Raw genomic sequence first — 115,343 nt, 5'->3', positions numbered from 1 at the left:
CTTGTTCCATCGGCATCGGCTTTTGCCCAAAACCTAACTGGCAACAACATTGATAAATTGGTTGACAAGGATGGTAATTTCATTCTCCAACCTTTGGCTTATGCTAATAATCATTTAGAACCATATATGGACGAAGAAACTTTATATCTTCATTACACGTTCCATCACGGTGGGGCAGTAAAAGGGGCAAACAAAGACCAGCAGATGATCAAAAAGGCTTTGGACGACAACAACCTTGAAACGGTTGACTTTTGGACAAAGAAATTGGCTTTTCACCTTTCATCACACATTCTTCATTCCATATTTTGGACAAACCTTAGCAATAAAAAAACGGATCCCAAAGGTGACTTACTAAATCGTATTGAAAAGGATTTTGGCAGTTACGACAAATTAAAAATGTATCTCGCGAAAACATCCAAGGACGTTGACGGAAATGGTTGGGGTATTTTGGGCTATCAGCCATATACAGACAAGCTAACCATTTTACAATGTGAAAACCACGAAAAACTTGCACAATGGGGTGTTATTCCTTTACTTGTCATTGATGTTTGGGAACATTCATATTACCTAAAATACAAAAACAAACGGGCGGACTTCGTGGATAATCTGTTCAACATCATCAATTGGGACAATGCCGCACAACGGTTAGACGACGCATTAAAATTGACCAAGTGAAAGAGAAGCCGACATTCAAGGAAGCATTAAAATTCTGGACTAAACTCGGCTTTATTAGCTTTGGAGGACCTGCGGGGCAAATTGCCATTATGCATGAATATCTCGTTGACAAAAAGAAATGGATAAGCGATAGCAAATTTCTGCACGCTTTGAATTACTGTATGGTTTTACCCGGTCCTGAAGCACAGCAGTTGGCCGCTTATATCGGATGGTTACTTCACGGTATTAGAGGCGGATTGGCGGCAGGTATATTGTTTGTACTACCTTCCATGTTTATTCTTCTCGGACTGAGTATGATCTACGTTTCCTTTGGGAACATCCCGTGGATTTACGCCATGTTTAACGGACTTAAACCCGCAGTAATCGCCATAGTAATTCTCGCACTTATTAAAATTGGCAAAAAATCGTTATTAAGTCCGTTTCATTATTTCGTGGCTTTTGCTGCTTTTGTTTGTATTTTCTTTTTCAACGTGCCATTCCCATTAATTATTCTTGGCGCTGTTATATTGGCGGCATTGAGCCGACAAATATTCCCGAGATTCTTTAAAACAAACAATAATCTAACGGGTAAAAAGGAAATCGATGAAGATGCATATTACATTAACAAAAATGTGGTTATTCAAAATATAGGATTTAATCCGTTGCGGTTATTAAAGCAGGTTGGAACAAGTATTTTGTTATGGATAATTCCACTTGTAGCCTTCTACTTCCTGACATCCGATTTTCAATTTTGGAAAAGCCTATCGGTCTTTTTTACAAAAGCTGCATTTGTAACCTTTGGCGGAGCTTATGCCGTGTTACCGTATGTAGCACAGGTAAGCGTTGAACAATTCAATTGGCTGACAAATCTTCAAATGATCGACGGCCTGGCACTTGGCGAAACAACACCAGGACCTTTAATTATGGTACTTGTATTTGTTGGATTTATGGCAGGGCATAATCACTTTGGTAATTCACTTGCCATGGGAACCATCGGACTGGTAACGACAACATTTTACACTTTTCTTCCTTGCTTTCTGTTCATATTTGCAGGTGCACCCATTATTGAACGGACACAGGAAAACAAAAAAGTAAAAGAAATACTTTCGCTTGTAACGGCAGCAGTTGTTGGTGTTATTCTCAACCTGACTATCTATCTGGGCAAGGCTGTCATATTTCCTAAAGAACTTTTGTTTTCTGGACTGGACTATGTGGCATTAGGCTGGATTGTAATTTCATTTATCGCCATGTATCGTCTTAAAATCGGGATGATAACTTGGATAGGCATTAGTGCGATTTTTGGACTTGTTTATTACCTGACGACACTACTATAAAGGACAGAAAAAGGGTATGCATATATACGCCAGCCATTAAAAGAAACGAGGCTGTCTAAAAGGTCTAGTTCTATGTTCATATTGAGCACTTCGACAAGCTCAGCACAGGCTTTGTCGAAATAGTTTAATTACTGGTAATCAATATCGGTTTCGACAAGCTACCATTGACGTATTTGCTAAACCGCTGTTTTATAGCTAATTGACAAACCAAGTTCTCTTGCCATTTTCATAATGTTCTTTTGTTTATTAAACAAGATCTTCTCCTCATAATCTTTGATTCCCTTCTCTACATATGACAGTCCTTTAACAAATAGCTTCCAATAGAGCTCTGCCAGTTTTCTTGCCATTGCCTTTATTGCCGGTGATGCCCCTTTCTTTGCCCTTATCTTTCTGCCAAAAGCACCCAATGCAATTTTCTTGCTGTTGAGCAGGCTCGTGGCCGCTTGCTTAAATATCAGGCCGGCCTTTGGTTGTCCTTTAGCCTTATAGTTTTTTTTCATCTTGCCCGAATGGTGCTGTTTTGGCGCCAGTCCCAACCAGGAAGTAAAATGCTTTTCTGTTTTCCATTTATGTAAATCAGTCCCTATTTCCGATAGGAGCTGCATCCAATTATAATCTGTTATACCGGGTAGGACCGTAGCATCTTTGCCTTCAAATATTTGCAATAGATAACGGTCCATTCCTTCTATATTTGGTTTGTGGTGCCTCACGTTTTTTCGTGGAGTTGCCTTATTTGATACTTTAGGCCGGTTTGCCCCCATCTTTTTAAGGACTTCTTCCATTTTCAGATCACAACCGGCAATTTGTTGTTGATAAAAATCATAGCACACCACTGCTTGGCCCAAAGCAAATAGCCCTGCTTCATTGTAGTGCCCTTTCAAGGATTTAAGGATCAGTTCCTTTTTTGTTTTCAACACACTCCCATGGCATAGCTTTACCAAAACCCCGGGATCCCTTTCGCCCTTTAAGATCGCCCTGATTATTTTCAATCCACTTACCCCGTGAACTTGGTCCAGAACTTCTTTTAGCCGAACGTTCATCAGGGTCAGTGCTTTTTGCATATGGTTAATATGCATAGCAGCACTACGGATGTGATCTTCGCGCAGGCGTTGATAGCTCCTTAGTTCATGTACCAGTTCATCTGCAACAAAACAACGGTTCAACAAACCATAGCTGTGCAATTGCTGTATCCATTGACAGTCCTTTACATCGGTCTTTCTGCCTGGAACTTGTTTTGTGCTCCTGCCATCCACCAACCATACATCGATGCCTCTTGCCTTCAATATATCATAGAGGATGACCCAATACACTCCCGTGGCTTCCATGGCCACTGAGGTTACATTGTTTTCCTCTAAGTAAGATACCGCCTGTTCCAGATCTGATGTGAAGGTATCAAAACTGCGAACCTCCTTATCTTCAAGACCTATGAAGATTTTTTTGGCTCCGATATCGATCCCTCCTGCGTTTTTCCTGATTTTTTTCATCCTACATTATTTTTTAAAATCACACCCAGAAAATTTTTATGCTTGCTAGACTACCATTCGGGCATTATTATAAATAAGCACCATAATCGCTACCCCTATTTTCTGAAAACCATACTCAACCACAGGTATATAAACACTACGCTGTGCCTCGGAAATATTGTGACTTTTTGTTAAACTTGCACAAAATACGTCATCGCATTCGCTAGTTAAAAACTTTAACAAAAGTCTCAACCTGACAAATTAAATTTAAAGGACTTTTTAGACAGCCTCATTATAATCAAAGTTTACATCTAATCCATATCAAACCTTAAACCAATGGATATATTGTTTTGTTTGATGGCTTGGTCTTTAAAAATGGGTGATAAATCATATTTAACATACAACGCCACTTCATCAAAAGCAATGTAACCACTTAAACCATACACCAAATTACTGGTATTAAAACTTTGTTTTTGCTTTTCTTTTTTTCTATCGCCATCTAACTCGTATTTTAATTTTTGGCGTGTGCCAATGTTAAATCCGCCATAACCTCCAAGTCCTATTTTAAATTGGTTGTCGGTTGAATATCTAAAATAAGTGTCTTTCTCTATTTTTTTTGAAGGTCCGAATTCAAAATGCACTGGAAACACTAAATTGGTAATGGATAGTTTCGATTTTTTTAAATCCTCAGGAAAAACCTCTAAAGTTGTTTGGTTTCCTTGCTGAACAAAATACTGGTTATCGGTTGGCTTTAAACCATTTATCTGAAGCGAATACCCATATTTAAAGCGCATAAAATTAGATTCTTTAAACACACGTGTTTTCCACGCCCATCCTATTTCGAAAAAACGTGACCCGCCAAATTTATAGGGTGAATTGTCCAGCTTTTCACCTTCAATAATGGCATTGTTTAATCCGAATGCCAAAACAAAATCACTTGTAGTACGTAAATCGTATTTTTTAGGTTTGTTATCTTTTTTAATTCTAAAACCTGCAAAACTACCCTCATCACCACCTATACTAATACCAATTTCAGAGGTGTTTTCATCGTTATTGGTTTGGTAACCATCTTCATTTCGTTCTAAAAGTGCTATTTTATTATCAATAATAGCCATGCGATTTTCAATATTTAAGGCACGTTTTTTTGCCGCTTCTTTTTTTAGTATTTCAGCTTCAGTACTAGAAATAGTACCATTTTCCAACCGTTTATTAATAGCCTCAACTTCTACTTTCAAAAAATCGCGTTCTTCATTTTGAATTTGCTCTTTTACTTTTAGCAAGGCTTCAATTTTGTCCTTGTTATTTGTCTTTTGGATTGTGTCTTGTGCATTGATTAATTGCACACTTAAACATAGCGCAGCTAACGCTAAATACTTGGTAATTGTTTGCATAACTGTTCGTTTTTTTTATGCTGAAATACCCTTTCGACCGTGCTCAAGATACTATTTTCAGCGTTTGTTAATGATTGATGATTGATGATAATCTATTTTATGGATTATGTTTTTTCTATTTATTGATGGGATTCCTGTTTTCACAGGAATTTATTAATCGTTTCGTTGAGCCACAGCTGTTTTTACCGAATTATAGCTTGCTTTTATAGCTTCAAAAACTTTACTTCTAAAGGATTGGTCTAAATCGTTTTCAACATCTTGAAGCAACATATTGGCATCGACCACGCCACTCGTTTTGTTATATAATTGTTTCAATCGTATTTCTTGTTGTGCTTCAAGCAACAGCGCATCAATAACAGCATCCGAAACCTCTTGGTTATTATCTTTTAGCAGCTGTACCTTAGCTACAACATCCTGTACTTTTTGGGCTTCAAACGTTAAACTTTCTTGCGCCACTTTTACTGGTTGAAGCACTTCTTCTTCTTTTTTAATTAGGGTTTTGTACTTAGTAATAGCAACAGTACCTTCATTAATTTGAATGGTTGAATCATGTTCTAACGGAAGCTTTTCGACCTTCTCATTAATCTGTATTTCTTTTTCGACACCTTTTGATACGTTTACCTCATCAACAGCAACTTGTATGTTTTCATTTTTCTGAATAACTCTTGGTGAATCGACTATTACGGGCTTCACGTCTTCGGTATTAAAAAATTGAAATGCAACAAACAAAACACCTACAATACTGGCTGCAATACCTAACCACCAAATAGCTTTATTATTTTGTTTTTTGTCTTCCTTTTCCAAACGTTCCGAAAGTTTCGCCCATGCATTGTTTGATGGCTGTAAGCTTCTGCTTTCTAGTTTATCTTTTATACTGTTGTCAAATTTATTTGATTCCATAACTTGTTGTTTTTTCCAATTCCTGTAACCGTTCCTGAAGCATTTTTCGTGCTTTAAATAATTGCGATTTTGATGTGCCTTCGGTAATACCTAGCATATCTGAAATTTCATGATGTTTATACCCCTCAATGGCATACATAACGAACACCATTTTATAGCCTTCTGGAAGCCCATCTATAAGTTGTTGTATTTGGGCAACCTCAATATCTGTATTTATATGATTACTGTAATCATTTTTGAAATCGACTTCTTCAACAGGAAATTCAACTTGCTTTTGCTGTCTTAAAAACGAAATGGACTCTCTTACCATAATACGCCGAATCCATCCTTCAAAACTACCTTCTGCCCTAAAACTGCTTAAATTGGAAAACACTTTAAAAAATCCGTTAAGCATGGCTTCTTCGGCATGTTGCAAATCTTTAATATAATACCTGCAAACACTCAGCATTTTTGGCGCAAACAACTCATACAGCACATGCTGTGCCTCACGATTGTTTTTAATGGCACTTTTAATGAGTGCCGATTCGTTCTTATGGAGTTGTATGACTTTCAAAAATGATTTCATTTAGCCTTCTGTTTATAAAGACGCCAATTTTATGTTAATGGTTGCCTGATCCAATTTTTTTTTTAGAACTCGTCTTAAATATAATTTTAAGTTGGATTAATTAGTAAATTAAACACCTGTTTTTTCTTAAAACAATTTGATATTTTTGCATGGAAAACTAGAAAACACCATTAAATATAACACAATTGAAAGTATTGATCCTCAAGGTTTACGTAATTATATTGAAGGAATGAAAGAGGACATAAGAAATAGTTCTGCAAATATTAATTCGGTTTACTTTTCTAACACAAGCAATAGCTACCAACCTCATTTAGCTCACATCCAGTAGTAGTAATAAATTTTCAAAAGAATTTCTGTAAAATATTTTTGATAGCTCACATATTAATCGTAATATTGCAATGAAACAATTAAATAAAAAATGGGATTAGCCAAAACCGACATGTTTACCGATGAGCAAAACGAAATTTCTTTGTTTGCCAAAGTCTTTGGACACCCTGCAAGGGTAGCCATTCTACAACACTTATTCAAAATCAACTCGTGTGTTTGTGGTGATTTGGTCAGTGAAATTGGATTGGCACAACCTACAATTTCACAGCATTTAAAAGAATTAAAGCATTTAGGATTAATCAAAGGAAATGTGGAAGGAACAAGCGTTTGCTATTGTATCAACACCGAAAATTGGTCTAAAATGAAAGATGTTATGCACCAATTTTTAGACCAAGACATCCCTAAAACAGATTGTTGCTAAAAAAAATTGAACTCATTAATCGTATCATCGCAATAAATAAATATAGTTATGAAACGAGCATGCTAAAAGGTTTATTAATCAAAACAAGGATGAATAGCGAACTGCATGTGACCAATAAAAAATTTCTTGAAACAGACTTATCCTCGAGGCAGAGCCACAGAGGTATTTCGCCTGTTTCATTTTGACCTCAGGGTCAAAAACCGAAATTTTGTATTTTACCTCACCCAGAACTGCCTTTTCGTGCAGTTCTGACCTCTCCTCCAAAGGAGAGGTGAATTGGACACCCCGAGGCAGAGCCGTCGGGGAATTATTTAGATTAAAAAAATAAAAAGATGAAACTATCAGAAGTAAAATCAGCATTAAAAGAATTAGAAACCATAGGTTTTCAATTGCCAAACGGAACTTTAGTACCTAGCCACTTTCACGTCACAGAAGTTGGTAAAGTCACAAAACATTTTATTGATTGTGGTGGCACTGTAAGAAATGAAGAAGTGGTAAACTTTCAACTTTGGAATGCCAACGACTATAGCCACAGATTGCATCCAGAAAAGCTCATCCACATCATAGAATTGTCTGAAAAGGTTTTAGGTTTGGAAGATGTAGAAATAGAAGTGGAGTTTCAAGGCGAAACCATACAAAAATTTGGATTGGATTTCGACGGTAAAAATTTCTTGTTGACATCTAAACAAACCGATTGCTTGGCAAAAGACAAATGCGGAGTTCCTACAGAAAAAACAAAAGTAAAATTAGCTGATTTGAACAATGAACCTTGTTGTTCGCCAGATGGAAATTGTTGCTAACAATAAAACAAACGTTAAGAAATGACAACAACACAATCAACCTTATTTTCAGGAATAGAAAAATTAATCAAGGAATTAAATCCCCAAACTATTACAGAGGAACGTAAAGCTGTTTTACAACCGCTAGCTGATTTTATTCAGTCAAAAGTTTCAAATGGACAGGACATTCGAATCAACTTTATCTGTACCCACAATTCACGAAGGAGTCATTTGTCACAAGTTTGGGCACAAACAATGGCTAACTACTTTAATATTAAAAATGTGTTTTGTTATTCAGGTGGCACAGAAGCTACGGCACTTTTCCCAATGGCGGCAAAAACGTTGCAAAATTCAGGTTTTGAAGTCAAAACGATTTCAGAAGGCAACAACCCTGTTTACAGTATTAAATACGCTAAAAACGAGCATCCTATTATTGGATTTTCAAAAAAACTGGATGATGATTTTAATCCGAAATCTGGATTTGCAGCTATTATGACCTGTGATTCAGCAAATGAAGCATGTCCGTTTGTTCCAGGAGCAGAGAAACGTATTCCTATAACTTTTGAAGACCCAAAAGCATTTGACAACACGCCACGACAGGCTGAAAAATACAATGAAAGAAGTCTGCAAATTGCAACTGAATTATTTTACGTTTTCTCTCAAATCAATTCATAAAAAATGGCAACAAAAAAATTAAGTTTCCTTGACAGAAATCTGACTTTATGGATATTTGTCGCCATGGCTATTGGGGTTGGACTGGGATATTTTATCCCTACATTTCCCAACATCATAAATTCGTTTAGTAGCGGAACAACGAATATTCCCATTGCAATCGGCTTAATATTAATGATGTATCCTCCCTTGGCAAAGGTTAACTATTCTCTGTTGCCGAAAGTTTTCAGAAACACAAAAATCCTTTCGATTTCACTTATTCTAAATTGGATAATTGGCCCTGTTTTAATGTTTGTATTAGCTATTACATTTTTACGTGACTATCCCGAATATATGGTTGGACTCATTTTAATTGGTTTGGCTCGTTGCATTGCAATGGTTTTGGTATGGAACGACCTTGCTGAAGGCAGTAGCGAATATGGTGCAGGATTGGTTGCTTTGAACAGTATTTTTCAAGTGTTTGCATATAGTTTTTATGCATGGATTTTTATTACCGTTCTTCCTCCCTATTTCGGATTTGAAGGTGCTATTGTGGATATTTCAATCAGTACAATTGCAGAAAGTGTCGCTATTTATTTAGGGATTCCTTTCGTAATGGGAATATTGAGCAGGCTCATTTTAGTGAGGCTAAAAGGTGAGGCATGGTACACTAAGAAATTCATTCCAACCATATCCCCAATGACCTTGATTGCCCTTTTATTTACCATTGTGGTTATGTTTTCACTGAAGGGAGAATTAATCGTTGAAATCCCAATGGATGTATTGATTATTGCTATTCCTTTGCTTATCTATTTTAGCCTCATGTTCATTATTGGGTTTTTCTTTACCAAAGCAATGGGAGCGGAATACGACAAGACAGCTTCAGTTGCTTTTACAGCAGCAGGAAATAATTTTGAATTGGCCATTGCAGTTGCCATTGCAGTTTTCGGACTGAATTCCGGACAAGCATTTGCTGGAGTCATTGGTCCATTAGTTGAAGTTCCCGCATTGATTTTATTGGTTCGAGTGTCGTTTTGGTTGAAGAAAAAGTATTATGCAAAACCAATATTATAAAATAATATGGAGTGAACACCAATAACATTTTTTAAATTTTGGGACTTCGACAAGCTCCTTTAGATTTAAAAAAGAGAAAGGAAATGGCATTAAAACAGCCTGTCAAGCTGAGCCCGTCGAAGCTATCTGAAAGAAGTGGCAGTAATGGACTTCGACAAGCTCAGTCTGACAAACTAAACGTCATTTTATAATGCTTTTTTTAGAATAAAAAGATATCTCATTTTACTTCTTTCTGTCAATAACATAATTCACCATCAATACTAGTGAACTTTTATAATCAGATTCTGGATAGGTTTGAAGAATTTGTAGTGCCTCTTCTTGAAATTGCTTCATTTTAGTGATGGCATAATCTAAACCACCATTGTTTTTAACAAAAGCTATCACTTCCTTAACACGTTTTGTGTCTTTATTATGGTTTTTTATGGAATTGATCAACCACTTTTTATCTTTTTTATCGGCTTGATTTAGCACATAAATTAAAGGCAAAGTCATTTTTTGCTCTTTAATATCAATACCCGTTGGTTTCCCTATTTGGTCGTCACTATAATCGAATAAATCATCTTTTATTTGAAATGCCATACCTATAAGCTCTCCAAACTTACGCATAGATTCTACATGAAGCGACTCTGGTTTTACAGAAGCAGCGCCCAAACTACAACACGCAGCGATTAAAGTGGCTGTTTTTTGACGTATAATTTCATAATAAACAGCTTCTGTAATATCAAGTTTACGGGCTTTTTCAATTTGAAGCAATTCGCCTTCGCTCATTTCACGTACCGCAATAGAGATGATTTTAAGTAAATCAAAATCGCTATTATCAATACTTAAAAGCAACCCTTTTGACAATAGATAATCGCCAATTAAAACGGCTATTTTGTTCTTCCAAAGGGCATTTACAGAGAAAAATCCGCGGCGGCGATTGCTGTCATCTACCACGTCATCATGTACCAAAGTAGCCGTGTGGATGAGCTCAATAACCGAAGCACCTCTGTAGGTACGCTCGCTTACTTCTCCGTTCGATACCATTTTTGCCACCAAAAACACAAACATGGGACGCATTTGCTTGCCTTTTCGGTTTACTATATAAGTTGTAATTCTGTTAAGTAAAGCCACTTTACTAGACATTGAAAGCAAGAACTTTTGCTCGAAAAGGTCCATTTCAAAGGCTATGGGTTGTTTTATTTGCTCTACTATTTTCATTCAGAGTTTAAATATACTATTTCAAATGAATTAATTAAAAAGTTTACTATTGAATTCATTATTTAGCGAGTAGGTCTAACCTTAACACATATAACAAAATACCTTTTAACTTTTATTTGCTAATTGTCCGCATGCCGCATCAATGTCCTTACCTCTACTTCGGCGCACATTCACTACAATTCTGTTTTTTTCTAAGTTAGCAATATAATTTTCCAGTGCTTCGTTTGATGCTTGTTGGAACTCACCATCATCAATAGGATTGTATTCAATAATATTGACTTTACAGGGCACATATTTACAGAATTTCACAAAAGCATCAATATCTTTTTGTGTATCGTTAATGCCTTTCCAAACCACGTATTCATAACTTATTTTACGCTTGGTTTTAGCATACCAATATTCTAAAGCTTCTCGTAAATCGTCTAACGGAAAATTTTCATTAAAAGGCATAATGGTGGTTCTAACCGCATCGATAGCTGAATGCAACGAGACCGCTAAATTAAATTTCACGGCATCATCTGCCATCTTTTTTATCATTTTAGGCACGCCCGATGTTGAAACGGTTATACGTTTTGGCGACATTCCCAAACCTTCGGGAGATGTAATCTTATCGATGGCTTTAATAACGTTATTATAATTCATAAGTGGTTCACCCATACCCATAAATACGATATTACTTAATGGTCGATTGAAATACAATTTACTTTCGTTATCGATGGCAACTACTTGATCGTAAATTTCATCGGGGTTTAAATTACGCATACGTTTTAACCGCGCTGTGGCACAAAACCTACAATCTAAGCTACAGCCTACTTGACTTGACACACATGCCGTTGTTCTGGTTGCTGTTGGAATTAAGACAGACTCTACAATTAAGCCATCATGCAAACGCACTGCATTTTTAACCGTGCCATCGCTACTACGCTGCATAGTATCGACTTTTATATGGTTGATAACAAAATTATCTTCCAGCATTTGACGGGTTTCTTTGGAAACATTCGTCATATCATCAAATGTATGCGCTCCTTTTTGCCACAACCATTCATAAACCTGATTCCCTCGAAAGGCTTTATCACCTTGTTTTTCGAAGAACTCACGAAGTTGTTCTTTGCTCAATGCGCGAATATCTTTTTTAGTTGTTGCCATAAGTGATGCAAAAATAGGGAAAATATCCTCCCTTAATCCCTCCAAAGGAGGGAAACTCTTTGTTTAACGATTTAAGATTTTTTATTTTCACGTTTCACGATTCATGTCTCACGATTAACGAGTAACGAGTAACGATTGACGATTTATGAATTGTAGTTGTGATTTGCATTAGCGATTGAGGCATTGTTGGAGCTCTCCCGATTTTTCCATCGGGAAACGACTGCCGAAAACGCGACCGCTTCTCCTGAACCCAGACGAAGTGTGCCCTAATACCTAAAAATTACTTAGAATGCTTTTTTAATGGATTCCTGCTTTCGCAGGAATAAAAAAGCCTTGAATTAACAAGGCTTTTTAGAATTTATATGATTAACATGGCATCGCCATAACTGTAGAATTTATACTTTTCTTTTACGGCTTCTTCGTAAGCTTTTTTAATAAAATCATGGCCTGCAAATGCCGAAACCATCATCAACAAGGTTGATTTTGGCGTATGAAAGTTAGTAATCATGCAGTTAGCGATACTAAAATCGTAAGGAGGAAAAATGAATTTGTTTGTCCATCCATCAACTTCATTTAATCGTCCGCCTGATGAGACCGAACTTTCTATAGCACGCATTGCTGTAGTACCTACCGCACAAACACGTTTTTTATTTTGGATACCTTTATTTACTATTTCTACTGCTTTTTCATCTATTTTAAGCTCTTCACTATCCATTTTGTGCTTAGAAAGATCTTCAACTTCAACTGGATTAAAAGTTCCTAAACCAACATGCAACGTCACCTCAGCAAATTTAACACCTTTAATTTCTAAACGTTTTAATAGATGTTTTGAAAAATGAAGTCCGGCAGTTGGAGCTGCTACAGCACCTTCATTTTTAGCATAAATGGTTTGGTAACGTTCTTCATCTTCGGGTTGCACTTCTCTTTTTATGTATTTCGGAAGTGGTGTTTCACCTAATTCGTTTAATTTTCTACGGAATTCCTTATAAGATCCATCATATAAAAAACGTAATGTACGACCACGAGATGTCGTGTTATCAATAACTTCTGCTACTAATGTATCGTCGTCACCAAAGTATAGTTTATTACCAATTCTTATTTTACGTGCAGGATCAACCAACACATCCCAAAGGCGTTGTTCTTCGTTTAACTCTCTTAATAAAAACACCTCGATTCTGGCCCCTGTTTTTTCTTTATTACCGTATAATCTAGCAGGAAATACTTTAGTGTTATTTAGAATTAAAACATCATCTTCATCAAAATAGTTGATAATATCTTTAAACATTTTATGTTCGATGGTTTGCTTTTTTCTATCTAAAACCATTAAACGAGATTCATCTCTATTTTCTGCTGGATATTCTGCTAATAATTCTTCTGGTAAATTAAAACCAAAGTGTGATAATTTCATTTAAAATAAAGTTTAAAAGTTTAAAAGTTTAAAAGTTTAAAGTTTTTGCTTTAGCTTTTAAAAATCAGGCTGCAAATATACGATTGTGAGATAGGCCTTGTCAAGTAAATACGTGATTATTATTTAGTTATTTTAAAACCTATAGATTCAAGATCATCCCAGAAGGTTGGATATGATTTTGAAACCACCTCAGCATCTTCAATAACTATTGGTGTCTTAAGCGCTAATGGTGCAAATGCCATAGCCATTCTATGGTCGTTATAAGTCGCAATAGGCACGTATTCTTTTATGGCGTTTGAGGCTGAAAGATGTAAAGATTTATCTGTTATGTCAACGTTTCCTCCTAATTTTTCTATTTCGGTTTTTAAAGCCACTAACCTATCGGTTTCTTTTATCTTTAAGGTGTGAAGTCCCGTTAAATCACAAGGCATTCCCAAAGCAAAACAAGTTACGGCTATGGTTTGGGCTATATCGGGCGCATTCTGTAAGTTTAAAGTTAAAGGTTGAACGTTGAAAGTTTCTTTTTTGAGCGTGATACTATTACCATTAAAAGTTGATGTAACCCCAAAATGTTTATAAATTTCTACCAAAACAGAATCACCCTGCAGGGAGTTTTCTTTGTATGACGATAGTGTAATCTCTGTTCCAACGTCACAAAGTGCCACAATACTAAAATAATAAGATGCTGAAGACCAATCCGACTCCACTGTTAAAGTTGTAGATGTTAGGTGTTGGGTGTTAGGTTTTACGGTAATTGTATTTCCAACAAATGAAGATTCAACACCAATTTCGTCCAATAAACTAAGCGTCATTTTTATATAAGGCACTGAGGTTATTTCACCTTTAAGTGTTAACTCCAATCCGTTTTCAAGTCTTGAAGCTATCAATAATAAAGCTGAAATATATTGACTACTAACATTGGCTTGTAATGATACTTTATTTTTAAGCAGTTTTTTTCCTTTGATTTTTATAGGGGGATAACCTGCATTTTCAACATATTCAATTTCAGCCCCAAGTTCTTGAAGCGCCTCTACCAAAATTTGAATGGGACGCTCTTTCATACGTTTAGAACCTGTAAGCGTTACTTCACGGCCTTCTTGAATAGAAAAATAGGCTGTTAAAAATCGCATGGCGGTACCTGCATGATGAATATCGACAACTTCGGAAACTGATTTTAAAGCCTCGGTCATTAAACAACTATCATCTGAATTTGAAACATTTTCTAGATTAATGGTTGGGCACAGAGCTTTTAAAAGCAACAATCTGTTCGATTCGCTTTTAGAACCTGTAATGGTAACTTTAGATTGACGATTTGCGATTTGCGATTTTTGAAGTGTGATATTCATTTTGTAAATTAAAAACTAACATATAGTTCTCGACTTTAGTTTATCTTGAGCGATGACGAAAGATTCGAACTGACATAAAAAACGCTTCTTAAAAGAAGCGCTCAAATATACTTAGAACTCGTTTAAACTTTTCATAATTGGCTAAAAAATTATCCTTTTTTTGTCCATGCGCCTTCTGTCCCATTCACTAAAACAGTCCACTGGACTGTTTCTTGACGCTCTGTCCTGTCTTTTCTTCCTTCCGTAGCCCTGCTATGCAACTCAAAAAAGTCTTCAACCGAGCACAAAATGACTAATTTTCGCTTCAATCAAAAAGCTTAAACGAGTTCTTATAATTTATTTTAATTTTTCATTATTATGATGCCTATCGTGGTCGCGTTTTGCTTTCTTATCCATTCGTTTATCAAAAGCTTGTTGCAAATCGACACCTGTTTGGTTTGCTAAACATAACACTACAAACAAGACATCGGCAAGTTCTTCGCCAAGATCTTTATCCTTATCACTTTCTTTTTCGCTTTGTTCTCCGTAACGACGGGCAATGATGCGGGCAACCTCACCTACTTCTTCCGTAAGTTGTGCCATATTGGTAAGTTCGTTAAAATAACGAACTCCGTGGTCTTTTATCCAGTTATCTACTACTTGCTGTGCGTTTTTTATGTCCATATCTTTAGTTCTTTAACCCAATCAGGGTTTAAAACCCTGATTGGGATCTATACTTTAGTTAATACTATTTGCTCTGCTTCTTTTTCTACCATTTTGCTAAAATACTCTTTTAAAACTTCGTAATATATAGGAGATATAATCGATTCGTTTATTTCTGTATCTATAACCAACTGAATTTTTTTATCGCTTGCAGATATATTGTATTTAAATGTGCCCAAGTTATCTGGCATCGTCATAACTAATGGTTCTGGAATAACTTCAACTTTATAACCCTCTGGAAGGTCAATATTTATCATGTATTTGCTACTTGAAGGATAGCCAAAATCTACAGGAAACTCTCTCTTTTCCAATTTAAATGGATTTTCTTTTGTTCTTAAAAAGAATAGAGGTGAAAAATACAACTTATCTGCTATAATATCTGCTTGGTTTTCTAAAGTGAATTTAAATGATTCCATAATAGGCTTAGATAAATCCATTTCGTTTTTAACCTCAAACCCATCTATCTCCATATCAGTATACTTGTTTTCTAGCTTTTCTAAATATTGGTTTTTATCGGCTTCTAAATATTGCTCTCTATAAATCATGGCATCATGATTGGTTTTCACAGTTCTAATTCCCCCTTCTAAACTACCAGTGTCTTTTAAGTTTGCAATTATTGATACCGTTTTTTTAGACTTCTCTTTTGGATACAAATTTATTGTAGAAGAACTTTTATCTTTTCTAACAATTCTACCTTCCCAATTTAATGTTCTAAAAGGTAAAATGTTTGGTGTACTGTATTTACTCGTAGCGTCTAACAATATAACACCATCCAATGTTTCTATGGCTGAAACAACATAATTATAACCGTCTAGCGTTGGAAATAAGGGAATACCATTGTTCCTAGAACTAACCAAAACAGGATTTGCGTTTAACCCAGCATATCTTAACATAGCTGTTAACATTAAATTTATTTCGGCATCATTACCTACTTGGTCTTTATATGCCTTACGCACACCACCATCGGTATATTTTCCGTAATAGCCATTCCATTTGACTCTGCTCTTTACATGACTATAAATTAATGATGCCCTTGCCATTGGATCTGAAATACTACTTATTAGTGCATCAATATCTTCTTCAAAATAACCTGTTCTATCTAACTCAACATCAAAACTTGGGCTTTCGTAAATAGTTTTAACAACATCTTCCCAAGTTGTAGAAAAATATTTTAAAGGTGATTGTGGAAACTTTGTATAAGACAATTCATATTTAACTGCCGAACGGTAATTATTAATATTATTTACAAAAGGTTCATCTTTTAAAGCCGGGACATTAGAAAGTTTATATGTTGATGTATTTTTTATAAATTCTAATTCCGAAGAACTAAATGTTGTTCCGTTCGAACCATTAAAACCACCGGCTCCTCTTTGCGAACTTGAAAATCTTATCACATCTCTTTTAGCTTCGGTTGTTGGTTTAAAACCAAAATATCCTTTGGGAATTGGTTTAAAATTGAAATACTCCGGAGCTTCAAATACAGCTTCAACATATTTTATGGGAATGTCATGCTGAAATTCAAAATCATCAATATTCCAATAAAATGGCGACGTAATTGTATATTTATATTCTACAACAGAACCATCCTTTATATTTGGCATTGTAAATTTTGCTTGATTATGATACTTTGATTCTTCGGTTTTAAAAATACCATCCTTTTCAAGTTTTGTTTCCACTAACTTGTCTTCTACTAAATTATATGTATAACCCTTTAAACTTAAAATTTGTTCGTCGTCACTTCCTCTTTTATAAAGATTCACTTCTTTCGTAGCATAATCAAAACCTTCTTGGTTGTATATCTTAATTCGTTCTTGTATTTCAGTAACCAACGAAAACCCTTCCTCTTGTCTATATTGCATATATGTTCTTCTATATTTATACAAATAGGTGGCATTTGCCGAAGAATCCAATGGATTAAATTTTTCTTCTAATTCCTCTTTTGATACTTTACCAAAACTAAAATTTTGAGCAAATGTGTTAAAACAAAAGCAAAGGCCTAATAATAGTGTTGTAATTCTCATTTATTACTGGTTTTTAATTAATGCTATTTTTGAATTGTCTAGTTTATTTATTTCTTTATAGAACTCTCTATAAGCATCGTAATCTTCTTTTGGGTATTCGCCATCATTAATTAGAAATTCACGTTTATAAAGTATCGTAGATGCGTCTTTAACTATAATTTCGGCTTTATAGCTGCCGAATTTATTTTCTATTGCAACATTATCAGGAGATGATTCTATAGTAAAATCTGTTGGTAACTTAATTTCAATTTCATCGACATCTTTAAAACCTCTTTTAATTTTAAGCGGTAATTTTCTATCCCTGTATCGGTCTGGTATATTGGTGTTTCTATTTAACGCATTTATTGGAAGCAACATTCTATTGCCTACTAGTTTAGAGTAATTGGGCGCAACGAAACTAATGTCTTCAACAAACTCATTATTTGTTTTGTTGTTATTAATCTGCATGTTATTTATACTCATACCATTAACATATCTCCAGCGCTTTTTGTAATGGGTATCTAAATCCCGCTCTGTTTCGGTCTGTAACCAATATTTATCATCATATTGAGTTCCTTTAGAATTTACAGTTACTTTTACATCAATCAAACCATCGTTAGACACGGTATAGCTTCCATTTATAAATTGTGTATTTTCTTCGGTGACATATTTTTTTGTGTGTTTTATTATACCTGCTTCTGGTGTTATGACCAGCACATCTCTATCATCGGTAAAATCTCCGATAAAACCAAACGGAAGTTTTTGACTTGTACATTCTAACCAAATATCTTCTTCATTTTCAATGGGAATATTAAGAATAACATGATTGCCTTGCATTGCGGCAAAATCTTTCTCTAAACTTCTCTGGGAAGTTCCTGCATATACAACAGTGTAATTTGACTGAATGCCTGCTGCATTTAAAAGCGACATGGTATAGTTGGTCAATGCCTTACAATCACCATAGCCTAATTTATCAACTTCTGAAGCCTTAAAAGGTTTCCAACCGCCAATACCCACTTGCACACTGATATAGCGTGTTTTATTTTGAACGTATTCATAAATCTTTTTTGCTTTATCAATATCGCTAGCTTCATTTTTAACAAGGTTTTGAATCATGGCAATAGTGCTTGCTGGCAAATCGTGCGTGTCTTTTATTAAATCTTGATACATCCATTTTCCAAAACCAGCCCAATCTTCCACTTCGGTTTGCACACCTTCTAAAGAAAACTTATTGGATGTCACTAAAACTTTTGGTGTTATATCAACTAAAGAAGGACTATAAGCTTCCGGTTTTATAGCTTCTATATTTTTTACCGTATAACTTATTTTATTTTGAAGTGACTCCTTAGATACATCAAGTCCTTCTAAATTCTTTTCCTTGGTTCTAATCGTTATATCGCTTGGAAAATTTATAGTGTACGAGCTATTTTCAACACTTAAAAAATGGTCATTAACTGGCGTAAACGACTCTATAAATGCCGTATTTTTGGTATTGATTTCACAAACAAACTCTACGGTATATGGATATGAAATAGGTGTATATTCTAAATACTTAACTCTAGAATCTGAATATAAAGTACCGCCATCTACAGCACTAACATCTTTAAAATCGTTCTTTTTAACTTTTTTAATAACTGCCCCAGATTGGTTAAACACTAAAACTTCAAATGTTTTTATTTTTACATTATTATCATAATGCACAAAGGCATCTATATTACTATTCCCTTCTTTATTTAATATGGTTATGATGCGCTTTTCATAAACGGTCATATCATCAACAGAATTTATCGTGATATCCAATTGACTAGAGCGTACAACGGCATTCGCATTTTCCTTTAAATTGGCTGGAATTGAAAAACTGGCGTGTAAGTTTCCTTGGGAAGAAATTTGTAATGTTGTGAATAAAACAAAATATAAAATAATATGCTTAACCTTCATAGATTGTGTTTAAGTTTAGAACCTTAAATATAAAATATTACGAGAATTAATCAGATGAGAAAAATCATATTTCGTTATAATACCTGTCTTTTAGTTTAAAAACTAAAAATCTTACACACAATAGAATAAAACAAGGCAGAACTATATATTTTATTTCACTAAAAATCACTTTTGCTCCCCATTCTGAAAAAAACTTATCTATACCAATTGGGGAAACCTTTATTCCTCTAAAAGGAAAAAAGAACCGTTCGTTATCAAAAGGAATAAAAAAACCAACACCTTTGCCTCCAGAAGTCATCGCATCTAAAATACCATGCGAGAGTGTCGTTAAAAAAATAACAAAAAACCAGATAAGTTTACGATGTCTTCCTAAAGTGAATGTTAAAACAAATGCCCATAAAAAAGCAAATAGTATAGAATGTGTAAACCCACGATGCCCTAAAGGGTGCAAATATGGAATTCCTAAACGGAAACTTATAACATCAAAATCGGGTAAAATGGTAGAAAAAATAGCAGCAAAGAGCAGCCATTTGGTATTGTTTGCATCTATAACTTTTGTTAAGGTGTAACCAACAACGCTATGTCCAAAAATGGACGCCATTATTCTTTATTTTTAGAATCCATAATTATGGTTACAGGGCCATCGTTAAGCAATTCCACTTTCATGTCAGCACCAAATTGTCCGGTCTGTATAGACTTGCCTAAATCTGTTTCTACTTGTTTTACAAATGCTTCGTAAAGCGGAATAGCAACATCGGGTTTAGCTGCCTTTATATAGCTAGGACGATTCCCTTTTTTTGTTGCAGCGTGTAACGTAAATTGGCTTACAACAATAACATCGCCATCTACTTCTAAAAGCGATTTATTCATAATCCCTTTTTCATCATTAAAAACGCGAAGGTTTACTATTTTGCTGGACAGCCATTTAATATCTTCTTGCGTATCATCAGCAACTATACCTAAAAACACTAAAAGTCCGTTTGAAATATCGGCCACTTTTACATTCTCAATAGTTACACTCGCTTTTGAAACTCTTTGAACGACTAATTTCATTATCTCTTATCTCTAATCCTTCCAAAAGAAAGGGAACTGTTATGTTGAAATTAAACTTTACTGCAAACTACTACTGAACACTGTTTACTGAACACTGTTTACTGGCTTTCCCAAGTATCCGTTCTATAATGTTCATCTTCCCCTTCTACAATTTGCAAATAACTACGGTAGCGTGAAAAGGCAATCTCGTCATTATCTAATGCTTTTTTTACTGCACAATTTGGTTCTTTTATATGTAAGCAATTATTAAACTTACAATCTTGTTTCAATTTGAATATTTCAGGAAAATAATCACCTATTTCTTCTTTATCCATATCCACCACTCCAAATCCTTTTATTCCAGGTGTATCGATAATTTTTCCTCCAAAAGCCAAATCAAACATTTCAGCAAAAGTTGTCGTGTGTTGCCCTTGCATGTGAAGTGTGGAAATTTCTTTGGTTTTTATATCCAACGTTGGTTCAATAGCATTTACAAGCGTGGATTTACCAACGCCTGAATGTCCCGAAAACATGCTCACTTTATTAAGCATTAAAGTTTTTACCTTATCTACGTTTTTACCTGTTACGGCTGAAACACCAATACATTCATAGCCTATTTTTCGGTAAACATGTGCTAAATATCTAACTTCATCTAAGGTCTCTTCGTCATAAGTATCTATCTTATTAAACAGCAATACTGTTTTAATGGAATAGGCATTGGCAGTTACTAAAAACCGATCGATAAAGCTGGTTGAAGTGGGTGGATTGTTAATGGTAATCATTAAAAAAACCTGATCAATATTGGACGCAATGATATGGGTTTGCTTGGAAAGATTAACCGATTTCCGAACAATGTAATTGGTTCTATCGTGTATATTATGAATGACACCCGACACTTGGTTGTTATCGGTTTCCAATTCAAAATCCACAAAATCGCCTACCGCAATGGGGTTCGTACTTTTAATGCCTTTTATTCGGAATTTACCTTTTATTCGGCATTCGTAGGTATCTCCCAACGGGGTTTTCACCGTGTACCAACTTCCTGTAGATTTATAAACGAGTCCTGTCATAATTTTTTCAAAAGTAGTTTAAAATAATTATTTTTTGCGTAAGAATAATTAACATATATTAGCATCCTAATTAAAAACTCACCAACAACATGAAAAAAATTTTAGTATCCTTTTTACTTTTTGCATTCATTCAGAATGTTTTGGCACAGACTAGTCTATATGAAAACCCAAATTTTGATGCTATTGCAAACACACACAAGATCATAGCAATTGTTCCTTTTAAAACTCAGGTTAAATTAAGACCTAAACAAATGAAAGATATGAGTGCAGAACAACTTAATCGCGTTGAAAAATCTGAAGGCGAAAGCATACAAAGCGCTATGTATTCTTGGTTTTTGAAGCGTAAAAAAAGAGGTGATCTGCAGTCTTTAGAAGTCCAAGACCCTAGAACAACCACGGCTATGTTAAAAAAGCAAAACATTGATTATAATAATATTATGGATTTTACGCCACAAGACTTAGCAAAAATACTAGGAGTTGATGCTGTTATTTCTGGTGATTTTAAAACTAACAAACCTATGTCTGAAGGTGCTTCGATTGCATTAGGCGTTTTATTTGGCTTTTTTGGCAGTACAAATAGTGCCACAATAAACATGAGTGTTCATAATGCTGCTGATGGCGTTTTACTCTGGAATTACAATAAAAAAGTTAGTGGAAGTATTGGTAGTAATACTGAAGACTTAATTAATGTTTTAATGAGAAAAGCTTCGCGAAGATTAGCTTACACTAAAAACAGCAAAGAATAAGATTAATATTTTCAACAAAACCGCTAATAAAAACGCCTCACAGTTGTGAGGCGTTTTTATATTAACCATTAATTATCTTTTCTTGATGATTGATAGATTCTTGGTGAATGGCTTTAAACATTTTTAAAATAAACTCTTCACTAAGTCCTTGAGATTCACCCTCAATAACCATTTTACCTAAAATTTCGTTCCAACGTTTGCTTTGTAAAACGGCAACGTTTTTCTGCTTTTTAAGTGCTCCAATACTATCGGCTGCTTTCATACGTTTGCCTAATAATTCGATAATTTGGTTATCAACCACATCAATCTGTGCTCTTAAATTATCAAGTTGTTTATTGTAATCTACTTCCGGATCCGTTTCTTTTCTTATTTTCAAATCTTTCATAATTTGAACTAAGGTTTTTGGTGTTACTTGTTGAGACGCATCACTCCAAGCGTTGTCTGGGTCGTAATGGGTTTCAATCATTAATCCGTCAAAATTCAAATCTAAAGCCGTTTGGGATACATCAAAAATCATATCGCGTTTTCCTGTTATATGCGACGGGTCGTTAATTAAAGGAATGTCTGGATATTTGTTTTGAAACTCGATAGCCATTTGCCATTCTGGATTGTTTCTGTATTTTGTTTTTTCATAGGTTGAAAACCCTCTGTGAATCGCACCAATATTTTTAACACCTGCTTTGTAAATTCTTTCAATACCACCTAACCATAAAGCTAAATCTGGGTTTACAGGATTTTTAATTAGCACTGGTTTATCGGTTCCTTCTAAAGCATCTGCAATTTCTTGCATGATAAATGGACTTACCGTAGAACGTGCACCTATCCAAAGCAAATCGACGTCATGCTCTAAAGCTAATTTTACATGGGCAGCATTTGCAACTTCGGTACAAATTTTCATACCTGTTTCTTGCCTTACTTTTTGCAACCATTTTAAACCTAATGCTCCAACGCCTTCAAACATGCCTGGACGTGTTCTTGGTTTCCAGATACCTGCTCTAAAATAACTTACATCTGTATCTTTTAGCTCATGTGCTATTTTTAATACTTGCTCTTCTGTTTCAGCACTACAAGGTCCTGCAATTACCAGTGGATGACTTAAATTTAAATCATCTAACCACGTTCTCATTTCTTTTTTGTTTTCCATTTTATTTAATTTACTTTAAATCTACTCTATGCGAGGCTTCACATGTTTTCGAAATAATTTTTTATATTGATTTTACTTTATATTATTCCGTTCAAAATATCTTTTATATGATTGGTTTCTTTCATTTCATTAAAAATAGCCTCAAAATCGTCACTTTTCATTAAGTCTTTAAAATGCGTCAGATTGTTGATGTATTCTTCTAATGTTTCTATAACGTTTTGTTTGTTTTGTTTAAAAATGGGGGTCCACATTTCAGGTGAACTTTTTGCTAATCGTACAGTTGAAGCAAATCCACTTCCTGCCATATCAAAAATATCACGTTCATTTTTTTCTTTCTCAATAACCGTTTTACCCAGCATAAAAGAACTAATGTGCGATAAATGCGATACGTAAGCAATGTGTTTATCGTGTGCCTCCGGATTCATATAACGAATACGCATGCCAATAGATTTAAACAACTCCAAGGCTTTTTCCTGAAGTTTGAAGGTCGTTTTTTCAACTTCACAAATAATATTTGTTTTTCCAACAAACAGATCAGGAATTGCTGCACTAGGTCCCGAATGTTCAGTACCCGCAATAGGGTGCATTGCTAAAAAATTCCTGCGTTTGGGGTGATTTTCAACCACTTTGCAAATATCTGCTTTTGTCGAGCCAGCATCTACCACCAAACCAGTATCTGGTATTTTATCTAAAATTGACGGTAATAATTTTACCGTCGCATCAACAGGTATTGAAATAATGACTAAATCGGCATGAACAATATCATCTAAAGTTGCTTTTTTGTCAATTAATTTAAGAGCTAATGCTTCGTCAAGCGTTGCTTCTTTTCTACTGATACCATGAATAACCACACCTGGATATTTATTTTTAATATCAATAGCAAGACTTCCGCCTATTAACCCAACTCCTATGATGTATATGTTTTTCATTCCTCTCCCAACCCTCTCCAAAGGAGAGGGCTTTTAAAATTATTACTAATTTATATTTTAATTATAAACTCATTGTTACGCGTGTAATGGCTTCTCCTAAAACTTCGGTTGAAGCACATAACGAAAACCGTATGTATCCTTCACCTTTACTACCAAAAATAGTTCCCGGTGTGATAAATATATGATTGTTCTTAAGTACCAAATCTATAAACGCTTCCGATTTTATACCTGATGGTAATTTTGCCCAAACAAATAATCCTGTCGCATTTTTATCGTAAGTACAATTTAACGCATCGGCTAATTGCCATACTAAATCCCTACGCTGTTTGTAAACATTATTCAAGGTAACAAACCACATTTGCGAACATTTTAAAGCTTCAATAGCTCCTTTTTGAATGCCATAAAACATTCCGGAATCCATATTACTTTTCACCTTTAAAACATTATTAATGTGTATACTGTCACCAACCACCATACCTACACGCCATCCTGCCATATTAAAGGTTTTGCTTAACGAATTCAACTCCAAACAAACGTCTTTAGCTCCTTTAACTTCTAATATACTTTTATATGTATCGTTTAAAACAAAACTGTATGGATTGTCGTTAACAATTAAAATATTATGTTTTTTACCAAAGGCCACCAACTCTTCAAATAAAAATTTGCTTGGTTGCGCACCTGTTGGCATGTGCGGGTAGTTTACCCACATTATTTTCACTTTACTTAAATCCAATTTCTCTAAAGCCTTAAAATCCGGCAACCATTTGTTAGCTTCATCCAATTCATAAAAAACCGGAACTGCACCAACTAAATTTGTTACCGATTGGTAGGTTGGATACCCAGGATTTGGTATTAAAACTTCATCACCTTCATTCAAATATGCCATAGAAATATGCATAATTCCTTCCTTACTTCCCATTAACGGCAACACTTCTGTTGAAGGACTTAAATTCACATGAAAATGTTCTTTATAAAATCCTGCAATGGCTTCTCTCAGCTCAGGCAACCCTTGGTAACTTTGATATTTATGCGCACTTGGGTTAGAAAACCCTTCATTTAAAGCATCAATGACCTTTTGTGGCGGTTGCATATCGGGACTACCTATACCTAAATTGATAATAGGCTTACCACTTGCAATAAGCAAATTCACTTCTCTTAATTTTTTTGAGAAGTAGTATTCTTCAACGGTGTTTAATCTGTTAGCTGCTTCAATCATATCTTGGCATTTTTATACTCACCCAAAACTTTAAATCCTTGTGCCATAATTTCTATAATAGATTTTGCCTTTTTAAATTCGCTATACGTTTCAAAAGTAACATCAACAAAAAAGGCATATTTCCATGGTGTTTCAACAATTGGCAACGATTGTATTTTCGTTAAATTCAATTTACAATCGCTCATCACATTTAAAATAGCGGCTAAACTTCCTCTTTTATGGTCTGCTTCAAATTTAACCGAGGCTTTATTAATTTGGTTTTCCGGCACTTCAGAATTGGTACGCTTTACAATTACAAAACGTGTTTCGTTATGTCTTATCGTTTGAATGCTATGTGCTAAAATATCCAATTCAAAAATTTCGGCAGCCACAGCACTTGCAATAGCCCCAACACCTTTTAATTGCTTTTCTTGAATACGTTGGGCAACCTCGGCAGTGTCTTTATCTTCAACCAATTTAATATGTGGGTGTAGTTTAAAAAACTCCATACATTGTAACAATGCCATTGGGTGCGAATACACTTCCTTAATTTCTTTAATATTCTGATTGGGCAACGCCATTAAATTGTGTTGAATATCTAAATAGTGCTCACCTACAATATGCAACCCAAATTTGTTAATTAAAGCATAATTGGGAATGATAGACCCCGCGATAGAATTCTCTAAAGCCATAATGGCAGCGTCGCTTTCTTTAGTAATTAAAGAATCGACAACTTGATCGAATGTCAAACATTCTATAGCATCAACAGGCTTATCAAAAAATTGCTGTGACACAATATGATGAAAAGATCCTTTTACGCCCTGTATGGCCACTGTTTTTATCATATACAAAAAAAAGTCCCGATTTTCATCGAGACTTAGTATTAAAATTTATGTTTATAAATTACACATACAACGTCTCGTTTTTTCCGCTAAAGAAAAAATAAAATCCGCTAAAATATGTATAACCTACTGTTGTCTTCATAATTATGCGGCTAAAGTAATTAATATTTTAAGAAATCAAAACAGCTTAAAACCTTTTTTTCATATTTATTAAAAGTTTTAAATATTTTACAGCAAAACTCACATTACATTATATAATCATTATTTTTGAATAAATAATTTTAAATATGTCAATACAGGTAGAAGGCATTTCAAAACTTTACGGAAACCAAAAAGCACTAAACAACATCTCTTTTAAAGTTGAAAAACCTGAAATTGTTGGTTTTCTGGGACCAAATGGCGCCGGAAAATCTACAATGATGAAAATTTTAACCACTTACTTAGATGCCAACGAAGGTTTCTCTACCGTAAATGGCTTTGATGTAAAAACTAATAAACAGCTAGTTCAGCAAAGTGTTGGTTATTTGCCCGAGCATAATCCGTTGTACTTGGACATGTATATTAAAGAATACTTGGCTTTTAATGCTAGCATTTATAAAATTAGCAAAGCGCGCATAGATGAAGTTATAGAACTTACCGGGCTAACCTCCGAAGCCCATAAAAAAATCGGGCAACTATCAAAAGGGTACCGTCAGCGTGTGGGTTTAGCCAATGCCCTATTGCATAATCCCGATGTTTTAATTTTAGATGAACCAACCACGGGCTTGGACCCTAACCAATTGGTAGAAATTAGAAACCTTATAAGATCCATTGGCAAAGCCAAAACCGTATTTCTTTCTACGCATATTATGCAAGAAGTAGAAGCGATGTGCGACCGTGTTATAATTATTAATAAAGGTGAAATTGTAGCCGACAAAAAACTAAAAGAGTTACACGAAAACCAACAGCAAATTGTTGTGGTCGAGTTTGATTACCGTGTTGAAGATGCTTTTTTATTAAAACTACCAAAAGTTAAAACGGTGGTCAATACGCACGATTTTGTTTATGAAATCACCTTTTCTACATCTCAAGACATGCGCTCGCATGTATTTGACTTTGCACACGACAATAAATTAAAGATATTGCAACTCAACCAAAAAAATGCGAGCTTAGAAAGTTTGTTTAGAGAATTGACTTCTAAATAATGTTGTTTTTTTATTAGAGGTTATTATATTTGATGGTTAGCGATAATTTAAAAAATGACTTCGAGAAAAATAGGGAATATAGAATTCACTAACATTAATCTACTTCTGTCAATAGGTGGTATTCTAGCCAGCATGTTTTTCGGATATGTATTTTACCGCACTTACCAAAGTGAAAGAAGTCTTATTTCAATTATGATTATACCTCTCGTTTTAGGGATTATTTTTGAAAACAAAAGACTTTCAACGGCCTGGAAAACAATAGCCTTAAAAATTCTTGGTGCAATCCTATTGAGTGTTTTTGCTTTTATACCAGGGAAACGAGAACAAAATTACAATTTTGAGAATCATATCGAAATGTGGCCGTATTGGTTCATTTTTTTCTTTGTACTAATTTCAGCGTCTTATAACGAGAAAAAAATTGTTCCAAAACTGACAGAAGGAATTACTCTTATACAATCAATTTCTGTAATCTACTGGATACTAGATATTGGATTCTTAAACTTTAAAAACATCTTTGCATATATCTTAATGGGAATCGGACTAATATTCTGTGCTGTTTCATTTATTCACGCATTCTCATACATGAGGTTGACAAGGAATTTCAGGCTGTTTTTGAGCATTTGGAGTTCAATAATTATGATTATTTTTGCTATTGACCATATCTACAGAGTTTTCAATTTTAACTACTTTGTTGATTACAAAACACTAAATGATGGACTTAATGTACTTCAATATTTCTTACTTGGCGTTTCGCTGATTTATATTTTTCAAAATGCCTATATGCTTTTAGTATATTTTCCTGACAAACACAGTTGGTACGGGAAAGAGCAAATGAGAGATATCAAAAAGATGAACAAAACTCATTTAGACCGATATTCACAAAACCAAATAAAAATATCGGACTCGTTAATTGCTCTAACATTTATATCAGGATTTTACTATTGGAATTATAAATATCAAATTATGCCAAGACATACATTAATTTGGTTAGTCTTTTGGCTTTTTCCTTTTATAATTTCAGGAAAAGAAATAATAAACGAAAAAACAAAAACTACTTCCATACAAAATAATTGCTAGTATAAGCCTACTTACAAAAATCCTCACTCTCAATCACACAACTTATCACGTACAAATCATAAACGGAGATTCAGCAATTAACATCAAGAATTATGACCAATATCATCTTTACTAAAAAATGTAGGTGTTAATTTTGTAGCATCATTATTTTAACAATAAAATAAGTTTGGTTGTTGGCTTAAAACAAAGCAAACAATTATCTTTATAAAACTACAAAACACCAAATGAGTAAAGGAATTTATGTAGCTACCATTGAACCAAACAGCGGAAAATCGGTTGTTGTTTTAGGCTTAATGCGTATGCTTTTAGGAAAAACAGCCAAAGTCGGGTATTTCAGACCTATTATTGAAGATTTAGACGATGGCGAAATGGACAACCATATTAGTACCGTACTATCACATTTTGAGATTGATATAAATTACAAAAAAACCTTTGCCTTTACCAGAAATGAAGTGCTTGATCTATATAACCAAGGGAAATCTGGAGAAGTCATTGATGAAATCATTAAAAAATACAAACACATCGAACAACATTTCGATTTTGTTTTAGTTGAAGGCACTGATTTTTCACACGAAAACTCCAGTATAGAATTAGACTTAAATATTCTAATTTCAAAAAACTTGGGACTTCCGGTTATTATTGTTCTACAAGGTGACAAAAAAGACTTTAAAGAAATTGTTGATAACGCCCAATTGGCACACGACACCTTTAGAAATGAGGTCAACGTACTTTCTATAATGACCAACAAGGTAAATCCAGAAGACATTTCAACCTTAAAAAATCTATTGCTTGAGCGTATAAACACTACCGATATTACGGTCATTCCGAAAATCCATAGTTTATCGAGCCCCACAGTAAAAGAAGTTATAAAATTGCTTGATGGCAAAGTGCTTTTTGGTAAGGACATGCTAAATAATCTTATAGACAGTTTTAGTGTGGGTGCGATGCAATTACGCAACTACCTTATCCATTTAAAAGAAAATGCTTTGGTTATTACCCCCGGCGATAGAGCCGATATCATTTTAGGAGCATTACAAGCTAACATATCCAAAAATTATCCAAAAATTTCTGGTATTATTTTAACAGGTGGTCTTATTCCTGAAGCACCTATCTTAAAACTTATCGAAGGTCTCTCTAGTGTTGTACCGATAATTAGCGTGAAAGACGGTACGTATATGGCTACTAACATCATTGGGAATATTAAATCTAAAATATATGCCGAAAACACCGAAAAAATAACCACATCTATTTCAACTTTTGAAAAACATGTGGATACTGATAAACTAGCTGAAAGATTAATAACCTTCGAATCGGGTGCATTCACACCAAGAATGTTCCAATACAATTTATTACAACGTGCTTTAAAAAACAAAAAACATATTGTGTTGCCTGAAGGTTACGATGAACGCGTTTTAGAAGCCGCTGCCCGATTAATAAATGCACAAGTCGTAGAATTAACGCTTATTGGTGATAAAGAATTAATTAAAGAGCGTATCGAAAAACTCGATATTTCTTTAGATTTAAATACCGTAAACATAGTATCGCCCACAAAATCGCCATACTTTGAAGATTACGTAAACACCTTTTACGAACTTAGAAAACATAAAAACGTCAACTTAGAAATGGCAAGAGATGCCATGTCTGATGTATCGTATTTTGGAACCATGATGATTTACAAAGGGCATGCCGACGGTATGGTTTCTGGTGCTGTACACACGACACAACACACCTTACGTCCTGCTTTACAGTTTATTAAAACAAAACCGGGCGTGAATATTGTATCGTCTATTTTCTTTATGTGTTTAGAAGATAGAATTTCGGTTTTTGGTGATTGTGCCATTAACCCAAACCCAAATGCACAAGAATTGGCAGAAATTGCCATTTCATCGGCACAAACTGCTAAAGACTTTGGAATTGAACCTAAAGTAGCTATGTTATCGTACTCATCGGGTGCGTCGGGAAAAGGTGTCGATGTTGAAAAAGTTAGGGAAGCAACCGAAATAGTTAAATTGGAAGCACCAACTTTAAAAATAGAAGGGCCCATTCAATATGATGCTGCGGTTGATATGCGTATAGGAAAAAGCAAATTACCAGATTCTGAAGTTGCAGGTAGTGCCAGCGTGCTTATTTTTCCAGACTTAAACACAGGAAACAACACCTATAAAGCAGTACAACGTGAAACGGGCGCACTAGCCATTGGTCCTGTTTTACAAGGATTGAACAAACCCGTTAATGATTTAAGTAGAGGCTGTACTGTAGACGATATTTACAGTACCGTTATAATAACCGCCATACAAGCTCAAGAAAATTAAATATGCAAGTATTAATATTAAACTCTGGAAGTTCTTCTTTGAAATTTCAATTATTCTCAATGCCAGATGAAACCATTTTATGCTCTGGAATTGTGGAGCGTATTGGTTTTAACGATGCTATTTTTAAATTTAAAACAGATAAAGATGCCATTGAATTGGAATCGAAAATCTTAAACCATAAAATGGGTTTGAAATTAGTAGCGCAGCATCTTTTAGATAAAAATGTAGGTGTTATAAAATTACCTGAAGATATTGCCATTGTTGGCCATAGAGTGGTACATGGCGGTATTTATTTCAGTAATACTACCGAAATTACAGAAGAGGTTAAAGAGAAAATAAAAGCCTTATCTTCTTTAGCACCGTTACATAATCCTGCTAATTTAGAAGGCATTGTAGTGGCTGAAGATATTTTTCCAAAAGCAAAACAAGTAGCTGTTTTCGATACCGCTTTTCATCAAAGCATTCCAGAATATGCCTATAAATATGCCATTCCCAATGAGTTTTTAACAGAACATAATATCCGCTTGTATGGTTTTCATGGGACAAGCCATAAATATGTTTCAGAAAAAGCTATCGCGTTTTTAGGCAAAAAAGAGTCTAAAATCATCACCATTCATCTAGGAAATGGTTGCAGTATGACGGCTGTAAAAAATGGAAAAAGCATCGACCATTCTTTAGGTTTTTCGCCTCTTAGTGGCTTAATTATGGGAACACGATCTGGCGACATTGACCCTTCCATAATTTTTTATTTAAAAGACAAACTAAAATACCATTTAAAGGATATAAACACCTTATTGAATAAAAAAAGCGGCATGTTAGGACTTACCGGGTATAGCGATTTAAGAGATATAGAAATTATGGCCGCGAAAGGCAATAACGATTGTATATTGGCTTTACATATGAACGCTTATCGAATAAAAAAATATATAGGAAGTTATGCTGCTGTGCTAAACGGACTTGATGCCATAGTGTTTACGGGCGGTATTGGTGAAAACTCAAAATTTATGCGACAGCTAATTTGTGAAGATTTAGAGTTTTTGGGAATTAATTTGGATACTGAAAAAAACAATTCTGATTTAAGAACCATTCGAGCTATAAATAAGGAAGATTCACAAGCAAAAATCTTGGTAGTTCCAACTAATGAAGAATTGGAAATTGCTAAGCAGTCGGTGGGTTTAATTAAAAATTAAGCGTCCTTTATATAATTCTTGAACCTCAACAATTGGTGGATGCGTTACCGAAATAACGTTACCTGTACCAGATATTTTTCCTGTTAAAGATTGTTGCGGGTTTACGATCATATCGTTGGAACTTCGGTTCCAAAGTGTGACGTTTTGAGCCACTAAATTAGCCCCTTCAAAACGCGATGTGCCTGCTGCAAATGTAATATTCAGGTTATTGGTTTTCCCCGAAATATAACAATTGGATAAGTTGTTAAATACCAATTTGAATGTCACATTATCGATTTGAAACTTAAAATTGCCATTAGTAAAAGTACCAGGGGCGCTGTAATCTTCCGCCAAAATAGTTAAGTTTGGGTAGGTTAAGACCCCATCAGAACGTACATCGTATTGTGTAGAACTTCTAATTTCGGTGATGTTTGGAGATGTTACATACACTTTTGTAATACCATAATCTCGCACATAATTACAACTATTATTATCTGTTAGAATAAGTTTTCCATCAATAACCACCGCTTCGACATCATTCAATAAGTTTTTACCGGTTTCAATAATTACTTTTTGCTCCGCACCTTCTTTTATGATCAATTCAATATCTCTGTTGACTAATATTTTATCGAAGTTAGAAACTGAAACTTCTTGTTGGATAATAGTTCCCGTAGTTTGAAAACAATCGCCTGCTTGTTCGCTATTGCAAGCGAGCATCAAAAGGGACATTAATATGTAAACTAAATTTTTCATCTTTTGTCATTCCTGAGAATCCCAATAATTATCGGGAAGGAATCCTCATTTTTACTTTTAAGTTTCAATTAATAAGATTCCTGCCTACGCAGGAATGATTATAATCTTACACCTATTCCTAATTCAACAGCTTCCGCTTTTGCTCCATGCGATTTTAAAGTTAGCGCACCAAACCACTTTTCGTTAATATAACGCTTTAAACCGATTCTGAAATAGGTTCTTCCTTCAAAATCGAATGGATAATACACATAATATCCTAATTGTGTAATCAATGACGTTTTGTTAACAAACAGTTCGTGACCAGCAAAAACACCAACACGTTTATGGTCTTCATTTCCTGTTGTGGGCTCTTCAGGATAAGACACCGATCTATAATGAATATATTCTTTTAAAAAGTTTGAAAAAAACACATCGGTTCCTAATTGCAGTGCACTTTTAATATTAATACGTTTATCGGCATAAGCTGAAACGATATAAAACGGAAATTGACCACTACCAACGACATCGCTTTCGTTAACACCACCTCTAAAAACAACATTATATTTTATAGGCTGGGTAAATTTTTCCTTTTCACCATCTGCTATGGTTGTAATATATTCAGGTTCTTCGGCATCTAGATTATAGGTCACACCCAAATTAAAAGCAATGGTATTAACGCTTGTATTTGGCGCTTTCACATTTGCATTTGAATAATGAATTAGCGAAAAGCCCGCTTGTAATCCAAAGTCACCAATGATTCGTTCCTTTTTGTAATTAAGCATTATCATGGTACTACTTAATAAATGAGTACCAAAAGCAATGTTTCTATAATTTTCTTTTTTATCGTATGGATTTGGAGTGTACCCAATACCTTGCCCGATTCTGAACATTAAATTCCGATTTAAAAAATAGAAATTATAATGTGCATAAAGGGATGCGCTACTACCTAAAACCTCATTTTTTAGGTTTTGGTAAATGTAAGTCACACCATAATCGGGATAATTATAACGTTGCTCCCAAGCATTAAAACCATAGGTTTTTTTATTCCAACTTAATATATAACCTTCGGGATGCCCATTAATTAAATGCAGAATATCGTTATTATGTAATGCAATATTACCTCTAAAATAGTTAACATCTAAGTAAGATGTATGTTGTTTTTCTTGTGAAAAAACAAAAAGCGTTACTATTAAAAAGGTGTAGGTTAAAAAGTGCTTCATTAAAAGATTTGCTGTTACGCAAAAGTAACAGATTAATTAAAATAACTCCGATGCAATCGCTTTTATATTATCGCTTTTACCCATAGAGTAATAATGTAAAAACGGCACACCTGCTGCTTTCAATTCTTTAGATTGCTGAATAGCAAACTCAATACCTACTTGCCTTACAGCAATATTGTCTTTGCAAGCCTCAACCGCTTCAATAAGCTCTTCGGGTAAGTCTATTTTAAAAACCTGTGGTAAAATTTGTAAGTGACGTTTAATAGCAAGTGGCTTAATGCCTGGAATAATAGGCACCGTAATACCAATTTCCCTAGCTCTTTCTACAAAGTCAAAATACTTTTTATTATCAAAAAACATTTGTGTCACAACATAATCGGCACCAGCATCTACCTTTTCTTTTAAACGCTTTAAATCGGAATTAAAAGAAGGTGCTTCCATGTGCTTTTCTGGGTAACCAGCTACACCAATACAAAAATCGTAATTGTGTTCAACCTCTATCTCATCGTGCAAATATTTACCATTGTTTAAGTTCGTGATTTGTTGTACCAATTCGCTTGCATAAGCATTTCCGCCTTTGGTAGGAACAAAATAAGGTTCATCTTTCCTAGAATCACCACGCAATGCCACCACGTTATCAATACCTAAATAGTGACAATCTACCAAAACATATTCGGTTTCCTCTTTAGTAAAACCACCACATAACAAATGCGGAATAGCATCTACCTTATATTTATGCATAATAGAAGCACAAATACCAACGGTTCCCGGACGTAAACGCGTAATACGTTTATCCAAAAGTCCGTTGCCCTTATCAACATACACATATTCTTCTCTAGAGGTCGTTACATCAATAAACGGTGGATTAAACTCCATTAACGGATCAATATTATTATATAAATCCTGAATATTTTTGCCTTTTTGAGGCGGTACCACTTCAAAAGAGAATAATGTTTTTCCGTTGGCTTTTTTTATGTGATCTGTTACTTTCATTTCCCATTTCCTGCGAAGGCAGGAATCTTTTTTAATATTAATTCTTATTTTAATTCGCCACAAATACACGAATAAATCCCTACGACTTTTAATAGTTTTAGGCGTTACCACTCCCACTAGTTATTGGCTTTCCACTGCAAATGTAAAGCATCACGTTTTAAAATAATAATATGAGCAATCCTAACACAAACATAATATTCTTATTCACATACTATAGCAGAATATTGATATTTATTCATCAACACTTTAACTTCTTTAAGTAACTCAATTGAAGCATCAATTTCTGCTTTTCGTATTGAAACACTTTCTATATTAAATCCAATTGGTATATTCTTATCTTTACAATAATTCAATAATTCTTCCGCAATAGTTTTACATATTTCAATCGATTTTAAAAGAATATCCTTTGAGTGTTTTAAATCGTTTTTCAACCATTTTGGGATATCAATTCCCAACCATTCCATAAACTCCATTGTTTTTAAAGAACCACATGGCGTTAATGTAAATATAATTGTATGTAATTCTCTATTATTATCTAAAGAACTATAATAATAATCTGAAAGAAAATTTTTAGTATTATCAATGTTGTAAACACACTGAGAAATAAAAAAATGACATCCCTTATCTATTTTATTAAATAATCTAATATGCTCATCATTTTTTTTATAATGACGCTCAGGAATTATAACACCTCCCAATCTAATTGAATTAACCGAATTTTTATTAATATGATAGGCTTCATTTAATGATAAATTGGACTTAAGCCTGTTTGATGGTGTTCCAACAAACACAGAATAGTCAATGTTTTTAGCATATTCATTAATCCATGCATTAAGTTCATTTACCGAATATTTGCCAACACTTTTATATATTATTTTGGGAAGGTTTAACTCTCTTAAGTAAGTTGTATTGTAAATTTCCGGGCTTAATGTATCCATAAAAGGAAATGGTCTTGGCTTGTCATTTCTAGAAGACTCATCTTGAATATCATACAACACTAAACCATCAATTTCTAATACACTGATACGTTCAATTTGTTTATCGGCAATGGCTTTGATTTTATGCTCTTCTGTATTTAGCTTCGGAGGAGTTAATCCATAAAGTAAAACTCCAGACTTTCTGTTATTAATTTTATTTTCTAACATTCCTGTGAAACTAATATTTTTTTTAACTCATTATAGTCTTCTTCATATTCCCAATAAATCCATCTACCATCAACATAATCTGTTAAAATATATTTCTCACTAACCGATTTTATCCTGGAAATAGGCACTAATTTTTTTACAAAGTTTTCCGAAGGAATAGGTTCCATCATTTCTTTATTCTTAGCATTATAGCCATGGGAAATAATATAACTACCCAATGTTAGTTCAATAAATTTATCTTTCATATCGTTTTTTTTTACCAGACCTCACAGGTTTTTAAAACCTGTGAGGTCTAAACCGCAACAGTTCCTCCCCAAGCCTGCATTGAGCGCAGTCGAAATGGGGAGGCTAAGTGGGCCTTATTATTCATCTGCAATAGTAGGATGCAACCATTTTCTAGCTTTTTCCTTTGTGATGCCTTTACGTACTGCATAATCTGTTACTTGATCATCTGTTATTTTCCCTAAACCAAAATACTTTGCTTCCGGGTTTCCAAAATAATAACCCGAAACCGCTGCGGCTGGCCACATTGCTAAACTTTCGGTTAATTGGACACCAATAATTTTTTCAACATCCAATAAACTCCAAATCGTTTCCTTTTCTAAATGGTCTGGACATGCTGGATACCCTGGTGCTGGACGAATCCCTTTGTAGCTTTCTTTAATCAAATCATCATTTGAAAGCATTTCATTAGCATCATACCCCCAGTGTTTAGTTCGTACTTGTTTGTGTAAATATTCGGCTAAAGCTTCTGCAAACCTATCGGCAATGGCTTGCGCCATAATCGCATTATAATCGTCTTCTTTGGCTCTATAACTATCGGCTAGCTCCTGTGCACCAAAAATAGCCACACAAAATGCCCCCATATAATCGGTTTTCCCCGTGTCTTTTGGCGCAATAAAATCGGCTAAAGCAATGTTTGGAATCCCTTCTCTTTTACTTAATTGCTGACGCAAGGTTCTAAAAACAGCTATTTCCTTTCCTTTTTTCTGAACGGAAATATCGTCATGATTGATAGTATTTGCTTCAAACAAGCCAAAAACTGCTCTAGGCTTTAATGATTGTTTCGCGATAATTTCTTTTATCATGGCTTGCGCTTCATTATACATAATGGTAGCTTGTTCGCCAACAACATTGTCTGTTAAAATATCTGGAAACTTGCCATGCAAATCCCAACTTCTAAAAAACGGACTCCAGTCTATATAAGGCTCCAATTCTTTTAGGCTTAATTGCTTTAGAACCTGAATACCCAATTCGTTTGGCTTTACAATTTCTGATGTTTGCCAATCAATTTTAAACTTTCTTTTTCGGGCTTCATTTATTGAAATATATGATTTCTCTTTTCCTCGTTTTAAAAACTTGGTACGAAATTCATCATAATCCTTTTTCAAGTTTGCGACATACGCATTGGCTGTTTTTTTATTCAGTAAATCACCCACAACGGTTACAGCTCTAGATGCGTCGTTCACATGAACCACTGCATTTTTATACTGCGGGTCAATCTTTACAGCTGTATGTGCTTTTGATGTGGTTGCTCCTCCAATAAGCAAAGGCAAACTGAAATTTTGACGTTCCATTTCTTTTGCCAAATACACCATTTCATCAAGAGATGGCGTGATTAGTCCAGATAATCCAATAACGTCTACATTATGTGCTTTTGCCTCAGATATAATTTTTTCAGGTGGTACCATAACCCCTAAATCGACTATTTCGTAATTGTTACATGCTAAAACAACACTTACAATATTTTTACCAATATCATGTACATCGCCTTTTACTGTTGCCATCAACACCTTACCAATAGCTTGTTGAAACTCACCTTTTTCGGCTTCAATAAACGGATTTAAATAACCAACGGCTTTTTTCATTACACGTGCCGATTTTACAACCTGTGGCAAGAACATTTTTCCTGCTCCAAACAAATCGCCTACCACGTTCATTCCAATCATCAAATGACCTTCAATAACATCTATAGGTTTTTCGGCTTGCAATCTAGCAGCTTCTACATCTTCAATGATAAACGCATCAATACCTTTCACTAATGCATGAGTGATTCTGTCTTGAATCGAATTTTCTCGCCAAGATAAATCAACTCCTTTTTCTACTTTAGAACCTTTTACGGTTTCCGCAAAGTCCAATAAACGTTCTGTAGCATCGTCACGTCTGTCTAAAATAACATCTTCAACATGCTCCAATAAATCTTTTGGAATATCATCGTACACCTCTAAAAGCGACGGGTTTACAATACCCATATTCATACCCGCTTGAATGGCATAATATAAAAACACTGAGTGCATCGCTTCACGAACTCCATCATTTCCTCTAAACGAAAACGACACGTTACTCACACCACCACTGACGCTTACATTTGGTAAATTTTGACGTACCCAACGTGTGGCTTCAATAAAATCGATGGCATTTCTACGGTGTTCATCCATTCCTGTTGCTACAGGAAATATGTTTAAATCGAAAATAATATCTTCGGAAGGAAAGCCTACTTTATTAACTAAGATATCATATGAACGTTTACATATTTCTAATCGACGTTCGTAATTATCGGCTTGTCCAACCTCATCAAACGCCATAACTACAACGGCAGCACCGTAACGTTTTATCTGTTTGGCTTCCCAAATAAATTTGTCTTCGCCTTCCTTTAAGGAAATAGAATTCACAACACATTTACCTTGTACGACTTGCAAACCGGCTTCAATGATTTCCCATTTAGAGCTATCTATCATAATAGGCACTCTGGAAATATCGGGTTCGGCAGCAATTAGATTTAGAAAACGTACCATAGACTCTTTACCGTCTATAAGTCCGTCATCCATATTAATATCGATAATTTGTGCACCTCCGTCTACTTGATGACGTGCAATATCTAAGGCTTCATCAAATTGTTCGTCTTTAATAAGTCTTAAAAACTTTCTGGAACCAGCTACATTAGTACGCTCACCAACGTTTATGAAATTGCTGTTTTCGTTTAAAACCAAAGGTTCCAAACCCGACAATTTCATATATTTTGTTTGTTTTATTTCCATCTTTATTTAGTGTGATGCTGAAACAAGTTCGGCATGACGGCGAGGTTTATACTTTGCAGCTAAGTTTGCAATAGTTCTTATATGCTCTGGCGTTGTACCACAACAACCGCCAATGATATTTATTAAATTCTTTTTTAAATACTCTTCTATTTGTTCTCCCATTTCTTCTGGAGATTCATCGTATTCACCAAAAGCATTTGGCAAACCAGCATTGGGATGTGCAGAAATAGCAAAGTCTGTTTTATTGGCTATGGCTTCTAAATGGGGCTGTAACAAATTAGCTCCTAAAGCACAATTAAACCCAATAGATAATAGTGGAATATGCGACACCGAGATTAAAAATGCCTCGGCAGTCTGTCCCGACAATGTTCTACCAGACGCATCGGTAATCGTACCACTTAGCATAATAGGCACATCAATATGGCGTTCTTCCTTAACTTCTTCTATCGCAAATAATGCTGCTTTGGCGTTCAACGTATCAAACACGGTTTCAACCAACAATAAATCGACTCCACCATCTAACAAAGCTTCCACTTGTTGTTTATATGCAATACGCAACTCATCAAAAGTGACCGCTCTGTAACCAGGATCGTTTACATCAGGTGACATACTAGCTGTACGGTTTGTTGGCCCAATAGAACCTGCCACAAAACGTGGTTTATGAGGTTCTTTTTTGGTAAATTCATCTGCAACCTCTTTTGCTATTTTAGCCGATTGGTAATTAAGCTCATATACCAAATCTTCCATTTGATAATCTGCCATAGCAATCGTTGTTCCCGAAAATGTATTGGTTTCTACAATATCCGCACCTGCTTCAAAATATTTAGCATGAATCGTTTTAATAGCCTCTGGTTGTGTAAGAGACAACAAATCATTATTGCCTTGTAATGGTGTTGGATAGTCTTTAAAGCGTTCGCCTCTAAAATCTTCTTCAGTAAATTTATATTGTTGAAGCATCGTTCCCATAGCACCATCGAGCACTAAAATACGGTCTTGTAAAGCTTGTTTTATGTTTGACATATTGATTTTTTTATATCTGAATGTCATCAAGAAAAGTAAAAGAAACACTTTCCGTTATCTTTCTGAATAGTTCCTGAAATAAATTCAGGACAAGCAGTAGAACGTAGCACCTTCTTTAGGATCCTGATAGCCACCATCAGGACAAGTAAAGGGTTGCCAAGGCTTCAACGGGTCTATTCCCTCTACCTTTCTTGATAACACTGTTAATACGTTTATGAACTAGTGGGCAAAAGTACCACACATTTTTTTAAATTCATAAGTTAATATTAATTGTTTTTATTAGTGCGTGCTTACGCAAACTTCTTTCTATTGGCGATTTTACACTAATTTGATGAAAATCGGCTGATTTTATTCAAATAATGGTGATGACAAATACCTGTCGCCTCTATCGCAAATAATGGCAACAATAACGCCGCTCTCTAAAGTTTCTGCTAATTTTAAAGCTGTAAAAACGGCACCACCACTACTCATACCTGCAAAAATGCCTTCTTCTTTTGCTAACCGTTGGGTCATGGTTTTTGCTTCATCTTCCGTTACTTCAATAACGATATCTACTTTCGATCTATCAAAAAATTTAGGCACATATTCTGGCGACCATTTTCTTATACCAGGAATTTTAGAACCATCATCAGGTTGTGCCCCAACTATAGTAATGTTTTTATTTTTCTCTTTTAAATAGGTTGAAACGCCCATAATAGTTCCCGTGGTTCCCATTGCCGACACAAAATGAGTGACTTCACCTTGTGTATCTCTCCAAATTTCTGGACCAGTGGCTTTATAATGTGCTTTCCAGTTGTCGTCATTTTCAAACTGATTTAAAAGAAAATAGCCTTTCTCATCCCGTAGTTGAAAAGCAACATCTCTAGAACCTTCAATACCAATATCAGCAGGTGTTAAAATAACCTCAGCGCCATACGCTCGCATGGTTTTAACACGCTCTTCAGTTGAGTTTTCGGGCATCACCAAGACCATATTCAAACCTAATAATTTTGCTATAAATGCCAATGCGATGCCTGTATTGCCACTTGTTGCTTCAACTAAAGTTCCTCCTTGGTTAATGTCTCCACGCTTTAAAGCTTCAGATATCATATTAAAAGCCGCACGATCTTTAACACTCCCACCTGGGTTATCGCCTTCAAGTTTTAATAATAGCTTTACCTTTTTATTTTGAATGATATGACTTGCTTCAACCAAAGGTGTATTGCCTATTTGGTCTGTAATACTAGCGTATTCCATTTTTCTTTGGCCTAATTTTAATTTCCGTTTGATACGTAACCAATGAGTTTTCTGGAACCGATTGGGTAATCCAAACATTGGCTCCAATGGTACTATTCGTCCCTATGACGATATCACCACCTAAAATGGTCGCATTGGCATAAATAGTCACATTATCTTCAATAGTCGGGTGACGTTTGGTAGATTCTAGGCTTTTTTTGACCTGAATACCTCCCAAAGTAACGCCTTGGAAAATTTTTACATTATTTTTTATAACAGAGGTTTCACCAATAACAATTCCTGTTCCATGATCCACAAAAAATGAATCGCCAATGGTAGCTCCTGGATGAATATCGATACCTGTAATACCATGCACATATTCACTCATCATTCTAGGGATAATTGGCACATTCTGCACATACAACTCGTGACTTAAACGATAAATAGAAATAGCATAAAATCCTGGGCATGCCAAATAAACCTCTTCTAAACTTTTGGTAGCAGGGTCAAAATTAACCACAGCAATAGCATCTAAATCCAGTTTAGCCCGAATGCCTTGAAACTTGCCCTGAAATTCTTTCCAGATGGTTTCACCATCATTTATATCCAAATTATTGGATATCTCTAAAAAGGTTTTCTTTAAAGATTGAAGCTCGTTTTCATGTTCATCAAATACATAATAAAACAATCGTTTTGTAAATGTTTTTACAACATCTTTTAAACGAACATTATATTTCTTTTGAATCAGTTTATCATTTAGTTCTTGGCATGGATCCATATCAAATACTTTTAATTGTCTATTGGTTGTCGTTCTTCCATGTTGAAATTTACAACAATAAAAGGCTTTTTTACTGAATAGATTGCACTACGGCTTTAGGTGCTTCTTTTCGAGTACCGTCAAAACCATCAATACCACTCACCGTTGTATATTTCAATACATACTTTTTACCTGGATTGATAATTCTGTATGCTGCTTGACACATTAAAGTTGCCTCATGGAATCCACAAAGAATTAGTTTTAATTTTTCCGGGTAGGTATTAACGTCTCCTATGGCAAAAATACCCGGTATGTTGGTTTGATAATTTAATGAGTTATCAACTTTTATGGCGTTTTTTTCAATTTCCAATCCCCAGTCGGCAATAGGGCCTAATTTTGGAGATAATCCAAATAATGGAATGAAATGGTCGGTTTCTAATTGGAAATCTTCACCATCTTTGTTAACGGTTAGTGCTTCAATTTTGCCATTGCCATGTAGTTCTGTAACTTCGGCAGGTGTTATTAAATTTATTTTTCCTAAATCTTTTAATTCACCTACTTTTTCAACAGAATCCAAAGCACCTCTAAATTCGTTTCTTCTGTGAATTAAGGTTACTTCCGAAGCGACATCGGCCAAAAAGATACTCCAATCTAAAGCAGAGTCTCCTCCACCAGAAATCACTACTCGTTTATCTCTATATACTTCTGGGTCTTTAATGAAGTATTCCAAACCATTATCTTCATAAATATCTAGGTTGTCCAATCCTGGTTTTCTTGGTTCAAAAGAGCCCAATCCACCAGCAATAGCTATCACAGGCGCATGATGTTTGGTGCCTTTATTGGTCGTTACAATAAAAGTACCGTCTTCTAATTTGTCAATAGTTTCCGCACGCTCTCCTAAGGTAAATCCTGGTTCAAATTGTTTTCCTTGTTCTAACAAGTTTCTAGTTAAATCGCCCGCTAGTATTTCAGGAAATCCTGGTATATCGTAAATAGGTTTTTTAGGATAAATTTCTGAACATTGTCCGCCTGGTTGTGGTAATGCATCAATTAAATGGCATTTAAGTTTTAACAATCCTGCTTCAAAAACCGTGAACAATCCTGTTGGTCCAGCACCTATTATAAGTATATCTGTTTTAATCATTTTACAACTCTTTTTACTCTTTTTTCTCAATTAATCCTTTGGTAAATTCATTAAGTGTTTCCACCTTTTGTTCAAAATCACCTTTTATTGTTTTTCTATATTCATTTAAATTTTTAACCAAATCGTCTACATTTTCTGGAATGACATCTTCAAAAAACTGACGCAAACGTTTGGCAGTTGTTGGCGATTTTCCATTGGTTGAAATCGCTACTTTCACATTCCCTTTTGTTACAATACCACCCATATAAAAATCACAATATGGTGGGTTATCGGCAACATTTACTAAAATACTACGCTTACGGCAATGCTTATGCACTTTTACATTCACACTAGGCACATTGGTTGTTGCTATAACGATGTGCTTTCCTTTTAAATAGCGTTTACTATAGCGTCTTTTTATCAACTTAACATCGCCTTTTTTTGCTAGCTCTACAGTACCTTCTCTAAACATAGGCGACACCATAGTTACTTTAGCATCTGGACTGGACTTTAACAAAAAGGTTAATTTTTCTTCAGCTACATGACCTCCACCAACAATAAGCACATTAAGACTGTTCAGCTTTAAAAAAATAGGATATAAATTATTCCTTTCCATAATTAAGCCCAGGGCTATGCTTTGTTTAATTCTTTATAAATGGATGTTAATTGAACGCGTTCTTTTACAACATCGCCAATAACAATAATTGCTGGGTTTGCCAGTTGCTTTTCTTCAACTACTTTACTGATCGTACTGATAGTCCCAAAACCAAACTTTTCATTTTCGGTAGTACCTTCCTGAATGATAGCTATAGGTGTATCTTGTTTGTTTTCTGCTGAAAAAATCCGAACAATTTCATCTAATTTACTCATTCCCATCAAGATAACAACCGTTGCGGTTGATTTTGCCGCAATAGCCACATCACCAGACAGTTGATGTGCTTTAGTAGTTCCTGTTATTACCCAAAAACTTTCAGAAGCGCCACGTTTTGTTAACGGAATGCCTTGGTATGCTGGCACTGCAATGGCTGATGAGATTCCCGGTACCACAAAGGTTTCCAAACCAAATTGTCTTACATAATCTATCTCTTCAGCACCACGACCGAAAACAAAAGGATCACCACCTTTTAAGCGAACTACATGCCCTTTTTCTTTGGCTTTTGATACAATGAGTTCGTTTATTTGCTCTTGCTGAAAGGCATAACAACCCTTACGTTTCCCCACAAAAATAAGCTCTGCATCTTGTGAAGCGTACTTAAGAAGCTCTTCGTTTATAAGCGCATCGTACAAAATGACATTTGCCGATTCAATGGCCTTAATTGCTTTAAGCGTAATTAATTCCACATCACCTGGGCCTGCGCCTACTACCGTTAATTTTGGGGTTTTTGAATTCATTTTCTCTTTTTAAACCGCTTTATTCTCTAGCTTCGTATCAGCTTCTCTAAAGGCTCTTACTTTTTCCAAAAACTGGTTGGCACTGTTTATATATTCAGCTGCAAACGCTTCAGTAGGAGCATTTTTATTAATTTGATAGATTAATTCTGAAAAAGAGGTGCCTAAATTTAGCTTACCACTTGCAACAAATAATTCATCAAACTGACTTACAATACCTGCATGTGTATTAGTACTTTTGTTTTCTGCCAATAACATCGCTTTTGCTGAGTTTACCAACGAGCTATATGCATGATAAATAGCGCTTGAATACACTTTATCGTTGAATGAGTTTTGTGCGTTTTCAATTTTCTCTTCACTCTCTAAAAATAAAGTAGCAATTAAATCAATAACAACACCCGCACATTCGCCAATCCCAATCTCTTTCTCATATTTCTCTTCAGTACCCCAATCGATAAAATCTTCTTGGGTTAAGTTTGAAACATCTTGAAGGTCGTTTAATAAATCATAAAAATATCTATCACCAGTTACTTTATAGTATTCTACAAACGATTTTCCCTCGGCATTTGCTTCATAATCATTTAAAATTCTGCGCAATGCTTCTGGGCCTCTTCTACTTGGCACTTTTACTACTTTATCGGCAAACAAACCGTTTCCATCACCTAAATTTCCGCCACCTAATAACACTTGTAAAGCTGGTGCTACTAATTTATCTGGCGTACGAACCGACATGCCTTGAAAACCGATATTTGCCATATTGTGTTGTCCACAAGCATTCATACAACCACTAATTTTTATAACAACATCATCATTTTTCAAATACTGTGGGTACTCTGCTTTGATGACGCGTTCCAACTCATCGGCAATACCAGTACTACTTGCAATACCTAAATTACAAGTATCCGTTCCTGGACATGCTGTGATATCTACCGCTTTATTATATCCTGCTTCCGTAAAGCCTAATTTTTCCAATTCGGTGTAGAAAAACGGCACTAAATCCTCTTTTACAAACGGAATGACTATGTTTTGACGTAATGATAAACGAATTTCTCCTGCGGCATATTTTTCAACTAAATCAGCTAACAAACGTGCTTTATCCGTATAAAAATCCCCTAACAGTACTTTAATACCAATAGCAACATAACCTTCCTGTTTTTGAGGAATTAAGTTCGTAACTTTCCATAATTCGAAAGCACCTTGATCTTTAATTTCTACTTGAGGTGCTTCAACTGAAACTGGTTTTGAAGCTACATACGCATCTGCATCAATAGCTACTGTTTTAAATTCAATCGCTTTTTGTTCTGCTTCTACCAATTCTTTAAAAGCATCTAAACCGATGTCTTTTATTAAGAATTTCATTCTTGCTTTAGCACGACTTTTACGTTCACCATAACGATCAAAAACACGTACCACACCTTCCATTAACGGAATAATTTTATCTGAAGGCAAAAAGCTATACAATGCGTCTGCATGACGTGGTTGCGAGCCTAAGCCACCACCAATCATCACTTTAAATCCGCGAACACCATTTTCAACTTTAGCTATAAAACCTAAATCGTGCATGTATGAAAGCCCAGTATCTTCATCGGAAGATGAAAAAGACACTTTAAACTTACGTCCCATTTCCTGACAAATAGGATTTCTTAAGAAGAAACGAAATAACGCATCGGCATACGGCGACACATCGAAAGGTTCGTTAACATCAATCCCAGCCAATTCGGAAGCGGTTACATTACGAACTGTGTTCCCACAAGCTTCCCTTAATGTAATATCGTCTTTATCTAACTCCGACCAAAGCTCTGGTGTTCTATTTAAATCGACATAGTGAATTTGAATATCTTGACGAGTAGTAATATGTAAACGACCACGAGAATATTCATCAGACACGTCCGATATTCTTCGCAATTGATTACTCTTCACTTTTCCGTAAGGTAATTTAATACGAATCATTTGCACGCCTTCTTGACGCTGACCGTAAATACCACGAGCTAAACGAAGACTTCTAAATTTTTCTTCATCAATCTTTCCTGTGTTGAATAACTCAATTTTTTTAGATAATTCTAAAATCTCTTTTTCAACAACTGGATTTTCTATTTCTGTTCTAAAAGTTTGCATTTCTTTTTAAGTTTTAATGTTGAAAGTTTTTAAAGTTGAAAAGTAAATGGCTTTTAACTTTTCTCTTTCAAACTTTTTAACTTTTGTTTGTTTATTGGATGAAACCTGCTCCAACCGTGTTATTTGATTGCGTATCGATTAAAATAAACGACCCGTTTGTTCTATGATTTTTAAATTGATCAAAGAAAAGTGGTTTATTGAACTTAAAGGTTACTGAAGCAATATCGTTAACACCCAATCCTTTTACATTTCTTTCTATACCTGAATAATCCGGATGTATTTTATGGTTGATAGTTTCTACTCTAGCCAACACTTTGTTTACACCATGCTGCAACACATATTTTGAACCAGCTTCTAAAGGTTTTGAATCCATCCAACAAATATTTGCCGTAAATTGTTTATCGATGGTTGGTAAATCGTTTTCCAAAACAATCATATCACCCCTGCTTACATTAATATCATTTTCTAAAGTGATAGTAACTGAAGAACGCCTTGAAGCTGTTTGATATTTCTCATTATAGAAATAAATATCTTTAATTTTAGATCGTGTTTTTGATGGTAATACCAAAATATTGTCACCAACACTTAATTCTCCACCATATACTTTACCAGCATAGCCTCTAAAATCGTGAAATTCTTCAGTTTTTGGACGTATAACGTACTGCACTGGGAAACGTGGCGTCCCCACATTATAAATATCTTTTTTATCCAATTGTTCTAAATGCTCTAACAAGGACTCTCCTTTATACCAAGGCATATTTTCAGACCTGTTTACAACATTGTCACCTTTTAAAGCACTCACAGGAATGAAAGTGATTTTTTGATCTTGGTAGTCTCTTTTGCTCATTAGCTCAGAGAAATCTGCTTTGATTTTGTTATAAACCTCTTCAGAATAATCAACCAAATCCATTTTATTAATAGTAACTACCACATCTTTAATTCTTAATAAATTATTGATGAAAAAGTGACGATTGGTTTGCTCAATAACCCCTTTTCTGGCATCTATTAAAATAATGGATGCTTGCGATGTTGAAGCCCCGGTAACCATGTTACGGGTATACTCAACATGCCCAGGAGTATCAGCTATAATGTAACTTTTCTTCCCTGTTGAAAAATATATGTGTGCTACATCAATGGTAATACCTTGTTCTCTTTCTGCCACTAACCCGTCGGTTGCCAACGAAAAATCCAAGTAATCATAACCTTTTTGTTTACTTGTTTTTTCAATAGCTTCTAATTTATCGGTAGTTAATGATTTTGTATCGTAAAGTATGCGCCCTATTAAGGTGCTTTTACCATCATCTACACTTCCTGCTGTTGCAATTTTTAATACTTCCATTCTATATTGTTATTGGTTGTTGGTTGTTGGTTGTTGGTTTTCACCAATTTAAACCTATCAAATTTCAACAACTTATTTTTTATATTTTTTAATTTACTATAATCGTTTGTTACCATTAACTAATAACAAACAACCATCAACTATTTTAGAAATACCCTTGTTGTTTACGTTTTTCCATGGCTGCTTCCGAACGTTTATCATCAATTCGTGCTCCACGTTCTGAAATGGTACTTTCTCTGATTTCCTCAACTACTTTAGTAATAGTTGTTGCATCTGAAAGGACTGCTGCTGTACAACTCATATCGCCTACGGTTCTGAAACGCACCAATTCTTCAATCACTTCTTCGTTATCATCTCTATAAACCACATCATCTTCAGCAGACCAAATCATACCGTCTCTTAAGAACACTTTACGTTTGTGTGCAAAATAAATAGAAGGTATTTCGATATTTTCTTGTTCTATATAAGACCAAACGTCTAACTCAGTCCAGTTAGAAATAGGAAAACAACGTACATTTTGGCCTAAATTAATTTGCCCATTTAACATATCAAATAACTCTGGACGTTGGTTTTTTTCATCCCACTGTCCAAAATCATCACGTACAGAAAAAATACGTTCTTTAGCTCTTGCTTTTTCTTCATCACGACGTGCACCGCCTATACAAGCATCAAATTTAAATTCTTCAATAGCATCTAAAAGCGTTGTGGTTTGAAGCTGGTTTCTACTGGCATATCGACCTGTTTCTTCTTTTACTTTACCTTCATCAATAGAATCCTGTACATTTCTAACAATTAATTCCAAGCCTAATTCCTTAACCAATCGATCTCTAAATTCAATCGTTTCCGGGAAATTATGACCCGTATCAATATGCATTAATGGAAACGGAATCTTAGCTGGATAAAATGCTTTAACGGCTAATCTTACCAAGGTGATAGAATCTTTTCCTCCAGAAAATAACAATACAGGCTTTTCAAACTGCGCTGCTACTTCCCTTATAATGTATATCGCTTCGTTCTCTAGTGAATTAATATGGTATGTGTCTTTGTTCATAATCTTTATTTCGGTGATAGTTGTTGGTTGTTGGTTGCTGGCTTTCCATTACCAATGATTAACAACTTTTAAACTTTTTCCTTTTAACTTTTTAACCTTTTAACTATTTTTAAGTATGCAAACCACACTCTCTGTTTTCTAATGCTTTTGTTGGGTCGAAATATTTAAACTCGTTTGGCAATTTATTCTCTTCCAAGTATTTATTTAAATCGACATCAGACCAATAGTAAAACGGACTTACTTTTAAAACTCCATCTTTACTTACGCTAAAAATGCCAATACTATCCCTAAATGCTGTTTGTCCTTGACGCAAATTTGTAAACCACACTTTAGGTTTATGTTCTTCCATAGCACGTCTAAAAGGCTCCAACTTAACCTGCTCTGTAAACAAAACGTGTTCCGGCGCATCTACACTTGGAATTCCCATAACAACATCCCTGTGCGCAGATGTTTGTTTAGGCACGTATAAAAAAACGTTTAAGTTTAAATCTTTTATTACTTTTTCAGCATGTCTGTATGTTTGCGGTGTATTATAACCTGTATCACACCAAACCACTGGTATATTAGCCTCTACCAAACTTACAGCATGTAAAATAGCCGCCTCATAAGGTCTAAAATTCGTTGTTACTACCGCTTCATTATTAAGTTCAAAAGCCTTCTGGATAATTTCAGATGGCTTAGCGTCTTTAAAAAGCGTATTTAGTTCGTTTATTTTGTCTTGCGTTATCATCTATATCAACTTATTTTCCCCACTTAATTGAATTCCATATACGTTCATGAAAAAAGTATAATACCATTTTTGTGATTACTTCAACACCTCCAATTAAAAGTGCTGTATCCAACTTTCCGGTAACGATCCAAGAAATTATCATGGTGTCCAAAGTTCCTATTATCCTCCAACTAATAGATTTCGCTATACTTCTAATAGGCTTCTCTTTAGCTGCATCCGTTTTATAAGTAGTTTTGTCGTTTTGACCTGAATTTGTTAACACTTGATCAATCATTTTACTTAGTATTATATTAATCCTATCGATTTAATAGGAATTGCAAATTTAATACTTTTTATAAATTATCAAACTATATTTTTACTTTTTTTTACTTTACCTAACGGACAAACTCCTTTAATGTCGTATTTTTAAATACTTCAAGTGTACTGTCCCGCACTCGAATCATGAGCTTATTAACGCTGCATAAATGCTCGTCTGGACAATCATCACACTTCTCGTAAAAGTTCAAGCTCACACAAGGCACCATCGCGATGGGACCTTCAAGGACACGCATGACCTCGGTCATTAAAATTTCCGAAGGGTCTTTTCTCAAATAATAGCCACCATGTTTTCCTTTTTTTGAGCCCAGAATACCCGATTTACGTAAGGTAAGCAAAATACTTTCTAAAAATTTTTGAGGTATGTGTTCGCCTTTGGCAATTTCTCCAACCTGTACTGGCACATCACTACCGCTTCTAGCAATGAAAGTGAGCGCTTTTAATCCGTATTTTGTTTTTTTAGATAGCATGCTGCTAAGGTAATTAATTATTCCATTCAATTAATAATTCAGACATCACCACGCAATCCCCTCTTAAAAGCACCCTATCATTATTTAAAACCTCACATGCTACCATACCACCACGCTTTGAAGCTTGATAGCCTATGAGTGTGTTTTTAGACAGTTTCCCTCTCCAATAATTTGCCAAGTAACAATGTGCAGAACCAGTAACAGGATCTTCGTCTATACCGAAATCTGGTACAAATACCCTTGAAATAAAATCATATTCCACATCAGAAGATTTGGCTGTGATGATAAATTTCTTTTTTTGGTGCTTTAGTAGTAGTTCAAATTTAGGGGATAAATTTCTAACAGTATCGCTGTGGTTGACCTCAACCAAACACCAATCGTCATTTGTTTCAATAGCTAATGGTTTTTCCCTTAAAAATGTTTCCAATAAAGCATCTTCTGGTTCAATAGCTTGTGTTTTGCCCAAAGGGAAATCCATTTCCAGCTGATTACCCTTTTTTTTCACCGTCAACAGCCCACTTCTAGTATTGAATTCAAGAACGTCTGTAGATACGTTGAATTTCTCGAAAAGAATTCTGGCCGTTGCAAGTGTAGCATGTCCACAAAGGTCTACTTCTTGGGTTGGCGTGAACCATCTAAGTCGGTAGCGCCCATTTTCTTCATACACAAAAGCAGTTTCAGAAAGATTCATTTCTTGAGCAATGTCTATATATTTCGCATCTGAAAGACCTTCTTCCAGAACACAAACAGCCGCAGGATTTCCTTTAAAAGCCTTATTTGTAAATGAATCTACAGTAAAAATCCTCATTTTAATTAACTTAAAGCTTGCTCTAAATCTGCAATGATATCATCGATATGCTCCAATCCTACGGAGACACGTACCATACCATCCGTAATGCCTGATGCAGCTTTCACTTCTGGTTCAACTTTAGCGTGTGTCGTGCTTGCCGGATGGGTTACAATAGTTCTTGTGTCTCCTAAATTAGCGGATAACGAACACATTTTAATTGAATCAAAAAAGGATCTCCCACCTTCTAGACCACCTTCTACCTCAAACGCTATAATATTCCCACCTAATCGCATTTGCTTCTTTGCAATGTCGTGCTTAGGATGGGACTTTAAAAATGGATATTTCACCCATTTTACTTTAGGATGTCCATCTAAATATGTTGCCAATTTTAAGGCATTTTCACAATGCTTTTCAGTTCTAACAGCTAAGGTTTCCAAAGATTTTGATAATACCCACGCATTAAAAGGACTCATTGCGGGACCTGTGAGCCTTGAGAACAGATATATCTCTCGAATCAGTTCTTTTTTACCAACTGTAATTCCTCCCATCACACGCCCCTGTCCATCCATTAATTTGGTGGCTGAATGAATCACTAAATCAGCGCCAAACTTTATAGGATTTTGTAAATATGGTGTCGCAAAGCAATTGTCAATTACCAACAATATATTATGTTTTTTACAAATGGCGCTTAAATATTCTAAATCTAACACATCAACCCCTGGGTTGGTTGGTGTTTCTGCATAAAGAAACTTGGTATTCGGTTTAATTAATCCTTCTGCGGTTTCAACCTCATTGACATTAAAATAAGAGTACTCAATGTTCCATTTTGGAAAGTATTTCGTAAACAGACCATGGGTAGCTCCAAATACAGAACTGCATGACACCACATGATCGCCTGCGTCTAATAATGTTGCAAATGTTGAAAATACAGCAGCCATACCACTTGCAAAAGCAAAACCAGCTTCTGCCCCTTCCATTATACAAACTTTATCTACAAATTCGTTAACATTCGGATTGCTATAACGACTGTACAGGTCGCGCTGTTTTTCTTCAGCAAAAGACGCCCTCATTTCCTCAGCATCGTCAAAAACAAATCCTGATGTTAAATATAAAGGTACCGAATGCTCTGAGAATTGGGTGGTTTCAGACTGCGTTCTTATAGCTAAAGTTTCAAATTGTTTTTCTTTCATCGTGCATGTTTTTATTTTTTTCCACAAATTCACAAATGCTTTACTCTTAAATAATCCGTGTTATTGTTTTAAAAGATTCCCGCCTGCGCGGGAATTAATTAATATGTTTAGACAATCTTAATATATCGCCAAAAACGCCTCTAGCAGTTACTTCCGATCCTGCTCCGGCGCCTTGAATGACTATAGGTTGCTCGCCGTATGACTCTGTAAATATCTCAAAAATAGCATCACTTCCTTTTATTTGACCCAAAGTACTATCGCCAGGAATGGATATTAATTTCACTTCTAAATTCCCTTTGTCTTTTGATAAATCACCCGACAAATCGCCAATATATCTCAAAACATAACCCGGTTTTTGAGCTTTTTTTATCTTTTGGAACTCTTCATCCAAAACATTCAGTTGGCTTAAAAATTCGGCTACTGAAATATTTCTATAAGCTTCAGGGATTAAATTTTGAACCGAAACATTTTCAAACTCATTCTGCAAATCCAGCTCTCTTGCCAAAATTAACAATTTTCTAGCAACGTCATTTCCTGAAAAGTCTTCTCTTGGATCGGGTTCGGTAAAACCTTTACCTATAGTTTCCTGTACAATGGTACTAAACGGTTTGTCCTGTACAGAGAAATTATTGAATAAATAGCTTAAAGTTCCTGAAAACACCCCTCGAATTCTGGTAATATTTTCACCCGATTCGTGTAATAATTTAATGGTATCAATTAAAGGCAGACCTGCACCAACTGTTGTTTCGTATAAATACTGTTTATTATGCTCTTTTAATTGGGTTCGTAAATCGTCATAAAACTGATACGAAATCGTATTGGCTATTTTGTTTGATGACACCAAATCGAAACCGGCTTCTACCAACGGCACATAATTATTATGAAAACTTGGGCTTGCTGTATTATCTACGGCTATTAAATTTTCTAAATGATGTGTTTTTGCAAAGGCAATGACATCTTCTATAGAACTTTCTAACTGCGATGCTTTTATAGCTTCTTTCCAATTTCCATCTACACCTTTTTTGTTTAAAAGCAGTTTTTTAGAGTTACCAATAGCAAACACGTTTAAATTAATTCCTTTTCGTTTTTCAATATCGCCTTTCGATTTTAAAATCTGATTAATTAAGGCACTACCCACGCCACCGTGACCAAAAATGGCAATGTTTATTTTTTTTGAAATTCCGAAAATCTCACCATGAATCACATTCATGGCTTTATGCAATTGATCCTTTTTAACAACCAAACTCACATTTTTTCCAGTAACCGTATTATTAAATAATAATGGTGTTATTTGGTTTTTTATAAGGGCGTTGAATGGCTTATGGAATGAACTCAATTCAATACCAATAATGGAAATAACCGATACATCGTCAACTACACCGATTTTATTGACATCTTGTGAATAAAAATCGTTTTCAAACTCACGCTCTAAAGCAATAACCGCTTGGGTGGCTTGATCGTCATTAATTATCAACCCTATACCGCGTTCTGAAGACCCTTGGGAAATAATGCTAACACTAATATTATGTTTCGCCAATGCACCAAAAATTCGGGCATCTACACCACTTTTCCCTAACAAACCACGGCCTTCTAAATTCAATAATGCCACATTGTCTAAAACCGATAAAGAGGTGACTTCTTTAGAATTTGGTTTCGCTGTAATCAAAGTCCCTTCATCTTCAGGATTAAAGGTATTTAGAATACGAAGATTGATGTTTTTTTCAACTAATGGAATGATGGTTTTTGCGTGTAAAACCGTGGTTCCAAAGTTTGCTAACTCATTGGCTTCACTAAATGATAATTCTCTTATTTTTTTAGCATCTTCAACCAAATCAGGATTGGCCGTATAAATACCATTTACGTGTGTGTAATTTTGTAATTCTTCGGCATCTAGATAATTAGCGAGTAATGCAGCCGTGTAATTGCTACCGTTTCTACCCAACGTCGTCGTTTCATTTTTAGCGTTTGAAGCAATAAACCCTGTTACAACATTTACAACATCGTTACCGCTATTTTTATAAAAGGTCTTGACGTTATCTTTCGATAATTGTAAAATAGGTTGTGCATTACCAAAAGATCCATCGGTTTTAATTAATTCCCTAGAATCAACCGAAGACGCTTTTATGCCTTTCTTATTTAATAAAGCTGAAATAAGTTTCACTGAAAGCAATTCGCCTTGTGCTAAAATTTCATCTTTGGTTTTTTCACTGTAATCGCCCAATAAACTAACACCTTCAAAGAGTTTATCTAAAATTGAAAATTCTTTGGAAAAATCAATGTCCTTTAAAGGTTCCGTTTGGTAATTTTTAAATACTTGTAAAATTTCTTTATAAGGATGCCCTTTGGCTGCTTTGTTTAAAATATCTTCTAAATCGTCGGTTGCAGAGCTTCTTGCCGAAACCACTACCGTAATCTTTTCGCCTTCTTTTACCTTATTTTCAATAATTGAAATAACGGTGTTCAATCCATCGCCGTTTGCTAACGATTTCCCTCCAAACTTTAATACTTTCATGCGTCTCTTTTTAGAACTTGGCACAAAAATGCCTTCTACTATTTTTTCTAATTGCTCGTACTCCATTAAAAAGGCATCATGCCCATGAACCGAATGTATCTCATTGTAAGTCACATTGGGATTTGACACTGCCAATTGCTTATGTGTTTGCCTGTTTTCCTCGGCTGTAAAAAATAAATCGGAATCAACCCCAATAATATGAATGTTACCGTGTATGTTTTCCAGTACATTAAAATCGGTTGGTCTGTTTTTGGTAACATCAATCGTTTTTAATAACTGATTCATCAACTTATAAGCTGAAAGCTGAAAACGTTCCTGTAATTTATTACCATGATGCAGTAACCAACTCTCCACATTAAAAATTTCCAACTCTACATTTTTGGAACGCTGAAAACGCTTATTAAATGATTCTGGAGTACGGTAACATAACATGGCATGCATTCTGGCATCATGCACCGGATTTCTGGAATTCAACAAAAACTGTTCTTGAATTTGGCAATTGGCGATTAACCAATCCGTCGATTTCCAATCGGTTGCGACAGGTATCAAATTTTCGGTAATATCTGGATTTAAAACGGCCATTTCCCAAGCAATACCACCACCTAACGAGCCTCCAATAAGTGCAAATAACTTATCTATGTTCAGCGCTTTTAAACCCATTAGAAAGATGCTTGCAATATCGCGTGCTACAAAATCTTTATAGTTTTCAATAACAAAACCATCAAACCCATTGCCCGGAATATTAAAAGCCAAAACTGAATAGAGCTTGGTATCGATGACTTTATCATCACCAACCAAATCAGTCCACCAGCCATTTTCGCCAGCTACATTACTATTCCCTGTTAACGCATGATTAACCAATACCACAGGTGCGGTTCCTAAAGCCTTACCAAATAGCTGATAGCTTAATTTGATTTCAGAAATAGATACGTTGCTTTCCGTAATGTAATCTTTGATGATGATATGTTGTAAATTGATATTCAAAATACGTTTTCTATTTTTTTATTTATTAATGAACTCATTTAAACCTTTCACAATTGGCTAAAAAATTGTCCTTTCGCACTCGCTTTTAGTCTTTTCTTCCTTCCGTAGCCCTGCTATGCAACTCAAAAAAGCCTTCAATCGAGCACAAAATAACAGATTTTCGCTTCAATCTAAAAAGCTTAAACGAGTTCAATTACAAAATTAGTCCAACACAACATTGTTTAGATGTACTTAATAGAAAAATGTTAAAAAGAAATAAAAATTACCGTAAGCAATTTTGTTTGGTTATCTATCCATATCATTCTGAAAACCATCCAGAACTGGGTAGAATTTAGCACCTTCTTTACAGGTAAAGGGTTGCTAAGGTTTCACAGGGTCTAATCCCTCCACCTTTCTTGATAACATTTCAGTAAGTTATTGAACTTTGTGAATGCAAATATTCAGTTAGAAAAAGTTAAAATCCTAATTTTTTTCAATAAATTTTTTAAAAACATTTAAGCTTTTAGCTATTTTGTTTAAATCTTACTTGTTAGAACGCATACCATGAAATTTGTCTTGAATGACTAAAGCAATTGGTTTATTCTCAATTTTAGACTCTAACCACGATATAATATCTAAGTACAAAAAAGCGCGGCTTTGGTATGGATCGTGTTCAAATTCCTTAAGTTTCTTATGAAGTTTAATAAACTCGTTTCTAACTTCATTTGGATAAATATCACCCAAACCTCTTAAGAATTTAATAAACTCCTTTTGTACATCATACAGGTCTTCCATTTTAATTAAAAACTTATAGGTACTACGAATTAGCACATCTAAATTATAGTCCATTCCCGCTTCATAATGCGCAACCAGATTCAATATTCTTGAAAAACATAATAAATCCTCTCGCATTTGCAGGGTTTTGTTACTTATTATTTTTTCTAAATATTGAATACACTTTTTATTTTCACCGGCACCAAAATACATACTCGCTATTTTGTAATAAAACACCATAATGTGATGTTCATCAATCCTGTCGCTATAATCTTTTAACCGATGTAAAACTTCATCAACTAGCGGTAAACCTTCCTTAAAGCTACCTTCCATAAAATGAAGATTGAATTTATTATTATAAACATAGAGAAACGCTAAACCATCAATATTATCATCAAAAGGAAACCATTTCTCTTTAGTAATGGTTTCCAATCGTATTAACGACTCTTTAAACTTTTCGTAGTGTCTTAAATAAAATAAAGCTTCAAGCAAATAGTGGTTTCCTCTTAAAAAAAAGACTGGATTTAACATAATTTGATCCTTGTTCTCATAAAAAAGTTCCACCCATTTTGTGGCATATTTATAACAAGACAAAAAATCAACCGTTAAAAAACTATACCATAAATAGGCTTTGTATAGCCACAATTTTTCTCGGAAACCCAAGGTGTTTATATCATATTTTGGAAGTCTTGCGTTAAAATATTTAATAACACGTTTACTTTCCTTATCGTTTTTTACATAGCCTGTTTTTAAAAACAAACCGTACAATTGAAGCGATAAATTAGATAATTTACTAGCCAAGACATTTTGTTGGCTTAGCTCTTTGGCCTGTATGGACAACTCATCGGCCCTATTACTTAAACTCCTTGTAATATACTGGGATTCTATAACTTTTTCCAGTTCAACAATTTCATATGCCACATTCTTTTCTTCGTTGGCAATGGCTAAATTCTTGGCCTTATCTAATATTTTTAAACTTTGTTTATATAAGCCTTTGTGGTATAAAATGGTTGCAAAATCTAACTGTTCGCGGATTTGGATTCTCACATTTTGATGCGACGGGTTTAACCGTAAACTAATTAAAATTTGCTTGTACAAATGCGCTTTTAAATTAGATAGCTGCTCTTTTTTTACAATCCCTTTTTTAAGAATTGCAGCTTCATCGTAAGTCGAAAGTTTTTCTAAAATATTAAAAAGCGTCAAAAATTTTGAATCTTCATTAACTCCTAATCGTCCAACATAAAGTTTAAATTGGCGCTTTTCAGACTTAGAAAGCGACTTTACCAATACAAACAAATTATCTTTTTGCTCTTTTGTCATAGTTATAAAAACCTTGTTAAAAATTTGATTTTCAATTATTTAACTAAACCATATTCAAGTTAAACATCGTAAAAAAAGTGAGTTGCATTATCATTTAAGGAAACCAAAATATACATTCGTAATACAAAAGAAAAATTTATTTTATTAAATGTCTAATACTAACGTCCAAATTTTTGACACTACGCTTCGCGATGGCGAGCAAGTCCCAGGCTGCAAACTAAACACTGAACAAAAATTAATCATTGCTGAACAGCTTGATTTGTTAGGTGTTGATATTATTGAGGCCGGTTTCCCTGTATCAAGTCCTGGCGATTTTAAATCGGTTGAAGCCATTTCTAAAATTGTTAAGCATGCAACAGTCTGTGGTTTAACCCGTTCTGTTGAAAACGATATAAAAGTAGCTGCCGAAGCATTAAAATACGCTAAAACTCCACGAATACATACCGGAATTGGAACCTCTGATTCTCATATAAAATTCAAATTCAACTCAAATAGAGACGCCATTCTTGACCGTGCTTTTAAGGCGGTAAGTTACGCAAAATCTTTTGTTGAAGATGTAGAATTTTATGCTGAAGATGCTGGAAGAACCGATAACGAATATTTAGCACGCATATGTGAAGCTGTTATTAAAGCCGGTGCTACCGTTTTAAACATTCCAGATACTACTGGTTACTGTTTACCACACGAGTATGGTGCTAAAATTAAATATCTAAAAGAAAACGTAAAAGGTATTGAAAAGGCTGTTTTATCATGTCACTGCCATAACGATCTAGGATTGGCAACAGCCAACTCCATAGAAGGTGTTATTAATGGTGCCCGCCAAATTGAATGTACCATAAACGGTATTGGTGAGCGTGCAGGAAACACCGCTTTAGAAGAAGTCGTGATGATTTTAAAACAACACCCATATTTAAATTTAGATACCCGTATCAAAACAGAAATGCTTTATGGTATTAGCCAATTGGTATCAGAAAGTATGGGTATTTATACGCAACCTAACAAAGCTATTGTTGGGGCTAACGCCTTTGCCCATAGTTCTGGAATCCATCAAGACGGTGTGATTAAAAATCGTGAAACTTACGAAATTATAGATCCAAAAGATGTTGGCGTCACCGAATCCGCTATTGTGTTAACCGCAAGAAGTGGGCGTGCTGCATTAGCATATAGAGCAAAGAATGTTGGATACGAATTAACGAAACTTCAATTGGATGAAATCTATTTAAATTTCTTGGATTTTGCCGATAATAAGAAAGAAGTTGATGATAACGATATTCATTACATTATAGAGAACAGTAAATTATATAAGGAAATTATTTCAGCTTAGTAGCTTAATAAATAAAAAGATTCCCGCTTTCGCGAGAATGAAAAAAATTTACATATGAAATTAAATATAGCCGTTTTACCAGGCGATGGCATAGGTCCAGAAGTCATAGCACAAGCCGAAAAGGTCTTGAAAGCTATTGCTATGGAGTTTAACCATGTATTTACATTTCAACACGCTTTAGTTGGTGCTAGTGCTATAGAAAAAACAGGGAATCCGTTGCCAGAAGAAACCATTAGCATTTGTGAAAATGCCGATGCTATCTTATTCGGTGCCATAGGAAATGCAGCGTTCGATTTAGATCCCTACGCCAAAATAAGACCCGAACAAGGTCTTTTACGATTACGTAAATCGTTGGGTCTTTATACCAATATAAGGCCTGTAATTGCTTACGAAGATTTGCTTAATAAATCTTCTTTAAAGAAAAAACAAATAAGCAATACCAATATTCTTATTTACCGCGAACTCACTGGAGGCATTTATTTTGGTGAAAAAAAATTAAGCGACGACGGCAATACAGCGTCCGATATTTGCGAATACACTCGTTTAGAAATTGAACGCATCGCCCATTTAGCATTTAAGGCTGCCCAATCCAGAAAACGCAAATTAACCTTGGTTGATAAAGCCAATGCTCTAGAAAGCTCCAGATTATGGCGTAGAGTCGTGCAAGAATTAGCACCGCAATACCCAAATGTTCGATTGCATTTTATGTATATCGACAATGCCGCTATGGAGCTCATCATGAATCCAAGACAATTTGATGTTATTTTAACCGAAAACATGTTTGGCGACATCTTATCGGAAGAAGCCAGCGTCATTGTAGGTTCCATTGGCTTATTAGCTTCGGCGTCTTTAGGAGATAAGCACGCTATGTTTGAGCCCATACATGGGGCTTACTCAAAAGCAGCCAACAAAGGCATTGCAAACCCTATAGCATCCATTTTGGCAGCAGCCATGTTGTTAGACCATTTTGGGTTGGATGACGAAGCAGCATTAGTAAGAGAAGGTGTAGATAAATCGTTAAAACTACATATTACCACACCCGATTTAAATACGAAGTACGATAACATTACCACCACAAAAGTTGGCGATTTCATTGAAGATTTTATAAACAATCCAGATGAAACCAATTTAAACTTTACCAACATACATTTAGGGCAGTCCACAATCATTTAATTATTTGAGTTAGTCACCAAAATTTAAAATCTTTCGGGATAGTCCATAAAAGCGCATTTTAAGAAGTGCGCTTTTTTAATATGTTTTATTTGGTAGTTGCTGTGCGAAGTCGGGAGACTTCGCATCTGCTAGCGTATAATAGAGCGCATGAGCAATCCCTAACACAAAAAAACTATTTCATTATAAACAACAGACTAATGGCCCTTAATTATTTCAAAGTAGTTTTCTAAATTAAAGATTAACAAAATCCTCAAAAGCATCGTTGTAATAAATGGTAATTTCAGTGCCCTTCACAATATCTGTTTTTGCTACAAATGTTTGGATTAGGTTATCAAAATCACGCTCGTCAACTTTCGCATTCGGTTGACTACTATGATTAAAAAAACTCCCCGCATCACTTATACAAATAGCATCATATTCCTCTGTCCAAGGAAACTGAAGGGTTGCCAAAACTTCTGGCAAATTTTCATTTACGTGAATAAGCGCCATGTGGCTTGCAACTAATAGTTCGCCTTTAGCAATATGTCGCGTTGCAAAAACACCTTTTCCGTGTAATGGCGATTGTTTTACTTCTACCATAATAAATATAGGCTATCTATAAAGAAATTAAAAACTTTGTAACCAATCAAACAATCTGTCAGGCCACGTTTGCAAATAACCTCTTCCTAAAGCTAAACTATAGCCATGGCCACCTTCAGGGTAAATATGCATTTCCGTTTTAATACCTATATCCTTCAAAGCTTTGTATAGGTTCAAACTATTTTCTACAGGTACAACACCATCATTAGTAGAATGTACTATAAACGTTGGAGGTGTATTTTCAGTAACCTGTAATTCATTTGAATACTGATTTATTAATGCATCCGATGGATTTTTACCCAATAAATTCAATCGAGATCCTGTATGTGTGTAATCCATTTTCATGGTTACAACTGGATAAATTAATATCATAAAATCTGGTCGTGCTGAAATGGTATCAATTGTAGTCCCTTTAAAATTGTTTGGTTTATCAAATTGAGTGCCTAAAGTAGAAGCAACATGACCACCAGCTGAAAACCCCATAATGCCAATTTTGTTTGGATTTACATGCCATTTCTCCGATTGTGAACGAACTATTCTTAAAGCACGTTGTGCATCTTGCAAAGGTGCTTCATAAGATATTTTTACCGATTTTGAATTTGGTAATCTATATTTTAAAACAAATGCCGCAATCCCTTTAGAATTATACCATTTTGCTATATCTGTACCTTCCCAATCATAAGATAAATGTTGATATCCCCCACCTGGACAAATAACGACTGCTTTTCCATTGGCATTCATTGGAGTTGGTAAAAACACTTCTAAAGTAGGTGTTTGCACCAGTAAAATCATGGTTGCGTCAGTTTTTTTAACAATTTCTTTGTCATCTGACTTTTCACTATTCGGAATATCACCATTCCATAATGGTATTATATCATTCTGAGCAGAGCCATGAATCAAAATAAAAAAGAAACTAAGGATTAAAAATATATTTTTAACAGCCATGCTTAGACCTTTTAAATTAATTTTTAACAGGAAACTTCGCCCGAATTTTATCTAAACACAAATTATGAATACTTCCTATATGGGTATGTTTTTTAGACGTATCAGGTTTGTATGTTCCATTTTGTACTTCACCTCCAATTTTTTGATACGCTTCTCTAAAACTTTGACCTTCTACAACAAGCGTGTTAATATTATCAACCGTAAAAAGGTATTTGTACAAATCATTATTGACATCAACATCTTTCACAATAACTTGCTGAATCGAAAAATTGAAAATATCTAAAATGTCTTTGACATCTTCAAAAGCAGCAATCATGTTTTCTTTTAACAACTGAAAATCACGGTGGTAACCACTTGGTAAGTTATTGGTTATTAAAAGCATTTCGGTTTGTAGCGCTTGTATTTTATTACATTTACCACGAATCAATTCAAAAACATCTGGGTTCTTTTTGTGTGGCATGATACTACTACCCGTAGTTAATTCATCTGGAAAGGAAATAAAACCAAAATTCTGACTCATATACAAACACACATCCATAGCAAAGCGCCCCATAGTGTTGCATAAACTCCCTAAACTGGCAGCAATGGTGCGTTCGCTTTTACCACGACTCATTTGTGCCGCAACCACATTGTATTTTAGGGTTGCAAAATTCATGTCTTTAGTGGTAAATTCTCTATCTATTGGAAACGAACTTCCGTACCCCGCAGCAGAACCTAAAGGGTTTTGATCGACGGTTTGTAGGGCTGCATTGAGCAAATACACATCGTCTATTAAAACCTCAGCATACGCCGAAAACCACAACCCAAAAGATGATGGCATTGCCACTTGAAGGTGTGTGTATCCAGGAAGCACTTTATCTTTATAAGTGTCTGCTAAACCTAAAAGGGTTTCAAAAAGTGTCTGCGTTTTCTGTTTTACAATGCCTAAATTCTCTTTGTAATATAATTGCAACGCTACTAAAACTTGGTCATTTCTAGAACGCGCCGTGTGGATTTTTTTACCGACTTCTCCTAACGATTTAGTCAATTCAAACTCTATTTTAGAATGTACATCTTCAAACTGTGGATCGATTACAAAAGTGCCGTTATCTATTTGGGTTTCTAATTTTTTCAAACCTCCTAATAGCTCGATCAATTCGTTGGCTGTAAGAATGCCAATTTTTTGAAGCATTTTAGCATGAGCTCTTGATGCTATTACATCGTATTTCGCTATATGAATATCAATTTCCCTATCGTTTCCAACAGTAAATTGCTCTATTTTTTTGTCGATTGATATGCCTTTATCCCAGAGTTTCATAAATATAATCTTTTGTCATTCCCGCGAAAGCGGGAATCTTTTTATTCTTTACTGATATTTTATAGATTCCTGTCTACGCAGGAATTATTTCTGCGAAGGCAGAAATCCCTACCTTCTATTTTTTGTTAATACTTTAATTTAAAAACCGTTTCGGTTTTTTTATTTTCAACTGTCAATTTTAAAAACCTAACAGTTCTTATTATTTTGTTGACCCTTCGACTACGCTCAGGGTGACATTCATTTCCTAACTACTTTACAAAAAGAGATTCCTGCCTACGCAGGAATTATAACCCGATTCAACAATTCAACATATATTTTAATCCCTTCTTCTATTTCATGCAAATAAATAAATTCGTCTGCTGAATGTGAGCGCGGACTATCGCCTGGCCCTAATTTTAAAGATTTACATGACAACCATGCCTGATCTGATAATGTTGGTGACCCATACATCGTTCTGCCCATTGCGATTCCTGCTTGCACCAATGGATGTTCAACAGGTATAGACGAGGAGTTTAAATGCAAACTACGAGGTACAATACTTGAACATGGTGCATTTTTCTGTAAAAATTCTGCAATTTCAGCATTCGTATAGGCATCGTTAACACGAACATCAATGACCAATTCCACGTCGGCTGGCACCACATTATGCTGCTTTCCGGCATTGATTTGGGTGACTGTTAATTTCACATCGCCCAATGCTTCCGTGCTTTTTTCAAACTTTAAATCTTTAAACCACTGTAATGTTTCAATGGTTTTATAAATGGGGTTATCGTCGTTTGGATGTGCTGCATGACTCGCCGTTCCTTTTACTTTTGCATCGAAAACGACCAAACCCTTTTCGGCAACAGCTAGATTCATTTGAGTTGGTTCACCTACAATCGCCACATCAATCTTAGGAATGATTTTTAGCATACTGTTTAATCCATCCGGACCACTGCTTTCTTCTTCCGCTGAAGCAACTAAAATTAAGTTATACTTTAAATCCTTATGATTGTAAAAATAGGTAAACGTGGCTATTAATGACACCAAACAACCACCCGCATCGTTACTTCCTAAACCGTATAATTTGCCGTCTTCTACAATGGCTTTGAATGGGTCTTTTGTATAAGCTGTATTGGGTTTTACAGTATCGTGGTGCGAATTAAGCAACATGTTTGGTTTGCTGGCATCGAAGTGCTTGTTAACGGCCCAAACATTGTTTTTTGTTCGTTTATAATCGATGTTATATTGCTTAAGCCAAGTTTCAATATGCAATGCGGTTTGATCTTCTTCTGAAGAAAAAGACGGTGTTTCTATTAGTTGTTTTAATAGTGCAATCGCATTGTTTGTTAATTCTTGTAACGCCATATTATAGAGTTATTCTTGTAAAATTATCGTTTTCTTGGGTTAACATAGCTGTATTTCCCATATTTATGGTTTTTACACCGTGGTTTAAAGCATCGAAACAGTTTTCTAACTTTGGCAGCATGCCATCTGCAATGATGCCTTGCTCTAATAATTCAGAATACAACTTAGAATCGATATGCTTTATAACTGAATTTTTATCGTTGATATCTTTTAAAACACCATTCAATTCAAAACAATAATAAATAGATGTTTCGTAAAGTTCACTCATACCAACAGCTACTTGGGAGGTAATGGTATCGGCATTGGTGTTTAATAATTGTCCGTTACCATCATGCGTTATGGCACAAAATACAGGTGTAAAATCTGCCTGAATTAATTTATCGATAGACTTGTGTGCTACTTTTTTAACATCGCCCACAAAACCAAAATCCACCTCTTTTACAGGTCTTTTTTCTGATGAGATACTATTGATATCGGCACCCGTTAACCCAATGGCATCGACTTGTAATGCCTGTAACTGCGCCACGATATTTTTATTCACCAGTCCACCATAAACCATGGTAATAACTTCAAGAGTTTCGGCATCGGTGATGCGTCTGCCATTGACCATTTTAGACTCGATACCTAATTTTGATGCCATACTGGTAGCTCGTTTTCCACCGCCATGTACTAAAATCTTCTTTCCTTTTAAATTAGCAAATAGTTTTAGAAATGCGCTTAAAGACGCATCGTCTTCAATAATATTTCCTCCTATTTTTACTATGGATAGTTTTTCTTTAGCCATTTTCTAATATCTTTTTCAACACCAATTGCGCAGCGTAAGTTCTGTTGTTGGCTTGTTGGATAACAATAGAGCTATCACTATCCAAAACAGCGTCTTCAACAATGACATTTCGTCTGACAGGTAAACAGTGCATAAATTTAGCATTGCCCAATTTTGCTTTTGTAATCATCCAATTGGGGTCGGTGTTCAATACTTTTCCGTAATCGTTATAACTGCTCCAGTTTTTCACATATACAAAATCGGCATTTTTAAAAGCGTCCTCTTGGTTGTGAATTATTGGGGTTTTTCCTGTGATTTCCGGATTTAACTCATACCCTTCTGGATGTGTTATTACAAATTCCACATCCATTTTTTGCATGGCTTGTACAAAACTATTCGCTACGGCGTGTGGTAATGATTTTATATGTGGTGCCCAACTCAAAACTACTTTAGGCTTGACTGTTTTGGCATGTTCTGAAATAGTAATGGCATCGGTAAGCCCTTGAAGCGGATGACCCGTGGCACTTTCCATATTTACAATGGGCACAGTGGCATATTTTACAAACGATTTAAGTACATGCTCGCTTTCGTCTTTTGCTTTATCCGTTAACGTTGGGAACGCTCTTACCGCAATAATATCGCAGTATTGGGATACTACAGCCGCAGCTTCTTTGATATGTTCTGCGGTGTTTCCATTCATAATGGTGCCATCTCCAAACTCGATACCCCAAGCATCGCCAGAAACATTCATTACAATAGGATTCATACCTAAATTTAACGCTGCTTTTTGGGTACTTAAGCGTGTACGCAAACTAGAATTAAAAAACAATAACCCAATGGTTTTATGTTTTCCTAAATCAATATGCTTAAGCGGATTTGCTTTTAATGCTTTAGCTTCCTCAATCCATGAATGGATATTATCTATATCGTGTATAGAGGTATAATTCTTCATTTTATTTTAGTTCCATTTTCTGATGAATAATAGTTGTCTTTTTTGATGGATATTTGTCTCCTATAATTATAAAATTAAATTTTTCATAGAATGATATTGCGGTTTCCCTTGCGTTTAATGTAATTCTAGAATTTGTTCTTTCTTTGCTATATTCAATTAGTTTATTTAATAGCTTGCCTCCTATGCCCTTGTACTGAAAACTTTTATCAATCGCCATTTGAGAAATCACACATTCATTTTCTTCAAAATTCAATCTTCCTGTCCCAATAACTTTATTGTTGTTTAAACAAATCAAATGGACTCCTTTAGCTTCAAATTTGTCATTAATCAAATCTGCTGCATTTGGCATTCCTTCAAAAAAAGCCCTTATCCTTAGTGAAACTGCTTCTTTATAAAATTCATTTTTTATATCAATAAACTTAAAATCCATCAAATTATTTTAGTAAACGCTACTTTGTTATTCATAGCATTTACCATGAAATTATCTTCCAATCCGTTTACTATCCACGTTTCTATATTTGCTTTTTTTGTTACTTCAGCGGCTTCAATTTTAGACTGCATGCCGCCACTTCCGTGAGACGACTTTGAACTCACCACTTGTTTTGCCAACGCCTCAAAATCTTCTACCAACTCAATAGTTTTGGGAGTGCCATTCTCCATAGATTCTTTAGTATAAATACCGTTTGTATTGGTCGCAATAATAAACAAATCTGCTTTTAAAAGAGACGCTGTTAATGCCCCTAATTTATCGTTATCTCCAAACTTAATTTCATCGGTTGCCACAGTGTCATTTTCATTAATGATTGGAATATAATTATTATTAACCAAAACATTAATAGTGTTTACAATGTTTGTTCGGCTTTGTTCCCTTTCAAAATCGGAATACGACAACAAACACTGCGACGTCAACAACCCCGCTTCTCTAAAAATTTCTTGATAGATTCGAATTAAATGCGGCTGACCAATAGATGCTAATGCTTGCTTCACATTGATATCTTTGCCTTTGCTTTCCAGTTTCACAAACTGTTTTGCCACGGCAATAGCTCCCGAACTTACAATAATGAACTCGCAAGTATCTTGTAAAAGAGCGATTTGATTCGCCATATCTTCAATCTTACCTCTAGAAATGTTATCCGTTTCTTTAGTAAGGGTATTAGAACCTACTTTAAGCAATATTCTTTTTTTCTTTTGCATGCTTACCTTATTTGTCCATTGCCATGAACATACCATTTATTGGTTACCAAATGTTCCAATCCAATAGGGCCTCTTTGGTGTAATTTATCGGTACTGATTGCCAACTCACCACCTAAACCTAATTGGCTACCATCGGTAAAACGGGTGGATGCGTTATGATAAACCGCTGCTGTATCTACATTGGCCATAAAAGTTTCAGCAACATCATTATTTGTTGTGATGATAGAAGATGAATGACCACCAGAATATTTATTAATCATAGCGATCGTGGCTTCATTAGAATCTATTTCTGCCATAGCAATTTTATAATCTAAAAATTCCTCATACCAGATATCATCAGACCCAATGGCTTCAACACCTTCAAATTTTGAGATGGCTCCATCACCTAAAATCTGTACTTTAAATTCTTTTAATTTAGAAATCAAAGTTTTAATAAAAGCTTCTTTATTTGGTAGATTTTCATCAATTAACACTTTATCTAAAGCATTACATGCTGAAATTTTAGCTGTTTTTGCATTGATAATCACGTCTAAAGCAATTTGTTGATCGGCCTCTTTGTGAACATACACAAAGTTATTTCCACGCCCACTGATAATTACCGGACACGTAGCATGCTGTTTAACAAAAGCAATTAAACGCTCACCTCCACGAGGTACAATTAAATCTACTTTTTGGGTTGGATTTTCTAAAAAAGCCTGTGTCTCCGTTCTGTTGAATTGTAAATATTCAACCCAATCGGTCGAAGCACCATGTTCTTTCAATGCTTGATGCCACAATTCAACTATTTTCAAATTAGATTTTAAAGACTCTTTTCCGCCTTTTAATAGAATTTTATTTCCCGATTTAAAAGCAATTCCTGCGGCCTCGACTGTCACATCTGGTCTCGATTCATAAATAATCAACACCGTTCCAAAAGAAGCTGTTTTATTGTAAACTTGCATCCCATTGTCGTGCTTAAAACTAAAGCGTTCAATACCTACAGGATCTCTTTGTGCTGCTAAATGTGTTACCGAAGCAATCATTTCATCTACTTTGGAATCATCTACTTTTAAACGGTCGTACATAGAAATATCGGCACCATCATAAGCATCTAAATCGGCTTTGTTAATCTTAATGATAGCGGCTCTTTCAGAATCTAAAAGTGCTGCCATTTTAAGTAATACGTCGTTTCTTGTTTCTATGTTTAATAAAGTATTCATTTTTTTTGTTTTTTTGAGTTACTAAGCTTCAAAGCTGCAAAGTTACAAAGTTTCTAAGCTTTGAGTCTTTGAAGCTTTGCAACTCTGAGTCTTTGGGACTTAATTTCTATTTTTCAACTTCTATTGGCTCTAGAGTTTTCTTAAGTGCTTCAAAAAATTGATTTACATGTGCTTTTTTAATGGTTAATGGCGGTAAAATTCTAATTAACTTTTTGTTTGAAGCGCCACCAGTGAAAATATGGTGCTCATAAATAAGCTTTTTCCTTAGCTCTCCAACTTCAAAGTCGAATTCCAATCCAATCATTAATCCTTTTCCTTTAATATTTTTTATCTGCGGAATTGTTTTAGCAATACTAATAAAATACGCTGAAATGTCATTGACATTATCTATCAATTTCTCGTCTTCAATCGTATTTAAAACCGCTAACCCTGCCGCACAGGCTAAATGATTTCCGCCAAATGTGGTGCCCAACATGCCGTGTTTTGCTTCAATACTTGGATGTATTAAAATGCCTCCTATCGGAAAACCATTCCCCATACCTTTAGCAATTGAAATAATTTCCGGTGTTACGTTGTAATATTGAAACGCAAAGAATTTCCCCGAACGTCCGTAACCCGATTGTACCTCATCAGCAATAAAATAGGTATTGTTTGCTTTACAAAGCGCATCCACTTCCTCAAAAAATGTGGCAGTTCCTTGATCCAACCCACCAACACCTTGAATAAATTCTACAATAACCGCACAAACATCGCCTTTTTCTAATTCCCTTTTAACGCCATCAATATCATTCAAAGCCAAAAAAGTGACTTGTTGTTGTGCATTGATTGGTGCTACAATGTTTTTATTATCGGTTGCTGCCACCGCTGCCGATGTACGCCCATGAAACCCATTATTAAAAGCGATAACTCGTGCTTTCCCTGTTTTAAACGAGGCTAACTTTAAAGCATTTTCATTGGCTTCAGCACCCGAATTGCACAAAAACAATTCGTAACCTTTACAACCTGATAATTTTTCAATTTTATCAGCTAATTCAACCTGTAACGGATTTTGAATCGCATTGGAATAAAACCCCAATTTAGAAACTTGATTGGTAACAGCTTCTACATAATTGGGATGCGAGTGCCCTATAGAAATCACGGCATGACCTCCGTAAAGGTCTAAATATTCAACTCCTGCATCGTCGTAAACGTGCATATCCTTTCCAGATACTGGAGTGACATTATATAATGGATAAACGTCAAATAATGGCATTTTAATTCTTTTTAATTTGATTAATTTTTTCAAACGAAGCCACAATACCTTGTATTAAAGCGGAACTTAGTCCTTGGTGCTCCATGGCATTTAAACCTTCAATAGTACAACCACTTGGGGTTGTAACGCGGTCTATTTCCTGCTCCGGATGCCTCCCTGATTCCAGTAACAAACTTGCGGCTCCAAAACACGTTTGTGTAGCTAATTCGTGTGCCTGTTCTGCTTCAAAACCTAATTGTATGGCACCTTGTGTTGTCGCACGCACAAGGCGCATCCAAAATGCGATACCACTAGCACAAATAACGGTTGCGGCTTGTACCAAATCTTCAGGAATTACCATAGTGGTTCCTAATTGGTTAAATATATTTTGAGCTAAGGCCACTTTATCTTGCGCTTTGTCATTGGCTGCAATACAAGTCATGGATTTACCAATGGAAATAGCCGTATTTGGCATCACACGAATGATGTTTTTATCTTTCCCTAGAATACCTTCAATTCTAGCAATATCAACACCTGCAGCTACCGAAATAACCACATGGTTAGCGGTAATCTTAGAAGCAACACTTTCTAACACCGCATTGATATGTTTTGGTTGCAAAGCAAATATCACCATATCCGATTGTTCTACAGCCAACATATTATCACTGGTAACAGTAACATTATCCACCACATTAAAACTATTTACAGCCGCCGTATTCTTATCACTTAAGTATAAAGACGTAAACGTTTTATTTTTTATCAGCCCTTTCGCAATTGAGCTTCCTAAATTTCCTGTTCCTATAATAGCTATTTTCATACTATAGTTATTGGTTATTGGTTGTTGTTTTTAATTATTTTCCTCCCCTAACCCCTCCAAAGGAGGGGAAACCCGTGTGAGTTCCTCCCCTTTGGGGAGGTTAGGTGGGGCTTAAAAATACGTTGCTTTTAATTGCAACCCTGTGATTTCTTCCAAACCAAACATTAAATTCATATTCTGAATCGCTTGGCCCGAAGCTCCTTTCAATAAATTATCAATAATACTTGTTACCAATAATTTATTGTTGTGTTTATGCAAATGGATTAAACACTTATTCGTGTTAACCACTTGTTTTAAATGCAATACCTCATCTGAAACAAACGTAAATTTAGCATCTTTATAAAACGTTTTAAACACATCTTTAGCTTCTTCTAAACTACCTTCAAAATTAGTATAAACTGTTGCAAAAATACCTCTTGAAAAATTTCCTCTATTTGGCATAAATAAAATTTCTGAATCAAAACCATTTTGCAATTGGTTAACCGACTGGTTAATCTCGCCTAAATGCTGGTGCGTAAACGGTTTGTAATATGAAAAATTATTATCTCTCCATGGAAAATGTGAGGTTTCAGACAATGATGTTCCCGCGCCAGTAGCACCTGTTACTGCATTGATATGCACATCGCTATTTAGCAATCCTTTTTCAGCAAGTGGCAATAATGCCAACTGAATAGCTGTTGCAAAACATCCTGGATTTGCTATATAATTTGCTTTTTTAATGGCGTCTCTTTGTAATTCCGGTAAGCCGTAAACAAAGGTTTTGCCATGAAATACTTTGTCTTTTTCAAGACGGAAATCATTTCCTAAATCAATAATCTTCGTATTTTGAGAAAACGCATTAGCTGATAAAAATTTCACAGAGTTTCCATGACCCAAACATAAAAATAACACGTCTACATGTGGATTAATGGTGTCGGTAAATTTTAAGTCTAGGTCACCAAATAAATCTTGGTGCACACTGCTAATGTTATTTCCAGCATTGGATGTACTGTACACAAAGTCAATAGCAACTTCAGGATGATTAATTAACAATCTAATTAGTTCACCTGCTGTATAACCCGCACCTCCAATAATACCTACTTGAATCATTTTTTAAGAATTTACTTGATGATATATTTTATTTTGATTTCCAAAGATTTTTATAAACCCTTTAGCTTCATCTGCTGTCCAACCTCTATTTTCTTCACCATAGCTACCAAACTTTGCATTCATTAAATCGTGTTCAGAACTAATGCCATCTAAATTAAAATGATATGGTTTTAATGTTACAAACACATCACCAGTTACCATGTCTTGACTGCTTTGTAAAAAAGCTTCAATATTACGCATCACTGGATCTAAATATTGCCCTTCGTGTAAATGCATGCCATAGAAACTCGCTAAATATTCTTTGTGCTGTAATTGCCATTTCGTAAGCGTGTGTTTTTCTAACAAATGATGCGCTTTAATGGTAATTAATGCCGCAGGTGCTTCAAAACCAACACGTCCTTTAATACCAACAATCGTATCGCCCACGTGAATATCTCTACCAATAGCGTACGCTTTAGCCAAGTTATTTAAGGTTTCAATATTAATTTCAGGGTCATTTTCAATACCGTTTACAGCAACCAACTCGCCTCTTTCAAAAGTTAATTTTACTTTTTCATCTTCAGCATGTTTTAATTGCGAAGGGTAGGCGCTATCTGGTAATGGTTTATCTGAGGTTAAGGTTTCAGAGCCTCCAACACTGGTACCCCAAAGTCCTTTGTTAACCGAGTATTTTGCTTTTTCCCAAGACATATCAATCCCATTGGCTTTTAAATAGTCAATTTCTTCTTGTCTGGTTAATTTTTCATCTCTAATTGGCGTAATGATTTGAATTTCCGGAGCCAATGTTTGAAAAATCATATCGAAACGCACTTGGTCGTTTCCTGCACCTGTACTACCATGTGCAATATATTCGGCTCCTATACTTTTAGCATACTCAACTATTTCGATAGCTTGAATAATACGTTCTGCACTAACAGAAAGCGGATAGGTGTTGTTTTTTAGCACATTACCAAAAATTAAATACTTCACTACTTTTTGATAAAATGTCGCTACAGCATCAATATTTTTATAGGTTGAAACACCCATTTTGTAGGCATTCGATTCTATATGCTCTATTTCGGCTTTTGTAAATCCACCTGTATTTACACTCACCGCATGTACATCAAATTTTTTAGATAAACTTACGGCACAGTATGATGTGTCTAATCCGCCACTATATGCTATTACTAATTTTTTCATTGAAAATCATTTTTTTTATTTCCGCGAAGGCGGAAATCATTTTTACTTTTTATCTTTTTTTAAAAACATGGTTTCTTTAATATGTTTTAATCTATTAAAAACCTTTTCTTTTATTTTTTTAGGTTCACTTTTATCTTTATCCTTTGGGTCGTACAACATCCCTGTACACAAACACATTTTTCGGTTGGTACGTGTTAAAACATCATAGTTTTTACAGGTTTGGCAGCCATCCCAAAAGGTTGGATCGTCGGTTAGTTCTGAAAACGGTACGGGCTTATACCCTAAATCCGTATTCATTTTCATTACAGCTAAACCGGTCGTAATACTAAACACTTTTGCATCGGGAAACTTGGTTCTTGAATGCTTAAATACTTTATGCTTAATTTTTTTTGCTAAACCAGCACCTCTATAATCGGGATGAACAATTAAACCTGAATTGGCTACAAACTTACCATGACCCCAAAGTTCAATATAACAAAAGCCTGCAAACGTATCGCCATCTAAAGCAATAACGGCATTTCCGTTTACCATTTTCTTTGTTATATATTCGGGTGTTCTTCTGGCAATACCCGTGCCTCTAACAGCGGCAGATTCTGCAATAGTTTCGCAAATAATTTCTGCGTATTTAGAATGTGATATATCGGCAATTACAATTTCCATTATAATTTTAAAATGAATTAAAAGTTAGAGTTATTTTTTTTGATGAACCGGACTCCCCTAGTTCTTAAATTGAAGTAAACACCCTTATGGGCGACGAGGAAAAATATAGCCAAAGAAACGCTTGTTAATTAAATAACTAACCGAATTTTGAAATGCTATAAATGATATTTTGTACACTAAGAAAAAAATTAAAATTACGTTTGGGTTTTGCTACTACAATAAGATTAAAAGCGGCGGCGACGGCGCGCTGGCAAACCGGGTATAGAACAACGTATTTTATTTTTTAAAGTTTTCATAATGTAAAACTATAATTTTATTTAATACAAAGTAAAAAAAGCAAATACTTTTTTAAAAAAATTATTAATATTTACTTTTTCATATTCTTTTTATTATAAATAACTCATTTTTAATAAATTTCATTGAATAATTAAAAATATTATTCAATGAAATTTATTGAACACGTTTAAATACGTTCATATTATCAAAATAGCTCTAATTACAAAATATAATCGGTGCTAATGAAGTTAGATGTTTTCTTATCTAACAATTCTTTTAAGATGGTGTTATTGTAGCTGTTATCTTTTGATGCCACAAAGGTTCTAATTGAAAATGAGCGTAATGCATCATGAACGCTTAATGTACCAAATGCAGAATCTTTTCTACCTGTAAATGGATACACATCGGGTCCGCGCTGGCAAGAACTGTTTAAATTAACACGGCACACTAAATTAACCAATGTATCTATTAAAGGCGATAAGGTTTCAATGTTTTTCCCAAACAAGCTTACTTGTTGTCCGTAATTAGATTCTGCCATATCGTGCAAAGGCTCTTCAATATCTGAAAATGGAATTACGGGAATTACAGGTCCAAATTGTTCTTCACTATACACTTTCATGTCTGTATTAACAGGATATAAAATCGCTGGAAAAATAAAATTATCGGTCAATACGCCACCTTTTTCATTTAATATAGTTGCTCCTTTTTCTAAAGCATCGGCAATTAATTCTTTAATATACCCTGGTTTTTCAACTTCTGGAAGGGGTGTTAATTTCACTCCAGGTTCCCAAGGATTCCCAAATTTAAGCGCATCAACTTTTGCCGTAAAACGTTTGTTAAATTCATCTACAACAGAGTCGTGCACATACACTACTTTAAGTGCCGTACAACGCTGTCCATTAAAAGACAACGTTCCTGCAATACATTCTTCAACCGTTAAATCCAAATCGGCATCGGGCAATACAATGGCTGGGTTTTTAGCTTCTAAACCTAAAACCATGCGTAATCTATTTCCTTTAGGGTGCTGCGCTTGCAAGGCATTTGCTGATTTACTGTTACCAATTAACGCCAACACATCTATTTTACCAGATTTCATAATTGGGGTTGCCAATACACGTCCACGACCATAAATGACGTTTACAACGCCTTTTGGGAAGCTATTTTGAAAGGCTTCTAAAAGTGGTGAAATTAATAAAACCCCTAATTTTGCTGGTTTAAAAATGACAGGATTTCCCATTATTAATGCTGGAATAAGCAAGGTAAATGTTTCGTTTAGCGGGTAATTGTAAGGTCCTAAACATAACACAACACCTAATGGTCCTCTGCGAATGTGTGCGTATACACCATCGTTTTTTTCAAATTTAGCAGAATCTCTATCAATTTGTTTGTAAGCTTCAATGGTATCGTAAATATAATCGACCGTTCTATCAAATTCTTTTTGTGAATCGGGGAGGTTTTTCCCGATTTCCCACATTAAAAGTTTTACGATAACGTCTCTTTTGGTTTTCATTTGCTCCACAAACTTCTCCATGCAAGCAATTCTATCAATTACTTTCATAGTTGGCCACAAACCTTGACCTTTATCGTAAGCTGTTAATGCTGAATTCAGCACCTCCAAAGCTTCTTTCTCGCCTAATTGCGGAATGGTTCCCAACAACGTTGGTTTATAGTCTGGTGTTGAAGATATTGTTGAATACACCTCAGCGGTTTCACCCTTCCATTCAATTAATTCCCCATTGGTTAAATAGGTGGTTTGATGAAGCAATGTATGTATTTTATATAGTTCTGGAATTTCAAATAAAGTCGTACTCATTTTTTAAAATTATATCGTTAAAAGCCAAGAAACTGTTTAAATTTTATCTAAAAGCCATTTTTTGTTTCTTTTTGACCCATATTTCGTTGAATTTTTTTTTCTAATAGCTCTACTATTAAAAAAAAATCCGCCTCATCTGACCCAAAAATAATTCAAAAAAGCATCAATAAACAAAACTTAAACAGTTTCTAATGCTAATATACCCATATTTTAGCACAATCACTTTTAAAAAAGGAAGTCCTCCTAAAAAAATATGAAATTCTTAACGTATTATTTACATGCAAGGAAAATGCATAAAACTCAAACGTTTTCGCCCACTGAATCAAAAAAATAAAACCAAGATTTAAACCAAGATTTAAACCAAGATTTAAACCAAGAATTGAAATAAATCGGGTTTATTGTTTAGATAATCGCCATAAAAATTACGTTGTTTCATTTTGGTAATTAATGGTTCTAAATCGGCTGCCGATTTTAATTGAATGCCCACTACCGCGGAGCCATTTTCACGATTGGTTTTCTTGGTATATTGAAAGTGGGTAATATCATCATTGGGGCCTAAAATATCGACCACAAATTCTTTTAAAGCACCGGCACGCTGCGGAAACAGTACAATGAAATAATGTTTTAAATTGGCATATAACAAGGCACGTTCTTTTATTTCCGCGGTACGCGTAATATCGTTATTGCTCCCACTTACTACGCAAACGACATGCTTGCCTTTAATATCTTCAGCATAAAAATCTAAAGCCGCAATACTTAATGCGCCAGCAGGTTCGACTACAATAGCATCTTTATTGTAAAGTTCCAAAATAGTTTCACATACCTTACCTTCTGGAACCGTAATCATATCATGAAGATTTTCTTTGCAGATATTGAATGTTAAATCTCCAACACGCTTAACAGCTGCGCCATCAATAAATCTTTCAATATGTTCTAAAGTAGTATTTCTGTTATTCTTTATTGAAGTTAGCATAGAGGGTGCACCATCAGGCTCTACTCCAATAATTTTTGTGCTTGGTGATAATTCTTTAAAAACAGTTGATAAACCTGCTGCTAATCCACCACCACCAACTGCAACAAACACATAATCGATAGGAACATTTGTTTGCTCTAAAATTTCCAGAGCTATGGTTGCCTGTCCTTCAATAACCTTTTTATCATCGAAAGGATGGATGAATATTTTTTGCTGCTGTTCGCATTCCAACATGGCTGCATGGTATGCATCGTCGTAGGTATCGCCAATAAGTTTAATCTCAATAAAATCTTCACCAAACATTTTAACCTGCTCCACTTTTTGGTTGGGTGTTGGTGCAGGCATATAAATAGACCCTTTAATTTTTAATAGTTTGCACGACAACGCAACACCTTGAGCATGGTTACCTGCACTGGCACAAACTACGCCTTTTTGGGATTCTTCCGCAGTAAGCGAACTTATTTTATTATATGCCCCTCTAATTTTATACGAGCGTACCTGTTGAAGGTCTTCCCGTTTCAATAAAATAGTCGCTTCAAATTGTTTTGAATATCTAAAGCTAGGGCTTAAAGGCGTAACTGCCGATACTTTTTGAATGATATCGGCAGCTACTTTTACATCTTTAATACTAGGAAAATATGTGTATTTCTCCTTGTTCATTAATGGGTTTTTAAAAGACCTGCAAGGTTTTGAAAACCTTGTAGGTCTAAAAAATTAACTTTATTTACTATTACTATACTATAGGCTTCATAGCCGTCATAGAAGCCCTTAAGAAAGACCCTATTTTTTCAACTGGGTGTTCTCTTAATGCTTTGTTTACAGCAATTAATTTTGCATTATCTACTGCTTTACCATTGTCTTTAGCATACGCTTTACCAATAACATCGGTATCGATTTTCTTCATAAAATCTGCTAATAATGGCTTACAAGCATGATCGAACAAATAACAACCGTATTCAGCAGTATCAGAAATAACACTGTTCATTTCGTATAATTTACGTCTTGCAATCGTGTTAGCAATAAGTGGCGTTTCGTGTAACGACTCGTAATAAGCAGATGCATCGATTATACCAGAATCTGTCATAGCTTCAAAAGCTAATTCAACGCCTGCTCTTACCATAGCGACCATTAACACACCGTTATCATAGTATTCTTGTTCTGAAATTTCAACATTTCCAGCAGGTGTTTTTTCAAATGCTGTTTGGGCTGTTGCTGCTCTCCATCCTAATAAATCTTTATCATTATTAGCCCAATCTGCCATCATACCGCTAGAAAATCTTCCTTCCATAATGTCATCCATATGTTTTTGGAATAATGGACGCATGATGTCTTTTAATTCTTCAGACAATTCAAAAGCTTTAATTTTTGCTGGGTTAGAAAGTCTATCCATCATATTGGTAATACCACCATATTTAAGACCTTCTGTAACAGTCTCCCAACCATACTGAATTAATTTTGAAGCATATCCAGCATCAATTCCTTTTTCAATCATTTTATCGAAACAAAGAATAGATCCTGTTTGTAACAACCCACAAAGAATCGTTTGCTCTCCCATTAAATCTGATTTCACCTCAGCAACGAAAGAAGATGCTAATACACCAGCTCTATCACCACCAGTTGCAGCAGCATAAGCTTTTGCTTGCGCCCAACCTTTTCCTTCTGGATCGTTTTCTTCGTGTACCGCTATAAGTGTTGGCACACCAAAACCTCTTTTATATTCTTCTCTTACTTCAGTTCCCGGGCATTTAGGTGCCACCATAATAACCGTTAAATCTTCACGTATTTGCGTGCCTTCCTCAACAATATTAAAACCGTGAGAATACGATAATGTTGCGCCCTTTTTCATTAAAGGCATGACCGCTTTTACGACACTTGTATGTTGCTTATCTGGTGTTAAGTTTAACACTAAATCCGCTGTTGGAATTAACTCTTCGTAAGTTCCAACGTTAAATCCGTTTTCTGATGCATTTACAAATGATTTACGTTTTTCTGCAATGGCTTCAGCACGTAATGCATAAGAAATATCCAATCCAGAATCCCTCATGTTCAACCCTTGATTTAAACCTTGAGCACCACACCCTACGATAACAATTTTTTTACCTTTTAAAGCGTTTACACCATCTTCAAACTCTGAAGAGTCCATAAATCTACATTTAGACAATTGAGTTAATTTATCTCTTAACGATAGTGTGTTAAAATAATTTCCCATTTTTAATTTTAGTTATTATTGATTATTGAAGGCCAATAGCACTTCTGTTACTTTCATTTCATCTTTTGTTACGGCAATACGTCCTGCACGAACAAATTGCATAATGCCAAAAACATTTAAATCCCTACGTAAAGATTCAATTTCATTTCTTCTTCCTGATTTTTCCAGTACAAAAAACTCTTTGTTTACGGTAACAATTCTAGCATTACTTTCTTTAATTATATTTTGAATTTGAGGTTCTTCAAATAATAAAGCCGACTTTATTTTGAACATACAAGACTCGGTATAAATAGTTTCTTCATCTTTATGATAATAGGCTTTTATAACTTCTACTTGTTTTTCAAACTGACCAATAATTTTTTTGGCTTGAGGTTCTGTAATATTCACAACAATCACAAAACGGTTTACACCTTCAATTTCTGATTGCGAGGTTGTTAAGCTTTCAATATTAATATGTCTGCGTTGAAAAATAGCTGATATACGATTTAATAAACCAATGTTATTTTCGGTATAAATTGAAATCGTGAATGTTTTTATTTCTTCGTTCATTTTTAAAAAGATAAAAGATTAGAGAAAAAAGAGAAAAGATGTATTCTGCTCTCTTGGTTCTTTATTCTTGGTTCTTCATTCTTTATTTTTAAGATAAAAGAGTAGAGAAAAAGAGAAAAGACATATTCTGCTCTCTTGGTTCTTGACTCTTGGTTCTTGACTCTATATTCTTTATTCTTTTGTCTATTTTCTAATAGCTACCTAACTTAAACGGATATCTGAAACCGATGCTCCTGAAGGTATCATTGGAAATACATTATCTTCTTTTTCCACACAAACCTCAAGGAAATATGACTCTTTGGAAGCAATCATCTCTTTAATCGCTGCAGCAAGTTCTTCACGTTTTTTTACACGTTTTCCTTCTATATAATAGCCTTTAGCAATGGTTACAAAATCGGGGTTTGTCATTTCGGTAGACGCATAACGTTTATCGAAAAACAACTGTTGCCATTGACGCACCATTCCTAAGAATTCATTGTTTAATACCACAATCTTTACAGGTACTTTCTGTTGAAAAATAGTGCCTAATTCCTGAATATTCATTTGGTAACCACCATCACCAATAATAGCCACCACTTCTCTATCTGGAGCCGCCATTTTAGCACCAATGGCCGCTGGTAGTGCAAAGCCCATAGTTCCTAAGCCACCTGAAGTAATATTACTTTTAGTCACATTAAATTCAGAATAGCGGCACGCAATCATTTGATGTTGCCCTACATCGGACACAATAGCTGCATTGCCTTTAGTTTCTATATTTATTTGTTTTAATACTTCTCCCATGGTCAAACCTTCTTTAACTGGAGAAATATCGTCTTTTATAACTTTTTCAAATTCAATAGCGTACAAATCCTTGAATTTCTGTAACCAAGTGGTATGTTTATTTTCGTTTAATAAAGGCAACAACCTAGCTAAACTATCTTTTGAATCGCCTAAAACAGCAACATCTGTTTTTACATTTTTGTCAATCTCAGCTGGGTCAATATCAAAATGAATGATTTTAGCTTGTTTGGCATAGGTATTTAAACTTCCTGTTACACGGTCGTCAAAACGCATCCCAATAGCAATAAGCACATCGCACTCGTTCGTTAACATATTTGGTGCATAATTACCGTGCATCCCTACCATACCTACATTTAATGGATGCGATGTTGGCAACGCCGAAGCCCCCAAAATAGTCCACGCAGCAGGAATACCAGCCTTTTCTATAATAGCTTTTAATTCGTTTTCTGCTTGACCTAAAATAACACCTTGACCCCAAACTATGAATGGTTTCTTTGCAGAATTAATTAATTCGGCTGCTGCAGAAAGCGATTCAGGATTTGTTTTAGGAACGGGCGTATAACTTCTTACACCTGTGCATTTTTCGTATTTAAAATCCAACTCGCCTACCTGTGCATCTTTTGTAATATCAATTAAGACTGGTCCTGGGCGGCCGCTTTTAGCTATATAAAAAGCCTTCGCTAAAACCTCTGGAATTTCGGAAGATTTAGTAATTTGATGATTCCACTTCGTAACAGGTGTAGAGATACCAATAATATCGGTTTCTTGAAAAGCATCTGTTCCCAATAAATGTGAAAACACTTGTCCTGTAATACACACCAACGGCGTAGAATCTATTTGCGCATCGGCAATCCCCGTAATAAGGTTAGTCGCGCCTGGTCCCGAAGTCGCCATGGCAACACCAACTCTACCGGAAATACGTGCAAAACCTTGCGCTGCATGTGCAGCACCTTGTTCGTGACGTGTTAATACGTGATGAATTTGGTCCCTAAATTTATATAACTCATCATAAACTGGCATAATAGCACCTCCTGGATATCCATAAAGAATATCAACTCCTTCTGCTATTAAGCACCTTATAATGGCTTCACTTCCTGTAATACGTATGGTTTCTTGTGCCACTTCTTGTTTTTTATTTGCTGTTTGTGTGTTCATGTTTATCTTATTTTAACCTTTCGACAAGTTTTCACTTGTTCCTTTGAAATAAAAAATATTTTATTTCAGGTATTTCCGGGGTGACATGAGATTCCTGCCTTCGCAGGAATTAAAATGCATCAGTAATACAGCCTTTTGAAGCTGATGATACCGATCTTGCATATTTATATAAAATTCCTTTTTTATGTTTTAACTCTGGGGCAACCCATTGTGATCTTCTTTCTGCTAATTCTTCATCTGAAAGAAGCACATTAATTGAATTGTCTTCCGCACTAATCCTAATGCTGTCTCCGGTCTTTAGCAACCCTATAGTTCCACCTTCTTGAGCTTCTGGCGTGATGTGACCTACAACAAATCCGTGGGTACCTCCAGAAAAGCGTCCGTCTGTAATTAAAGCTACGGATTTCCCTAAACCTGCTCCCATAATTAGAGATGTTGGTTTTAACATTTCTGGCATTCCTGGACCTCCTTTAGGACCTACATAACGAATGACTACCACATCACCTTTTTCTACTTCACCATTTGAAATCCCTGTATTTGCAGCTTGCTCACCATCATACACCACTGCTTTTCCTTCAAATAACAATCCTTCGTTACCCGAAATTTTAGCCACGGCGCCTTCTTCAGCAAGATTTCCATAAAGAATTTGGAGGTTACCAGAAGATTTTAATGCTTTGTCTTTTGGATAAATAACATCCTGGTCATTTTCAAACTTAAGCGGCTCAACATCTTTTAAATTCTCTGCCAACGTTTTTCCTGTTACTGTTAAACAGTCGCCATGTAGATAGCCATTATCTAATAAATATTTCATTACTGCAGGTGTTCCTCCTATACCGTGAACATCTTCCATTAAATATTTTCCACTAGGTTTTAAATCGGCTATTAAAGGCGTTCTGTCGCTAACACGTTGAAAATCCTCTAAAGTAAATTCAATATCTGCTGCATGGGCAATGGCCAAGAAATGTAAAACAGCATTTGTAGAACCTCCAAGCGCATTTACAAGTGCAATGGCATTTTCAATAGATTTTTTAGAAATAATATCTAAAGGTTTTAAATCTAATTCCAAAAGATTTTTAATGGCTATGGCCGTTCTTTCGCTTTCTGATAATTTATTAGGGTTTTCTGCCGGTATAGAAGAATTATACGGTAATGCAAAGCCCATACATTCTATTGCTGAAGCCATTGTATTTGCGGTGTACATACCTCCACATGCCCCCGCTCCTGGGATAGCGCTTTTTATAATTTCCCTATATTCTTCTTCATCAATCTCACCTGCAACTTTTTGCCCCAGAGCTTCAAAAGCTGAAACAATATTAAGTTTTCTTCCTTTATATTTTCCTGATGCGATGGTACCACCATACATCATTATTGATGGGCGATTTAAACGCAACATAGCGATGACCGCTCCTGGCATATTTTTATCACAACCAACCACCGATATAAGAGCATCATAACTTTGTGCATGCATAACGGTTTCTATCGAATCTGCAATAATATCTCTTGAGGCCAAAGAATAATTCATACCAGAAGTCCCCATAGATATCCCATCACTAACTCCAATAGTATTAAATCCTAAACCAACTAAACCAGCTATCTTACACTCTATTTTCACTTCTGAAGCTAAATTGTTTAAGTGCATGTTACATGGGTTGCCATCATACCCCGTACTTGCAATACCTACTTGGGCTTTTTGCATGTCTTCATCTGTCAGACCTACGGCGTATAACATGGCTTGAGATGCTGGTTGAGATACATCTTGAGTTAATCTACTACTATATTTATTAAGTTCTTTCATCTTTATTGCAGATAATTTTGCGTTTTGTCTTTTTATTTATTTATTCTATTAATGATTTAAGATTTTTAATAAAAATTCTATAATTTTTTAATAAAAATTCTATAATCTGTAAATAAACCCCGAAAATAATTTATTAGGTTTTTATACAGCGTGTTTTTTATATTTCCAAGGTTAAATCCATAAGCTTTAAAAATAATTTAAACAACTGTTTTACAACAACTTAATCTATTATTTCTATGATGTTCAAAATTGAAAAATAATCCATAAAAAAACCTTCCATTTACAGAAGGCTCTTAATAATTACTATCGTTTATAAATAAGCCTTCCTATCGATGCGAAATAATCACAACGACATTGACAGAAATGCTATTTAATAGTTGTTTATTCATTTTTAAAAAGCAAATATTTAAAATTAAAATGTAATAGCCAACTTATTAGTTAAAAAAGCAAAAAAGAATTTGCTTTTACTTTTATTTTTTTACTTTTGCACCACAAATAATAGAGGAAAGATTTGACTGATTGCAACCTCTTTGTACTAAACTTATTTCTTACTCATCTAATAAGAGAGACCGAAACAAGTTCAGCACAAGTAAAAATGCTAAAGGCAGTGTAAACTTCCTTCGACGTTATCGTCAAATCTTCCGCATAAATATAAAAATGGCGTATTTATTTACTTCTGAAAGTGTTTCTGAAGGACACCCAGACAAAGTAGCAGATCAAATTAGTGATGCATTAATTGATAACTTTTTAGCATTCGATAAGGACTCGAAAGTAGCTTGCGAAACGCTTGTTACAACAGGGCAAGTCATTCTTGCTGGTGAGGTAAAATCACATACCTATTTAGATGTTCAAAAAATTGCTAGAGATACTATAAACAGCATTGGCTACACGAAAGGCGAATATATGTTTGATGGCAATTCGTGCGGGGTACTTTCGGCTATACATGAACAATCGGATGATATAAACCGCGGGGTAGACAGAGCTACTAAAGAGCAGCAAGGTGCGGGCGACCAAGGTATGATGTTTGGTTACGCTACCAATGAAACCGAAAATTTCATGCCATTGGCTTTAGATTTATCGCATAGAATTTTAAAAGAACTAGCCGATTTACGTCGCGAAAGCAAAGACATTACCTATTTAAGACCCGATTCTAAAAGTCAGGTAACTATTGAATATAGCGATGACAACATTCCGCAGCGTATTGATGCCATTGTGATTTCCACACAACACGATGATTTCGCTGATGATGACACCATGCTTGCTAAAATTAGAAAAGACATCGTTGATATTTTAATACCTCGTGTGGTTTCTAAATTACCAGAAAGCATACAAGTGTTATTTAATAGCGACATCAAATACCACATAAATCCAACGGGTAAATTTGTAATTGGTGGTCCACACGGAGATACCGGACTTACAGGGCGCAAAATTATTGTTGACACTTACGGTGGAAAAGGGGCGCATGGCGGCGGTGCTTTTTCTGGAAAAGACCCAAGTAAGGTTGACCGTAGTGCAGCCTATGCTACGCGACACATTGCCAAAAACTTAGTAGCTGCAGGAGTTGCTGATGAAGTTTTGGTACAGGTAAGTTATGCTATTGGTGTGGTAGAGCCTATGGGTATTTTCATTAATACGTATGGCACGTGCCCTTTTAATATGACGGATGGTGAAATTGCCGAAATAGTTTCTAATATCTTTGATATGCGCCCGTATGCCATTGAAGAGCGCTTAAAACTACGCGCACCAATTTATAGCGAAACCGCTGCGTACGGACATATGGGACGTAAAAACGAAACGGTTACCAAAACATTTAGCCAACCAAATGGCGAAAACATCACATTGGATGTTGAACTATTTACTTGGGAAAAATTAGACTATGTAGATAAAGTAAAGGAAGCTTTCGGGTTGTAAACCTTTTTTATATAAAACATACACAAACCTTGTAATTCGTTTTACAAGGTTTATTTTTTCAAAAAAAAATTACATTTCGTTTTAATTTGAAAAATAATTATAGCTTAAATGATAAAGAAAAAAATCAGTAGAACCATCCGGATCTCCAAATATGTAATCTACAAAGAAACCTTAATAGATTTCAAGGAACATTTTTGGTCTTTTATTGGTGCTTTTTTTGGCATTGGCTTAATTGCTTTTATGCAATCGCTTTTCTTACCTAAACTGGAAAACACCTTTTTAGTTGGATCTTTTGGCGCGTCAAGTGTATTGATATATGGTGCCATAGAAAGTCCATTATCACAACCAAGAAATTTAATTGGCGGCCATTTGATATCAGCCATTATAGGCGTAACGGTTTTTAAGCTTTTTCCTGACACTATATGGGTAACCGCACCACTTGCCGTTTCGCTTTCCATTGTTTTTATGCAATTCACAAAAACACTTCATCCACCAGGAGGCGCTACAGCTTTAATAGCAGTTATTGGCACTGAAAAAATAAAATCACTAGGCTATATGTATGTGTTTTCTCCAGTATTAACAGGCACACTAATTCTATTCATAGTGGCGTTAGTATTTAATAACACAACAGCACACAGAAGCTATCCAACAAATAGTTTTATTAAAAGATTTCTCAAGCGAAAAAATTTAAACAGTCTCTAAAAATGAAAGCCAAAAGACCCCGTAACACCAAATTTACGGGCATTAGGGTTTTCAACTTCATCTAAATAATTGCCTCTAAAATTAAAGTCTATTCTAAACACTTTAAAAATATTACCAACTCCAAAACTGTATTCGTAATACATTTTATCGCTTGGTGCTCGATAAATTAAGCTTGAAGCATTTAAATCTTTATTTTCTTGGGACACTTCACCCCAAACACCACGAATGCCTACAATTTCACGTAAGTTCAATTTTCTTAAAAACGGAATTCTAGAGAAGAAACGTCCGTTAAAATTATGCTCTAATTGCAGCGACGTATAGGTATCGGAAACAAACTCGTAAAAATCCAACTGAGAAAAGGTATTATAAATTGAAAAATACGACTGGTTTCCTGGAATGGGACTTAGCAATCCCAGAGGCACTTCCCCAAAAGTCTTACCTGCTTCTATGGTGGTCGTTAGCCTTCCAAAACCGCCTACTTGCATAGGTTGTATGTATGAAAACTGAACTTTGGTATAATTAAAATCGCTACTGAACAAACTTTTATCTCCACGACTTATTTGTGCAAAAATACTAGCATAATCATCGTTGGCATGAAGGCGTTCGACACCGAAACCTGTCATTTTTCGTTTTGGAAAATACGATACAGAAAAAGTAGATTCGTATTGCTTGATTTCAGATTCAATACCTGTTGGCGTATTATAATCCAAACTAAAGGTTGGTGATGCCGATGCTAAAGTTCTGTAATTTGCACCAAATCTAAAAACAAGATTTCTCCAAGGTTCTAATTCAACCGCTAAGCTGGTTAAATTTATGGAGGTTAGTTTATCGTTTGAACCCGTTCCAATTACTGCCGAAGATGCTAAACTTCTGCCCAAAACATCGGTACTGGTTGTTAAACTAGCGCCTGTTTGCTCTACATCACGCCTGTTTCCTCCAGAAATAATTAAGCGATTTTTTTTATCTAATAGCCATTTTCCTGAAATGCCATACTTAAATTTACCGTCTTTAAAACCATAGGCCAAGAATCCTTCCAAACGCCACAAGTCATTTTTCCCAAAGTATGTACGTCCTCCTGCACGCAAACGCATGCCTTCAACTTCATTAAAACCAAAAGTGGAGAAAATAGGCCCATAATCTAAAGGCAATTCATTGAACTCAATATATCCCGACGCTAAAATGCTTCCTAAATTATAAAGTCTTTTAAACTTTTTTACGGTTTTTAAAGTGTCTAACATTTTGTAAACACCTTTTTCGTCTTTATTTAAAGCTTCCAAACGGTTTTCTGACCAAAAGCTATCGTCACGGTCGTACACGTCTTTGTCGTAATTATAAACCTCTGTTTCATAAAACTTCTTGTTCTTTTCAATATCAAATTTATAATTATCGTATAAGGTTGTTCGCTTACCATACACACCTCTTGATTTTTCCTTTTTATTAAAAGCAAAATCACTCATCATATAATCACGCTTTACAAGGAAAATAGAATCGTTTAAAACTTCAAATTCCTGTTCAATATAAATTTCTTTTACCCAGTTAATATTAGCACTTTTTGAGGCTTGAAGTTTTATTTCTTTAATAGCATAGGTGGTATCGGCTACCCAAAAATCACCTTTAAAAGTAAGCTCGTTTTTACGGCGTGGATAGTATATAATATTGTAACACCATTTATTATCTATAAATGCACTGTCTTTTAATACATAATTATAGGTGTTTATTCCTGTTCTTGACAACGGACTTACAAAACTCTTATCGAAAAACCTCAGGTAATTATCATACACATCATAATCTGAATATAAATCATCGACAAAGTCAATTATTATTTGGTTATCACTAAATCCGGAATTTTTATTTCCCTTTAAAACTTCTTTTTCTTTATTAAGAAGGTTGTCTCCATACACTGTTGAAACGGCTTCATTAATAAATATGGGCAAATAGGTTTTACCAGTAACATTAGACGTATCTACTTCGTTAAAAACAAATTCCATCCCTCTAAATAGTTTGCTTTTTATAAGAGCACTATCGATGGTATTAATATCGAATTCCACTTTTTCGTATTTGTTGTATTCGTATTGCTTGAAATGTTTTAAACCATTTTTACGCTTATGTTCCCATATTTTCCGAAGTAAATCAATCGCTGGATTGTTCTTTTTAGATTGTTTTCCGGCCACAATAAACACTTGGTCCAATTCTGCTGCAGCTTCTTTAAGTATGAATTTTAATTCGTAATTCACCTTTTTTGTCAAAGGAATGTCTAAAGTTTCATAACCTAAAAAAGACACTATTAATGCATTCCAAGTATCGGTAGATTCCATATAAAACTTACCGTTTTCATCGGTTATGGTACCTTGTGTTGAGCCTTTGAATATAACGTTGGCAAATGAAATAGGTTGATTGTCTTCATCAAGCACATAACCACTTACTTTGGTTTGTGCGAATGTGGAAGTGGAAATAATTCCGAAGAGAAAAAATGTAAAGAGTAGCTTTGGGTTCATAGTACAAAAAAAAACTTCATTAACAAATTGCGCTAATGAAGTTTATATAACGTAAAAATTGTTGTTTTATATATATAATACTTTTTTCACAGCTTTAATAACCTCCTTACTGTCTGGTAACCATTCTGCTAACAAAACTGGTGAATAAGGTGCTGGTGTATCGGCAGTATTGATTTTTACAACTGGCGCATCTAAATAATCGAATGCTTCCGATTGTACAATATATGTAATTTCTGTTGAAACGTTTCCAAAAGGCCATGCTTCTTCTAAAATCACCAATCTATTGGTTTTCTTAACCGATTTTAAAATTGTTTCCTTATCTAAAGGGCGCACTGTACGTAAATCGATAATCTCACAAGAAATACCTTCTTTTTCTAATTCATCAGCTGCTTTATAGGCTTCCTTGATGATTTTTCCGAAAGAAACAATAGTAACATCCGTTCCTTCACGTTTAATATCAGCAACGCCTAAAGGCAATATATACTCACCTTCTGGCACTTCGCCTTTATCACCATACATTTGCTCGCTTTCCATGAAAATAACTGGATCATCATCACGAATTGCTGCCTTTAACAAGCCTTTTGCATCGTATGGATTTGATGGTACCACTACTTTTAAACCAGGTGTATTAGCAAACCAACTTTCAAAAGCTTGCGAATGTGTTGCTCCTAATTGTCCAGCAGATGCTGTTGGTCCACGAAAAACAATAGGACATTTAAATTGCCCACCAGACATTTGTCTGATTTTTGCTGCATTATTTATTATTTGGTCAATACCAACAAGAGAAAAGTTAAAGGTCATATACTCTACTATTGGTCTGTTTCCGGTCATAGTCGACCCTACCGCTATTCCTGCAAAACCTAGCTCTGCAATTGGTGTATCGATTACACGCTTTGGCCCAAATTCATCTAACATTCCTTTTGATGCCTTGTAGGCACCATTATACTCTGCTACCTCTTCACCCATCAAGTAAATGCTTTCATCTCTACGCATTTCTTCGCTCATAGCTTCGCAAATAGCCTCCCTAAATTGAATTGTCTTCATTAAATATTTTTTTTAATCGAGTTGCAAAAATAACAATAAATGACTTACCTTTTTAAAAGAATTATTTAAAATTTATTATGCACGCATAACAAATATTCGGAATAAAATAATTAACTTCGTAACCTCAATAAATCTATACTTATTTAATACATCATAATTATGAAAATATTAGTGTGCATTAGTCATGTTCCAGACACCACATCTAAAATTAATTTTACTGAAGGCGATACAAAATTTGACACCAATGGCGTGCAATTTGTAATAAACCCAAACGACGAGTTTGGTTTAACACGTGCCATGTGGTTTAAAGAAAAGCAAGGCGCCCATGTTACTGTTGTTAATGTAGGTGGCGCAGAAACAGAACCTACCTTACGCAAAGCCTTGGCTATTGGTGCCGATGGAGCTATACGTGTAAACACTGCTGCTACTGACGGATTTTCGGTGGCTAAGCAATTAGCAAATGTGGTAAAAAATGGTGGATACGATTTAGTCATTGCTGGTCGTGAATCTATTGATTATAATGGAGGTATGGTACCTGGCATGATTGCAGGATTGATTGACGCTAATTTTGTAAACAACTGCATTAGTTTAGAAATTGATGGAGACACAGCAAAAGCAATTAGAGAAATTGATGGTGGAAAAGAAACCTTATCAACGTCCCTACCATTAGTCATTGGTGGGCAAAAAGGTCTGGTTCAAGAAAGCGATTTACGCATCCCAAATATGCGAGGAATCATGATGGCACGTCAAAAACCTTTAACGATTTTAGAACCTGTTGACGCAAATAACGAAACAACTTCTGTAAAATTTGAAAAGCCAGCTCCAAAGGGTGCGGTAAAATTAGTGTCTCCAGATAATTTAGACGAATTAATAAACTTACTTCACAACGAAGCAAAAGTTATTTAAAGCCGATAGACAAACTTCAAATCCAAGACTGAGTAATTGGAATTTGGTGCTTGATAAATTATAAATTTAATATAAAATCATGAGATTCCCACTTTCGTGGGAATGAAAAAATAATAGATATATGTCAGTTTTAGTATATACAGAATCAGAACAAGGAAAATTTAAAAAAACAGCTTTTGAAGTGGCTTCTTACGCCAAAGCGGTTGCTGACCAATTAGGCACTACAGTCACAGCTATAACTATAAATGCCAATGACACATCGGAATTAGGAAATTATGGTGTTGATAAAGTTTTAAATGTATCAAATACACAATTAGATATGTTTAATGCAAAAGGCTATGCCGAAGCCATACAACAGGCGGCAGAACAAGAAGCTTCAAAAATTATTATTTTAAGTTCTAGTGCTAATAGCAAATATTTAGCACCACTTTTAGCTGTTAGGTTAAATGCAGGCTATGCTTCAAACGTTATTAATGCACCTTCAAGTACATCGCCTTTTACAGTAAAACGTACTGCTTTCACTAATAAAGCTTTTGAAATGACCACCATAAATACCGATGTAAAAATTGTTGGTGTTTCCAACAACTCTTTTGGGTTGGTTGAAAAAAGTGGTGACGCTTCTGCGGAAGATTTCTCGCCTGTAATTTCAGATTTAGGTGTTAAAGTAGAATCGATTGATAAAGCATCAAACAAAGTAAGTATTGCTGATGCCGAAATAGTTGTCTCTGGTGGTCGCGGTTTAAAAGGTCCAGAAAATTGGGGTATGGTTGAAGAATTAGCTTCTGTTTTAGGTGCTGCAACAGCATGCTCTAAACCGGTTTCAGACTTAGGCTGGAGACCTCATGGTGAGCACGTGGGGCAAACCGGAAAACCTGTGGCTGCCAATTTATATATTGCCATTGGAATTTCAGGTGCTATTCAACATTTAGCAGGCATTAACGCTTCAAAAGTAAAAGTTGTAATAAACTCCGATGCTGACGCTCCATTTTTCAAAGCAGCCGATTATGGCGTTGTTGGTGATGCTTTTACGGTAGTACCAGAGCTTATTGAAAAATTAAAAGCCTTTAAAGCGCAACAATAAATTATTTTTTTATAAATTGTATTGTTTAAAGAACTGCTTAGAGACTGCTTAAATTTTGTTTTTGGAATATTTTATAGGGTATTTTTTCGTTAGACGAAGGTATTTTGAGGTTCATAGCCATAGCTACGAACCGAAAAATAGCTGAAGTATGGCGGAAAAAGGCACATAAAAGAACCAAAGGATAAAACTTAAACAGTCTCTTAGATTAGCATTATATTTTTAAATCTGCTTTTGCAGTTGGTAAAGTCCTAATTTAAACAGTTCTTTGCGTTTTCATAAATTTATGAGTTTAGTAAGATTAAATATAAAAGGAATATCCTATAGCCAAACCCAAAACGGCGCTTACGCATTGATTTTAAACGAAGTAGATGGCGACCGAAAATTACCCATTGTTATTGGTGCTTTTGAGGCGCAATCCATTGCTATTGCCCTAGAAAAAGAAATTCGACCACCAAGACCATTAACTCACGATTTATTTAAAAATTTTGCCGATAGGTTCGACATAGTCGTTAAACAAGTGATTATTCACAAATTGGTTGATGGTGTTTTTTACTCCAGTTTAATTTGCGAACGCGATAAAATCGAAGAAATTATAGATGCCAGAACCAGCGATGCCATTGCTTTGGCACTACGCTTTGATGCGCCTATTTTCACTTATAAAAACATACTTGATAAAGCTGGTATTTATTTAAAGGTTAACCCGAAAAAAGAGAATGAAGAGGAAGATGCTCAAGACAGTGTTTTAATGGACGAGTTAATTGCCAATGAACTTGAACCCAATGCACCACGCGAAAATTTCAAAGGAAAAACACTCCAAGAATTACATATTTTATTAGACGAAGCCGTTGCTAATGAAGATTACGAAAGGGCAGCACATATTCGTGACGAAATTTCAAAACGAGAATAAAGCACAAAATTACTCCATATTTATATGAAAAAAATATTTTTGTCTATTGCGCTTATTTTATTAGTATTTACATCATCAATAGCTGCACAAGACAAAGATAAGACCACCTTCCAAGATACGGTTTTAAACACAAAAACAGCCGTACTCTCATCACAACATCACACTGTTGATTCCTTAAAAGTTAATACACCGGAAACCCAAACAGGAACGACCACTTTAAAGACAGCTATCATCATACCAAGTCAAGGTTTTTCAACAAGCAGTCTTTGGCGAGGCGCTTTAGGCATGGTTTCTTTAATTTTTATTGCCTTTTTATTTAGCAGTAACCGCAAAGCCATCAATTGGAAAATTGTTGGTATTGGGCTCACTTTTCAACTTCTAATAGCTATTGGTGTTTTAAAAGTTGAATTTATTAAATCTATTTTCGAATTTGTGGGAGGGCTTTTTGTAAGCGTATTAGATTTTACGCGAGCAGGCAGCAAATTTCTATTTGAAGGATTGGTAGTCGATATGGACACTTTCGGGTTTATTTTTGCTTTTCAAGTATTGCCTACTATCATATTTTTTTCAGCTTTAACCTCCGTTTTATTTTATTTAGGAATCATCCAAAAAGTAGTAAAAGCTATGGCTTGGTTACTTTCAAAAGCCTTAAAAGTTTCTGGTGCCGAAAGCTTAAGCGTTGCTGGAAACATTTTTTTAGGTCAAACCGAAGCACCGCTTTTAATTAAAGCCTATTTAGAAAAAATGAACAAATCTGAAATGCTTTTGGTTATGATTGGAGGTATGGCAACCGCTGCTGGAGCTGTATTGGCTGCATATATAGGCTTTTTAGGTGGAGACGACCCTTTACTAAGACTTTTTTACGCTAAACATCTTTTAGCGGCATCGGTTATGGCTGCACCTGGCGCTATTATTGTTTCTAAAATATTATATCCCCAAACTGAAGATATAAATACCGATGTAGCGGTTTCCCAGGAAAAAATTGGCTCTAACTTTTTAGATGCCATTGCTAATGGAACTACCGAAGGTTTAAAACTAGCTGTAAATGTTGGTGCTATGCTTTTGGTTTTTGTCGCATTTATAGCCATGTTCAATGGTATTCTAGGTTGGATAGGTGATATTTCTACCCTAAATGAATGGGTAGTAAATAATACGGGATATCAAAATCTTTCGATAGAACTTATTTTAGGTTATGCTTTTGCACCATTAATGTGGCTAATAGGTGTAGCCAAAGAAGATATGATGATGATGGGACAACTACTTGGCATAAAAATAGCTGCTAGCGAATTTATAGGTTACATTCAACTTCGAGACTTAAAAGACATGGCTAATGCTACCCATTTAAACTACGAAAAATCAGTAATCATGGCTACTTATATGCTATGTGGTTTTGCTAATTTTGCTTCTATAGGCATTCAAATTGGCGGTATTGGTTCCCTAGCACCAGGGCAACGTAAAACTTTATCGCAATTTGGCATGAAAGCATTGCTTGGTGGTACCATTGCCTCTTTAGTTTCGGCTACTATTGCAGGCATGATTATTGGGTAATACATTCCTGCGAAGGCAGGAATCTTTTCAATATTAGTTAATAACTTTGTAATATATTTTAAGATATTGGGAATAAGTTTCTGTTCCTTTTTCTATTTTTAACCTCATAAAATTTAAGTTTAATTTAAAGAGTTTCTTCCCTTTGGGAAGACGGAAGATGGGATGAAGCAATATCACGACTTAGTAAAACACGTTTTAGAGAATGGTAATGAAAAAGGAGACCGCACAGGCACTGGTACTAAAAGTGTTTTCGGATACCAAATGCGATTCGATTTAAGTGAAGGGTTTCCCATGGTTACTACAAAAAAACTGCATCTAAAATCGATCGTTTATGAACTACTTTGGTTTTTAAAAGGTGACACGAATATTAAATATTTAACCGAAAACGGTGTGCGTATTTGGAATGAATGGGCTGACGAACATGGTAATTTAGGGCCCGTTTACGGTCACCAATGGCGCAACTGGAATAGTGATGAAATTGACCAGATTAAAGAGGTTATAGACACTTTAAAGAAAAACCCAAACAGCAGACGCATGTTGGTTTCGGCTTGGAATCCATCGGTATTGCCAGATACGTCTAAATCGTTTAGTGAAAATGTAGCTAATGGTAAAGCAGCATTACCACCATGCCATGCATTTTTTCAGTTTTATGTAAGTCCTCCAGCTCCCGAGGCAGGTGCAAATGCTAAACCAAAATTATCTTTGCAACTCTATCAACGCAGTGCCGATATTTTTCTTGGAGTGCCATTTAATATTGCATCGTATGCTTTATTTACCATGATGGTGGCACAGGTTTGCGGCTATGAAGCAGGAGAATTTATTCACACTTTTGGAGATGCTCATATTTATAGTAATCATTATCAGCAGTTAGAATTGCAACTCTCTAGAGATATAAGACCACTTCCTAAAATGATTTTAAACCCTGCAGTAAAAGATATTTTCGAGTTTACTTTTGAAGATTTTACTTTGGTTGATTATAACCCACATCCGCATATAAAAGGCATTGTTGCTATTTAAAAAGAGGCTGTCTAAAAAGTCTAGTTCTATGTCATATTGAGCACTTCGACAAGCTCAGCACAGGCTTTGTCGAAATATTTTAACTTACTGGTAACCAATATCGGTTTCGACAAGCTACCATTGACGTATTTGCTAAACCGCTGTTTTATAGCTAATTGACAAACCAAGTTCTCTTGCCATTTTCATAATGTTCTTTTGTTTATTAAACAAGATCTTCTCCTCATAATCTTTGATTCCCTTCTCTACATATGACAGTCCTTTAACAAATAGCTTCCAATAGAGCTCTGCCAGTTTTCTTGCCATTGCCTTTATTGCCGGTGATGCCCCTTTCTTTGCCCTTATCTTTCTGCCAAAAGCACCCAATGCAATTTTCTTGCTGTTGAGCAGGCTCGTGGCCGCTTGCTTAAATATCAGGCCGGCCTTTGGTTGTCCTTTAGCCTTATAGTTTTTTTTCATCTTGCCCGAATGGTGCTGTTTTGGCGCCAGTCCCAACCAGGAAGTAAAATGCTTTTCTGTTTTCCATTTATGTAAATCAGTCCCTATTTCCGATAGGAGCTGCATCCAATTATAATCTGTTATACCGGGTAGGACCGTAGCATCTTTGCCTTCAAATATTTGCAATAGATAACGGTCCATTCCTTCTATATTTGGTTTGTGGTGCCTCACGTTTTTTCGTGGAGTTGCCTTATTTGATACTTTAGGCCGGTTTGCCCCCATCTTTTTAAGGACTTCTTCCATTTTCAGATCACAACCGGCAATTTGTTGTTGATAAAAATCATAGCACACCACTGCTTGGCCCAAAGCAAATAGCCCTGCTTCATTGTAGTGCCCTTTCAAGGATTTAAGGATCAGTTCCTTTTTTGTTTTCAACACACTCCCATGGCATAGCTTTACCAAAACCCCGGGATCCCTTTCGCCCTTTAAGATCGCCCTGATTATTTTCAATCCACTTACCCCGTGAACTTGGTCCAGAACTTCTTTTAGCCGAACGTTCATCAGGGTCAGTGCTTTTTGCATATGGTTAATATGCATAGCAGCACTACGGATGTGATCTTCGCGCAGGCGTTGATAGCTCCTTAGTTCATGTACCAGTTCATCTGCAACAAAACAACGGTTCAACAAACCATAGCTGTGCAATTGCTGTATCCATTGACAGTCCTTTACATCGGTCTTTCTGCCTGGAACTTGTTTTGTGCTCCTGCCATCCACCAACCATACATCGATGCCTCTTGCCTTCAATATATCATAGAGGATGACCCAATACACTCCCGTGGCTTCCATGGCCACTGAGGTTACATTGTTTTCCTCTAAGTAAGATACCGCCTGTTCCAGATCTGATGTGAAGGTATCAAAACTGCGAACCTCCTTATCTTCAAGACCTATGAAGATTTTTTTGGCTCCGATATCGATCCCTCCTGCGTTTTTCCTGATTTTTTTCATCCTACATTATTTTTTAAAATCACACCCAGAAAATTTTTATGCTTGCTAGACTACCATTCGGGCATTATTATAAATAAGCACCATAATCGCTACCCCTATTTTCTGAAAACCATACTCAACCACAGGTATATAAACACTACGCTGTGCCTCGGAAATATTGTGACTTTTTGTTAAACTTGCACAAAATACGTCATCGCATTCGCTAGTTAAAAACTTTAACAAAAGTCTCAACCTGACAAATTAAATTTAAAGGACTTTTTAGACAGCCTCTTTCGTTTAATTTAAGGATTTAACTAAACATTTATTACGCTGTTATCGGCAGAAGCAAAATCGTTCCACACGTAACCATCGGCAGCATCATCGTTAGCGTACACTGTTTCGTCTATTAAATATTTAAACTCATAAGAATTATCTTTATCTAAATCTAAAGTAGTTTTAAAAATTCCGTTTTTTAGTTTTTTTAACGGGGTTGCTTCAGCATCCCACTCATTAAAACTTCCTACAACCGACACCTTTTCAGCATCTTCTGCCAGTATTGAAAAAGTTACTTTACAAACTGGTTTACTTTTTAAATATTGTTTTGTAATGGCCATAATTAATATTTTTTTGTGTTGTTTATACTGCAAATTTATAAAACAATTACTGAGGCACGGGCTTTTAAGACACTAAACAACAAAGAATTATCAATTTAATAATATCAATTCATAAAAAATTAAACTTAACAATATTTAAAGCACATTAATTATATTATTATCAATACAAAATCTTTGTTTATTGTTGATTTTCAGATACTTTTAACCAAAAATGTTTTATATAATTCAGTCCTATTAAGATTCTGAATATATCATTTAAGAATCATGAAAAAGCATTAACTTTACAAATATTTTCAAGTATTATGTTCGGTAAAAAGAAAGACATCCCACAAATAGATAAAGACCAGTTAGAACTTATTCAAAATGCGCAAAAACGCATCAAACAAAAAAAACGGTTATACATCCATTTTGTTGTGTTTTTAATAGGTGCCGTATTTTTAATAATCGCGAATACCCTCTTAGGTATTGGTGAGGATTTTAAGTTATTTGACCTAAATTGGTTTGTGTATGCCATTCTTATTTGGCTATTTTTATTTGTTTACCACTTATTCAGTGTCTTTGTCACCCATAAATTTATGGGTAAGGCTTGGGAACAACAACAACTTAATAAGTTAGTTGCCAAACAACAGGATCGTATTGAAAAACTTAAACAAGAACTCCCTAAAGACATATCTTCAGAAAAAAAAGAAATTCCTCATGTTCCAAAACAAGAACTGACAATCATTGTGGCAGCAGCCGAAAACGATGCCATTGGCAAGCATAATAAATTAATTTGGCACATAAGTGATGATTTAAAACGGTTTAAGAACCTAACCAGTGGGCATCATATTATTATGGGACGCAAAACATTTGAAAGCTTCCCAAAGCCATTACCAAATAGAACGCATGTTGTAATAACCAGAAATCCAAATTACAAAGTCCCTGAAGGTGTTGTAGTAGTCCATACGTTGGAAGACGCTATTAAAGTCTGCGCAAACGACCCGCAACCATATGTAATTGGTGGTGGTGAAATTTACAAGCAAGCTATTTTGATCGCGGATAAAATTGAACTAACTCGCGTTCATGAATCATTTCCTGCCGACACCTTTTTCCCAAAAATAGATCCTTCAATTTGGAAAGAAACAAATTCAGTTTTCCATAAAAAAGACGACAAAAATGAATTCGATTTTACGTTTCTAACGTATGTAAGAGCGTAACTGTTAATGAACTCCTTTCAAAACCAACTATTTGACAAACAATAACTAAACGTGATTTCGATGTAAATCTTAACGAAGTTAGATGTTAAAAGTACAATATTAGAAGTACAAAGTTAAAAGTTCAGAGTTTGATGTACCGAAGTTTGTGATACACGATTCAACGATTACACGGTTAAACAGTTAAAATTACAGGGTATGTTTACCAACCTGAACTAAGGTTCTGCAATGATATCGCTTTTTTAAACTATTTAAACACCTGGATATCAGATTGCACTAAATCAAAACCACGTTTAAGGATTAAAAATCACATCTTCTATTTTTAAACAATCAACTGCTATTTAGCAATTATTTCACATATATAAAAGACTACAAAAATAGCGCATTATCCTCTATGTATATGTATTTCAACGATTTTATGTTAAAATAATTTTTTAGATTAAAAAAAAACATATTTTCGTGTAATCGATTACAATAAAATTAATTGTTAAGTATTATTGTGATTTTTAAACCAAACTAAATAATACTTAAACTAAAATCATGAAAAAACTACTACTCCATATTACTTTATTGCTGGCTTCAGTTCAAACATGGTCGCAAACCGTAACCATTGATGAATCTGGAGGTTGGCTAGAAACTGCCTATGTCAAATGGCAGCCACTTGTTGAAGCCGAAAGCTATAATGTTTACTATACTGGAAATGGTGTTGTAAACCAAAAAATTGACAATACACTTATTCGTAGTTACGGATCTTATTTCCGTGCGGATGTATTGGGGCTTTCTGCAGGGACATACACCATTGATGTTAAACCAGTTATTTCTGGAGTTGAAGGTACTGCAACAAGCACTGGTAATATGACCGTTTTAGCACACGACCGTACCAGTTTTGCTTTTGCTAATGGGAGAATTCCAGGAGCCTACAAATTAGATGGCACACCTAAAACAGACGCTGTCATTCTTTACATTACCGAAGAAACTAAAAATACAGTATCTATGGTGGTGACGGGAGCTACTACAAACCCATGTATAGGTTTACAAACCATTTTAGATGGTTTTAAAAAAGGAAGTGATACACGCCCTTTAATCGTACGTATGGTTGGACAAATTACTGACCCAAGCTACTTACTTGGAGGTGATGTTGTTATAGAAAACAATAATAATGCATCTAGTTATATTACTTTAGAAGGTGTTGGTGAAGATGCTGTAGCCGATGGTTGGGGTATTCGCGTTAAAAATGCAACCAATATTGAAATACGCAATATTGGCACCATAAACTGTAACAGTAGTGAAGGCGATAATATTGGCTTGCAACAAAATAATGATTATATCTGGGTGCACAATGTTGATTTCTTTTATGGCGATGCCGGTGGTGATGCCGACCAAGCTAAAGGTGATGGCGCATTAGATTGTAAAAAATCCAAATATGTTACTTTTTCATATAACCACTTCTGGGATTCAGGAAAAAGTAATCTTTTAGGCTTAAGTGAAGGTGTCGATACCGAGCTATATATTACCTATCATCATAACTGGTACGATCATTCCGATTCTCGCCACCCGCGTGTACGTTACTATTCTGCTCATATTTATAACAACTATTTTGATGGTAATTCCAAGTACGGATCTGGTTCTACGTTGGGATCTTCATTATTTGTTGAAGGAAACTATTTTCGAAATAGCAAAAACCCAATGATGACCTCCATGCAAGGTACTGATGTGTGGAATAATTCAACCCAGCAAAACGACCCAAATAATCAGGGTACTTTCTCTGGTGAAGATGGTGGTACCATCAAAGCATTCAACAACACTTTCGATGCTGATAATGGTACTAACTCCATGCGCTTTGTTGCATATGGAGACCCTAATCCTGCATATAATATCGATGGAAAAATTAGTTCTACAATCGATTTTGATGCTTATGTGGTAACGAATCGTGGCGACCAAGTACCAAGCACTGTAAAATCATACGCAGGAGCCAACATCCATAATAACTTTGACACGGATGCTACAAAATCTGCTACGGATTATATAAGAAGCTTAGTTCCTGATACGCCTGAAGTAGCCAAAGCTAAAGTCATCCAATACTCAGGACGTATGCATGGTGGTGATTTCAAATGGACTTTTGTTCCTTCAGATGACACATCGTCCGCTGTAAACGCACCATTAAAATCGGCGCTTGTTAATTACGAAACTTCTTTAGTTTATATACAAGGAGAATCAGTTCCAAGTACCCATACACTTACCGTAACAACAAGTAATGCGAGTCAAGATGTTATTGAAGGTGATGCCATGGAAACAATCGTTTTCACTTGGGGTGGCGATGCCACTGATGCTACCGTAAATGGATTGCCTGCATCTGGAATTAGTTTTGTAAAAGATGCTGGAAACAAAACAATCACTATTACAGGCACACCAACAGATACTGTTTCTTATTCAATTACTACTGCAGGTGCTACAAGTACTCCAATATCAGAATCTGGAACCATTACGGTAGTAATTCCTGGCAGCACTACTGGAGAGGAAATCCATAATTTTACAGTATCGGAAAAAGTGAGTTCTTTTTATACTATTACAGGTAATATGAATTCTACTAACGGTTCTGTTTCATATGACGGCTTGACTTTAACAAGACGTTTAAAAATTGAATCAGCAACATCTATTACCTATACAACCACAGCGGTGTCAAGTTTAACATTGGTTTTTGATTCCTCTTTTACAGGAAACATCAGACTTGATAATATTGATTATGCAGCATCAGCAGGTATCGTTACTATAACAAATATTCCTGCAGGCGCACATTCTATTACTAAAAACAATACGGCTAACCTATTTTATATAAAAACAGTGTATAATACACTAAGTTTAGAAAAAGTAGAGGCTCTTAACTTAAAACTGTACCCAAACCCTGTAACAAGTACTTTTCAAATAGCGACGCAAGCTAAAATAGAAAAGGTAAAAGTTTACAGTATGGTTGGTGCTTTGGTTAAAAGTATTGAAGGCAATTACAAAACCATTGATATAAACAACTTAAATAGCGGAAGTTATTTACTAAACGTACATACCGATGCGGGTGTACACAAACAAATAATTATCAAAAAATAATTATTCAGATTAATAGCAAAGCAAAAGGCTTCCTAATATGGAAGCCTTTTGTGATTTTATAAAGTTTCAATTTAAAATCTTACTAAAAAACAAAATACTTTTTCCTTAATTTTACAACATGATAAAAGCAATTTGTTCATATAAAATCTGTCTTATCTTCTTATTAATCTCAATCACTTCTTGTGCATCAACGGGCGAATGGGCTAGCAAGGTTACAGGAAGCAACATCAATTACAAAGTCACTGAAGCCAATAACCCTATTAAAGATTTTGCAGGCAACTACCTGACTGTTGTTTATCTTGAGAATTTGGGGTTTGATAAAATAGGTAGAAACAGTCATACTGAAGATGTCGCTTGGTTACTATCACAAGGCTATCGGGTTATAGAACTCGATTATGCTAAAAACAAAAAAGCTTCGGCAACAAAAATAAATGAAGATATCATTGCTATTAATAATGCGATTGCTTCTGGTGATTTTTGCGGAATTAAAAATTGTTCCACGTCCAAATCCTATATTTTGTTTGAAGGTTACCGAATAGCTCGCAACGTCCCTTATTTTGAAGACGACCCAACGGTTTATAACACACCTGCTGAATACACTAAAGGCGACATGCTTCACATGGATATTATTTATCCTGCAAATGCTGGGGCAAAAGTACCTGTTGTATTATCGTTTTCTTATAGTAATAGCTATGCAACATACGATGCTGACAAAAAAGAGCTAACAGACGCCCATAAAGATTTTAGAATGTTTCTACCATACACTTTTGCAGGGTTTAACGATTCGTTTTTAGAAGGCACGCCTGCACACGGTATGGCATGGGCCATTGCCGACCACCCCAAATATTGCCCTTGGGGAAGCGGCAAACCAACTCATGGCAAAAATGACACCTACAAATCGTATCAAGTCAATCCCGATGCCGCTCAAAAAGTGAAATCTGCCATTCGGACACTGCGTGTTAAAGGCAAAGAATTAGGGCTTTCCGGAAAAATAGGTGTTTATGGCTTTTCACGTGGTTCCACTGCTGGTTCTATGGCTATTGGTGACAAAATTGTACCTGAATTTGAGAATGCAGGTTTTAATAAGGGAATTAATGATGCTATTCAAGCAGCGGCATTAGGCCCTGGTGTTTTCGATTATACCCAAATTTATAATACAATAAATGATGGCGATTCTAATCTTGAAACCAGATGTCCTTGGGCATGGGGTTCTCTAGAAAACAATTATGACTTATGGCAATCAATGGGTGCTAGCTATTTGGTAGAATCGTCCGCCACAGCTCCTGTTCTTTTATTTTACAATACAGACGATGCACCGTATTACCATGACCAGATAACACATTTTAAAGCGAAGCTGGATGCTCTAAATGTTCCCACTTCAACATTAATAAATTATGGTACTGGGCATGCTGTTCCCCAAACTTTTGAAACACTAAACAAACTCTATGATTTCTTCAAAAAACACCTAACATCCTCAAAGGTTGAAGTCGTTATAAAACCAGATGTTGTTTCCTTTATTGAAGGTAAAGACAGCATCTTAAATTATCAGATTGCCGAAAAATCTTTAAATGGCACTTACAAAAGATCCAATTACATGCATCCGCTTTACACTTTAGACGGCGAAATTTTAACTGAAGATTTCCCCGAAGACCATCCACACCATAGGGGCATTTTTTGGGCATGGCATCAACTATATATTGGTGATAAACGTATGGGTGATGGTTGGGAAATTGACCATTTTAGTTGGGATGTAACGTCTGTTAAAGAACTAAAACAACTTGACAACTCTAAAGCAATACAAGCAGACGTTTTTTGGAAATCAAGCCAATGGTTAGACGCTAACGGCAATGAAAAACCTGTGGTTAAAGAAGTGACTACCATAAAAGTATATCCTAAAGAAAAAAATTACCGACTCATTGATATTGAGATTTCCATACTTGCTTTGGAAGAAGCTATGCGTATCGGTGGTTCTGAAGACGCCAAAGGCTATGGTGGGTTTTCACCTAGGATTAAACTAACAGACGACATTACATTCACAAGTTCCGAAGGACAAGTAACACCTACCAACTTACCTGTTAAAGCAGGTTCTTGGATGGACATTTCTGGTTCTTTAGGCAAAGATGGAAAACAAGCAGGACTTACCATACTGTGCCACCCAAACAACCCAGAACCTTCAAACCAATGGATATTACGTGCTAAACGCAGTATGCAAAATGCTGTGTATCCGTACCCTGGGGCTGAAGTTGTTCCACTGTCTAAAACAGTACCAACTACGCTTCGTTATCGTATATTAGTACATGAAGGCGCATCAACAGCAATTGATATAGAAGCTATATATAACAACTATAAAAACCTGTAATTTGTATTTTAAAAATCCGTTTTGGTAATTTATAAAACATTTGTATATTGCACAGTATCAGAATTTTCATCTATTCATATTATTTGTTTTTTAAAAGTCAGATGGTGCATCCATAATCATGCTTCTGTATCTTAAAAGCATTTTTAGCATGGCATGGTTCATCATTTTAAAATGGAAGCAAAAAAAAACACCAAAACTTCCGAATAGCCATCTAAATGGTTGTATAAAAGGATAAACGTTTCGCATATAAACAAGTTGTTACACATTTGAGAAAAACACAATATGAGAATATACATTTTATCGATTTTAACTTCAATCTTTCTTATTTCTTGTAAAACTGACCCAAATAAACAAGTTGAAGAAGGTACAGTTCAAGAAGACATATATCATAGTAAAGAAATTGGTTGGACAATTGAAATTCCAAAAGGTTGGAATGTAACACAAAAAGAAATTGTAAAAGAAAGAGAAAATAAAGGCTTAAAAGCTATAAATGAAGCAAATGGAATTGACTATGACGCGAGTGGCTTAAAACAGCTAATTAGTTTTCAGAAAGACAGGTTTCATATTTTTCAATCATCCTCTGAAAAATTTGAACTAGAATACGAAGGAGAATATGAAGAAAACAAAAAGATGGTTAAAGAAATGCTTTATGAAATGTATGCAACTCGTGGAATAAAAGTTGACACAATTTCTTCAAAAGAGAAAATTGATAATTTAGAATTTGACTTGTTTCACATAACTATATATGGTCCAAAAGGCGATGTTATTCTTTATCAAGACTTATATTGTAGATATATAAATGGTTTTGATTTTGGAGTAAACCTAAACTATGTTAATGAAAATGAAAAAACAGAATTAATGAAAGTTTGGAAAAACTCGAAATTTGAATAAAAACGTGCTATAACAATGCCGTGTCCTATGAAAAAATTGCTAGTTTTAGCTAAACCAAAGTTTGTTGCCCTTTTACTGGCTTCCGATTTTGCTTGCACCAGTTCGCTTCGCTCGTGTCCTTCGGAAAATCCTCGCACTCAAACACGCAACTTTCCGTACACGTACACGTTGCCAACAAGTAAAAATATTAAAGGAGCGAACTTGAACTATAACAAGACAAGTTATAATAAAGCATAAAAACTGAATATCAAGATATGAAAAATAGAATTATAAAACCGAAACATGTTTTAGTCTTTTTAACTATTGGAGTATTAGTTTTTATTGGAATTTATGAGACTTTTTTTCGAATTAATTACGGAAGTTCATATTCTTATGCTAATAAATCGTTATCCTACTCTTTCGAAAAGCAAAGGAACTTTTTTAAGGCCAAAAATCTTTTAGTAATTGACAATTTATCAGGCAGTATTGATTCATTAAGCTCAGTAATAAAAAGAGATGGAACAATTGAAAAAATCTATAGACATGAGAAGGGAAAATTGATTGAAATATCCCCTACTGATATAAAATTTACAGACGAAATGCAGAAGAAGCTTTTATTTGATTATTAATAACTAACGAAAGCACAATAGTGTATCCTAAAAAATGCTAGTTTTAGCTAAACCAAAGTTAGTTGCTTTGTTTGCTGGCTTCCAATTTTGCTTGCGCCAGTTCGCTTCGCTCGTGCCCTTCGGAAAATCGTCTTACGTAAACACGTTGTAAAACATACCGAAGAAAAATTCGTCTTTCAAAATAAACATCTGAAATTTTTGAAAATAGTAACTTTTAAGTTACCTTTGTCTGAATGGAAAAAGTTAGGCAAGTAATACAATATAAAAATTATTTCGAAGAGTTTTTACTTGCTCAACCGATAAAGGTTCAAGACAAAATATTTAAGGTCATTGAAATAATCGAAACATATCAGCACGTGCCGAAAACATATTTGGCACCAATGAAAACCCACAAAGGACTATTTGAAGCCCGAATAAAATTGGGCTCAAATATTTGGAGAGTTTTTTGCTTCTTCGACAAAGGTAAGTTAGTTATACTCTTGAACGGATTTACAAAAAAGACGCAGAAAACACCGAAAAATGAAATCGACAAAGCTGTCCGACTAATGAAAGAGTATTACGAAGAAAAAAACAAAGAAAATGGAAACTAAAAGCTGGAAAGACATTAAAGATACCGTTTACGGAAAAAAAGGAACGGAACGCAGAGACGAACTCGACAGAGATTTTGAATCTTTTAAAATCGGTTTGCTTTTACGAAATGCACGAGAGGAAAAAAACCTGACTCAAGAACAACTTGGCGAATTGATTGACAAAAAGCGGACTTATATTTCTCGTGTGGAAAATAATGGCAGTAATCTGACTTTAAAAACCTTATTTGACATAGTTGAAAAAGGACTTGGCGGAAAAGTCAATATTTCAATCGAAATCTGATATAAAGTAGGTTTTACAAGCCGTGTATAAAAAAATGCTAGTTTTTTGTTACCCGTTTAGTGGCTTCTGATTTTACTTGCGCCAGGTCGCTTCGCTTGTGTCCTTCGTAAAATCCTAGCCTACAAACACGCAACTTTCTATACACACGTTAGCTACAAGCTGAAAATGACAACCGAAGAAATTAAATATTCATTGACCAACAATCACCTTAAATTGAGCTTAATTGATAAGCTTAATCATTATGGAAAAACTTTAATATTTCTGATTCTTCCAATAATATATGTTTTTCTCAAAGTAAAATCTTTTTTTACTCACGAGAGAGTAAATTCGGATAACAAAACTTTGATTTTTGTTGGTGTTTTTACCATACTGGGAATTATCTTTTTGATTATCCAAAAACGACAGTTGAAATTTAAGTCAATCCGAACACGGTTACCTGAAAACGAATTAATAGCTCTTATAAAAAAGGTATGTGATGAGAAAGAATGGACAATATATGATTTTGGAAAAAATTATTTAAAAATTAAAACATTTTCGGATTTACTAACTGGTAGCTTCGGAGAAGATATAACAATAATATTAGATAAGAATTTAGTGTTAATTAATAGTAAATGTAAATTAAGTAAGCGGAATTATTTGTTTTCTAATCCGAACACACAGAATATAAATGTGTTTTTTGAAAGAATAAAAGCCAATAGCTAGCACCGTGTCCTAAAATCTTTTTATCTAGTGCCTCAAATTTCACTAATTTTGCCACATGATAAAAGAACTTCAGCTCCGTATTTCACTTAAAGAAGAAGAACGCAGCGATATTTTGGTGCAAAAAGCGTCACATATCCTTGATATTGACAAAGAAGATATTACTGGGGTTAAAGTACTTCGTAAATCTATTGATGCACGAAAGCCTAAAATCATCTTTAACTATAAAGTGGCTGTTTACATTCGAGAAGTATTACCCAAAACTTCCGAATACCAATTCGATTATAAAGATGTTTCTAAAGCAAAACCTATCCACATTATTGGTTTCGGACCTGCGGGGATGTACGCCGCTTTACGCTGTATTGAACTCGGTTTTAAACCCATTGTTTTAGAACGCGGCAAAAATGTAAAAGACCGCCGTCGGGATTTAAGAGCCATCAATCAAGACCACTTTGTTAATGAAGATTCCAATTATTGCTTTGGCGAAGGTGGTGCTGGCACGTACAGCGATGGCAAATTATACACCCGAAGTTTAAAACGTGGCGATGTACGCCGAATTTTTGAAAACTTAGTGTTTCATGGCGCTACCGACCAAATTTTGGTTGATGCCCATCCGCATATCGGTACCAATAAATTACCTAAAGTTGTCCAGAATATAAGAGAGACTATTTTAAAATATGGCGGCGAGATTCATTTTGAAACACGAGTTACCGATTTCATTATAAAAAACAACAAAATCCAAGCCATTCAATTAAACAATAGCGATGACATGCCTGCTAACCGGGTTATTTTAGCAACTGGTCATTCAGCTCGTGATATCTTTTATCTACTTCACAAAAAAGAAATTGCTTTAGAAGCCAAGTCGTTTGCTATGGGGGTTCGTGTGGAACATCCGCAACATATTATCGATGCCATTCAATACCATTGCAGTGGGGAACGCCATGAGTTATTACCTGCAGCTTCCTATAGTTTGGTGCAACAAGTAAACGAACGTGGTGTGTATTCGTTTTGTATGTGCCCAGGCGGGTTTATTGTCCCTGCCGCTACTGCCAACGGTGAAGTCGTTGTGAACGGCATGTCACCATCAAAACGAAATAACTTATTTGCGAATTCAGGCATTGTCGTTGAAATTGATGTCCACAGGGATTTACCTAAATATGAACAGTTTGGCGCACTAAAAGGTTTGGAATACCAAAAAAACTTAGAGCGTATGGCATATACTGCTGGTGGTCGAAGTCAGGTAGCACCCGCACAGCGCCTAACCGATTTTGTTGAAGGGCGATTATCTCCTGATTTGAATCCTACCTCCTACCAACCGGGTTTGAATTCAGCACCATTACATTCCCTTTTACCTAAATTAATTGGTAGCAGATTACGAAAAGGTTTTGAGGCTTTCGGACAAAAAATGAAGGGTTATTATACGGCCGAAGCTAATATTGTTGGCGTAGAATCAAGAACCTCATCGCCCGTTTGCATCCCTAGAAACGCCCAATTAGAACACCCACAAATTAAAGGGTTATTCCCTTGTGGCGAAGGCGGCGGTTATGCAGGTGGTATTGTTTCTGCGGCTATGGATGGCGAGCGTTGTGCCGAAGCCGCTATTAAAGACTTATAAATATTAACCTGCTGGGTGTAATTGCTTTATCAATACTAATTTTTATATAAATTGTCACATTGAGCTTGTCGAAATGTATCTTCTAGTGTCTTCGACAGGCTCAGACTGACACTTGAGTACTAAATTGGCTTTAAAGTATAATCAAAATTCGTTATAAATTGAATTTTCTTAATTTCACCCAACGGATAAATATTAATATTATTCCTATTTTTGCATCACTAAAAAAATGAACTAACTATGAATGCATATATATTTCCCGGTCAGGGCGCACAATTTACAGGGATGGGTTTAGACCTTTACGAAAACGCGCCTTTGGCTCAAGAATTATTTGAAAAAGCAAATACTATTTTAGGTTTCAACATTACAGACATTATGTTTGAAGGCACTGCTGAAGCTTTAAAAGAAACCAAAGTAACACAGCCTGCCATATTTTTACACTCGGTAATTTTAGCTAAAACCCTAGGCGCTAGTTTTAAACCCGATATGGTTGCTGGCCACTCGTTAGGTGAATTTTCGGCATTAGTCGCTAACGGTACTTTAAATTTTGAAGATGGTTTGAAATTAGTATCGCAACGAGCTTTAGCTATGCAAAAAGCTTGCGAATTGCAACCAAGTACCATGGCTGCCGTTTTGGGATTAGATGATGCTATTGTAGAAAAAGTGTGTAACGAAACTGAAGGCGTTGTAGTCGCAGCTAATTATAATTGCCCTGGACAATTAGTGATTTCCGGTGAAGTAGATGCTGTTAATAGAGCTTGTGAAGCTATGAAAGCAGCAGGTGCCAAACGTGCTTTGGTATTACCTGTTGGTGGTGCATTTCACTCACCTTTAATGGAACCTGCTCGTGAGGAACTAGCAGCTGCTATTGAAAATACCACCTTTAGCAAACCCAACTGCCCTATTTATCAAAATGTAACCGCCAAAGCTGTGATTGATGAAGCTGTCATAAAAGCAAACTTAATATCGCAATTAACGGCGCCTGTTCGTTGGACGCAATCTGTTCAACAAATGATTACAGATGGTGCTACCCTGTTTACAGAGGTGGGCCCTGGAAATGTTTTACAAGGTTTGGTGAAAAAGATCAATAGAGAAGCGCAAACAGCCTCCGCAAGTTTATAATGAAGTTAACTAAACGCACTATATATATTTTATTAGTAATTGTTGTAACAATTGCAATCGACCAAATTTCGAAAGTACTGGTTAGAACCCATATTCAAGCACGCACCGACATACATCCTGGTGAACGCATTTCGTTAATTGGCGATGCTTTTATTATGATGAATGTTGAAAATACGGGTGCTTTTTTAGGGATGGGCAGCGATTTAAATCCAACACTTAGAATCATCTTATTACTTATTTTACCCATACTTGTTTTAGGATTTGTTTTGCGTCATATTTTAAAAGACTCCTCCATTGATAAATGGTCGCTTTTTGCTTTTGCCAGTATTATTGGTGGCGGTATTGCAAATGTTTACGACCGCATTGTGTATGGTTCTGTAACCGATTTTTTCTTTATTGATTTAGGTGGGATTTTTAGAACCGGGATTTTTAATATGGCAGATCTATCGGTAACAACTGGTATGATTATATTGGTATTTGTTAGTTTTAGAAAGAAAGATAAAAATGAAGACATAGAAAAGGCTGCTTAAAAAACCCAGACCTCACAGGTTTTAAAAACCTGTGAGGTCTATAACAGTATTTTAAACTTCATATTGTTAAAAATAAAAAGGCTGCAAAATTAAATTTGCAGCCTTTTCTCTTTATAATTCAAAGTAAACTATTTGTTTTCCCTTACTTTTTGTTCCCAATTCCATGCAGAACGCATCGCATCATCTAACGATAATTTTGTTTTCCAACCCAATTCATCATTTGCCTTTGTAGTATCGGCATAAGCTGAAATAATATCGCCTTCTCTCCTGCCTACAATTTTATAATTCAGCTTTTTACCTGAAACTTTTTCAAAAGATTTTACAACTTCCAGCACCGAACTTCCTTTTCCTGTTCCAAGATTAAACGTTTCGTAATTGGCTTTATTTTTATTTTTCAACAAACGACCCAAAGCCACTACGTGTGCCTTGGCTAAATCGACCACATGAATGTAATCGCGAATGCAAGTACCGTCTGGTGTTGGATAATCATCTCCAAAAACAGAAAGTTCTTGACGTAAGCCTATCGCTGTTTGCGTAATAAATGGCACTAAATTTTGCGGAACACCAATTGGCAATTCACCAATATTAACCGACTCATGTGCCCCTACCGGATTAAAGTAACGCAAGGCAATCGCTTTAAGACTTGGCGTTACTTTACAGGTGTCGCTAATAATTTCTTCACCAATTTGTTTGGTATTTCCATAAGGCGACTCCGCTTGTTTTACGGGGGCGTTTTCGGTAATTGGTAATTCGTCTGCTTGCCCGTAAACCGTACAAGACGAGCTAAAAATAAAACTAGCTTCTGGTAGCTTTGTTAATTCTTTAAGAATATAAACTAAGGTATTTATGTTATTTTCGTAGTAAAGCAAAGGTTCTTTTACGCTTTCACCTACCGCTTTACTGGCAGCAAAATGAATAACACCTTTTATATCGTTATGCTTTGCAAAAAACGCTTCTACACCTGCTTTATCTTTTAAATCAAGTTTTTCAAAAAGTGGCTTTTTTCCAGTAATAGCTGTAATACCATCTAATACGCTTATTGATGAGTTTGACAAGTCGTCAATAATAACCACTTCGTAACCTTCGTTTTGTAATTCTACAACGGTATGCGAACCAATAAAGCCCAAACCGCCAGTAACTAATATTTTATCCATTTATAAAGTTTATAATTGTTGATGTAATAAATTCTATTTGTTCATCGTCCAGTTCTGTATGCATTGGCAATGAAATAACGTCTTTTACCAATTGATTGGTAACAGGAAAATCGGCTTCATTGTATCTTGAATCTGAATATGCCTTTTGTTTATGAAGTGGAATTGGGTAATAGACACCACAAGGAATCCCTTTTTCGTTCAAATGCTTTACTAGAGCGTCTCTATCCGTTCCTAATATTCTTAAAGTATATTGATGAAAAACATGAGCGTCTTCACCTCCATTTCTATGGGGAGTTATGATATTTGAAATGTTTTTAAAAGCGTTGTCATACTTATTAGCCGCTTCACGTCTTTTTTTGTTGTAAATATCCAAGTGCGGTAATTTAGCATCTAAAACCGCCGCTTGAATACTATCCAAACGCGAATTTACACCAACCACATCATGGTGGTAACGCTCGTACATACCATGGTTTACAATACCTCGAATGGTATGGGCTAAAGCGTCATCGTTTGTAAAAATAGCACCACCATCACCATAGCAGCCTAAATTTTTTGATGGAAAAAATGACGTGGATGCTACATGCCCTATGGTGCCTGCCTGCGCTTTTTTACCATCTTTAAACGTGTAATTTGCGCCAATAGCTTGGGCATTATCTTCAATTACATATAAATCATGCACTTTGGCAATATCCATAATAGCCTCCATATTAGCACATTGACCAAATAAATGAACAGGTACAATGGCTTTGGTTTTTGGTGTAATGGCCTTTTTAATAGCTTCAATATTAATATTAAAGTCGTCTTCATTCACATCAACCAAAACAGGTGTTAATTGCAATAAAGCAATAACTTCAACGGTTGCAGCAAAGGTGAAATCGGCAGTAATAACCTCATCACCGGGTTTTAAACCCAATCCCATCATAGCAATCTGTAACGCATCGGTGCCATTGGCACACGGAATGACGTGTTTTACGCCTAAATAGTGTTCTAAATTCTTCTGGAATTGATGAACTTTTGGACCGTTTATATATGTTGTGGTTTCTAAAACTTCTTGAATAGACGTATTTACAAGGTCTTTAATGTCGTCATATTGACCTTTGAGGTCAACCATTTGAATTTTTTTCATCTAAAAAAAATATAACTATTATAGTATTTAGAAATACAAGTGCAATAATCTTCTATACTATAATTTAATGAGCCACGAAATTACAAAATTAGTACACGGTAACCAATGAAATTATTTTAAAGAAATGTATTTTAGCGTCAAATAAAAAAGATTTGGGTTTTATTTACAACATTGGCATTCATGCAGCACATTTTGGTTTAAAATGCGCATCGTTATTTAACGAAAAAATCAAAAATGGTGTTATTGGCCGACAAAACACTTTTAAAATTCTACGTGACAATTTAAATCCAAACGACCAAACACTTTGGTTTCATTGTGCTTCTTTGGGCGAATACGAACAAGGACTTCCTGTTTTTAAAGTTTTAAGAAGTCATTATAAAAACCATAAAATTGTACTTAGTTTTTTTTCGCCATCGGGTTATGACATTCGAAAAAACACACCCATTGCCGATGTTGTGGTTTATCTTCCGTTGGACACCAAAGCAAATGCGAAACGTTTTTTAGATATTATAAACCCAGAGCTAACCGTTTTTGTTAAGTACGATATTTGGCCAAATTTTTTAGAAGAACTAAAAAGAAGACAATTACGGGCTATTTTAATTTCAGCAGTATTTAGAGAAAATCAATCGTTCTTTAAGTTTTATGGAAACCAATTAAGAAAAGCCTTATTTGCTTTTGAACATATTTTTACCCAAAACGAGCGTTCTAAAAATTTACTTGAATCCATAAACTATAAAAACGTTACCGTCACAGGCGACACGCGTTTTGATCGTGTTTCCAGCCAATTAGAAGTTGATAATACTTTAGATTTTGTTGAAACTTTTAAACAAGACAAACTTTGCATGGTTGCAGGTAGTACTTGGCCAGAAGACGACACATTACTTATAAACTTCATCAATTCAGAAGCTTCAAAAGATGTGAAATTTATTATTGCACCTCATAACATGAAGTCGAATCAAATAAAAAACATTCAAGAAAAACTAACGACTGAAAGTGTTCTATTTTCTGAAAAAGACAGTACAAAACTTAAAGATGCCCAAGTATTTATTATTGATATCATTGGCATTCTTTCAAAAATTTACAATTATGCAGATATGGCTTATGTTGGTGGTGCCATGGGAACTACTGGATTACATAATACTTTAGAACCTGCTGTTTTTGGCGTACCTATTATTATTGGCAACCACCATGAAAAATTTCCGGAAGCCAAAGAAATGATAGATAATGCAGGGATGTTTTCTATAGCAAACCAAGAAGAATTTGATGCTATTCTAAAGGAATTAATCCAAAACACCGAAAAACGCATACTTTCGGGAAACAACAATTTGCAATACATTAAAAAGAACAAGGGAGCCGTTGCTAAAATAGTACGGTATTTGGGTTTTTAAATATCAACAACAACACTAAGTAAAGTTTGTTATGATAAAATGAGATATTAACACAATCGGTTGCGTAATTAAAGTCTATTTTATATATTTGTTTTAAATCACCAAAAAAACTATCTAAAACTCATGAAATTAATTAAAATCCCTAATCATTATATCCTAATTACTCTTCAAAGAGTATTTGTAACATTACTAATTACACTTTTTTTGTATAACTGTAGTAGCGACAATAATGGAGGCACTGACCCAACGCCAACTACCCCAACATTAAGAGCAGACGCTTCAATAATAACTCCAACTATAGCACATCAAACTATTTCTGGCTTTGGTGGTGCAAACAGAATGTGGGGAACACAATCTTTAAAACCTGCTGAAGCAAAAAAAGCGTTCGGTCTTGGTGAAAATGAATTGGGACTCAGTATTTTTAGAGTTCGCATTTCTTCTAATAAGGATGAATGGCCAATCATAGTAGAAGCAGTAAAGGAGGCAAATAAGTATGGAGCAACAGTATTGGCATGTCCTTGGTCGCCACCCGCAGCATTAAAAAGTAATAATAGCGATGTAGGAGGTTACCTTTTGCCAGAAAATTACGAAGCATTCAAAGATTACATTAATGAATACATTACTTATATGGCTTCAAATGGAGCTATAATAGACATTGTTTCCATACAAAATGAACCCGATTGGCAAGTAAATTATGAATCTTGTGATTATACAGCAAATGATTTCATACAATTTTTCAAAGCTCCAGGAGAAATAGTTGGTGCTAAAGTGGCTGCTCCAGAATCTTTGAATTTTAATCAAACCATGACGAATGCTATTTTATCAGATGATATTGCAGCTAATAGCATAGATATTGTGGCTGGTCATATTTATGGAGGTGGCACAGCAAAGCTTCCTTTAGCCGAGCAAAAAAACAAAGAAATTTGGATGACAGAATATTTATTGAATTTAAATACTGGTAATGCAGGAGCTGCAGCTTGGAGTACTTATTCAGAATCTGCTAAGTGGACTGAGTCAATTACTATGCTTAAAAGTATTCATGATTCGATGATGGTTAATTGGAATGCTTATGTTTGGTGGTATTTACAACGTTACTATTCGTTTATAGGTGATGGAGAGCAGGGAACCGTTAACGGTGAAGTTATGAAAAGAGGTATTGGTTTTTCTCATTTTTCAAAGTTTATAAGACCCGGTTACAAAAGAGTGGAGGCCATTGAAAATCCGCGATCTGGTATATACGTAAGCGCCTATACTGGTGAAGGAAAAACAATTATTAACGCTATAAATATTTCTGGCTCTGCTGTAAGTCAACAATTTTCTATTGAAGGGACTTCAGCAACATCTATTATACCTTATGTAACTAGTGAAACTTTAAGTATGCAAAAGCAAACATCGATTACTATAATACCAGAAATTGATGGGTTTAATGTATCATTACCAGCAAAAAGCATCACCACCTTTATAACTAATTAAACAACGAATACAATTGGTCATTAAAACAACTTTGTTACTTTATAGTTATTCTATAGTGCATATTAAAATTAAATTT

General features: G+C 35.1%; 102 protein-coding genes and 2 riboswitches (1 of these 104 only partly in view). Of the genes, 35 read left to right on the top strand and 67 right to left on the bottom strand.

Features of this window, described 5'->3' with window-relative positions; translation table 11 throughout:
• Window positions 1–675 carry the 3' portion of a superoxide dismutase gene (locus CJ739_RS10665; RefSeq protein ID WP_117175128.1) on the top strand. 51 nt of this gene lie to the left of the window's left edge, so 675 of the gene's 726 nt are visible here — the last part of the coding sequence; its start codon lies beyond the left edge, outside the window; the stop codon is at window positions 673–675.
• Window positions 672–1,988, top strand: a complete 1,317-nt coding sequence (gene chrA / locus CJ739_RS10660; protein WP_205419355.1) for a chromate efflux transporter — start codon at window positions 672–674, stop codon at window positions 1,986–1,988. Before CJ739_RS10665 ends, chrA begins: the two co-directional genes overlap by 4 nt.
• A gap of 176 nt (window positions 1,989–2,164) precedes the next feature.
• Here the strand turns inward: chrA and CJ739_RS10655 are convergent, their stop codons facing one another.
• From CJ739_RS10655 to CJ739_RS10640, 4 genes are all read right to left on the bottom strand, one after another.
• Window positions 2,165–3,472, bottom strand: a complete 1,308-nt coding sequence (locus CJ739_RS10655) for an IS110 family RNA-guided transposase (RefSeq protein WP_117172209.1) — start codon at window positions 3,470–3,472, stop codon at window positions 2,165–2,167.
• A 290-nt stretch (window positions 3,473–3,762) separates the two neighbouring features.
• Window positions 3,763–4,842 (bottom strand): hypothetical protein, encoded by a 1,080-nt coding sequence (locus tag CJ739_RS10650; RefSeq protein WP_117175126.1) that lies wholly within the window; start codon window positions 4,840–4,842, stop codon window positions 3,763–3,765.
• Between the two features lie 153 nt (window positions 4,843–4,995).
• Window positions 4,996–5,742: a hypothetical protein gene (locus tag CJ739_RS10645; protein WP_117175124.1), complete on the bottom strand. Its 747-nt coding sequence runs from the start codon at window positions 5,740–5,742 to the stop codon at window positions 4,996–4,998.
• Entirely contained in the window at window positions 5,729–6,307 is a 579-nt protein-coding gene (locus CJ739_RS10640) for an RNA polymerase sigma factor (RefSeq protein ID WP_117175122.1), read from the bottom strand. Before CJ739_RS10640 ends, CJ739_RS10645 begins: the two co-directional genes overlap by 14 nt.
• A 145-nt stretch (window positions 6,308–6,452) precedes the next feature.
• Here CJ739_RS10640 and CJ739_RS10635 point away from each other — a divergent pair, with 145 nt between their 5' ends.
• The 5 genes from CJ739_RS10635 (at window position 6,453) to arsB (ending at window position 9,559) form a co-directional block, all read left to right on the top strand.
• The gene (locus CJ739_RS10635) at window positions 6,453–6,635 is read left to right on the top strand and encodes a hypothetical protein (RefSeq protein ID WP_117175120.1); all 183 of its coding nucleotides are present in this window, start codon (window positions 6,453–6,455) and stop codon (window positions 6,633–6,635) included.
• Window positions 6,636–6,725: 90 nt separating this feature from the next.
• Entirely contained in the window at window positions 6,726–7,055 is a 330-nt protein-coding gene (locus CJ739_RS10630; RefSeq protein WP_117175118.1) for an ArsR/SmtB family transcription factor, read from the top strand.
• Window positions 7,056–7,387: 332 nt separating this feature from the next.
• On the top strand, window positions 7,388–7,855 hold the full coding sequence (locus CJ739_RS10620; protein ID WP_117175114.1) for a DUF6428 family protein: 468 nt from the start codon (window positions 7,388–7,390) through the stop codon (window positions 7,853–7,855).
• Window positions 7,856–7,876: 21 nt separating this feature from the next.
• Window positions 7,877–8,509, top strand: coding sequence for an arsenate-mycothiol transferase ArsC (locus CJ739_RS10615; RefSeq protein ID WP_117175112.1), 633 nt, complete (start codon window positions 7,877–7,879; stop codon window positions 8,507–8,509).
• A gap of 3 nt (window positions 8,510–8,512) precedes the next feature.
• On the top strand, window positions 8,513–9,559 hold the full coding sequence (arsB, locus tag CJ739_RS10610; protein WP_117175110.1) for an ACR3 family arsenite efflux transporter: 1,047 nt from the start codon (window positions 8,513–8,515) through the stop codon (window positions 9,557–9,559).
• Window positions 9,560–9,781: 222 nt separating this feature from the next.
• Here the strand turns inward: arsB and CJ739_RS10605 are convergent, their stop codons facing one another.
• The 11 genes from CJ739_RS10605 to rsgA form a co-directional block, all read right to left on the bottom strand.
• Complete coding sequence (locus tag CJ739_RS10605; protein ID WP_117175108.1) at window positions 9,782–10,759, bottom strand: polyprenyl synthetase family protein; 978 nt, start codon at window positions 10,757–10,759, stop codon at window positions 9,782–9,784.
• A 105-nt stretch (window positions 10,760–10,864) separates the two neighbouring features.
• On the bottom strand, window positions 10,865–11,905 hold the full coding sequence (gene rlmN / locus CJ739_RS10600) for a dual-specificity RNA methyltransferase RlmN (RefSeq protein ID WP_117175106.1): 1,041 nt from the start codon (window positions 11,903–11,905) through the stop codon (window positions 10,865–10,867).
• Window positions 11,906–12,263: 358 nt separating this feature from the next.
• Complete coding sequence (queA, locus tag CJ739_RS10595; protein WP_117175104.1) at window positions 12,264–13,313, bottom strand: tRNA preQ1(34) S-adenosylmethionine ribosyltransferase-isomerase QueA; 1,050 nt, start codon at window positions 13,311–13,313, stop codon at window positions 12,264–12,266.
• Window positions 13,314–13,432: 119 nt separating this feature from the next.
• Window positions 13,433–14,659, bottom strand: a complete 1,227-nt coding sequence (locus CJ739_RS10590) for a 3-phosphoshikimate 1-carboxyvinyltransferase (protein ID WP_117175103.1) — start codon at window positions 14,657–14,659, stop codon at window positions 13,433–13,435.
• Window positions 14,660–14,808: 149 nt separating this feature from the next.
• The gene (locus CJ739_RS20335; RefSeq protein ID WP_162880187.1) at window positions 14,809–14,967 is read right to left on the bottom strand and encodes a hypothetical protein; all 159 of its coding nucleotides are present in this window, start codon (window positions 14,965–14,967) and stop codon (window positions 14,809–14,811) included.
• Between the two features lie 28 nt (window positions 14,968–14,995).
• Window positions 14,996–15,322 carry a nucleotide pyrophosphohydrolase gene (locus CJ739_RS10585; RefSeq protein ID WP_117175101.1) on the bottom strand — a complete coding sequence of 109 codons (327 nt, stop codon included), beginning with the start codon at window positions 15,320–15,322 and terminating at the stop codon, window positions 14,996–14,998.
• A gap of 47 nt (window positions 15,323–15,369) precedes the next feature.
• Window positions 15,370–17,382, bottom strand: a complete 2,013-nt coding sequence (locus CJ739_RS10580; protein ID WP_117175099.1) for a DUF3858 domain-containing protein — start codon at window positions 17,380–17,382, stop codon at window positions 15,370–15,372.
• 3 nt (window positions 17,383–17,385) lie between these two features.
• A complete protein-coding gene (locus CJ739_RS10575) occupies window positions 17,386–19,299 on the bottom strand; it encodes a DUF3857 domain-containing transglutaminase family protein (protein ID WP_117175097.1) in 1,914 nt (637 codons plus the stop codon).
• Between the two features lie 64 nt (window positions 19,300–19,363).
• Window positions 19,364–19,900 carry a metal-dependent hydrolase gene (locus CJ739_RS10570; protein ID WP_117175095.1) on the bottom strand — a complete coding sequence of 179 codons (537 nt, stop codon included), beginning with the start codon at window positions 19,898–19,900 and terminating at the stop codon, window positions 19,364–19,366.
• The gene (dtd, locus tag CJ739_RS10565) at window positions 19,900–20,352 is read right to left on the bottom strand and encodes a D-aminoacyl-tRNA deacylase (RefSeq protein ID WP_117175093.1); all 453 of its coding nucleotides are present in this window, start codon (window positions 20,350–20,352) and stop codon (window positions 19,900–19,902) included. Before dtd ends, CJ739_RS10570 begins: the two co-directional genes overlap by 1 nt.
• Window positions 20,353–20,450: 98 nt before the next feature.
• A complete protein-coding gene (gene rsgA / locus CJ739_RS10560; protein ID WP_117175091.1) occupies window positions 20,451–21,401 on the bottom strand; it encodes a ribosome small subunit-dependent GTPase A in 951 nt (316 codons plus the stop codon).
• An 89-nt stretch (window positions 21,402–21,490) separates the two neighbouring features.
• Between rsgA and CJ739_RS10555 the strand changes: the two genes are divergently transcribed.
• Window positions 21,491–22,147: a hypothetical protein gene (locus CJ739_RS10555; protein WP_117175089.1), complete on the top strand. Its 657-nt coding sequence runs from the start codon at window positions 21,491–21,493 to the stop codon at window positions 22,145–22,147.
• 61 nt (window positions 22,148–22,208) lie between these two features.
• On the opposite strand, the gene CJ739_RS10550 is transcribed toward CJ739_RS10555, so the two are convergent.
• The 4 genes from CJ739_RS10550 to CJ739_RS10535 form a co-directional block, all read right to left on the bottom strand.
• Complete coding sequence (locus CJ739_RS10550; RefSeq protein ID WP_117175087.1) at window positions 22,209–23,291, bottom strand: bifunctional 3-deoxy-7-phosphoheptulonate synthase/chorismate mutase type II; 1,083 nt, start codon at window positions 23,289–23,291, stop codon at window positions 22,209–22,211.
• Between the two features lie 77 nt (window positions 23,292–23,368).
• Window positions 23,369–24,220, bottom strand: a complete 852-nt coding sequence (locus CJ739_RS10545; RefSeq protein ID WP_117175085.1) for a prephenate dehydrogenase — start codon at window positions 24,218–24,220, stop codon at window positions 23,369–23,371.
• 61 nt (window positions 24,221–24,281) lie between these two features.
• Window positions 24,282–25,436 (bottom strand): pyridoxal phosphate-dependent aminotransferase, encoded by a 1,155-nt coding sequence (locus CJ739_RS10540; RefSeq protein WP_117175083.1) that lies wholly within the window; start codon window positions 25,434–25,436, stop codon window positions 24,282–24,284.
• Window positions 25,433–26,260 (bottom strand): prephenate dehydratase, encoded by an 828-nt coding sequence (locus CJ739_RS10535; RefSeq protein ID WP_117175081.1) that lies wholly within the window; start codon window positions 26,258–26,260, stop codon window positions 25,433–25,435. Before CJ739_RS10535 ends, CJ739_RS10540 begins: the two co-directional genes overlap by 4 nt.
• 284 nt (window positions 26,261–26,544) lie before the next feature.
• Here CJ739_RS10535 and gldA point away from each other — a divergent pair, with 284 nt between their 5' ends.
• From gldA to CJ739_RS10515, 4 genes are all read left to right on the top strand, one after another.
• Window positions 26,545–27,441, top strand: a complete 897-nt coding sequence (gldA, locus tag CJ739_RS10530) for a gliding motility-associated ABC transporter ATP-binding subunit GldA (RefSeq protein ID WP_117175079.1) — start codon at window positions 26,545–26,547, stop codon at window positions 27,439–27,441.
• Between the two features lie 54 nt (window positions 27,442–27,495).
• On the top strand, window positions 27,496–28,518 hold the full coding sequence (locus CJ739_RS10525; protein WP_117175077.1) for a hypothetical protein: 1,023 nt from the start codon (window positions 27,496–27,498) through the stop codon (window positions 28,516–28,518).
• A 224-nt stretch (window positions 28,519–28,742) separates the two neighbouring features.
• Entirely contained in the window at window positions 28,743–30,830 is a 2,088-nt protein-coding gene (gene pta, locus CJ739_RS10520; protein WP_117175075.1) for a phosphate acetyltransferase, read from the top strand.
• Window positions 30,831–30,832: 2 nt separating this feature from the next.
• Window positions 30,833–32,020 carry an acetate/propionate family kinase gene (locus CJ739_RS10515; protein WP_117175073.1) on the top strand — a complete coding sequence of 396 codons (1,188 nt, stop codon included), beginning with the start codon at window positions 30,833–30,835 and terminating at the stop codon, window positions 32,018–32,020.
• Here the strand turns inward: CJ739_RS10515 and CJ739_RS10510 are convergent.
• The 22 genes from CJ739_RS10510 to CJ739_RS10405 all read right to left on the bottom strand — a co-directional run bounded on the left by CJ739_RS10510 (window position 32,006) and on the right by CJ739_RS10405 (window position 58,200).
• Window positions 32,006–32,752: a head GIN domain-containing protein gene (locus CJ739_RS10510; RefSeq protein WP_117175071.1), complete on the bottom strand. Its 747-nt coding sequence runs from the start codon at window positions 32,750–32,752 to the stop codon at window positions 32,006–32,008. The two genes, CJ739_RS10515 and CJ739_RS10510, sit on opposite strands and share 15 nt — an antisense overlap.
• 98 nt (window positions 32,753–32,850) lie before the next feature.
• Window positions 32,851–33,951 carry an acyloxyacyl hydrolase gene (locus CJ739_RS10505; protein ID WP_117175069.1) on the bottom strand — a complete coding sequence of 367 codons (1,101 nt, stop codon included), beginning with the start codon at window positions 33,949–33,951 and terminating at the stop codon, window positions 32,851–32,853.
• Between the two features lie 36 nt (window positions 33,952–33,987).
• Window positions 33,988–34,944 (bottom strand): methylenetetrahydrofolate reductase [NAD(P)H], encoded by a 957-nt coding sequence (metF, locus tag CJ739_RS10500; protein WP_117175067.1) that lies wholly within the window; start codon window positions 34,942–34,944, stop codon window positions 33,988–33,990.
• Between the two features lie 200 nt (window positions 34,945–35,144).
• A complete protein-coding gene (locus CJ739_RS10495) occupies window positions 35,145–36,089 on the bottom strand; it encodes a methylenetetrahydrofolate reductase (RefSeq protein WP_117175065.1) in 945 nt (314 codons plus the stop codon).
• Window positions 36,083–36,334, bottom strand: a complete 252-nt coding sequence (locus CJ739_RS10490; RefSeq protein WP_117175063.1) for a hypothetical protein — start codon at window positions 36,332–36,334, stop codon at window positions 36,083–36,085. The genes CJ739_RS10495 and CJ739_RS10490 overlap by 7 nt, the downstream gene beginning before the upstream one ends.
• Window positions 36,335–36,451: 117 nt before the next feature.
• Window positions 36,452–39,127 carry a methionine synthase gene (gene metH, locus CJ739_RS10485; protein WP_117175061.1) on the bottom strand — a complete coding sequence of 892 codons (2,676 nt, stop codon included), beginning with the start codon at window positions 39,125–39,127 and terminating at the stop codon, window positions 36,452–36,454.
• Between the two features lie 6 nt (window positions 39,128–39,133).
• Window positions 39,134–40,147: a homocysteine S-methyltransferase family protein gene (locus tag CJ739_RS10480; RefSeq protein WP_117175059.1), complete on the bottom strand. Its 1,014-nt coding sequence runs from the start codon at window positions 40,145–40,147 to the stop codon at window positions 39,134–39,136.
• A gap of 51 nt (window positions 40,148–40,198) precedes the next feature.
• Window positions 40,199–40,348, bottom strand: a riboswitch (SAM riboswitch).
• Window positions 40,349–40,495: 147 nt separating this feature from the next.
• Window positions 40,496–41,383, bottom strand: coding sequence for a cysteine synthase CysM (gene cysM, locus CJ739_RS10475; protein ID WP_117175057.1), 888 nt, complete (start codon window positions 41,381–41,383; stop codon window positions 40,496–40,498).
• On the bottom strand, window positions 41,370–42,140 hold the full coding sequence (epsC, locus tag CJ739_RS10470; protein WP_117175055.1) for a serine O-acetyltransferase EpsC: 771 nt from the start codon (window positions 42,138–42,140) through the stop codon (window positions 41,370–41,372). The genes cysM and epsC overlap by 14 nt, the downstream gene beginning before the upstream one ends.
• A 70-nt stretch (window positions 42,141–42,210) precedes the next feature.
• Window positions 42,211–43,263 carry an NAD(P)/FAD-dependent oxidoreductase gene (locus tag CJ739_RS10465; RefSeq protein WP_117175053.1) on the bottom strand — a complete coding sequence of 351 codons (1,053 nt, stop codon included), beginning with the start codon at window positions 43,261–43,263 and terminating at the stop codon, window positions 42,211–42,213.
• Window positions 43,264–43,276: 13 nt separating this feature from the next.
• Window positions 43,277–43,858, bottom strand: a complete 582-nt coding sequence (locus tag CJ739_RS10460) for a precorrin-2 dehydrogenase/sirohydrochlorin ferrochelatase family protein (RefSeq protein ID WP_117175051.1) — start codon at window positions 43,856–43,858, stop codon at window positions 43,277–43,279.
• A 14-nt stretch (window positions 43,859–43,872) separates the two neighbouring features.
• On the bottom strand, window positions 43,873–44,634 hold the full coding sequence (gene cobA / locus CJ739_RS10455) for a uroporphyrinogen-III C-methyltransferase (RefSeq protein ID WP_117175049.1): 762 nt from the start codon (window positions 44,632–44,634) through the stop codon (window positions 43,873–43,875).
• Window positions 44,635–44,643: 9 nt separating this feature from the next.
• Window positions 44,644–46,746 (bottom strand): ferredoxin-like domain-containing protein, encoded by a 2,103-nt coding sequence (locus CJ739_RS10450; RefSeq protein WP_117175047.1) that lies wholly within the window; start codon window positions 46,744–46,746, stop codon window positions 44,644–44,646.
• Window positions 46,747–46,837: 91 nt separating this feature from the next.
• Entirely contained in the window at window positions 46,838–48,085 is a 1,248-nt protein-coding gene (locus CJ739_RS10445) for a sulfate adenylyltransferase subunit 1 (protein ID WP_117175045.1), read from the bottom strand.
• 145 nt (window positions 48,086–48,230) lie between these two features.
• Window positions 48,231–49,136, bottom strand: a complete 906-nt coding sequence (gene cysD / locus CJ739_RS10440; protein WP_117175043.1) for a sulfate adenylyltransferase subunit CysD — start codon at window positions 49,134–49,136, stop codon at window positions 48,231–48,233.
• 109 nt (window positions 49,137–49,245) lie between these two features.
• A complete protein-coding gene (locus CJ739_RS10435; protein WP_117175041.1) occupies window positions 49,246–49,866 on the bottom strand; it encodes a phosphoadenosine phosphosulfate reductase domain-containing protein in 621 nt (206 codons plus the stop codon).
• Between the two features lie 10 nt (window positions 49,867–49,876).
• Window positions 49,877–50,140 carry a DUF2061 domain-containing protein gene (locus CJ739_RS10430; protein WP_117175039.1) on the bottom strand — a complete coding sequence of 88 codons (264 nt, stop codon included), beginning with the start codon at window positions 50,138–50,140 and terminating at the stop codon, window positions 49,877–49,879.
• Window positions 50,141–50,240: 100 nt separating this feature from the next.
• Window positions 50,241–50,651, bottom strand: coding sequence for an RrF2 family transcriptional regulator (locus CJ739_RS10425; RefSeq protein WP_117178916.1), 411 nt, complete (start codon window positions 50,649–50,651; stop codon window positions 50,241–50,243).
• A gap of 13 nt (window positions 50,652–50,664) precedes the next feature.
• The gene (locus CJ739_RS10420) at window positions 50,665–51,459 is read right to left on the bottom strand and encodes a PhzF family phenazine biosynthesis protein (protein WP_117175037.1); all 795 of its coding nucleotides are present in this window, start codon (window positions 51,457–51,459) and stop codon (window positions 50,665–50,667) included.
• A 5-nt stretch (window positions 51,460–51,464) separates the two neighbouring features.
• Window positions 51,465–52,631, bottom strand: a complete 1,167-nt coding sequence (locus CJ739_RS10415; protein ID WP_117175035.1) for a trans-sulfuration enzyme family protein — start codon at window positions 52,629–52,631, stop codon at window positions 51,465–51,467.
• A gap of 94 nt (window positions 52,632–52,725) precedes the next feature.
• The gene (gene thrA, locus CJ739_RS10410; protein ID WP_117175033.1) at window positions 52,726–56,127 is read right to left on the bottom strand and encodes a bifunctional aspartate kinase/homoserine dehydrogenase I; all 3,402 of its coding nucleotides are present in this window, start codon (window positions 56,125–56,127) and stop codon (window positions 52,726–52,728) included.
• Between the two features lie 282 nt (window positions 56,128–56,409).
• Window positions 56,410–56,532: riboswitch (SAM riboswitch) on the bottom strand.
• 117 nt (window positions 56,533–56,649) lie between these two features.
• Window positions 56,650–58,200: a hypothetical protein gene (locus tag CJ739_RS10405; RefSeq protein WP_117175031.1), complete on the bottom strand. Its 1,551-nt coding sequence runs from the start codon at window positions 58,198–58,200 to the stop codon at window positions 56,650–56,652.
• Between the two features lie 148 nt (window positions 58,201–58,348).
• Here CJ739_RS10405 and CJ739_RS10400 point away from each other — a divergent pair, with 148 nt between their 5' ends.
• A complete protein-coding gene (locus CJ739_RS10400; protein WP_117175029.1) occupies window positions 58,349–59,524 on the top strand; it encodes a 2-isopropylmalate synthase in 1,176 nt (391 codons plus the stop codon).
• Window positions 59,525–59,578: 54 nt separating this feature from the next.
• Window positions 59,579–60,697, top strand: a complete 1,119-nt coding sequence (leuB, locus tag CJ739_RS10395; protein ID WP_117175027.1) for a 3-isopropylmalate dehydrogenase — start codon at window positions 59,579–59,581, stop codon at window positions 60,695–60,697.
• A 231-nt stretch (window positions 60,698–60,928) separates the two neighbouring features.
• Here the strand turns inward: leuB and CJ739_RS10390 are convergent, their stop codons facing one another.
• The 20 genes from CJ739_RS10390 to ilvD all read right to left on the bottom strand — a co-directional run bounded on the left by CJ739_RS10390 (window position 60,929) and on the right by ilvD (window position 83,499).
• The gene (locus CJ739_RS10390) at window positions 60,929–61,276 is read right to left on the bottom strand and encodes an SET domain-containing protein (protein WP_117175025.1); all 348 of its coding nucleotides are present in this window, start codon (window positions 61,274–61,276) and stop codon (window positions 60,929–60,931) included.
• Between the two features lie 27 nt (window positions 61,277–61,303).
• Entirely contained in the window at window positions 61,304–62,221 is a 918-nt protein-coding gene (locus tag CJ739_RS10385) for an alpha/beta hydrolase (protein WP_117175023.1), read from the bottom strand.
• A gap of 16 nt (window positions 62,222–62,237) precedes the next feature.
• Window positions 62,238–63,518, bottom strand: a complete 1,281-nt coding sequence (argH, locus tag CJ739_RS10380) for an argininosuccinate lyase (protein WP_117175021.1) — start codon at window positions 63,516–63,518, stop codon at window positions 62,238–62,240.
• 273 nt (window positions 63,519–63,791) lie between these two features.
• Complete coding sequence (locus CJ739_RS10375) at window positions 63,792–64,865, bottom strand: M20 family metallo-hydrolase (RefSeq protein ID WP_117175019.1); 1,074 nt, start codon at window positions 64,863–64,865, stop codon at window positions 63,792–63,794.
• 1 nt (window position 64,866) lies between these two features.
• The gene (gene argB, locus CJ739_RS10370) at window positions 64,867–65,649 is read right to left on the bottom strand and encodes an acetylglutamate kinase (protein WP_117175017.1); all 783 of its coding nucleotides are present in this window, start codon (window positions 65,647–65,649) and stop codon (window positions 64,867–64,869) included.
• Window positions 65,642–66,580: an N-acetylornithine carbamoyltransferase gene (locus CJ739_RS10365; protein ID WP_117175015.1), complete on the bottom strand. Its 939-nt coding sequence runs from the start codon at window positions 66,578–66,580 to the stop codon at window positions 65,642–65,644. Before CJ739_RS10365 ends, argB begins: the two co-directional genes overlap by 8 nt.
• 1 nt (window position 66,581) lies before the next feature.
• Window positions 66,582–67,010, bottom strand: a complete 429-nt coding sequence (locus CJ739_RS10360; RefSeq protein WP_117175013.1) for a GNAT family N-acetyltransferase — start codon at window positions 67,008–67,010, stop codon at window positions 66,582–66,584.
• Window positions 67,010–67,774, bottom strand: a complete 765-nt coding sequence (proB, locus tag CJ739_RS10355; RefSeq protein WP_117178914.1) for a glutamate 5-kinase — start codon at window positions 67,772–67,774, stop codon at window positions 67,010–67,012. Before proB ends, CJ739_RS10360 begins: the two co-directional genes overlap by 1 nt.
• A gap of 2 nt (window positions 67,775–67,776) precedes the next feature.
• Window positions 67,777–68,973, bottom strand: coding sequence for a glutamate-5-semialdehyde dehydrogenase (locus CJ739_RS10350; RefSeq protein ID WP_117175011.1), 1,197 nt, complete (start codon window positions 68,971–68,973; stop codon window positions 67,777–67,779).
• 106 nt (window positions 68,974–69,079) lie between these two features.
• Window positions 69,080–70,225 (bottom strand): aspartate aminotransferase family protein, encoded by a 1,146-nt coding sequence (locus CJ739_RS10345; protein ID WP_117178912.1) that lies wholly within the window; start codon window positions 70,223–70,225, stop codon window positions 69,080–69,082.
• Between the two features lies 1 nt (window position 70,226).
• A complete protein-coding gene (gene proC / locus CJ739_RS10340) occupies window positions 70,227–71,021 on the bottom strand; it encodes a pyrroline-5-carboxylate reductase (RefSeq protein ID WP_117175009.1) in 795 nt (264 codons plus the stop codon).
• A 111-nt stretch (window positions 71,022–71,132) separates the two neighbouring features.
• Window positions 71,133–72,110: an N-acetyl-gamma-glutamyl-phosphate reductase gene (gene argC, locus CJ739_RS10335; protein ID WP_117175007.1), complete on the bottom strand. Its 978-nt coding sequence runs from the start codon at window positions 72,108–72,110 to the stop codon at window positions 71,133–71,135.
• Window positions 72,111–72,113: 3 nt separating this feature from the next.
• On the bottom strand, window positions 72,114–73,289 hold the full coding sequence (locus CJ739_RS10330; RefSeq protein WP_117175005.1) for an argininosuccinate synthase: 1,176 nt from the start codon (window positions 73,287–73,289) through the stop codon (window positions 72,114–72,116).
• 42 nt (window positions 73,290–73,331) lie between these two features.
• Entirely contained in the window at window positions 73,332–73,949 is a 618-nt protein-coding gene (locus CJ739_RS10325) for a GNAT family N-acetyltransferase (RefSeq protein ID WP_117175003.1), read from the bottom strand.
• A gap of 496 nt (window positions 73,950–74,445) precedes the next feature.
• Window positions 74,446–76,038 (bottom strand): NADP-dependent glyceraldehyde-3-phosphate dehydrogenase, encoded by a 1,593-nt coding sequence (locus CJ739_RS10320; RefSeq protein ID WP_117175001.1) that lies wholly within the window; start codon window positions 76,036–76,038, stop codon window positions 74,446–74,448.
• A 367-nt stretch (window positions 76,039–76,405) separates the two neighbouring features.
• Complete coding sequence (gene ilvA / locus CJ739_RS10315) at window positions 76,406–77,671, bottom strand: threonine ammonia-lyase IlvA (protein WP_117174999.1); 1,266 nt, start codon at window positions 77,669–77,671, stop codon at window positions 76,406–76,408.
• Between the two features lie 73 nt (window positions 77,672–77,744).
• Complete coding sequence (gene ilvC, locus CJ739_RS10310) at window positions 77,745–79,220, bottom strand: ketol-acid reductoisomerase (protein WP_117174997.1); 1,476 nt, start codon at window positions 79,218–79,220, stop codon at window positions 77,745–77,747.
• Between the two features lie 15 nt (window positions 79,221–79,235).
• Window positions 79,236–79,769 (bottom strand): acetolactate synthase small subunit, encoded by a 534-nt coding sequence (ilvN, locus tag CJ739_RS10305; protein ID WP_117174995.1) that lies wholly within the window; start codon window positions 79,767–79,769, stop codon window positions 79,236–79,238.
• A 201-nt stretch (window positions 79,770–79,970) separates the two neighbouring features.
• Entirely contained in the window at window positions 79,971–81,704 is a 1,734-nt protein-coding gene (gene ilvB, locus CJ739_RS10300; protein WP_117174993.1) for a biosynthetic-type acetolactate synthase large subunit, read from the bottom strand.
• A gap of 109 nt (window positions 81,705–81,813) precedes the next feature.
• Window positions 81,814–83,499, bottom strand: a complete 1,686-nt coding sequence (ilvD, locus tag CJ739_RS10295) for a dihydroxy-acid dehydratase (protein WP_117174991.1) — start codon at window positions 83,497–83,499, stop codon at window positions 81,814–81,816.
• Window positions 83,500–84,156: 657 nt separating this feature from the next.
• Here ilvD and metK point away from each other — a divergent pair.
• Together metK and CJ739_RS10285 are read left to right on the top strand one after the other, a co-directional pair.
• The gene (gene metK / locus CJ739_RS10290; protein WP_117174989.1) at window positions 84,157–85,410 is read left to right on the top strand and encodes a methionine adenosyltransferase; all 1,254 of its coding nucleotides are present in this window, start codon (window positions 84,157–84,159) and stop codon (window positions 85,408–85,410) included.
• A 108-nt stretch (window positions 85,411–85,518) separates the two neighbouring features.
• Window positions 85,519–86,112 (top strand): HPP family protein, encoded by a 594-nt coding sequence (locus tag CJ739_RS10285; protein WP_117174987.1) that lies wholly within the window; start codon window positions 85,519–85,521, stop codon window positions 86,110–86,112.
• Here CJ739_RS10285 and CJ739_RS10280 read toward each other — a convergent pair.
• Window positions 86,109–88,607 carry a DUF5686 and carboxypeptidase-like regulatory domain-containing protein gene (locus CJ739_RS10280; RefSeq protein WP_117174985.1) on the bottom strand — a complete coding sequence of 833 codons (2,499 nt, stop codon included), beginning with the start codon at window positions 88,605–88,607 and terminating at the stop codon, window positions 86,109–86,111. The two genes, CJ739_RS10285 and CJ739_RS10280, sit on opposite strands and share 4 nt — an antisense overlap.
• 66 nt (window positions 88,608–88,673) lie before the next feature.
• Window positions 88,674–89,651: a pyruvate dehydrogenase complex E1 component subunit beta gene (locus tag CJ739_RS10275; protein WP_117174983.1), complete on the bottom strand. Its 978-nt coding sequence runs from the start codon at window positions 89,649–89,651 to the stop codon at window positions 88,674–88,676.
• 159 nt (window positions 89,652–89,810) lie between these two features.
• On the opposite strand from CJ739_RS10275, the gene CJ739_RS10270 reads away from it, so the two are divergent.
• From CJ739_RS10270 to CJ739_RS10250, 5 genes are all read left to right on the top strand, one after another.
• Window positions 89,811–90,557, top strand: a complete 747-nt coding sequence (locus tag CJ739_RS10270) for an electron transfer flavoprotein subunit beta/FixA family protein (RefSeq protein ID WP_117174981.1) — start codon at window positions 89,811–89,813, stop codon at window positions 90,555–90,557.
• Window positions 90,558–90,678: 121 nt separating this feature from the next.
• The gene (locus CJ739_RS10265) at window positions 90,679–91,638 is read left to right on the top strand and encodes an electron transfer flavoprotein subunit alpha/FixB family protein (RefSeq protein ID WP_117174979.1); all 960 of its coding nucleotides are present in this window, start codon (window positions 90,679–90,681) and stop codon (window positions 91,636–91,638) included.
• Between the two features lie 283 nt (window positions 91,639–91,921).
• A complete protein-coding gene (locus CJ739_RS10260; RefSeq protein WP_117174977.1) occupies window positions 91,922–92,545 on the top strand; it encodes a bifunctional nuclease family protein in 624 nt (207 codons plus the stop codon).
• A gap of 24 nt (window positions 92,546–92,569) precedes the next feature.
• Entirely contained in the window at window positions 92,570–94,093 is a 1,524-nt protein-coding gene (locus CJ739_RS10255; protein WP_236951647.1) for a NupC/NupG family nucleoside CNT transporter, read from the top strand.
• A 162-nt stretch (window positions 94,094–94,255) separates the two neighbouring features.
• On the top strand, window positions 94,256–95,110 hold the full coding sequence (locus tag CJ739_RS10250) for a thymidylate synthase (protein ID WP_117174975.1): 855 nt from the start codon (window positions 94,256–94,258) through the stop codon (window positions 95,108–95,110).
• A gap of 132 nt (window positions 95,111–95,242) precedes the next feature.
• On the opposite strand, the gene CJ739_RS10245 is transcribed toward CJ739_RS10250, so the two are convergent.
• Complete coding sequence (locus CJ739_RS10245) at window positions 95,243–96,550, bottom strand: IS110 family RNA-guided transposase (RefSeq protein ID WP_117172209.1); 1,308 nt, start codon at window positions 96,548–96,550, stop codon at window positions 95,243–95,245.
• 293 nt (window positions 96,551–96,843) lie between these two features.
• A complete protein-coding gene (locus tag CJ739_RS10240) occupies window positions 96,844–97,143 on the bottom strand; it encodes an isoamylase early set domain-containing protein (RefSeq protein ID WP_117174973.1) in 300 nt (99 codons plus the stop codon).
• A gap of 302 nt (window positions 97,144–97,445) precedes the next feature.
• On the opposite strand from CJ739_RS10240, the gene CJ739_RS10235 reads away from it, so the two are divergent.
• The 12 genes from CJ739_RS10235 to lspA all read left to right on the top strand — a co-directional run bounded on the left by CJ739_RS10235 (window position 97,446) and on the right by lspA (window position 110,126).
• On the top strand, window positions 97,446–98,339 hold the full coding sequence (locus tag CJ739_RS10235) for a dihydrofolate reductase (RefSeq protein ID WP_117174971.1): 894 nt from the start codon (window positions 97,446–97,448) through the stop codon (window positions 98,337–98,339).
• 537 nt (window positions 98,340–98,876) lie between these two features.
• The gene (locus tag CJ739_RS10230; protein WP_117174969.1) at window positions 98,877–101,435 is read left to right on the top strand and encodes a pectate lyase family protein; all 2,559 of its coding nucleotides are present in this window, start codon (window positions 98,877–98,879) and stop codon (window positions 101,433–101,435) included.
• Window positions 101,436–101,553: 118 nt separating this feature from the next.
• On the top strand, window positions 101,554–103,794 hold the full coding sequence (locus CJ739_RS20465; RefSeq protein ID WP_205419399.1) for a DUF6807 family protein: 2,241 nt from the start codon (window positions 101,554–101,556) through the stop codon (window positions 103,792–103,794).
• 282 nt (window positions 103,795–104,076) lie between these two features.
• On the top strand, window positions 104,077–104,685 hold the full coding sequence (locus CJ739_RS10220; RefSeq protein ID WP_117174967.1) for a hypothetical protein: 609 nt from the start codon (window positions 104,077–104,079) through the stop codon (window positions 104,683–104,685).
• Window positions 104,686–104,712: 27 nt separating this feature from the next.
• Window positions 104,713–104,922: a hypothetical protein gene (locus tag CJ739_RS10215; RefSeq protein ID WP_117174965.1), complete on the top strand. Its 210-nt coding sequence runs from the start codon at window positions 104,713–104,715 to the stop codon at window positions 104,920–104,922.
• 17 nt (window positions 104,923–104,939) lie between these two features.
• Window positions 104,940–105,293, top strand: coding sequence for a hypothetical protein (locus tag CJ739_RS10210; RefSeq protein WP_117174963.1), 354 nt, complete (start codon window positions 104,940–104,942; stop codon window positions 105,291–105,293).
• A 233-nt stretch (window positions 105,294–105,526) separates the two neighbouring features.
• Complete coding sequence (locus CJ739_RS10205; RefSeq protein ID WP_117174961.1) at window positions 105,527–105,883, top strand: type II toxin-antitoxin system RelE/ParE family toxin; 357 nt, start codon at window positions 105,527–105,529, stop codon at window positions 105,881–105,883.
• Window positions 105,873–106,163, top strand: a complete 291-nt coding sequence (locus CJ739_RS10200; protein WP_117174959.1) for a helix-turn-helix domain-containing protein — start codon at window positions 105,873–105,875, stop codon at window positions 106,161–106,163. Before CJ739_RS10205 ends, CJ739_RS10200 begins: the two co-directional genes overlap by 11 nt.
• Before the next feature lie 165 nt (window positions 106,164–106,328).
• Entirely contained in the window at window positions 106,329–106,865 is a 537-nt protein-coding gene (locus CJ739_RS10195; protein ID WP_117174957.1) for a hypothetical protein, read from the top strand.
• 55 nt (window positions 106,866–106,920) lie between these two features.
• Window positions 106,921–108,477 (top strand): NAD(P)/FAD-dependent oxidoreductase, encoded by a 1,557-nt coding sequence (locus CJ739_RS10190; protein ID WP_117174955.1) that lies wholly within the window; start codon window positions 106,921–106,923, stop codon window positions 108,475–108,477.
• A gap of 237 nt (window positions 108,478–108,714) precedes the next feature.
• On the top strand, window positions 108,715–109,596 hold the full coding sequence (gene fabD, locus CJ739_RS10185; protein WP_117174953.1) for an ACP S-malonyltransferase: 882 nt from the start codon (window positions 108,715–108,717) through the stop codon (window positions 109,594–109,596).
• Window positions 109,596–110,126 (top strand): signal peptidase II, encoded by a 531-nt coding sequence (gene lspA, locus CJ739_RS10180; RefSeq protein ID WP_117174951.1) that lies wholly within the window; start codon window positions 109,596–109,598, stop codon window positions 110,124–110,126. Before fabD ends, lspA begins: the two co-directional genes overlap by 1 nt.
• A gap of 128 nt (window positions 110,127–110,254) precedes the next feature.
• On the opposite strand, the gene galE is transcribed toward lspA, so the two are convergent.
• Both galE and CJ739_RS10170 read right to left on the bottom strand, forming a co-directional pair.
• Entirely contained in the window at window positions 110,255–111,280 is a 1,026-nt protein-coding gene (galE, locus tag CJ739_RS10175; protein ID WP_117174949.1) for a UDP-glucose 4-epimerase GalE, read from the bottom strand.
• Window positions 111,273–112,406, bottom strand: coding sequence for a DegT/DnrJ/EryC1/StrS family aminotransferase (locus tag CJ739_RS10170; RefSeq protein WP_117174947.1), 1,134 nt, complete (start codon window positions 112,404–112,406; stop codon window positions 111,273–111,275). The genes galE and CJ739_RS10170 overlap by 8 nt, the downstream gene beginning before the upstream one ends.
• A 152-nt stretch (window positions 112,407–112,558) precedes the next feature.
• On the opposite strand from CJ739_RS10170, the gene CJ739_RS10165 reads away from it, so the two are divergent.
• The gene (locus CJ739_RS10165; protein WP_117174945.1) at window positions 112,559–113,794 is read left to right on the top strand and encodes a 3-deoxy-D-manno-octulosonic acid transferase; all 1,236 of its coding nucleotides are present in this window, start codon (window positions 112,559–112,561) and stop codon (window positions 113,792–113,794) included.
• 123 nt (window positions 113,795–113,917) lie between these two features.
• On the top strand, window positions 113,918–115,267 hold the full coding sequence (locus CJ739_RS10160; protein WP_117174943.1) for a glycoside hydrolase: 1,350 nt from the start codon (window positions 113,918–113,920) through the stop codon (window positions 115,265–115,267).
• The last annotated feature ends 76 nt before the right edge of the window (window positions 115,268–115,343 follow it).

It is taken from the genome of Mariniflexile sp. TRM1-10 (genome assembly GCF_003425985.1).
Classification (GTDB): domain Bacteria; phylum Bacteroidota; class Bacteroidia; order Flavobacteriales; family Flavobacteriaceae; genus Mariniflexile.
The sequence above is the reverse complement of the archived record's forward strand: the minus strand, read 5'-3'. Positions and strand labels throughout refer to the sequence as shown.

Coding starts and splice junctions, on each gene's coding strand:
- queA (WP_117175104.1), bottom strand. CDS start 13,313: ATGAAATTATCACACTTTGGTTTTAATTTACCAGAAGAATTATTAGCA.
- galE (WP_117174949.1), bottom strand. CDS start 111,280: ATGGATAAAATATTAGTTACTGGCGGTTTGGGCTTTATTGGTTCGCAT.
- CJ739_RS10650 (WP_117175126.1), bottom strand. CDS start 4,842: ATGCAAACAATTACCAAGTATTTAGCGTTAGCTGCGCTATGTTTAAGT.
- CJ739_RS10405 (WP_117175031.1), bottom strand. CDS start 58,200: ATGACAAAAGAGCAAAAAGATAATTTGTTTGTATTGGTAAAGTCGCTT.
- CJ739_RS10425 (WP_117178916.1), bottom strand. CDS start 50,651: ATGCTATCTAAAAAAACAAAATACGGATTAAAAGCGCTCACTTTCATT.
- CJ739_RS10195 (WP_117174957.1), top strand. CDS start 106,329: ATGACAACCGAAGAAATTAAATATTCATTGACCAACAATCACCTTAAA.
- CJ739_RS10320 (WP_117175001.1), bottom strand. CDS start 76,038: ATGAGTACGACTTTATTTGAAATTCCAGAACTATATAAAATACATACA.
- CJ739_RS10345 (WP_117178912.1), bottom strand. CDS start 70,225: ATGCCATTATTTGACGTTTATCCATTATATAATGTCACTCCAGTATCT.
- CJ739_RS10510 (WP_117175071.1), bottom strand. CDS start 32,752: ATGAAAAATTTAGTTTACATATTAATGTCCCTTTTGATGCTCGCTTGC.
- argB (WP_117175017.1), bottom strand. CDS start 65,649: ATGGCTAAAGAAAAACTATCCATAGTAAAAATAGGAGGAAATATTATT.
- CJ739_RS10190 (WP_117174955.1), top strand. CDS start 106,921: ATGATAAAAGAACTTCAGCTCCGTATTTCACTTAAAGAAGAAGAACGC.
- CJ739_RS10580 (WP_117175099.1), bottom strand. CDS start 17,382: ATGAGAATTACAACACTATTATTAGGCCTTTGCTTTTGTTTTAACACA.
- CJ739_RS10275 (WP_117174983.1), bottom strand. CDS start 89,651: ATGAAGACAATTCAATTTAGGGAGGCTATTTGCGAAGCTATGAGCGAA.
- CJ739_RS10535 (WP_117175081.1), bottom strand. CDS start 26,260: ATGATAAAAACAGTGGCCATACAGGGCGTAAAAGGATCTTTTCATCAT.
- CJ739_RS10640 (WP_117175122.1), bottom strand. CDS start 6,307: ATGAAATCATTTTTGAAAGTCATACAACTCCATAAGAACGAATCGGCA.
- CJ739_RS10230 (WP_117174969.1), top strand. CDS start 98,877: ATGAAAAAACTACTACTCCATATTACTTTATTGCTGGCTTCAGTTCAA.
- CJ739_RS10210 (WP_117174963.1), top strand. CDS start 104,940: ATGAAAAATAGAATTATAAAACCGAAACATGTTTTAGTCTTTTTAACT.
- CJ739_RS10365 (WP_117175015.1), bottom strand. CDS start 66,580: ATGAAGAATTATACCTCTATACACGATATAGATAATATCCATTCATGG.
- CJ739_RS10265 (WP_117174979.1), top strand. CDS start 90,679: ATGTCAGTTTTAGTATATACAGAATCAGAACAAGGAAAATTTAAAAAA.
- CJ739_RS10575 (WP_117175097.1), bottom strand. CDS start 19,299: ATGAAGGTTAAGCATATTATTTTATATTTTGTTTTATTCACAACATTA.
- CJ739_RS10555 (WP_117175089.1), top strand. CDS start 21,491: ATGAAAAAAATTTTAGTATCCTTTTTACTTTTTGCATTCATTCAGAAT.
- CJ739_RS10605 (WP_117175108.1), bottom strand. CDS start 10,759: ATGAAAATAGTAGAGCAAATAAAACAACCCATAGCCTTTGAAATGGAC.
- arsB (WP_117175110.1), top strand. CDS start 8,513: ATGGCAACAAAAAAATTAAGTTTCCTTGACAGAAATCTGACTTTATGG.
- argC (WP_117175007.1), bottom strand. CDS start 72,110: ATGATTCAAGTAGGTATTATTGGAGGTGCGGGTTATACAGCAGGTGAA.
- CJ739_RS10270 (WP_117174981.1), top strand. CDS start 89,811: ATGAAAATATTAGTGTGCATTAGTCATGTTCCAGACACCACATCTAAA.
- proB (WP_117178914.1), bottom strand. CDS start 67,774: ATGCAAAAGAAAAAAAGAATATTGCTTAAAGTAGGTTCTAATACCCTT.
- CJ739_RS10420 (WP_117175037.1), bottom strand. CDS start 51,459: ATGAGGATTTTTACTGTAGATTCATTTACAAATAAGGCTTTTAAAGGA.
- CJ739_RS10445 (WP_117175045.1), bottom strand. CDS start 48,085: ATGGAAGTATTAAAAATTGCAACAGCAGGAAGTGTAGATGATGGTAAA.
- CJ739_RS10170 (WP_117174947.1), bottom strand. CDS start 112,406: ATGAAAAAAATTCAAATGGTTGACCTCAAAGGTCAATATGACGACATT.
- CJ739_RS10585 (WP_117175101.1), bottom strand. CDS start 15,322: ATGGACATAAAAAACGCACAGCAAGTAGTAGATAACTGGATAAAAGAC.
- CJ739_RS10390 (WP_117175025.1), bottom strand. CDS start 61,276: ATGGTAGAAGTAAAACAATCGCCATTACACGGAAAAGGTGTTTTTGCA.
- metH (WP_117175061.1), bottom strand. CDS start 39,127: ATGGAAATAAAACAAACAAAATATATGAAATTGTCGGGTTTGGAACCT.
- epsC (WP_117175055.1), bottom strand. CDS start 42,140: ATGGATCCATGCCAAGAACTAAATGATAAACTGATTCAAAAGAAATAT.
- CJ739_RS10245 (WP_117172209.1), bottom strand. CDS start 96,550: ATGAAAAAAATCAGGAAAAACGCAGGAGGGATCGATATCGGAGCCAAA.
- CJ739_RS10495 (WP_117175065.1), bottom strand. CDS start 36,089: ATGTTAGAAAATAAAATTAATAACAGAAAGTCTGGAGTTTTACTTTAT.
- CJ739_RS10435 (WP_117175041.1), bottom strand. CDS start 49,866: ATGATAACGCAAGACAAAATAAACGAACTAAATACGCTTTTTAAAGAC.
- CJ739_RS10525 (WP_117175077.1), top strand. CDS start 27,496: ATGACTTCGAGAAAAATAGGGAATATAGAATTCACTAACATTAATCTA.
- ilvD (WP_117174991.1), bottom strand. CDS start 83,499: ATGAAAGAACTTAATAAATATAGTAGTAGATTAACTCAAGATGTATCT.
- ilvC (WP_117174997.1), bottom strand. CDS start 79,220: ATGGGAAATTATTTTAACACACTATCGTTAAGAGATAAATTAACTCAA.
- CJ739_RS10465 (WP_117175053.1), bottom strand. CDS start 43,263: ATGATTAAAACAGATATACTTATAATAGGTGCTGGACCAACAGGATTG.
- CJ739_RS10200 (WP_117174959.1), top strand. CDS start 105,873: ATGGAAACTAAAAGCTGGAAAGACATTAAAGATACCGTTTACGGAAAA.
- CJ739_RS10280 (WP_117174985.1), bottom strand. CDS start 88,607: ATGAACCCAAAGCTACTCTTTACATTTTTTCTCTTCGGAATTATTTCC.
- CJ739_RS10205 (WP_117174961.1), top strand. CDS start 105,527: ATGGAAAAAGTTAGGCAAGTAATACAATATAAAAATTATTTCGAAGAG.
- metF (WP_117175067.1), bottom strand. CDS start 34,944: ATGAAAGTAACAGATCACATAAAAAAAGCCAACGGAAAAACATTATTC.
- dtd (WP_117175093.1), bottom strand. CDS start 20,352: ATGAAATTAGTCGTTCAAAGAGTTTCAAAAGCGAGTGTAACTATTGAG.
- CJ739_RS10160 (WP_117174943.1), top strand. CDS start 113,918: ATGAAATTAATTAAAATCCCTAATCATTATATCCTAATTACTCTTCAA.
- CJ739_RS10645 (WP_117175124.1), bottom strand. CDS start 5,742: ATGGAATCAAATAAATTTGACAACAGTATAAAAGATAAACTAGAAAGC.
- rlmN (WP_117175106.1), bottom strand. CDS start 11,905: ATGGCAACAACTAAAAAAGATATTCGCGCATTGAGCAAAGAACAACTT.
- proC (WP_117175009.1), bottom strand. CDS start 71,021: ATGAAAATAGCTATTATAGGAACAGGAAATTTAGGAAGCTCAATTGCG.
- CJ739_RS10215 (WP_117174965.1), top strand. CDS start 104,713: ATGAAAAAATTGCTAGTTTTAGCTAAACCAAAGTTTGTTGCCCTTTTA.
- ilvN (WP_117174995.1), bottom strand. CDS start 79,769: ATGAACGAAGAAATAAAAACATTCACGATTTCAATTTATACCGAAAAT.
- lspA (WP_117174951.1), top strand. CDS start 109,596: ATGAAGTTAACTAAACGCACTATATATATTTTATTAGTAATTGTTGTA.
- CJ739_RS10400 (WP_117175029.1), top strand. CDS start 58,349: ATGTCTAATACTAACGTCCAAATTTTTGACACTACGCTTCGCGATGGC.
- CJ739_RS10655 (WP_117172209.1), bottom strand. CDS start 3,472: ATGAAAAAAATCAGGAAAAACGCAGGAGGGATCGATATCGGAGCCAAA.
- CJ739_RS10250 (WP_117174975.1), top strand. CDS start 94,256: ATGAAGCAATATCACGACTTAGTAAAACACGTTTTAGAGAATGGTAAT.
- CJ739_RS10325 (WP_117175003.1), bottom strand. CDS start 73,949: ATGGAAATTGTAATTGCCGATATATCACATTCTAAATACGCAGAAATT.
- CJ739_RS10490 (WP_117175063.1), bottom strand. CDS start 36,334: ATGAAAGATAAATTTATTGAACTAACATTGGGTAGTTATATTATTTCC.
- CJ739_RS10480 (WP_117175059.1), bottom strand. CDS start 40,147: ATGTCAAACATAAAACAAGCTTTACAAGACCGTATTTTAGTGCTCGAT.
- CJ739_RS10630 (WP_117175118.1), top strand. CDS start 6,726: ATGGGATTAGCCAAAACCGACATGTTTACCGATGAGCAAAACGAAATT.
- gldA (WP_117175079.1), top strand. CDS start 26,545: ATGTCAATACAGGTAGAAGGCATTTCAAAACTTTACGGAAACCAAAAA.
- CJ739_RS10505 (WP_117175069.1), bottom strand. CDS start 33,951: ATGAAGCACTTTTTAACCTACACCTTTTTAATAGTAACGCTTTTTGTT.
- CJ739_RS10615 (WP_117175112.1), top strand. CDS start 7,877: ATGACAACAACACAATCAACCTTATTTTCAGGAATAGAAAAATTAATC.
- CJ739_RS10430 (WP_117175039.1), bottom strand. CDS start 50,140: ATGATTGATCAAGTGTTAACAAATTCAGGTCAAAACGACAAAACTACT.
- ilvB (WP_117174993.1), bottom strand. CDS start 81,704: ATGAACACACAAACAGCAAATAAAAAACAAGAAGTGGCACAAGAAACC.
- CJ739_RS10620 (WP_117175114.1), top strand. CDS start 7,388: ATGAAACTATCAGAAGTAAAATCAGCATTAAAAGAATTAGAAACCATA.
- CJ739_RS10285 (WP_117174987.1), top strand. CDS start 85,519: ATGATAAAGAAAAAAATCAGTAGAACCATCCGGATCTCCAAATATGTA.
- CJ739_RS10540 (WP_117175083.1), bottom strand. CDS start 25,436: ATGATTGAAGCAGCTAACAGATTAAACACCGTTGAAGAATACTACTTC.
- metK (WP_117174989.1), top strand. CDS start 84,157: ATGGCGTATTTATTTACTTCTGAAAGTGTTTCTGAAGGACACCCAGAC.
- CJ739_RS10220 (WP_117174967.1), top strand. CDS start 104,077: ATGAGAATATACATTTTATCGATTTTAACTTCAATCTTTCTTATTTCT.
- CJ739_RS10360 (WP_117175013.1), bottom strand. CDS start 67,010: ATGGATTTTAAGTTTATTGATATAAAAAATGAATTTTATAAAGAAGCA.
- CJ739_RS10550 (WP_117175087.1), bottom strand. CDS start 23,291: ATGGAAAACAAAAAAGAAATGAGAACGTGGTTAGATGATTTAAATTTA.
- CJ739_RS10590 (WP_117175103.1), bottom strand. CDS start 14,659: ATGAATATCACACTTCAAAAATCGCAAATCGCAAATCGTCAATCTAAA.
- argH (WP_117175021.1), bottom strand. CDS start 63,518: ATGAAACTCTGGGATAAAGGCATATCAATCGACAAAAAAATAGAGCAA.
- fabD (WP_117174953.1), top strand. CDS start 108,715: ATGAATGCATATATATTTCCCGGTCAGGGCGCACAATTTACAGGGATG.
- CJ739_RS10570 (WP_117175095.1), bottom strand. CDS start 19,900: ATGGCGTCCATTTTTGGACATAGCGTTGTTGGTTACACCTTAACAAAA.
- cysM (WP_117175057.1), bottom strand. CDS start 41,383: ATGGAATACGCTAGTATTACAGACCAAATAGGCAATACACCTTTGGTT.
- CJ739_RS10240 (WP_117174973.1), bottom strand. CDS start 97,143: ATGGCCATTACAAAACAATATTTAAAAAGTAAACCAGTTTGTAAAGTA.
- CJ739_RS10385 (WP_117175023.1), bottom strand. CDS start 62,221: ATGGCTGTTAAAAATATATTTTTAATCCTTAGTTTCTTTTTTATTTTG.
- cysD (WP_117175043.1), bottom strand. CDS start 49,136: ATGAACAAAGACACATACCATATTAATTCACTAGAGAACGAAGCGATA.
- CJ739_RS10235 (WP_117174971.1), top strand. CDS start 97,446: ATGTTCGGTAAAAAGAAAGACATCCCACAAATAGATAAAGACCAGTTA.
- CJ739_RS10375 (WP_117175019.1), bottom strand. CDS start 64,865: ATGGCGTTACAAGAATTAACAAACAATGCGATTGCACTATTAAAACAA.
- cobA (WP_117175049.1), bottom strand. CDS start 44,634: ATGAATTCAAAAACCCCAAAATTAACGGTAGTAGGCGCAGGCCCAGGT.
- CJ739_RS10460 (WP_117175051.1), bottom strand. CDS start 43,858: ATGGAAAGGAATAATTTATATCCTATTTTTTTAAAGCTGAACAGTCTT.
- ilvA (WP_117174999.1), bottom strand. CDS start 77,671: ATGAACAAGGAGAAATACACATATTTTCCTAGTATTAAAGATGTAAAA.
- CJ739_RS10515 (WP_117175073.1), top strand. CDS start 30,833: ATGCAAGTATTAATATTAAACTCTGGAAGTTCTTCTTTGAAATTTCAA.
- leuB (WP_117175027.1), top strand. CDS start 59,579: ATGAAATTAAATATAGCCGTTTTACCAGGCGATGGCATAGGTCCAGAA.
- CJ739_RS10260 (WP_117174977.1), top strand. CDS start 91,922: ATGAGTTTAGTAAGATTAAATATAAAAGGAATATCCTATAGCCAAACC.
- CJ739_RS10450 (WP_117175047.1), bottom strand. CDS start 46,746: ATGCAAACTTTTAGAACAGAAATAGAAAATCCAGTTGTTGAAAAAGAG.
- CJ739_RS10415 (WP_117175035.1), bottom strand. CDS start 52,631: ATGAAAGAAAAACAATTTGAAACTTTAGCTATAAGAACGCAGTCTGAA.
- CJ739_RS10330 (WP_117175005.1), bottom strand. CDS start 73,289: ATGAAAAAATTAGTAATAGCATATAGTGGCGGATTAGACACATCATAC.
- CJ739_RS10255 (WP_236951647.1), top strand. CDS start 92,570: ATGAAAAAAATATTTTTGTCTATTGCGCTTATTTTATTAGTATTTACA.
- CJ739_RS20465 (WP_205419399.1), top strand. CDS start 101,554: ATGATAAAAGCAATTTGTTCATATAAAATCTGTCTTATCTTCTTATTA.
- rsgA (WP_117175091.1), bottom strand. CDS start 21,401: ATGACAGGACTCGTTTATAAATCTACAGGAAGTTGGTACACGGTGAAA.
- CJ739_RS10350 (WP_117175011.1), bottom strand. CDS start 68,973: ATGAATACTTTATTAAACATAGAAACAAGAAACGACGTATTACTTAAA.
- CJ739_RS10545 (WP_117175085.1), bottom strand. CDS start 24,220: ATGAAAAACATATACATCATAGGAGTTGGGTTAATAGGCGGAAGTCTT.
- pta (WP_117175075.1), top strand. CDS start 28,743: ATGAGTAAAGGAATTTATGTAGCTACCATTGAACCAAACAGCGGAAAA.